The organism is Lentzea sp. NPDC051208 (genome assembly GCF_040682435.1).
Classification (GTDB): domain Bacteria; phylum Actinomycetota; class Actinomycetes; order Mycobacteriales; family Pseudonocardiaceae; genus Lentzea; species Lentzea kristufekii.
In genome coordinates, this window is the sequence record NZ_JBFBAW010000002.1 from 15,494 (window position 1) to 127,644 (window position 112,151).

Annotated in this window: 115 protein-coding genes (1 of these 115 cut by a window edge); 53 read left to right on the plus strand and 62 right to left on the minus strand. The window is 69.6% G+C overall.

The genetic code is table 11. The features are described 5' to 3' along the window. Positions 1-93 precede the first annotated feature (93 nt). Genes AB0M48_RS04410 through AB0M48_RS04425 form a run of 4 tightly spaced genes read right to left on the minus strand, consistent with a single transcriptional unit; the run spans position 94 to position 2,290 of the window. Entirely contained in the window at positions 94-615 is a 522-nt protein-coding gene (locus tag AB0M48_RS04410; RefSeq protein WP_363835923.1) for a YciI family protein, read from the minus strand. Beyond that, a complete protein-coding gene (locus AB0M48_RS04415) occupies positions 615-1,043 on the minus strand; it encodes a hypothetical protein (protein WP_363835924.1) in 429 nt (142 codons plus the stop codon). Before AB0M48_RS04415 ends, AB0M48_RS04410 begins: the two co-directional genes overlap by 1 nt. Further along, positions 1,016-1,375, minus strand: coding sequence for an MmcQ/YjbR family DNA-binding protein (locus AB0M48_RS04420; RefSeq protein WP_363835925.1), 360 nt, complete (start codon positions 1,373-1,375; stop codon positions 1,016-1,018). The genes AB0M48_RS04415 and AB0M48_RS04420 overlap by 28 nt, the downstream gene beginning before the upstream one ends. Positions 1,376-1,384: 9 nt before the next feature. Next, on the minus strand, positions 1,385-2,290 hold the full coding sequence (locus AB0M48_RS04425; RefSeq protein ID WP_363835926.1) for a PAC2 family protein: 906 nt from the start codon (positions 2,288-2,290) through the stop codon (positions 1,385-1,387). 128 nt (positions 2,291-2,418) lie between these two features. On the opposite strand from AB0M48_RS04425, the gene AB0M48_RS04430 reads away from it, so the two are divergent. The 3 genes from AB0M48_RS04430 (at position 2,419) to AB0M48_RS04440 (ending at position 5,259) form a co-directional block, all read left to right on the plus strand. Then, complete coding sequence (locus tag AB0M48_RS04430) at positions 2,419-3,012, plus strand: DUF4230 domain-containing protein (RefSeq protein ID WP_363835927.1); 594 nt, start codon at positions 2,419-2,421, stop codon at positions 3,010-3,012. A 70-nt stretch (positions 3,013-3,082) separates the two neighbouring features. After that, the gene (locus AB0M48_RS04435; protein WP_363835928.1) at positions 3,083-4,687 is read left to right on the plus strand and encodes a serine/threonine-protein kinase; all 1,605 of its coding nucleotides are present in this window, start codon (positions 3,083-3,085) and stop codon (positions 4,685-4,687) included. A 53-nt stretch (positions 4,688-4,740) separates the two neighbouring features. Beyond that, positions 4,741-5,259, plus strand: coding sequence for a hypothetical protein (locus AB0M48_RS04440; RefSeq protein ID WP_363835929.1), 519 nt, complete (start codon positions 4,741-4,743; stop codon positions 5,257-5,259). A gap of 4 nt (positions 5,260-5,263) precedes the next feature. On the opposite strand, the gene AB0M48_RS04445 is transcribed toward AB0M48_RS04440, so the two are convergent. From AB0M48_RS04445 to AB0M48_RS04460, 4 genes are read right to left on the minus strand one after another with little or no spacing between them, the layout of a single operon-like run. Next, positions 5,264-7,276, minus strand: a complete 2,013-nt coding sequence (locus AB0M48_RS04445; RefSeq protein WP_363835930.1) for a transglutaminase domain-containing protein — start codon at positions 7,274-7,276, stop codon at positions 5,264-5,266. Continuing rightward, positions 7,273-8,367, minus strand: coding sequence for a DUF58 domain-containing protein (locus tag AB0M48_RS04450; RefSeq protein ID WP_363835932.1), 1,095 nt, complete (start codon positions 8,365-8,367; stop codon positions 7,273-7,275). Before AB0M48_RS04450 ends, AB0M48_RS04445 begins: the two co-directional genes overlap by 4 nt. Before the next feature lie 8 nt (positions 8,368-8,375). Next, positions 8,376-9,341, minus strand: coding sequence for a MoxR family ATPase (locus AB0M48_RS04455; protein WP_363835933.1), 966 nt, complete (start codon positions 9,339-9,341; stop codon positions 8,376-8,378). Next, a complete protein-coding gene (locus AB0M48_RS04460; protein WP_363835934.1) occupies positions 9,338-11,491 on the minus strand; it encodes a hypothetical protein in 2,154 nt (717 codons plus the stop codon). The genes AB0M48_RS04455 and AB0M48_RS04460 overlap by 4 nt, the downstream gene beginning before the upstream one ends. Before the next feature lie 188 nt (positions 11,492-11,679). Here AB0M48_RS04460 and AB0M48_RS04465 point away from each other — a divergent pair, with 188 nt between their 5' ends. Next, complete coding sequence (locus AB0M48_RS04465) at positions 11,680-12,324, plus strand: hypothetical protein (protein WP_363835935.1); 645 nt, start codon at positions 11,680-11,682, stop codon at positions 12,322-12,324. Positions 12,325-12,502: 178 nt separating this feature from the next. Here AB0M48_RS04465 and AB0M48_RS04470 read toward each other — a convergent pair whose 3' ends face one another. Together AB0M48_RS04470 and AB0M48_RS04475 are read right to left on the minus strand one after the other, a co-directional pair. Further along, positions 12,503-13,162: a fibronectin type III domain-containing protein gene (locus tag AB0M48_RS04470; protein ID WP_363835936.1), complete on the minus strand. Its 660-nt coding sequence runs from the start codon at positions 13,160-13,162 to the stop codon at positions 12,503-12,505. Between the two features lie 25 nt (positions 13,163-13,187). Further along, positions 13,188-13,790, minus strand: coding sequence for a hypothetical protein (locus AB0M48_RS04475; protein WP_363835938.1), 603 nt, complete (start codon positions 13,788-13,790; stop codon positions 13,188-13,190). 80 nt (positions 13,791-13,870) lie between these two features. Here AB0M48_RS04475 and AB0M48_RS04480 point away from each other — a divergent pair, with 80 nt between their 5' ends. Next, entirely contained in the window at positions 13,871-14,758 is an 888-nt protein-coding gene (locus AB0M48_RS04480) for a LysR family transcriptional regulator (RefSeq protein ID WP_363835939.1), read from the plus strand. Here AB0M48_RS04480 and AB0M48_RS04485 read toward each other — a convergent pair. Next, positions 14,661-15,524: an EamA family transporter gene (locus AB0M48_RS04485; protein ID WP_363835940.1), complete on the minus strand. Its 864-nt coding sequence runs from the start codon at positions 15,522-15,524 to the stop codon at positions 14,661-14,663. The two genes, AB0M48_RS04480 and AB0M48_RS04485, sit on opposite strands and share 98 nt — an antisense overlap. A gap of 93 nt (positions 15,525-15,617) precedes the next feature. Here AB0M48_RS04485 and AB0M48_RS04490 point away from each other — a divergent pair, with 93 nt between their 5' ends. Continuing rightward, positions 15,618-16,526, plus strand: a complete 909-nt coding sequence (locus tag AB0M48_RS04490; protein ID WP_363835941.1) for an RluA family pseudouridine synthase — start codon at positions 15,618-15,620, stop codon at positions 16,524-16,526. Here the strand turns inward: AB0M48_RS04490 and AB0M48_RS04495 are convergent. Further along, entirely contained in the window at positions 16,521-17,414 is an 894-nt protein-coding gene (locus AB0M48_RS04495; protein ID WP_363835942.1) for a phosphotransferase, read from the minus strand. The genes AB0M48_RS04490 and AB0M48_RS04495 overlap by 6 nt on opposite strands. On the opposite strand from AB0M48_RS04495, the gene AB0M48_RS04500 reads away from it, so the two are divergent. After that, positions 17,401-18,549: an acyltransferase gene (locus AB0M48_RS04500; protein ID WP_363835943.1), complete on the plus strand. Its 1,149-nt coding sequence runs from the start codon at positions 17,401-17,403 to the stop codon at positions 18,547-18,549. The two genes, AB0M48_RS04495 and AB0M48_RS04500, sit on opposite strands and share 14 nt — an antisense overlap. Here the strand turns inward: AB0M48_RS04500 and AB0M48_RS04505 are convergent. Next, on the minus strand, positions 18,497-21,703 hold the full coding sequence (locus tag AB0M48_RS04505; protein ID WP_363836613.1) for a GH92 family glycosyl hydrolase: 3,207 nt from the start codon (positions 21,701-21,703) through the stop codon (positions 18,497-18,499). The genes AB0M48_RS04500 and AB0M48_RS04505 overlap by 53 nt on opposite strands. A gap of 93 nt (positions 21,704-21,796) precedes the next feature. Then, on the minus strand, positions 21,797-21,964 hold the full coding sequence (locus AB0M48_RS04510) for a hypothetical protein (protein WP_363835944.1): 168 nt from the start codon (positions 21,962-21,964) through the stop codon (positions 21,797-21,799). Between the two features lie 17 nt (positions 21,965-21,981). On the opposite strand from AB0M48_RS04510, the gene AB0M48_RS04515 reads away from it, so the two are divergent. The 3 genes from AB0M48_RS04515 (at position 21,982) to AB0M48_RS04525 (ending at position 24,223) form a co-directional block, all read left to right on the plus strand. Further along, a complete protein-coding gene (locus tag AB0M48_RS04515) occupies positions 21,982-22,365 on the plus strand; it encodes a VOC family protein (protein WP_363835945.1) in 384 nt (127 codons plus the stop codon). A gap of 242 nt (positions 22,366-22,607) precedes the next feature. Continuing rightward, positions 22,608-23,681, plus strand: a complete 1,074-nt coding sequence (locus tag AB0M48_RS04520) for a glycoside hydrolase family 19 protein (RefSeq protein ID WP_363836615.1) — start codon at positions 22,608-22,610, stop codon at positions 23,679-23,681. A 53-nt stretch (positions 23,682-23,734) separates the two neighbouring features. Further along, positions 23,735-24,223, plus strand: coding sequence for a DinB family protein (locus AB0M48_RS04525; RefSeq protein ID WP_363835946.1), 489 nt, complete (start codon positions 23,735-23,737; stop codon positions 24,221-24,223). Between the two features lie 3 nt (positions 24,224-24,226). Here AB0M48_RS04525 and AB0M48_RS04530 read toward each other — a convergent pair whose 3' ends face one another. Then, on the minus strand, positions 24,227-24,472 hold the full coding sequence (locus AB0M48_RS04530; protein ID WP_030472806.1) for a mycoredoxin: 246 nt from the start codon (positions 24,470-24,472) through the stop codon (positions 24,227-24,229). A gap of 326 nt (positions 24,473-24,798) precedes the next feature. Here AB0M48_RS04530 and AB0M48_RS04535 point away from each other — a divergent pair, with 326 nt between their 5' ends. Both AB0M48_RS04535 and AB0M48_RS04540 read left to right on the plus strand, forming a co-directional pair. Continuing rightward, a complete protein-coding gene (locus AB0M48_RS04535) occupies positions 24,799-25,422 on the plus strand; it encodes a DUF4360 domain-containing protein (RefSeq protein ID WP_363835947.1) in 624 nt (207 codons plus the stop codon). A 59-nt stretch (positions 25,423-25,481) separates the two neighbouring features. Then, on the plus strand, positions 25,482-26,123 hold the full coding sequence (locus tag AB0M48_RS04540; protein WP_363835949.1) for a DUF4360 domain-containing protein: 642 nt from the start codon (positions 25,482-25,484) through the stop codon (positions 26,121-26,123). Positions 26,124-26,318: 195 nt separating this feature from the next. On the opposite strand, the gene ilvA is transcribed toward AB0M48_RS04540, so the two are convergent. Further along, positions 26,319-27,554 carry a threonine ammonia-lyase IlvA gene (gene ilvA, locus AB0M48_RS04545; RefSeq protein ID WP_319982873.1) on the minus strand — a complete coding sequence of 412 codons (1,236 nt, stop codon included), beginning with the start codon at positions 27,552-27,554 and terminating at the stop codon, positions 26,319-26,321. 86 nt (positions 27,555-27,640) lie between these two features. Between ilvA and AB0M48_RS04550 the strand changes: the two genes are divergently transcribed. Both AB0M48_RS04550 and AB0M48_RS04555 read left to right on the plus strand, forming a co-directional pair. After that, positions 27,641-28,480: a lytic polysaccharide monooxygenase gene (locus AB0M48_RS04550; RefSeq protein WP_363835950.1), complete on the plus strand. Its 840-nt coding sequence runs from the start codon at positions 27,641-27,643 to the stop codon at positions 28,478-28,480. 84 nt (positions 28,481-28,564) lie between these two features. Further along, positions 28,565-29,806, plus strand: coding sequence for a ThuA domain-containing protein (locus AB0M48_RS04555; RefSeq protein ID WP_363835951.1), 1,242 nt, complete (start codon positions 28,565-28,567; stop codon positions 29,804-29,806). 1 nt (position 29,807) lies between these two features. Here the strand turns inward: AB0M48_RS04555 and AB0M48_RS04560 are convergent, their stop codons facing one another. Beyond that, positions 29,808-30,194 (minus strand): hypothetical protein, encoded by a 387-nt coding sequence (locus AB0M48_RS04560; RefSeq protein WP_363835952.1) that lies wholly within the window; start codon positions 30,192-30,194, stop codon positions 29,808-29,810. 143 nt (positions 30,195-30,337) lie between these two features. Between AB0M48_RS04560 and AB0M48_RS04565 the strand changes: the two genes are divergently transcribed. The 5 genes from AB0M48_RS04565 (at position 30,338) to AB0M48_RS04585 (ending at position 34,241) form a co-directional block, all read left to right on the plus strand. Beyond that, on the plus strand, positions 30,338-30,775 hold the full coding sequence (locus tag AB0M48_RS04565; protein ID WP_258950518.1) for a helix-turn-helix domain-containing protein: 438 nt from the start codon (positions 30,338-30,340) through the stop codon (positions 30,773-30,775). A gap of 3 nt (positions 30,776-30,778) precedes the next feature. After that, positions 30,779-31,291: a hypothetical protein gene (locus AB0M48_RS04570; protein ID WP_363835953.1), complete on the plus strand. Its 513-nt coding sequence runs from the start codon at positions 30,779-30,781 to the stop codon at positions 31,289-31,291. Next, complete coding sequence (locus AB0M48_RS04575; protein ID WP_363835954.1) at positions 31,292-32,401, plus strand: MAB_1171c family putative transporter; 1,110 nt, start codon at positions 31,292-31,294, stop codon at positions 32,399-32,401. It abuts the gene before it with no gap. Positions 32,402-32,577: 176 nt separating this feature from the next. Beyond that, on the plus strand, positions 32,578-33,645 hold the full coding sequence (locus AB0M48_RS04580; RefSeq protein WP_363835956.1) for an ATP-dependent DNA ligase: 1,068 nt from the start codon (positions 32,578-32,580) through the stop codon (positions 33,643-33,645). Then, positions 33,642-34,241: a YigZ family protein gene (locus tag AB0M48_RS04585; protein ID WP_363835957.1), complete on the plus strand. Its 600-nt coding sequence runs from the start codon at positions 33,642-33,644 to the stop codon at positions 34,239-34,241. The genes AB0M48_RS04580 and AB0M48_RS04585 overlap by 4 nt, the downstream gene beginning before the upstream one ends. Positions 34,242-34,327: 86 nt before the next feature. Here AB0M48_RS04585 and AB0M48_RS04590 read toward each other — a convergent pair whose 3' ends face one another. The 4 genes from AB0M48_RS04590 to AB0M48_RS04605 form a co-directional block, all read right to left on the minus strand. Beyond that, on the minus strand, positions 34,328-36,931 hold the full coding sequence (locus AB0M48_RS04590) for an exo 1,3/1,4-beta-D-glucan glucohydrolase (RefSeq protein WP_363835958.1): 2,604 nt from the start codon (positions 36,929-36,931) through the stop codon (positions 34,328-34,330). A 108-nt stretch (positions 36,932-37,039) separates the two neighbouring features. After that, the gene (locus AB0M48_RS04595; protein ID WP_363835959.1) at positions 37,040-37,609 is read right to left on the minus strand and encodes a hypothetical protein; all 570 of its coding nucleotides are present in this window, start codon (positions 37,607-37,609) and stop codon (positions 37,040-37,042) included. Between the two features lie 41 nt (positions 37,610-37,650). Then, on the minus strand, positions 37,651-38,310 hold the full coding sequence (locus tag AB0M48_RS04600; protein WP_363835960.1) for a YdcF family protein: 660 nt from the start codon (positions 38,308-38,310) through the stop codon (positions 37,651-37,653). 228 nt (positions 38,311-38,538) lie between these two features. Next, a complete protein-coding gene (locus AB0M48_RS04605; RefSeq protein ID WP_363835961.1) occupies positions 38,539-40,185 on the minus strand; it encodes a glutamate--tRNA ligase family protein in 1,647 nt (548 codons plus the stop codon). Positions 40,186-40,285: 100 nt separating this feature from the next. On the opposite strand from AB0M48_RS04605, the gene AB0M48_RS04610 reads away from it, so the two are divergent. After that, complete coding sequence (locus tag AB0M48_RS04610; RefSeq protein WP_266034267.1) at positions 40,286-40,906, plus strand: L-threonylcarbamoyladenylate synthase; 621 nt, start codon at positions 40,286-40,288, stop codon at positions 40,904-40,906. Positions 40,907-40,909: 3 nt separating this feature from the next. Here the strand turns inward: AB0M48_RS04610 and AB0M48_RS04615 are convergent, their stop codons facing one another. Continuing rightward, positions 40,910-42,733, minus strand: a complete 1,824-nt coding sequence (locus AB0M48_RS04615; protein WP_363835962.1) for a S8 family serine peptidase — start codon at positions 42,731-42,733, stop codon at positions 40,910-40,912. Between the two features lie 240 nt (positions 42,734-42,973). Here AB0M48_RS04615 and AB0M48_RS04620 point away from each other — a divergent pair, with 240 nt between their 5' ends. Then, entirely contained in the window at positions 42,974-43,933 is a 960-nt protein-coding gene (locus AB0M48_RS04620) for a hypothetical protein (protein ID WP_363835963.1), read from the plus strand. 326 nt (positions 43,934-44,259) lie between these two features. On the opposite strand, the gene AB0M48_RS04625 is transcribed toward AB0M48_RS04620, so the two are convergent. Beyond that, entirely contained in the window at positions 44,260-44,841 is a 582-nt protein-coding gene (locus AB0M48_RS04625; protein WP_363835964.1) for an NUDIX hydrolase, read from the minus strand. A gap of 129 nt (positions 44,842-44,970) precedes the next feature. On the opposite strand from AB0M48_RS04625, the gene AB0M48_RS04630 reads away from it, so the two are divergent. After that, positions 44,971-46,068 carry a helix-turn-helix domain-containing protein gene (locus AB0M48_RS04630; protein ID WP_363835965.1) on the plus strand — a complete coding sequence of 366 codons (1,098 nt, stop codon included), beginning with the start codon at positions 44,971-44,973 and terminating at the stop codon, positions 46,066-46,068. A gap of 108 nt (positions 46,069-46,176) precedes the next feature. Here AB0M48_RS04630 and AB0M48_RS04635 read toward each other — a convergent pair whose 3' ends face one another. Together AB0M48_RS04635 and AB0M48_RS04640 are read right to left on the minus strand one after the other, a co-directional pair. Continuing rightward, positions 46,177-47,073, minus strand: coding sequence for a ParB N-terminal domain-containing protein (locus tag AB0M48_RS04635; RefSeq protein WP_363835966.1), 897 nt, complete (start codon positions 47,071-47,073; stop codon positions 46,177-46,179). A gap of 79 nt (positions 47,074-47,152) precedes the next feature. Beyond that, complete coding sequence (locus AB0M48_RS04640; RefSeq protein WP_363835967.1) at positions 47,153-47,545, minus strand: CoA-binding protein; 393 nt, start codon at positions 47,543-47,545, stop codon at positions 47,153-47,155. A 117-nt stretch (positions 47,546-47,662) separates the two neighbouring features. Between AB0M48_RS04640 and AB0M48_RS04645 the strand changes: the two genes are divergently transcribed. After that, complete coding sequence (locus AB0M48_RS04645) at positions 47,663-48,085, plus strand: YciI family protein (protein ID WP_319982855.1); 423 nt, start codon at positions 47,663-47,665, stop codon at positions 48,083-48,085. A gap of 52 nt (positions 48,086-48,137) precedes the next feature. On the opposite strand, the gene AB0M48_RS04650 is transcribed toward AB0M48_RS04645, so the two are convergent. Next, positions 48,138-48,863, minus strand: a complete 726-nt coding sequence (locus AB0M48_RS04650) for a LysR family substrate-binding domain-containing protein (RefSeq protein ID WP_363835968.1) — start codon at positions 48,861-48,863, stop codon at positions 48,138-48,140. Positions 48,864-48,901: 38 nt separating this feature from the next. On the opposite strand from AB0M48_RS04650, the gene AB0M48_RS04655 reads away from it, so the two are divergent. Further along, a complete protein-coding gene (locus tag AB0M48_RS04655) occupies positions 48,902-49,285 on the plus strand; it encodes a DUF5997 family protein (RefSeq protein WP_363835969.1) in 384 nt (127 codons plus the stop codon). A gap of 4 nt (positions 49,286-49,289) precedes the next feature. Here AB0M48_RS04655 and AB0M48_RS04660 read toward each other — a convergent pair whose 3' ends face one another. After that, positions 49,290-49,931: a maleylpyruvate isomerase N-terminal domain-containing protein gene (locus AB0M48_RS04660; protein ID WP_363835970.1), complete on the minus strand. Its 642-nt coding sequence runs from the start codon at positions 49,929-49,931 to the stop codon at positions 49,290-49,292. Between the two features lie 50 nt (positions 49,932-49,981). Between AB0M48_RS04660 and ligD the strand changes: the two genes are divergently transcribed. Together ligD and AB0M48_RS04670 are read left to right on the plus strand one after the other, a co-directional pair. Beyond that, positions 49,982-50,926 carry a non-homologous end-joining DNA ligase gene (gene ligD / locus AB0M48_RS04665; protein WP_363835971.1) on the plus strand — a complete coding sequence of 315 codons (945 nt, stop codon included), beginning with the start codon at positions 49,982-49,984 and terminating at the stop codon, positions 50,924-50,926. Continuing rightward, on the plus strand, positions 50,916-51,848 hold the full coding sequence (locus AB0M48_RS04670; protein WP_363835973.1) for an ATP-dependent DNA ligase: 933 nt from the start codon (positions 50,916-50,918) through the stop codon (positions 51,846-51,848). The genes ligD and AB0M48_RS04670 overlap by 11 nt, the downstream gene beginning before the upstream one ends. On the opposite strand, the gene AB0M48_RS04675 is transcribed toward AB0M48_RS04670, so the two are convergent. The 7 genes from AB0M48_RS04675 to AB0M48_RS04705 all read right to left on the minus strand — a co-directional run bounded on the left by AB0M48_RS04675 (position 51,827) and on the right by AB0M48_RS04705 (position 62,671). Beyond that, positions 51,827-54,298, minus strand: a complete 2,472-nt coding sequence (locus AB0M48_RS04675; protein ID WP_363835974.1) for a caspase family protein — start codon at positions 54,296-54,298, stop codon at positions 51,827-51,829. The two genes, AB0M48_RS04670 and AB0M48_RS04675, sit on opposite strands and share 22 nt — an antisense overlap. A 41-nt stretch (positions 54,299-54,339) precedes the next feature. Then, positions 54,340-55,218, minus strand: coding sequence for a hypothetical protein (locus tag AB0M48_RS04680; RefSeq protein WP_363835975.1), 879 nt, complete (start codon positions 55,216-55,218; stop codon positions 54,340-54,342). Between the two features lie 67 nt (positions 55,219-55,285). Next, positions 55,286-56,956 carry an ABC transporter family substrate-binding protein gene (locus tag AB0M48_RS04685; RefSeq protein ID WP_363835976.1) on the minus strand — a complete coding sequence of 557 codons (1,671 nt, stop codon included), beginning with the start codon at positions 56,954-56,956 and terminating at the stop codon, positions 55,286-55,288. 110 nt (positions 56,957-57,066) lie between these two features. Next, positions 57,067-59,190, minus strand: coding sequence for an ABC transporter ATP-binding protein (locus tag AB0M48_RS04690; RefSeq protein ID WP_363835977.1), 2,124 nt, complete (start codon positions 59,188-59,190; stop codon positions 57,067-57,069). Continuing rightward, positions 59,190-60,167, minus strand: coding sequence for an ABC transporter permease (locus AB0M48_RS04695; RefSeq protein WP_319982847.1), 978 nt, complete (start codon positions 60,165-60,167; stop codon positions 59,190-59,192). The genes AB0M48_RS04690 and AB0M48_RS04695 overlap by 1 nt, the downstream gene beginning before the upstream one ends. Positions 60,168-60,183: 16 nt before the next feature. Continuing rightward, on the minus strand, positions 60,184-61,161 hold the full coding sequence (locus AB0M48_RS04700; protein WP_090068720.1) for an ABC transporter permease: 978 nt from the start codon (positions 61,159-61,161) through the stop codon (positions 60,184-60,186). A gap of 478 nt (positions 61,162-61,639) precedes the next feature. Further along, positions 61,640-62,671: a hypothetical protein gene (locus AB0M48_RS04705; RefSeq protein WP_363835978.1), complete on the minus strand. Its 1,032-nt coding sequence runs from the start codon at positions 62,669-62,671 to the stop codon at positions 61,640-61,642. 18 nt (positions 62,672-62,689) lie between these two features. Here AB0M48_RS04705 and AB0M48_RS04710 point away from each other — a divergent pair, with 18 nt between their 5' ends. From AB0M48_RS04710 to AB0M48_RS04720, 3 genes are read left to right on the plus strand one after another with little or no spacing between them, the layout of a single operon-like run. Continuing rightward, on the plus strand, positions 62,690-63,241 hold the full coding sequence (locus AB0M48_RS04710; RefSeq protein WP_363835979.1) for a DUF6886 family protein: 552 nt from the start codon (positions 62,690-62,692) through the stop codon (positions 63,239-63,241). Between the two features lie 9 nt (positions 63,242-63,250). Next, complete coding sequence (locus AB0M48_RS04715) at positions 63,251-63,901, plus strand: response regulator transcription factor (RefSeq protein WP_363835980.1); 651 nt, start codon at positions 63,251-63,253, stop codon at positions 63,899-63,901. Next, the gene (locus AB0M48_RS04720; protein ID WP_363835981.1) at positions 63,898-65,166 is read left to right on the plus strand and encodes a HAMP domain-containing sensor histidine kinase; all 1,269 of its coding nucleotides are present in this window, start codon (positions 63,898-63,900) and stop codon (positions 65,164-65,166) included. The genes AB0M48_RS04715 and AB0M48_RS04720 overlap by 4 nt, the downstream gene beginning before the upstream one ends. Here the strand turns inward: AB0M48_RS04720 and AB0M48_RS04725 are convergent. Then, the gene (locus AB0M48_RS04725; protein ID WP_363835982.1) at positions 65,123-65,650 is read right to left on the minus strand and encodes an SgcJ/EcaC family oxidoreductase; all 528 of its coding nucleotides are present in this window, start codon (positions 65,648-65,650) and stop codon (positions 65,123-65,125) included. The genes AB0M48_RS04720 and AB0M48_RS04725 overlap by 44 nt on opposite strands. A gap of 83 nt (positions 65,651-65,733) precedes the next feature. On the opposite strand from AB0M48_RS04725, the gene AB0M48_RS04730 reads away from it, so the two are divergent. Then, a complete protein-coding gene (locus tag AB0M48_RS04730) occupies positions 65,734-66,111 on the plus strand; it encodes a PH domain-containing protein (protein WP_363835983.1) in 378 nt (125 codons plus the stop codon). A 311-nt stretch (positions 66,112-66,422) separates the two neighbouring features. On the opposite strand, the gene AB0M48_RS04735 is transcribed toward AB0M48_RS04730, so the two are convergent. Beyond that, complete coding sequence (locus AB0M48_RS04735; protein ID WP_363835984.1) at positions 66,423-66,860, minus strand: hypothetical protein; 438 nt, start codon at positions 66,858-66,860, stop codon at positions 66,423-66,425. Positions 66,861-66,968: 108 nt separating this feature from the next. Beyond that, on the minus strand, positions 66,969-67,628 hold the full coding sequence (locus AB0M48_RS04740) for a helix-turn-helix domain-containing protein (protein ID WP_363835985.1): 660 nt from the start codon (positions 67,626-67,628) through the stop codon (positions 66,969-66,971). Positions 67,629-67,722: 94 nt separating this feature from the next. On the opposite strand from AB0M48_RS04740, the gene AB0M48_RS04745 reads away from it, so the two are divergent. The 3 genes from AB0M48_RS04745 to AB0M48_RS04755 all read left to right on the plus strand — a co-directional run bounded on the left by AB0M48_RS04745 (position 67,723) and on the right by AB0M48_RS04755 (position 69,804). Then, positions 67,723-68,868 (plus strand): acyl-CoA dehydrogenase family protein, encoded by a 1,146-nt coding sequence (locus AB0M48_RS04745; protein WP_363835986.1) that lies wholly within the window; start codon positions 67,723-67,725, stop codon positions 68,866-68,868. 85 nt (positions 68,869-68,953) lie between these two features. Next, the gene (locus AB0M48_RS04750; RefSeq protein WP_363835987.1) at positions 68,954-69,361 is read left to right on the plus strand and encodes a VOC family protein; all 408 of its coding nucleotides are present in this window, start codon (positions 68,954-68,956) and stop codon (positions 69,359-69,361) included. Positions 69,362-69,423: 62 nt separating this feature from the next. After that, positions 69,424-69,804 carry a class I SAM-dependent methyltransferase gene (locus tag AB0M48_RS04755; RefSeq protein ID WP_363835988.1) on the plus strand — a complete coding sequence of 127 codons (381 nt, stop codon included), beginning with the start codon at positions 69,424-69,426 and terminating at the stop codon, positions 69,802-69,804. 323 nt (positions 69,805-70,127) lie between these two features. On the opposite strand, the gene AB0M48_RS04760 is transcribed toward AB0M48_RS04755, so the two are convergent. The 7 genes from AB0M48_RS04760 to AB0M48_RS04790 are packed head-to-tail and all read right to left on the minus strand — an operon-like array spanning position 70,128 to position 77,364. Then, entirely contained in the window at positions 70,128-70,610 is a 483-nt protein-coding gene (locus AB0M48_RS04760; RefSeq protein WP_363835989.1) for a hypothetical protein, read from the minus strand. A 38-nt stretch (positions 70,611-70,648) separates the two neighbouring features. Then, positions 70,649-72,361 carry a DUF2264 domain-containing protein gene (locus AB0M48_RS04765; RefSeq protein WP_363835990.1) on the minus strand — a complete coding sequence of 571 codons (1,713 nt, stop codon included), beginning with the start codon at positions 72,359-72,361 and terminating at the stop codon, positions 70,649-70,651. Then, a complete protein-coding gene (locus AB0M48_RS04770) occupies positions 72,358-73,308 on the minus strand; it encodes a hydroxyacid dehydrogenase (RefSeq protein ID WP_363835992.1) in 951 nt (316 codons plus the stop codon). The genes AB0M48_RS04765 and AB0M48_RS04770 overlap by 4 nt, the downstream gene beginning before the upstream one ends. After that, the gene (locus AB0M48_RS04775; protein ID WP_363835993.1) at positions 73,305-74,132 is read right to left on the minus strand and encodes a carbohydrate ABC transporter permease; all 828 of its coding nucleotides are present in this window, start codon (positions 74,130-74,132) and stop codon (positions 73,305-73,307) included. Before AB0M48_RS04775 ends, AB0M48_RS04770 begins: the two co-directional genes overlap by 4 nt. Further along, positions 74,132-75,007 (minus strand): sugar ABC transporter permease, encoded by an 876-nt coding sequence (locus AB0M48_RS04780; RefSeq protein ID WP_363835994.1) that lies wholly within the window; start codon positions 75,005-75,007, stop codon positions 74,132-74,134. The genes AB0M48_RS04775 and AB0M48_RS04780 overlap by 1 nt, the downstream gene beginning before the upstream one ends. Next, entirely contained in the window at positions 75,004-76,302 is a 1,299-nt protein-coding gene (locus AB0M48_RS04785) for an extracellular solute-binding protein (protein ID WP_363835995.1), read from the minus strand. Before AB0M48_RS04785 ends, AB0M48_RS04780 begins: the two co-directional genes overlap by 4 nt. Positions 76,303-76,335: 33 nt before the next feature. Further along, entirely contained in the window at positions 76,336-77,364 is a 1,029-nt protein-coding gene (locus AB0M48_RS04790) for a substrate-binding domain-containing protein (RefSeq protein WP_363835997.1), read from the minus strand. Between the two features lie 98 nt (positions 77,365-77,462). On the opposite strand from AB0M48_RS04790, the gene AB0M48_RS04795 reads away from it, so the two are divergent. Genes AB0M48_RS04795 through AB0M48_RS04810 form a run of 4 tightly spaced genes read left to right on the plus strand, consistent with a single transcriptional unit; the run spans position 77,463 to position 79,478 of the window. Continuing rightward, entirely contained in the window at positions 77,463-78,383 is a 921-nt protein-coding gene (locus AB0M48_RS04795) for a TIGR01777 family oxidoreductase (protein WP_363835998.1), read from the plus strand. 1 nt (position 78,384) lies between these two features. Continuing rightward, positions 78,385-78,636, plus strand: a complete 252-nt coding sequence (locus tag AB0M48_RS04800) for a hypothetical protein (RefSeq protein ID WP_363836000.1) — start codon at positions 78,385-78,387, stop codon at positions 78,634-78,636. Beyond that, complete coding sequence (locus AB0M48_RS04805; protein WP_363836001.1) at positions 78,629-78,895, plus strand: SH3-like domain-containing protein; 267 nt, start codon at positions 78,629-78,631, stop codon at positions 78,893-78,895. The genes AB0M48_RS04800 and AB0M48_RS04805 overlap by 8 nt, the downstream gene beginning before the upstream one ends. Further along, the gene (locus tag AB0M48_RS04810) at positions 78,888-79,478 is read left to right on the plus strand and encodes a nitrile hydratase subunit alpha (RefSeq protein WP_363836002.1); all 591 of its coding nucleotides are present in this window, start codon (positions 78,888-78,890) and stop codon (positions 79,476-79,478) included. The genes AB0M48_RS04805 and AB0M48_RS04810 overlap by 8 nt, the downstream gene beginning before the upstream one ends. 24 nt (positions 79,479-79,502) lie before the next feature. Here the strand turns inward: AB0M48_RS04810 and AB0M48_RS04815 are convergent, their stop codons facing one another. The 5 genes from AB0M48_RS04815 to AB0M48_RS04835 form a co-directional block, all read right to left on the minus strand. Further along, the gene (locus tag AB0M48_RS04815; protein WP_363836004.1) at positions 79,503-80,900 is read right to left on the minus strand and encodes a serine hydrolase; all 1,398 of its coding nucleotides are present in this window, start codon (positions 80,898-80,900) and stop codon (positions 79,503-79,505) included. Between the two features lie 111 nt (positions 80,901-81,011). Next, positions 81,012-82,214: an MFS transporter gene (locus AB0M48_RS04820; protein WP_363836005.1), complete on the minus strand. Its 1,203-nt coding sequence runs from the start codon at positions 82,212-82,214 to the stop codon at positions 81,012-81,014. A 77-nt stretch (positions 82,215-82,291) separates the two neighbouring features. Continuing rightward, positions 82,292-82,651 carry a hypothetical protein gene (locus AB0M48_RS04825; RefSeq protein ID WP_363836006.1) on the minus strand — a complete coding sequence of 120 codons (360 nt, stop codon included), beginning with the start codon at positions 82,649-82,651 and terminating at the stop codon, positions 82,292-82,294. Positions 82,652-82,811: 160 nt separating this feature from the next. Then, the gene (locus tag AB0M48_RS04830) at positions 82,812-84,473 is read right to left on the minus strand and encodes a heme peroxidase family protein (protein WP_363836007.1); all 1,662 of its coding nucleotides are present in this window, start codon (positions 84,471-84,473) and stop codon (positions 82,812-82,814) included. Between the two features lie 131 nt (positions 84,474-84,604). After that, the gene (locus AB0M48_RS04835) at positions 84,605-85,654 is read right to left on the minus strand and encodes a glycosyltransferase (protein ID WP_363836008.1); all 1,050 of its coding nucleotides are present in this window, start codon (positions 85,652-85,654) and stop codon (positions 84,605-84,607) included. A 42-nt stretch (positions 85,655-85,696) separates the two neighbouring features. Here AB0M48_RS04835 and AB0M48_RS04840 point away from each other — a divergent pair, with 42 nt between their 5' ends. Continuing rightward, positions 85,697-86,020 (plus strand): STAS domain-containing protein, encoded by a 324-nt coding sequence (locus tag AB0M48_RS04840; RefSeq protein ID WP_363836009.1) that lies wholly within the window; start codon positions 85,697-85,699, stop codon positions 86,018-86,020. Here the strand turns inward: AB0M48_RS04840 and AB0M48_RS04845 are convergent. Continuing rightward, a complete protein-coding gene (locus AB0M48_RS04845; RefSeq protein ID WP_363836010.1) occupies positions 86,017-86,568 on the minus strand; it encodes a chorismate mutase in 552 nt (183 codons plus the stop codon). The genes AB0M48_RS04840 and AB0M48_RS04845 overlap by 4 nt on opposite strands. Positions 86,569-86,577: 9 nt before the next feature. Between AB0M48_RS04845 and AB0M48_RS04850 the strand changes: the two genes are divergently transcribed. After that, positions 86,578-86,937, plus strand: coding sequence for an RNA-binding S4 domain-containing protein (locus tag AB0M48_RS04850; RefSeq protein WP_363836011.1), 360 nt, complete (start codon positions 86,578-86,580; stop codon positions 86,935-86,937). On the opposite strand, the gene AB0M48_RS04855 is transcribed toward AB0M48_RS04850, so the two are convergent. Genes AB0M48_RS04855 through AB0M48_RS04865 form a run of 3 tightly spaced genes read right to left on the minus strand, consistent with a single transcriptional unit; the run spans position 86,923 to position 90,901 of the window. Further along, positions 86,923-88,326 (minus strand): DUF4419 domain-containing protein, encoded by a 1,404-nt coding sequence (locus AB0M48_RS04855; protein WP_363836012.1) that lies wholly within the window; start codon positions 88,324-88,326, stop codon positions 86,923-86,925. The genes AB0M48_RS04850 and AB0M48_RS04855 overlap by 15 nt on opposite strands. A gap of 6 nt (positions 88,327-88,332) precedes the next feature. After that, positions 88,333-89,202 (minus strand): NAD-dependent protein deacetylase, encoded by an 870-nt coding sequence (locus tag AB0M48_RS04860; RefSeq protein WP_363836014.1) that lies wholly within the window; start codon positions 89,200-89,202, stop codon positions 88,333-88,335. Position 89,203: 1 nt separating this feature from the next. Beyond that, positions 89,204-90,901: a cellulase family glycosylhydrolase gene (locus tag AB0M48_RS04865; protein ID WP_363836015.1), complete on the minus strand. Its 1,698-nt coding sequence runs from the start codon at positions 90,899-90,901 to the stop codon at positions 89,204-89,206. Positions 90,902-90,920: 19 nt separating this feature from the next. On the opposite strand from AB0M48_RS04865, the gene AB0M48_RS04870 reads away from it, so the two are divergent. Then, positions 90,921-91,067, plus strand: a complete 147-nt coding sequence (locus AB0M48_RS04870; RefSeq protein WP_363836016.1) for a hypothetical protein — start codon at positions 90,921-90,923, stop codon at positions 91,065-91,067. Here the strand turns inward: AB0M48_RS04870 and bla are convergent. From bla to AB0M48_RS04890, 4 genes are all read right to left on the minus strand, one after another. Beyond that, the gene (gene bla / locus AB0M48_RS04875) at positions 91,060-91,941 is read right to left on the minus strand and encodes a class A beta-lactamase (RefSeq protein ID WP_363836017.1); all 882 of its coding nucleotides are present in this window, start codon (positions 91,939-91,941) and stop codon (positions 91,060-91,062) included. The genes AB0M48_RS04870 and bla overlap by 8 nt on opposite strands. Positions 91,942-92,005: 64 nt before the next feature. Continuing rightward, positions 92,006-92,836: a phosphatase PAP2 family protein gene (locus AB0M48_RS04880; RefSeq protein WP_363836018.1), complete on the minus strand. Its 831-nt coding sequence runs from the start codon at positions 92,834-92,836 to the stop codon at positions 92,006-92,008. Positions 92,837-92,991: 155 nt separating this feature from the next. Further along, positions 92,992-93,597 carry a response regulator transcription factor gene (locus AB0M48_RS04885; RefSeq protein ID WP_363836019.1) on the minus strand — a complete coding sequence of 202 codons (606 nt, stop codon included), beginning with the start codon at positions 93,595-93,597 and terminating at the stop codon, positions 92,992-92,994. Then, positions 93,594-94,556: a sensor histidine kinase gene (locus AB0M48_RS04890; protein ID WP_363836020.1), complete on the minus strand. Its 963-nt coding sequence runs from the start codon at positions 94,554-94,556 to the stop codon at positions 93,594-93,596. The genes AB0M48_RS04885 and AB0M48_RS04890 overlap by 4 nt, the downstream gene beginning before the upstream one ends. Before the next feature lie 111 nt (positions 94,557-94,667). Between AB0M48_RS04890 and AB0M48_RS04895 the strand changes: the two genes are divergently transcribed. Continuing rightward, positions 94,668-95,156 carry a heme-binding protein gene (locus AB0M48_RS04895; RefSeq protein WP_363836021.1) on the plus strand — a complete coding sequence of 163 codons (489 nt, stop codon included), beginning with the start codon at positions 94,668-94,670 and terminating at the stop codon, positions 95,154-95,156. A gap of 25 nt (positions 95,157-95,181) precedes the next feature. Here the strand turns inward: AB0M48_RS04895 and AB0M48_RS04900 are convergent, their stop codons facing one another. Then, a complete protein-coding gene (locus AB0M48_RS04900) occupies positions 95,182-95,568 on the minus strand; it encodes a hypothetical protein (protein ID WP_363836022.1) in 387 nt (128 codons plus the stop codon). A gap of 96 nt (positions 95,569-95,664) precedes the next feature. Between AB0M48_RS04900 and AB0M48_RS04905 the strand changes: the two genes are divergently transcribed. Then, the gene (locus AB0M48_RS04905) at positions 95,665-96,489 is read left to right on the plus strand and encodes a class II glutamine amidotransferase (RefSeq protein ID WP_363836023.1); all 825 of its coding nucleotides are present in this window, start codon (positions 95,665-95,667) and stop codon (positions 96,487-96,489) included. A gap of 77 nt (positions 96,490-96,566) precedes the next feature. Next, positions 96,567-97,145: a DUF4360 domain-containing protein gene (locus AB0M48_RS04910; protein ID WP_363836024.1), complete on the plus strand. Its 579-nt coding sequence runs from the start codon at positions 96,567-96,569 to the stop codon at positions 97,143-97,145. 15 nt (positions 97,146-97,160) lie between these two features. On the opposite strand, the gene AB0M48_RS04915 is transcribed toward AB0M48_RS04910, so the two are convergent. Then, positions 97,161-97,922: a hypothetical protein gene (locus AB0M48_RS04915; RefSeq protein ID WP_363836025.1), complete on the minus strand. Its 762-nt coding sequence runs from the start codon at positions 97,920-97,922 to the stop codon at positions 97,161-97,163. A gap of 66 nt (positions 97,923-97,988) precedes the next feature. Here AB0M48_RS04915 and AB0M48_RS04920 point away from each other — a divergent pair, with 66 nt between their 5' ends. Continuing rightward, on the plus strand, positions 97,989-98,423 hold the full coding sequence (locus tag AB0M48_RS04920) for a cupin domain-containing protein (RefSeq protein WP_363836026.1): 435 nt from the start codon (positions 97,989-97,991) through the stop codon (positions 98,421-98,423). A gap of 72 nt (positions 98,424-98,495) precedes the next feature. Here the strand turns inward: AB0M48_RS04920 and AB0M48_RS04925 are convergent, their stop codons facing one another. Further along, positions 98,496-100,220 carry an FAD-dependent oxidoreductase gene (locus tag AB0M48_RS04925; RefSeq protein WP_363836027.1) on the minus strand — a complete coding sequence of 575 codons (1,725 nt, stop codon included), beginning with the start codon at positions 100,218-100,220 and terminating at the stop codon, positions 98,496-98,498. A 111-nt stretch (positions 100,221-100,331) separates the two neighbouring features. Here AB0M48_RS04925 and AB0M48_RS04930 point away from each other — a divergent pair, with 111 nt between their 5' ends. Further along, positions 100,332-100,928 (plus strand): phosphoribosylanthranilate isomerase, encoded by a 597-nt coding sequence (locus AB0M48_RS04930; protein ID WP_363836028.1) that lies wholly within the window; start codon positions 100,332-100,334, stop codon positions 100,926-100,928. 12 nt (positions 100,929-100,940) lie between these two features. Here the strand turns inward: AB0M48_RS04930 and AB0M48_RS04935 are convergent, their stop codons facing one another. Beyond that, the gene (locus AB0M48_RS04935) at positions 100,941-101,303 is read right to left on the minus strand and encodes a DUF4406 domain-containing protein (RefSeq protein ID WP_363836029.1); all 363 of its coding nucleotides are present in this window, start codon (positions 101,301-101,303) and stop codon (positions 100,941-100,943) included. Between the two features lie 49 nt (positions 101,304-101,352). On the opposite strand from AB0M48_RS04935, the gene AB0M48_RS04940 reads away from it, so the two are divergent. After that, positions 101,353-102,093, plus strand: coding sequence for a DeoR/GlpR family DNA-binding transcription regulator (locus AB0M48_RS04940; protein ID WP_363836030.1), 741 nt, complete (start codon positions 101,353-101,355; stop codon positions 102,091-102,093). 235 nt (positions 102,094-102,328) lie between these two features. After that, a complete protein-coding gene (locus tag AB0M48_RS04945; protein WP_363836031.1) occupies positions 102,329-103,642 on the plus strand; it encodes a cytochrome P450 in 1,314 nt (437 codons plus the stop codon). Positions 103,643-103,705: 63 nt separating this feature from the next. Here AB0M48_RS04945 and AB0M48_RS04950 read toward each other — a convergent pair whose 3' ends face one another. Next, positions 103,706-104,617 (minus strand): toll/interleukin-1 receptor domain-containing protein, encoded by a 912-nt coding sequence (locus AB0M48_RS04950; protein WP_363836032.1) that lies wholly within the window; start codon positions 104,615-104,617, stop codon positions 103,706-103,708. A gap of 413 nt (positions 104,618-105,030) precedes the next feature. On the opposite strand from AB0M48_RS04950, the gene AB0M48_RS04955 reads away from it, so the two are divergent. The 6 genes from AB0M48_RS04955 to AB0M48_RS04980 all read left to right on the plus strand — a co-directional run. After that, positions 105,031-105,609 (plus strand): TerD family protein, encoded by a 579-nt coding sequence (locus tag AB0M48_RS04955; RefSeq protein ID WP_363836033.1) that lies wholly within the window; start codon positions 105,031-105,033, stop codon positions 105,607-105,609. A 76-nt stretch (positions 105,610-105,685) separates the two neighbouring features. Beyond that, positions 105,686-106,753: a DUF475 domain-containing protein gene (locus AB0M48_RS04960; RefSeq protein ID WP_363836034.1), complete on the plus strand. Its 1,068-nt coding sequence runs from the start codon at positions 105,686-105,688 to the stop codon at positions 106,751-106,753. An 8-nt stretch (positions 106,754-106,761) separates the two neighbouring features. Then, entirely contained in the window at positions 106,762-107,421 is a 660-nt protein-coding gene (locus AB0M48_RS04965) for a tellurium resistance protein (RefSeq protein WP_363836035.1), read from the plus strand. Positions 107,422-107,455: 34 nt separating this feature from the next. After that, complete coding sequence (locus AB0M48_RS04970) at positions 107,456-108,034, plus strand: TerD family protein (protein ID WP_363836036.1); 579 nt, start codon at positions 107,456-107,458, stop codon at positions 108,032-108,034. A gap of 260 nt (positions 108,035-108,294) precedes the next feature. Beyond that, positions 108,295-111,126 carry a toll/interleukin-1 receptor domain-containing protein gene (locus AB0M48_RS04975; protein WP_363836037.1) on the plus strand — a complete coding sequence of 944 codons (2,832 nt, stop codon included), beginning with the start codon at positions 108,295-108,297 and terminating at the stop codon, positions 111,124-111,126. A gap of 311 nt (positions 111,127-111,437) precedes the next feature. Beyond that, on the plus strand, positions 111,438-112,151 hold the 5' end (the start) of the coding sequence (locus tag AB0M48_RS04980) for a helix-turn-helix domain-containing protein (RefSeq protein WP_363836038.1). It continues 1,473 nt past the right edge of the window; only the first 714 of its 2,187 coding nucleotides appear in the window; the start codon lies at positions 111,438-111,440; the stop codon falls past the right edge of the window.

The following is a 112,151-nucleotide window of genomic DNA, read 5'->3' on the forward strand; positions in this document are numbered from 1 at the left end:
CCCCTGGCCGACCTTACCCCCTTCGCAGAGCTCACGGGGCTCGCCGCGGGCTGCCCGACGAAGTACGCCCCCCCCGACCGCCCGCACCACCCCCTAGCGCCGGCCGCCGAACTCCCATTCGTGCACCTCGACGGCGTCGTAGCGGTCCGCGGTCAGCACCGACGCCGGGTCGGCCGACCTGACCAGCGCCGCCGTCCCCAGCCACGCGGTGCCGTCGTCGGACAGCAGCGACCCGTACGCGATCAGCTCCTCGGGACGCGCCGGCACGAGGTCGGCGGCCTCCCCCGACCCGAACCCGAGCACCAGGTGACCGCCGCCCTCACGGCCACCGGCGAAGCCCCACATGGTGCGCCCGAGCACGTTGCGCCACCGGCGCACCAGCACGTCGCGGTAGCCGCCGGCCTGGTAGACGGGCTCCTCGAACGCGAACGCACGGGCCGCCGCCGCGTCCGGCACGTCGACGACGTGCACGCTGCCGGTGAGCACGCCGTCCGCGAACGTCGGGCCGCGGGCGATGAGCGAGAAGCCGTCCATGTAGGACCAGTGCTCCTCGATCAGCCGTGAGCGCAGGGGCATCGAACCGGGGCGGTCCCGGTGGTAGCAGAGGAACTCCACTAGAGCCCGACCTCGGCGGTCCACACGGGAAGGACGAAATCCTCATCCGTTCCAGGCGAGGCGCCGGCGAGGTAACCGCCGACGACGGCCGCGAGCGTCGCGTCCGGATCGACCTCGGCGGCGAACGGCAGCGCGTCCTTCTTCGCCGAGCTCGTCGAACACTTCAAGTGCCCTGCCTGCACGTCGTACCAGACGTAGAAGGTCGCTGTCCGCTCCATCGCGGTCACGCGCTCACCGAGCCGGCGCGCGGTCTCCTCGAACGCGGCGACCACCTCCGCCGCCACGGGTGTCTCCCCCTTGGCCCTGCCCAGCGACCAGGTGTTCTCCTCCGCCTGGGCCAGGAGATCACCTGTCAGCAGCAACGGCTCGTCCGCGACCTCGCGGATCCACTTCGTGAGCGTCACCGGCGCCGTGCCCGAGCGTGCCATGCCTCCACGATCAACTCTTCCAACTCCCCCACCTCGATGTGCTCCAGCCGCACCAGGATGGCGGGATACCCCTGGAAGTGCGGCGTGGTGAAGTAGACCGAACGATCGGAGGCCAGCAGGGCCTCCTTGGCCCCCAGGTCGGGCACGCGGGCCGCCAGGATGGGCCCGGACGGAGCCGCGGCGCCCAGTGCCGAGAGGTCGGTCCCCCGCAGCGGCCGTTCCCAGACGAACAGCTTGTCCTTGACCCTCCAGTCGACGACACCCTCGCGCACCCGCTCCGTGACATCAGGCATGGAGGTGGCGATCCGGTGCACGTCGTCCCAGGTGGCCATCACAAGCTCCTACAGGTGGTCCGGCGGACGCTGCTGCTCGGCCAGGAACCGTTCGAACTCGGCGCCCAGTTCGTCCGCGCTGGGGAGGTCGGTGTTGCCGACAGTCTGGATGAACGCGTCGTACTGCCGCTCGAGCGCTTCCACGACCTGGGCCACCTCCTCCGACTCCGCTACCTGGCGGTGGATCTCGGCGTCGGCGGCCTGAGCCGCGTCGACCAGCGAGCCGATGGGCAGCGCGAGGCCGGTGGCGCGGGCCAGGGCGTCGAGCAGGGTCACGGCGGCGGTCGGGTACTGCGACTGCGCCAGGTAGTGCGGGACCTGGGCGGCGAAGCCCATCGCGTCGTGGCCCGCCTGGCCGAGGCGGAACTCCAGCAGCCCGGAGACGTTGCCCGGCACCTGCACGCGGTTGAAGAACGGCTGGTACTCCGAGACCAGCTCAGGGCGGGTGGCGTGACCGATGACGTTCAACGGCCGTGTGTGCGGCACGCCCATCGGGATGCCGTGGAAGCCCACGGTCAGACGCACGCCCCAGCGGTCGATGAGCGAACGCACGGCCTGGATGAACGCCTCCCAGCCGCGGTCCGGCTCCGGGCCCTTGAGCAGCAGGAACGGGTGGCCCGCGCTGTCCCAGAGCAGGTGCACGACCAGTTCCGGGGCGGCGTAGTCCTCCCAGTGGTCGGTCGCGTAGGTCATCAGCGGGCGGCGCGAGCGGTAGTCGATCAGGCCGTCGATGTCGAAACGCGCGATGACGCGGCTCTCCAGCGTCTCGAGCAGGTGTTCGGAGAGCAGGCGGCCCGCGGCGCCGGCGTCCATGAAGCCCTCGAAGTGGTGCAGCAGCACCGCACCCGTCAGGTCCGGCACCTCCGAGTCCACCTCGTACAGGTTCTCCGGGTCCACCGCACGCCTCCCGATCAATCGCTCTCGTCTCGTCCAAGCCAACCATGGGGACACGGAACTGATTCCGCACGGGTCGATTAGCCCATACGGACCGTGTGCGCGCATCACCTCACGGGTACTCCAACGCGGTGGACAGGCGCTGGGTGATGCGTGGAACTGTGGTCGCGGCCGTCGTCATTCTCCTCGGCGCGGCGGTGTTCGTCTTCGGCCAATTCAGGCCCTTCGGTGGCGAATCCATCGATCGCAGCCAGCCCGCCATGCTCGAATCGGTGCGCGATCTGAGCCAGTACCACGCCGCGGCCGGCGAGTTCCAGGTCGTGCTGGACATCGAGAACGACGTCAAGTGGGTACCCGCGGCGCTGGCGGGGGAACGCACGCTCTTCGTCGCGGCCGGGTCGGTCAACGCCTTCGTGGACCTGGGGACGCTGAAGGACGACGGGCTGGTCGTGTCGGCGGACGGGAAGAGCGTCGAGCTGCGCGTGCCGAAGGCACAGCTGGACAAACCGAACCTGCACCACGACCGTTCGTACGTCTTCAGCCAGGAACGCGGCCTGATCAACGACCTGCAGGCGTTGGCGGGACCTCCTGACCAGCAACGGTTCTACGTCGCCGCCGAGGCCAAGCTGGCGGAGGCGGCGAAGCAGTCGGAGCTGCTCACCCGCGCCGAGGAGAACACGCGGGTGATGCTCACCGGAATGCTGCAGTCCTTGGGATTCCAGGTGAAAGTGATCACCGACTGATTCGAACCCTCCACGCCCTTCCCGACGAACGTTCAGCGGTGACCCCCTCGCTCCGGGATAGGATTCGCCGGTGGACGACGATCTGATGGCCTGGGCGCCCGCGCAGAGCGCCGCGCAGGCGCCCGAGATCGCGTTGCCCGGCTTCAGCGCCTTCCGCGTGATCGCGCAGGGCGGCGAGGGGACGATCTACCGGGCCCGCCAGGACGGTCTGGGCCGCGACGTCGCGGTCAAGGTGCTGCAGGTGACGGACCCGGCCACGGTCGCGCGGTTCCGCCGCGAACTGGCGATCACCGTCGAGCTGGGCCGCCAGCACCCGCACATCGTCACGGTGCTCGACACGGGCACGCTGCCGGACGGCCGCCCGTGCATCGTCATGGAGTTCTACGAACGGGGCTCGCTGCACGACCGGTTGCGCGCCATGGGTCCGCTGCCCGTGCAGGACGTGGTGGCGGCGGGCATCGCGGTGGCGGACGCGCTGGCGTTCGCGCACGGCCAGGGCATCCTGCACCGGGACGTGAAACCGCAGAACGTCCTGGTGCTCCCGACCTCGTACGTGCTGGCCGATTTCGGCATCGCGCGCGGCGCCGACGCGGGGCATTCCGCGTCACTGCAGATGGTCAGCTACCGGCACGCCGCCCCGCAGATGCTGGAGGGCGCCACCCCGTCGTTCGCCGACGACGTCTGGTCGCTCGGCTCGACGCTGTTCACGCTGCTGGAGGGCAAGCCGCCGTTCGCCTCGGACAACCCGGACGAGGACACGCTGCTGTCCTACGTCGGCCGCGTCAGCAGTGGCGAACCCCGGCCGCTCACCCGGTTCGACGTGCCGGCGTGGCTGGTCGCCGTCATCGACCGCTGCCTGCGCAAGGACAGGGCCGAGCGCTTCGGTTCGGCACTGGAGCTGCGCGACGCGCTGATGGCGGCGAACTCCGGCACCGTGCTGTCCACTGTGGACCCCGATGCGACGGCGATGCTGGGCGAACGCCCCGACTTCTACCCGGAGGGCCCGACCGAGGCACCCGGTTTCGGCCCGCGCGGCTTCCAGCCGGAACCGGAACCCGAACCGGAACCCGAGCCCGAGCGCGACGACTCGTGGCGGGGCAGGCTCGAAGACCTGACGTACCGGCAGCACGACCTCGTCCCGCCACCACCTCCGCGTCCTGCGCCGGTAGCGGTGCTGCCGAGCGTGGACCTCCCTCCCGTCGAACCGATGACGGCGCCGGTCCGCAAGAGCAAGCGCGGCGCAGTCCTCGCGTTGCTGGCCGTGATCGCGGTGACGGGCGGCCTCGCCGCGGGCATCGTCCTCAACCGGGACAACGGCGGCCAGCAGGCCCGACCACCCGTGACGACAACGACACCGCCCGTGCCGACGTCGGACTCCGCCGACGCCGGGCCGTCGCCGAACACCGACCCGAAGTTCGTCCCGGTCCTCAAGCGCGCCGAGTACAAGGGCAGGTCGATCGAGCTGGAGTGGACCGATCCGAGCGACGGCCAGGCCCAGTTCGTGGTGGTCGACGTGACCGGCACCAAACCGAACGCGCTCACCACGGTGACGGGCGGCGGCACGAAGTACGTCGTCGAGGACGGCGGCGGCGACCGGCGCTGCTTCCAGATCGCGGCACTCGGCTACAACGGCGAACGCGGCAGCTCCGCAAAGGTCTGTGCCAACAGGAACTGAATGTTCTGTGGCCGTTGTTGTTGCGGGTCCACGAACTGGCGTACGGTCCCCCGGTGCAGAGCGCTCGTTATGCCGGCCCACCGATGTTCGCTCGTGGGCGAAAGCGCCGAACACTCGTGCTGGCGGCCGTTCCGCTCGTCGTCGGCATCGGGATCGGGATGCTGATCGGCGGCAACCTCCAGTCCCAGTCCCGTCAGAACACCGGTGTCACCACCACCACGCCCGCCGTGCCCGATCAGCTCGAATACACGGACATGCCGTGCGACCCCGGCTCGTCCGTCCTCGTCCTGCACTCGCTGGAAGGCGCGATGCCGGAGAGCGAGGTCAGGGTGTTGCTGGACTACGAGACGATGTGGGTGCGGCACCGTGAGAGCGCGAACCCGGCGCTGCGCGGCCAAACCGCGCTGCTGAGCAGACGCGACGACGTCTGCCCGGTCATCGTTCCGGAGGACACCCGGTTCACGCAGTTCATCTGGCTCGGCCCGTTCCCGTCGGACACCGCGCCCGCGCTGTGCGAGGCGCTGTTCAAGGTCACCGGGAAGAACTGCATCCCCGCACAGGTCGTCCGCTGATCCGTCAGCGCCGGAACAACGGCCGCGGGTCGACCGCCCAGACGACCCTGCGCCACCAGGAAGCCTTGCGCCTCACCGCTTTCTTCACCTGCCGGGCCAGCCGCCAGCTGTTCTCGTGCTCGACCGGCCGCGGCGCGAACGCGGCCTGGTCGACCAGAACGGCCAGCCGTGCGCCCGCCTCACCCCACTCGCGCGCCACATCCGGCACGGTGCGGCTCGGCTTCGGCCGCAGCCCGGCGAGCTGCAACGAGTCGAGCACCTCGTTCCACGCTCCCACCGGACCGGCCGCGCGCAGCCTGACGCGGCGCGAAGTCCGTGCCACGAACAATGCGACGAGCACCAGCACCGGTGTGAACGCCCAGAACGGGAAGCCCTTCGGAGCCTGCGGCGCGGCGGCCTGGTCGTCGCGCACCGCCGTCGGCTGCACCAGCGGCGGCACCGACGCCAGCGTTGTCGGCGGTGGCTTCGCGGTGGTCGACGCGAGCCGGTTCAGCACCTCGCGCTTCGAGGCGGCACTCGGCCCGCTTCCGTTGCCGGACACCGGATCGAACGCGACCCAGCCCCACCCGCTGAAGTACACCTCCGGCCACGCGGTGGCGTCCGCGGCCCGCACGATCCGCTCACCGTTCTGCTCGGGCACCGGCTGGAACCCGACCACGACCCGGGTCGGCAGCCCGACCGAGCGCGCCAGCACGGCGTAGGCCGACGCGAACTGCTCCGCCGTCCCCGCTCCCGCACCGGACTCGCCCGCCGCGCCGAACAGGAACGTCTCCAGCCGCGCGTACGACGAGCCGACCGGCGCCTCGGCGTCCGGCCTGCGGTTGAGTCGCACGACCTGTTCCAGCGCCACGGCCTTCTCGTACGGCGTGCGCGCGTTCTGCGTCGCCTGCCGCGCGTACTCGGCCAGCGTGAACGGCAACCGCGGCAACGCCGTGTACTTCGTTGCGGCGGCCGGGACCTGGGCCTCGACGAGATCCGTGTCGGCCGGCGTCTCGACGACGCCGCGCACCGTGTAACTCAGCCCGGCCTTCAGCCCCTCGGCCACGACCAGCGACCCGGTGTCGGGATCGACCATCGCGTTGCTCAGGGACACCGCCTGCGGCTTCCCGACGCCCGGCAGCCACTCCCCCTGCAGTCCGGTGATCCGCAGGTCCACGCTGGCGTCCTGGAACTTCCCGCCGGTCGGCAGGTCCGGCGCGTCGACCACGCCGAGCGGCCCGTACGTCGAGGCCGCCTCCCACGACGCGCCCGAGTACCGGCTCAGCGTCACCAGCCGCACGGGCACCTCGGGCCCGCGCATCCGGAACAGCTCCGTGTCCCCCTGCGCGGCCCACGCGGCGAGCTGCGGCAGCGGGTTCGAGATGTCGATGCCGGTGACCGGTGGCGTGACGAGCTTGCGCGGCTCGAAACCGTTGATGGGTAAGACGAAAGCGAGCAGTGTGAGTGCGGCCAGCGCCGTGGCGAGCACCGCGGGGGGCAGCACGGGCCCGCGCCGGTCGATGATCAGCCAGCCCAGCGCCAGCACCACGACCAGCGTCAGCGCGACGAGGCCGTACCGGTCCGCACGACCGGTCGTGAGCAGTGCCGCCGACACGTACAGGGTGGCCGCACCGAGCGCGGGCACGAACAACGCCGTGCCGCGTTTGGTCACCGAGAGCACCATGCCGGTGGACACGCCGATGATCAGCAGCAGGCCGGGCACGAGCAGTTCGGGTGTCGCGGGCGCGGGGCGGGCCGCCGTGAGCAGCCTCGGCACGGTGTCGAGCAGCACCCACGTGGGATCGCGGTCCGGGGACGCGCCGCGAGCCAGGAAGAACCCGCCCGTCAGCGCGAGCACCATGACCGCGAGGGCGGCGAGCCCGGCGGGGACGATCCGCTTCAGCGGCAGGGCGAGGAATCCGGCGAACGCGGCAAGTCCGAAGTAGACGGTGGCGCCGTCCCAGGCCTGGGAGAGCTGAAGGGCGCCGACGAGGAGGACGGCGGTGACCCAGCCGTACTTCAGCAGGGAGGTGCTCACCGCGCCACCACCGCGTTCCACGAGTCGACCAGGTCCTCCGCCCGCGCCCCGCTGACCACCAGCACCGACCCGGCAGCGCTCACCGGCCGCTTCTCGTCCACCACGAGCACCACGCCGAACGCGGCGCGTCCCGCCTCCAGCACCAGCGCCGGCACCGAGGTCCCGCTGATCACGGCCACCACGTCGAGGTCGCGCACCGGCACGGCCGGCCGGCCGTCGACGTCCCGCAGCGCGAGGTCGGCGAGCGCGGCCAGGATCGGCGCCGAGTCCTGCTGCTCCTCGATGTCGGTGCCGCCCGACGACGTCAGCAGCCGCACCGGATGTCCCTGTTCCAGGGCCGACGTGACGAGCGACGCCGCCACCTCGACGGCCTCCTCGAAACGTTGTTCCTCCGCGTACGAGGACGCGCTGTCGTCCAGCAGCACGGCCAGGTGCGGACGGGCCGGGTCGGCGTCCTCGCGGATCATGAGCGTGCCGGTGCGCGCGGACGTCGCCCAGTGCAGGCGCCTCAGGTCGTCGCCGGGCACGTACTCCCGCAGCCCTACCAGGTCGGTACCGCCGCGCTCGACGCGTTCGTCGGCGCCGACCTGGCCCCGGCGGGCACCGGAGGGCAGGCCCCTGACCGGCAGCACCCGCGGGACCACCCGGACCTGGACGACCTCACCCAGCACGGTGCGCGCCTGCGCCAGACCGGCCAGACCCTTGCGCCGCAACGTCAACGGCCCGACGTCGAACACGCCGCGCCGTTCGGTCGGGATGGCGTAGTCGACGGCCTCGACCGCGCCGGGGGCCAGCAACGGCACGTCGACGTCCATCGGCGAGCCCGCCACGACGTCCACGGCGTCCAGTGCCACCGGCCAGCGACCGGTGGACGACAGCTCCAGCCTGCCGCTGCACCGCGCCAGCCGCGGCACCGTGCGCGGGCGGACCGTGCGCGAGACCGACAGCGGCGACGCGACCAGCACCGAGACGATCGAGGCGACGACCAGTGCGGTCAGCGCCAGGCCGAACGCCGCCATGCCCGCGTACCGCCACCACAGGCCGACCCCGAGCATCAGCAGGCCCAGCACCGCGGTTCCGGTGCCGCGCACGGTGAGTCTCATTGCGCCGCGGGCTTGGGCGCGGCCACGCGCGAGAGCACGTCGGCCAGCACCTCGGACGTCGTGACGCCCGACAGGACGCTCTCGCGCGTCAGCACCAGCCGGTGTGCGAGCACCGGGTCCGCGATGTCCTGAACGTCCTGCGGCACCACGAAGTGCCGCCCCTTCGACGCCGCGTACACCTGCGCACAGCGCACGAGCGTCCGCAGGCCACGCGTGGAGGTGCCGAGCCGCAGCCGTTCGTCGGTGCGCGTACCCGTGCCCAGCGCGGAGATGTACTGCAGGATCGGGTCGGCGACGTGCAGCAGCTGCAACCGTGCGCTGAACGCGCTGATCTCCCGCGGCGACGACACCGTGCGCACGTCGGCGATCCGGCCCGCACCGCTGCCGGGACGCAGCACCTCCAACTCGTCCTCCACCGACGGGTAGCCGATGGAGGTGCGCAGCATGAAGCGGTCGAGCTGCGCCTCGGGCAGCCGGTACGTGCCGTCGAGGTCGATCGGGTTCTGCGTGGCCACCACGAGGAACGGGTCGGGCACGGCGTGCCCGACGCCGTCGATCGTGACGGTCCGCTCCTCCATGACCTCCAGCAGCGCGGACTGCGTCTTGGCCGCCGCGCGGTTGATCTCGTCGGCCAGCACGATGTTCGCGAACACGGGACCGGGCCGGAACCGGATCTGGCCCGTCTGCGGGTCGTAGACCGAGGTGCCCGTGACGTCGGACGGCAGCAGGTCGGGCGTGAACTGCACGCGCCGCGACACCCCGCCCAGCGCGCCCGCGACGGCACGCGCCAGCGTCGTCTTGCCCGTGCCGGGCACGTCCTCGAGCAGCACGTGACCGCCCGCGAACATCGCCACCAGCACGAGGTCGATCACGTCGCGCTTGCCGCGCACGGCGCTCTCGACCGCGTCCGCGAGGCGGGTGTGCAGGTCGCGGAAGGCGGAGACCTCACCGGTGTCGATCACTTTTCCTCTTCTCCACGACGAACACCGATGCGCAGCAGGAACGCGCACGCCAGCAGACCGAGCCCACCCGCGCCCATCGGCGCGGTACCGGCACCGGCCGGTGCCATCCGCGGGATGCAACTCGGCTTGCCCGCGCATTCGTCATAGGTGAAGAGCGCGTTCCTCTGCGCCGAGTCGACCTGGCCGGCTCCAGAGGCCGCGAAGGCGCGCACCACGATCGCGTTGCTGCCCTCGTCCACGTCGATGGTCGCCGACGTCGCGTTGCACGGGATTCCGACGGAGAACCCGTAGGTCTTGTTCACGACCTCGCAGCGCCCGTTGTGGCTCGCCCAGTCGGCGGGTGGCGCCAGGGTGACCCGACGGGTCGGGTTCGTGCGCGTACCTGTGATCGACGAGATCACCACGGCACCCGCGCTCGGCAGCGAGGGCGGCGGCGGAGGAGGCGGCGGCGGAGGCGTGGTCGTCGTCGGGACCGGCGGCGGGGGAGGAGGCGGAGGTGTGGTCGTGGTCGGCGGCGGATTGTTGGGCGGCGGGTTGTTCGGGGGCGGCGGCGTGACCGTGAACGCGGCCATGCCCGCGGCACCGGCCGTCGACGCCGTCGACGCGCGCACCGTCACGTCGAGCCTGCCGCCCGAGCAGAACGTGGAACCCGCGCACGGCACCGAGAGATCGACGGAGGTACCGGCCGACTGCGCCGACACCGAGCCACCGCTGAACGAGCCGGAGCCCGCGACGGTGTAGCCCACGACCGGATCGGCCGACACGGCCGCGGTCCAGCTCACCGTCACGACGAGCGCGGAAGCGCTGCGCGACTTCTCCCGCACCGTCACCCCCGCGGGCGCGGCCGGAGCGGCGCTGCCGGCGGAGGGCGGCGCGGAGGGAACCGACGGCGGCGGCGGTGGGACCTCGGTCGTCGGGCCGTTGCCGTTGTTGCCGTTGTTGCGCGGCGGCTTCTGCGGCTCGTTGGGGTTCGGCGGCGGAGGCGGTGGCACGGACGGAGGCGGCGAGCGGTCCGGGTCCTTCACCGGGAGCTCGGGGCTGCGGATCGTCAGCGAGCGCGTCGCGCCGTCCGCGTCGACCAGCACGCCCGAGGACGAGCCCGGCACGTTCACGAACAACCGGCCGTCGTCGAACACGAGCTCGGGGTCGGAACCACCGGACGTGCGGACGTCGTCGCCACCGCGGCTGCCGCCGCGGTCGAGGATGATGACCTTGCCGGATCCCTTGCAGGGCACGTAGACCTTGTCGCGGAACACCGCGGGCCGCCCCGGCTTCGGGCACCCCATCGCGCCGACGTCGACGCGCAGGACGTCACGGCCGACGACCAGCACGACGACCGAGGACGACGGCACCGACGCGGGCACCAGGTCGATCGGCGAGGACTGCGCGGCGATCACCTCGGCGTCCGAGCGGTCGGTCGACGAGTTCACGTCCTCGCCCGTGCCGTCGCGCACGACGACACCGCCGTCGAGACCGATGAGCGTGACGCCTTGGTCGTGCGGCACGAGAACGGTGCGGGGCCCGGCGCCGGTGACCTGGCGCTTCGAGCGCTCCTCGAACCGCTCCTCGTCGTCCGACCAGTCGAGCGACCGCAACGTGCCGCCGTGGTCGACCAGCCACAGCACCCCGCGCTCGTCCACGACGGCGTCGGCGAGGGGCTGACCGGCCTGCCAGGTCTGCCCGACGTCGGCCAGCGTCAGCGGGTCGGCGGTGTGCACGGTGCCGGTCGCGCGGTCGACGACGAACACCATCCCGTTCGACACCAGCACCTTGCTCGTCGCTCCTGGTGGCGCCTGCCGGCGGCCGGAGGCGAGCAGCGTCGCCAGGTCGATGACGGTGATCTCGCCGGTGCGCCGGTTCAGGACGATCAGCCGGCCGTCCTCCTGCGCGATCTCCAGCTGCGAGTCGGGGCCGCTGATCTGCAACCGCGTCTGCGGCTTGCCCGAACCGGGGTTGATCTGCACGACCTCACCGCGCTGGTCGTCGCCGAGCCAGGTGAGCCCGTCGGACACCGCGACCGACGTGCGGGAGATGCCCTGCCCGAGCGCGGCGCCCGCGAGCACCAGAACACCCAGCAGTGCGGCGACGAAACTCGCCGACTCCCGCCCTCCACCGGAGATAATGCGTCTGATCCGGTGCCACCAAGACATAACGCGCCCTCCCCTCGCCCGCCGGGCATGCTAACTCCCGGCTCTGACAACTTCGGGCGGCGCATGGTTCCCGGTTCGCCCGGTCAGCCGGCTGGCAGACATCAGGAACGGTAATCGCGAGGTCTGACAGTTTTGAAAACCGAATGGCGTTCCCCCAACCCGACCAACGCGTAAGGCAGAGTGGACGCATGGAGATCCCCGGCATGGGACTTGCCAAGCAGGCGCTCGACACCGCCCTCGGCACGACAGTGGCCGTCGCGGCCGTTCCGGCCCGCGTGCTGAGCCTGCTCGGCGAGGTCGAACAGCTCGTCCGCAAGGTCAACGGCACGATCGACTCCGTCGACGGCATCGTCGCGAAGGCCGGCACACTGGTGGACCGCACCGCCAACGTCGTGGCGGACGCGGAGAAGGCCGTCGACGAGGTCCGCGCGATCACGGCGAGCGCGAGCGACGTCGCCGAACGCGCCGGGCTGGTCGTCACGACCGCCGGCCACACCGCGCACACGGCAGGCGAGCTGATCGCCCTGTACGAGCCGCTCGCCAAGCAGGCCCAGCCGCTCGCGAAGCGGTTCGTGGACGAGCTCTCCCCGCACGAGGTCGAGGCCGCGATCAAGCTGGTCGACGAGCTGCCGGTGCTGACGGAGCACCTGATCAGCGACATCCTGCCGATCCTCGCGACCCTGGACAAGGTCGGCCCGGAGGTGCACCAGCTGCTCGAAGTCACCAGCGACATGCGCCAGGCGATCCTCGGCATCCCCGGCTTCGCGTTCATGCGCCGGCGCGGTGAGAAAAAAGAAGAGGAAGAAGGTGTGAAAGAGGTCGAGAACGGGTAGCCCACCCGAATGACTGCTCACTCGCCTGAAGACCGACTGACCTGGTGGCTGCTCAGCAGCGTGTTCGGCCTGCTCGCCATGATCAACGCCGCCCTCGCCGTCACGGAGAGAACGACCTGGCCCTACGCGCTCGCGGCGGTGCTTCTCGCCGCGAGCGCGTGGAGTGCCAGACAGGCGCTCAGGCCTTTCCCGTCGTCTGGTGCGTCAGGTTCGACGGTGATCCGAACCGGAACGCCCGCACCCGATAGGTCGCGGTTTTCTCGTCTGGAAGTGTGATCACCCCGTACGAGGTGGTGTCCGGGTCGAGCTGCACGGCGACGCGGTAGTCCGCCGCGCCCGCGGGCTTCACCTCGATCAGGTACCCGTCCTCGTCGGACGCCCGGTCCTGCCAGGTGAACAGGATCCCGTTGGCGTGCTTCACCTCCGCCTTCACCTCCGACGCCGCCGCCTCGGGCGAGGCCACCGGCGCCTTGCCCCCGCCGGCCTTGACCGGCGCGGTCCAGTCCGGCCCCTCGATCTCCGGCACGTCGTCGCCAGGGGGCAACGCGACGTCCACGGTGGCCGAGGCAGGTCCGGTGTACGGCCGGACCCGGTAGTAGAACTCGGTTTCCGGGATCAGGTCCGGATGCTCGTAGGTGTTCTTCGCCGCCGTGGCGAACTCCAGGATCGTGTAGTCGCCGTCCCGGGTGTTCGCGTACTCGACGACCTGCCCGGCCGACCCCGCCTCCGGACGCCAGTGCAGCGTCACGTCGATCGGCGAGGTCAGCTCGGACGTCAGCGGGGGGTCCTGCTGTTCCTGCCCACAGGCAGCCAGGAACAGCAGGAGCACCGAAGCCAAGCCGCTTCTGGTCAAAGAAGACGGCTCACTTGCGCCAGAACCGGATGTTGCTCCAGGTGACCGTGGCAGGTCCTTGGCCGCTGGAGGTCCTGTACGCGCCGAACTTGTCGTAGAAGCTCGTACCGGAACTCGCGTAGGTGTGCGCACGCGAGCCGTTGATGTACGTGCGGTGCTCTGTGGCCGTGTTGTGCACGGTGTTCACACGCACGGTCGCCCCCACGGTCGCGCCGGTGGCGATGGTGGCGCCCCCGTGCACGGCGTAGAGCCGGCCGCCGCGTTCCACGGCGAGCATCCAGAACGGTCCCGCGGTGGGGGCCTCCCGGAACGTCTGCTTGAGACTGATGCGGGTGCCGCCGAGACTCGTGATCCGGAAGCTGCCCTCGAACTGGCGCGTGCCGCCGGTGTAAGTGGCGTAACGCCGCTCGGCACGCTGGTCACCGCTCGCGGTGGAGCAGGTGAGGTGGAACGTCAGGTTGTCGACGTTGCCACAGCCGCGTTCCTGAACGGTGAACGACGGCGAGTAGCTGGTCCACGGACCCGTCTCGACCTGGGCCTGTGCCGGGGAGACCGACACGAGCAAACCGGTCGCCAGCGCGATCCCCGCGACGCTGCGGAGTCGTTCGGACATACCGATACCTCCTCAAAGCGTGCTGCAGACAGCACGTTTTCTCAGGGGGCGGTATCGGGAGCGTAGCCGATAATGATCGGATGTTCGACCTCCATCGTCTGCGACTGCTGCGGGAGCTCTCCCAGCGGGGAACGCTCGCCGCCGTCGCGCAGGCGCTGAACTACAGCCCGTCGTCGGTGTCGCAGCAGCTCTCGCTGCTGGAGACCGAGGTCGGGGTGCCCCTGCTCGAACCGGTCGGGCGGCGGGTGAAGCTCACCCCGCAGGCCGAAATTCTGGTGCGGCACACCGAAGAGGTGCTCGCCCGCCTGGACCAGGCCGAGTCGGAGGTCGCCGCGTCGCTGCACGAGATCACCGGCACGCTGCGGGTCGCGACGTTCCAGACGGCGGCGCTGGCGTTGATCCCGGCGACGCTCGCCCGCATGAGGGACGAACATCCGTCGCTGCGCATCGAGTTCCAGGTGCTCGATCCGGCGGAAGCGCTTTCCGCGTTGCACGCCAGGGACTTCGACCTCGTGTTCGTGGAGGAGTGGCCGGACCAGCCGGAGGCGAGGCTCCCCGGCCTGGAGTACCGGGAACTGGTCCGGGATCCGATCCGGCTGGCCGTCCCCCGTGGACTGCCGGTCTCCGAGATCGGCACGCATCCGTGGATCATGGAGCCCGCCGGTTTCCCGCAGCGGACGTTCAACGTGAACTGGTGCCGCCACCAGGGTTACGAACCGGACGTGCGCTCCTCCTCCACCGACGTGCTGGTGAAGCTGCGGTTCGTGGAACGGGGTCTCGCGGTCGCGTTGCTGCCCGACCTCATCTGGTACGACCGGGAGATCACCGTCGACCTGCACGACCTGCCGGTGCCGATGTCCCGGCTGCTGTTCACTGCGGCACGGGCAGGACGAGGTCAGCATCCCGCTGTGCGGGCGTTCCGCGAGGCGCTGGCGTTGTCCGTAGCGCCGCTCCGACCCCGGCCGTGATCACCAGTGCCATGCCGCACAACGAGATCACGCTCAGGTGCTGGCCGAGCAGCACCGCCCCGGCGAGCGCCGCCGCGGCGGGTTCCAGCGCGAGCACCACTCCGAACGTGCCGGGTTCCAGCGTCCTGAGCGCCTTGATCTCCAGCGCGTACGGGATCGCGGACGCCATCAGCGCCACCAGTGTGCCCAGCAGCAGGATCTTCGGGTCGAACAACGTGGCGCCGGCCGCCGACAGCCCGTACGGCAGGGTGAGCGCGGCCGCGATCAGGCTGGCTCCCGCGACGCCGCCGATGCCGAGCCCCGCGGTCGCGACCTTGCGTCCCGCCAGCACGTAGCAGGCCCAGAACGCGGCCGCGAACAACGCGAGCGCCACGCCGATGAGGTCGAGCTTCGCGCCGGTGTACTCGCGCACGCCCAGCACGACGATGCCCACGAGCGCCAGCCCGACCCACACGAAGTCCCTGGGCCGCCTGCCGAGGATCGCCGCGAGCCCGAGCGGCCCGAGGAACTCGATCGTCACGGCCACGCCGAGCGGGATCCGGTCGAGCGCGAGGTAGAACGTGCCGTTCATGCCGGCCAGCGTCAGCCCGAGCACGATCGTCTCCTGGCGGATCTTCGGCCGGGCGACCACGGCCAGCATCAGCGCCGAGATGCCCAGGCGCAGCGCCGTGGCGCCCGGCGCGCCGATCTGCCCGAAGAGCTGGCTCGCGAACGCCGCGCCGAACTGCAGTGAGATGACCGAGCCGAGCACCAGGAAGACCGCCATGCGTTCAGTCTCGGTTCCTCAGTCCATTCAGTACAGCGAACGTTTCCGAGGTATATCGTTCGGTTTTTCCAAACATTTAGACTGGCCGGTGCGATGAGACGCAAACCCTCCTCCCCTCTTCCCCAGCGCCACGGCCTGGACGCGGCCCGGCTGAGGCTGCCCTCCGAGGGCACCTGGCCCTCGTTGCGCGACCACCTCGTGGAACGCCTGCCGCGGGTGGCCGCCGAGCGCGTCGACGAGATGCTGGCCGAGGAACGGATCTGGGGTGTCGCCGGTCCGCTGGGAATCGACGCGCCGTTCGTGCCGGACTCCTACATCTGGTTCCACCGCGACCTGCCCGTGGAGGTGCCCGTCCCGTTCGAGGTGGGCGTGGTCTACCAGGACGACGACATCGTGGTCGCCGACAAGCCGCACTTCCTCGCGACGATCCCGCGCGGCGCGCACATCATGCAGACCGCGCTCGTGAAGCTCCGCGACTCGCTGGGCCTGCCGGACCTCTCCCCCGCGCACCGGCTGGACCGCGTCACGGCCGGTCTGGTGCTGTTCGTGGTGCGCCGGGAGCTGCGCGGCAAGTACCAGACGATGTTCCGCGACCGGCTGGTGCGCAAGGAGTACGAGGCGATCGCTCCGTACGACCCCGCGCTGGAACTCCCCCGCGTGGTGCGCTCCCGGATCATCAAGGAACGCGGCATCATCACCGCCTTCGAGGTCGACGGCGAGCCCAACGCCGAGACGCACGTGTCCCTCGTGGAGCATCGCGGCGCGCTGGGCCGCTACCACCTGAAGCCGTTGACCGGCCGCACCCACCAGCTGCGGCTGCACATGTCCGGGCTCGGCGTGCCGATCGTGAACGACGACTTCTACCCGGTGCTGCGGGACCGTCCGCTCGACGACTTCTCCTCGCCGTTGCAGCTGCTCGCCCACACGCTGTCCTTCGTGGACCCGATCTCGGGCGTGGACCGGTCGTTCACCTCGGGCTTGAAGCTGTCCGCCTGGTCATGACACGTGGGTGCGGCGGGTCTCGATCGGCTGCGGTTCCCAGACCTGGCCCATCCGGTCGAGCAACCGTGCGGCGAGCGCGCTCATCTCCGGATGGGTCTCGGTGAACGTCGCCACGACCCGCGCCCGGAACATCAGGCGGCCGCGTGCGGTCGTGCTGTACCAGAACCAGTCCTCGTCGACGACTCTGGCGAGGTGGTCGGTGCCGTCCCGCTCGGCCCGCTGCACCAGTGCGTCACCGTTCACGAACCACCGCACGCACGCGTCCTCGAGTCCGGCCGTGAAGCCGCGTTCCTCGAAGTAGGCCTGCTCGGCGGCCTCCCGCAGCTCCCTGGGCGTCTCGCTGACGGTCGCGCAGGTCGGGAAGCCGATGCGGAGGTAGACGACCTCGGTCAGCCCGTCACCCAGTGCCGCGCCTTCGAAGTCGACGAACCTCGCGCCCTGCGGTGAGTACATGTCGTTGCCGGGACACGGGTCACCGTGCACCAGGTCGAACTTCCCGGAGTCCTCGAACACCAGCTCGTCCTCGGCGCCCCCGATCTCCACCTCCAGCGCCCGCACGAACCGCAGGAACGGGACGGGGTCCGGGACCACCTGACGGGGCAGCAGCCCGGCGTGCTCCGGTCCGGTGGCCATGTGCAGACGGGCGAGGCCGCGAGCGTAGGCGATCACCCAGTCCTCCCCGAACGGGTCGGAGCGCAGCCGTTCGAGCACCACGGTCCGCTTCTCGTGGTCGACGTCGAGGACACGCGGCACCACGCCGGTGTGCTCGGCGAGCCGGAGCGCGGTGACCTCGCGCTCGAACGCCGCCTGGTCGCCGACCACCTGCTTGATGATCCGGTCGCCGTCAGCCCAGACGCGGGACCGCTGACCGCTCTTGAGTCGCTCCACAGCTCAACTATTCCACAGCCGCGGAGAATTCTGTAACAATGGCGTTTACGAGCACGAGTCCACGATCGTGGAGAACCAGGAAACGAGACTGGAACGATTACCATCGCTGACCGGCATGCGATTCGTCGCCGCGTTCATCGTGTTCGGGTTCCACATCAACGCCGCCGGTCTCTGGCCGTATCTGGACGTGCCGTTCCGTCAAGGTGCGACCGGAGTGAGTTTCTTCTTCATCCTGTCCGGATTCGTGCTCACCTGGTCCGCCAGGCCGGGCGCCCGGCCGACGACCGTCTGGCGGCGCCGGGCGGCGAAGATCTTCCCCAACCACGTGGCGACCTGGCTCGTCGTGCTGATCGCGGCCGCCGCGGTTAGCCCCGCGACAGCGCTCGCGAACCTGTCGCTGATCCAGGCGTGGTTTCCGAGCGAGAGCGTCTACTTCAGCCTGAACACGCCCGCCTGGTCATTGTCCTGCGAAATGGCTTTCTACCTTGCTTTTCCGTTGCTCATCAAGTGGCAGATGCGCAGACCGTGGTTGATCGCATCGGCAACAACGATCGCGATCATGAGCGTTCCGGCAATTGCACTAACCATGCCAGGCCCGATCGAATACTGGTTGGTGTTCGTCTTCCCGCCGGTGCGCGCACTGGAGTTCATCTTGGGGATGGCAATGGCCCGAGTGGTCCAGCAGGGCAAGTGGATCGGGATCGGGCTCTGGCCCGCGACGGCGTTGTTCGTCCTCGCCTACGTCGGCTCGTGGCACCTGCCGGCGTCGTTCCCGTACGTCGCGGGCACCGTCGTCCCGCTGGCGCTGCTGATCCCGGCCGCGGCGGTCGCCGACCTCACCGGGCAGTGGTCGCCGTGGCGCTCGAAGTGGATGGTGTGGCTGGGGACCGTGTCGTTCGCGTTCTACCTGGTCCACCAGATCGTCATCCGGGTGAGCGAGAAGCTCCTCGACGTGCACGCGTTCCCGCTGGCCGCGGCGCTCGGGATGTTCGTGGTGTCGATGCTCGGGGCGTGGCTGCTGTACCGGCTGGTCGAGGTGCCCGCGGAACGGCTCGTCAAAGGGGCACCTCGACCAGCACCGGTCACGCCAGCGTCAGCGCGTACAGCTCCACCCGCGGATCGTCGGGCAGCGTGACCGACCGGACCGTCTTCGCGGCGTCGAGCCGCAGCGACTGACCGAACAGCCGGACCGGCGGCCCGTCGACGCCCTGGCCCGCCTTGATCCGGTGCGGCATCTCCAGCACCGCCGAGCCGCCGCCGGCCCAGTCCGCCACCGACGCCGCGACCTCGGCCGAGGTGCCGTCGGTGTACCAGACGGTGAAGGCGGCGGACACCGGACCGTTGTGCGACGCGCCCACGACGTGCAGCCACGAGAACTGGCCGGTGGGCAGCAGGAGCCCCTGTCCGCGTGCCTCCACGAAGTTCGGCGCCGTGCCGGTGGGGTCAGGCGCCTGGTAGGTGATGCCGCCCCACGTCACGGGCCCGGCCGGCGGCAGCAGCGCGGCGTCGTAACTCCAGCCGCCACCGTCGAAGTTGCCCGAAGCCGAGTCGGCGACCGTGGCGGTGCCGTCGTGGTTCAGCTCGGGCGTCACGTCGATCGAACACGACGAGAACGCGCACACAGCGGCCGGTTTCACCTCGACGACGGCCTTCACCGTCACCGACTCGACCTGCACCGAGACCTCGTACGAGCCCGCGGCCACACCGGCGGGCACGGACAGCGTCAACGGCACCGTCTTCTGCGTCGGCAGGTGCCGCGACACGATCACGAACGGTTTGGCACCGCTCACCTTCCAGCCGTCCGGAGCGGTGACGACGGGCCGCACGGACGTCGCGCCGGGCGACTGGGCCAGCACGTCGAGCTGCAGCGTCAGCGACTGCGCGGAGTCCGACGTCGGCACCACGATCTCGGAGTTCCGCAACGACGCCGACAACGCACGGCGCGAGTCCGCGTTGCCGTCGTTCAGCGACGGCGGCTCGTCCCCGCGGCCGGTGCCCCACGACGAGGGCTTCGCCGACACCTCGTGGGTCAGGTTTCCGCCGCGCTGCAACGAGGTCCACGACAGCCACGTCTTGCGGACGTCACGACCGCCGAACGACACGCTCTTGATGTACCGGTTGGTGTCGGACACGCCTCGCGCCGAGACGTTCAACGTCCCGCCCTGTGAGCCGTGCTGTCCGATTCGGACGGTCGCGGACTCGAACTGCGGTGACGACAGCGCCAGGAAGTCCGCGCCGTTGAACGTCGGGTAGAGGCCCAGCGACGAGAAGACGTACCAGGCCGACATCGTGCCCAGGTCGTCGTTGCCGGTCATGCCGTCCGGACCGGTCGTGAACAGCGTCATCGCCGCCCGCACGACCGTCGCGGTCTTCGACGGCGTGCCCGACCACAGGTACATGTAGGGCGCGAGCAGGTCCGGTTCGTTGTTCGGGTTGTAGGTCGGCTTGCCGTAGTAGTCGTACGGCTCGGTGATCCAGTCGTGCCGCGCGGTGCCGGCCGGGTCGACGAGCAGCTTGTCGTAGGCGAAGAACGAGTCGAGCCGCTTCTCCGTCTCACGACGGCCGCCCATCAGCGACACGAGTCCGGCGGGATCCTGCGGCACGAGCCACTGGTACTGGTAGGCACCGCCCTCGTGGAACTGGTGCGACGCGTCGACCGGGTTGTACGGCGTCAGCCACGTGCCGGCGGTGGTGCGCGGCCGGAACTGGCCGATCGAGGAGTCCCACAGGTTGCGGTACCACTGGCCTCGGTCCGCGAACATGCGGGCGTCGGCCTTCTTGCCCAGTCCCTTGGCCATCAGCGCCAGTGACGCGTCCGCCGCCGAGTACTCCAGGGTCGCGGACGCCGGGTGCACGCAGTCGTTGTCGCCGCCCTTGTGCGCGCAGTCCTTGCCCAGCTCCAGGCCGGACGGGATGTACCCGCGCTCGGAGTAGTAGGTGACACCGGAGCGTCCGTTGTAGGGCGACTCCGCGGGAGGCAGCGAGGTGGCGTTGGCGCGCAACAGGTTGTAGGTCTCCTCCTCGTATCCCTTCAGCAAGCCCTTCGACCAGGCCTCGACGAGGAACGGCGTCACCGGGTCGCCGGTCATGATGTTGGTCTCGGACGACGCCAACGCCCAGCGCGGCAACCACCCGCCGTCGCGCCCGCTGGCCACGACGGACAGTGCGACGTCACGGGCGACCTTCGGTTCCAGGATCTGCAGCAACTGGTTCTGCGGCCGGTACGTGTCCCACAACGAGAAGTTCTGGTACGGCGTGTAACCCGACGCCGTGCGCACCTTCCCGTCGAAGCCCATGTACCTGCCGTCGACGTCGCCGGCGAGGTTCGGGTGCAGCACCGAGTGGTAGAGCGCGGTGTAGAACGCGACCTGCCGGTCCCGCGGCCCGCCGGACACCCGCACGGCGTCCAGCTGCTTCTTCCACACGTCCTTGGCGGCCGCCACCGTGGCGTCGAAGTCGTGGGAGGGGGCCTCCGCCGCGAGGTTCTTCCGCGCGCCCTCGATGCCGGTGTACGACAGGCCGAGCTTCAGCACGACGTCACGGTCGGCGGTCGCGTCGAACGTGACCCAGGCGCCGTTCCCGCCGGTCCCGGCGGCATCCCGGACGCCCGGCGTGGGAACACTTCCGCGCCACGCGCCGAAGGAGGCGAACGGGCGGTCGAACGTGGCCGTGAAGTACACGGTGTGCTCGTCCTTGCCCGCGCAGAACCGGCCGTTGCGCACCCGGCCCTCGATGGTCCTGTCACCGACGACGTGGATCTCCGAGTCCAGCACCGTCTGGTTCGACCGTCCGGTGTTGAACAGGACGTTCGCCGCGCCGAACGACGGGAACGTGTAGCGCTGCCAGCCGGTCCGCTGCGTGGCCGTGAGCTCGGCGTTCACGCCGTAGCGCGGCAGCCCGACGCGGTAGTAGCCGGGCTGCGCGGCTTCGTCCGAATGGCTGAAGTCCGACTTGTAGGCGTTGATGTCAACGTTGTCAACGGACCCGACCGTCGGCATCACCGGCAGCTCGCCCATGACGCCGCAGCCCACGCCCGACAGGTGCGTCTGCGAGAAGCCGTAGATGGAGGTGGCCTTGTAGTCGTACCCGCCCTGACCTCCCGTGTCAGGGCTGACCTGCACCATTCCGAACGGCACCGAGGCGCCGGGGAAGGTGTTGCCGAAGTTCTGCGTACCCACGAAGGGGTTCACCAACGACGAAGGGTCCTCGTCGACCTGTGCCGCGTGCGCGGGGACCGCCAGACCCAGTAACAGCCCCGCTACAACCAGTGTCCGCATGGAAGGCAGTATTGCCCGATCGTCGCCGCCCCGTCACCCACCGAGGTTCGGCGATGCGCGTTTCGGCCGCGGTGTTGCTTGTTCTTGTCTCGTTTTGTCCAGGAACTAGCAGCGCTTGCTGGAGAACGCGGTGAAGTCGTCGTCCTGCTGGACGCTGATCATCCCGTAGGCGGCGGTGCACTTGGACGGGGTGGCGGCCGGCTTGCCCCACAGTTCGACGGGGGCGAACTGGTTGCTGTTGCCACCCCATTCCCGCTGACAACCCGCTGACACGCGAGTAAGCAGTACCCATGCCCGTACAGCTCAACCACACCATCGTCCACGCCAGCGACCAGAACCACTCCGCGCGCTTCCTCACCGAACTGCTCGGCCTGCCCGACCCGGTGCGCTACGGCCCGTTCCTCGTCGTCGAGGTCGCCAACGGCGTCTCGCTCGACTACATCACCGCACAGGGCCCGATCACCGAGCAGCACTACGCGTTCCTCGTGACCGAGGAGGAGTTCGACCAGATCTTCGGCCGCATCCAGGAACGCGGCCTCGACTACTGGGCCGACCCGTTCCACTCCCAGCCCCGGCAGATCAACCGCAACGACGGCGGGCGCGGCGTCTACTGGAACGACCCGGACGGGCACGCGCTGGAGATCATCACCCGCCCGTACGGCTCCGGCTCCTGACGAACCGGTTCGCGTACCTCAAAGGGCATGGACCGACTCTTGTGCGCGGCCTACCCCGCCTGCCACCGTGAGAGCGGTAACACGCAGCGGCCCTCGATCATCCGTGTCGCAACGGGATCGAACCTGTACTGCTGGTGACGAAAAAGGTCTAGACCCTTGACTGGTCTGGACCACCGGTGCCAACCTCAGCTTTGTTCACACACCTGATCCTCCGGGCGCAAAGACTCCAGGAGTGAGTGACCTTGCTGAGAAAACGAATTCTGGCGTCTCTCGCGGCGGTGACGATGGCGGCGACCATGGCCGTCATCGCGCCGACCGCGTCAGCACAGGCGGAAGTGTCCGCGCAGGCCTGCTCGTTCACGAACTGGGCAGCGGGCACGTGGTACACGGCCGGCTCGATCGTGAAGTACACCAACGGTCAGTACTACGTGGCCGAGCACGACAACCCCGGCTACGACCCGATCATCTCCACTTGGTACTGGGAGCCGACGAGTTGTGACGGCGGTGGAGGTGGTGGCGGCGGCACCTGCACCAGTGCCACGGACTGGGTCGCGGGCCGGCAGTACTACACCGGCAACATCGTGCGGTACAACGGTTCGTACTACATCGCCGAGCACGACAACCCCGGTTACGACCCGACGGTGTCGACCTGGTTCTGGGAACCGCACAGCTGCGACGGTGGCGGCGGCGGTGGTGGCGGTGGCGACTTCCTCATCACCGAGGCCCAGTTCAACCAGATGTTCCCCAACCGCAACAGCTTCTACACCTTCCAGGGCTTCGTCGACGCGACGCGCACGGTCGCCGGCTTCGCCACGACCGGCAGCGACACGGTGAAGAAGCAGGAAGTCGCGGCGTTCCTCGCGAACGCGTCACACGAGACCGGTGGCCTCGTCTACATCGAAGAGATCAACAAGAACAACGACCTCTGCGATGAGAGCCAGTGGTACGGCTGCCCCGCCGGCACCTACGCCTACTACGGCCGCGGTCCGATCCAGTTGTCGTGGAACTTCAACTACAAGGCCGCCGGCGACTACCTGGGACTCGACCTGCTCGGGAACCCGTGGCAGGTGGCGCAGAACTCCACGACCGCGTGGAGGACGGCGATCTGGTACTGGATGACCCAGCGCGGTCCCGGCACCATGACGCCGCACGACGCGATGGTCAACAGCGCCGGTTTCGGCCAGACCATCCGCAGCATCAACGGTTCGCTGGAGTGCGATGGCCGCAATCCGGCGCAGGTCCAGAGCCGCGTCTCGAAGTACCAGCAGATCACCGGAATCATCGGCGTGACCCCTGGCGGCAACCTGTACTGCTAGTGGCCCGCCTCACTAGGACTCGAGCGGTCCTAGTTCGGTCATAGCTTCACTGCATGACCATGGAGCTCAACGATCTGCTGCACGAACTGAACGACCAGCGCAGGACCTTCCGCGTCACCATGCGGGGTCTCACCGCCGCCGAAGCGGTGAAGCGCACGACGGTCAGCGAGCTCACGCTGGGTGGGTTGCTCAAGCACCTCACCTGGTGTGAGCGCGGCTGGACCCACATCCTGACCGAGCAGCCCCTGCCCCCACCGGGAATGCTGGACTTCGACCAGTACACCTGGACGGGCGACGACTTCGGCGAACTGCTCGCGTCGTACGACGAGACGGTGCGCGCGACCGATGAGGCCGTGCGCACCGCCTCGCTCGACAAGCTGGTGCCGCTGCCGTCCGCGCCCTGGGACCAGGACCCGCAGCCCATGTCGATCCGGCGGATCGTGCTGCACCTGATCCGGGAGACCGCGCAGCACGCGGGCCACGCGGACATCCTCCGCGAGACGCTCGACGGTCAGTCGACCACGGCGTCCCTGTACGAGTAGCCCTCAAGCCGCGAGCTGTTCCTTGACCTGGGCCAGCGACGGGTTGGTGAGCGCGGAGCCGTTCGGGAAGTGGACGGTGGGCACCGTGCGGTTGCCGCCGTTCACGCTCATCACGAAGTCGGCCGCGCCGGGCGTCTCCTCGATGTTGATCTCGACGTACTCGATGCCTTCACGGTCGAGCGAACTCTTCAGGATCCGGCAGTAGCCGCACCACGAGGTCGAGTAGACGGTCAGCTGGTCGGGAGCCATCAGGCGCACTCCTCATCGGTTCGGACGAAGTCGTCAGTGTCAACGCTGGACGAGGGGCGTTTCTTCCCGGGCCGGGGAGAGGCGCCCCTCACTCGTCCGGAGCAGCCCCCGGCGATCGTCAGACAATCGTCAGGTCAATTCGGCACACCGTGGGTGAGCATGGTTCGCGCACGGCCGAAGATTTCGTCCGTGCAATTGGACCTGCATTCATCAATGCGTTACCGCCGAATTCAGTCACCCATTCGGCGGCCCGTCACCACGCAGAGTTTCCGATATCGTCTGAATTCCGCCGCCGCTACCCGCAGTTATGTTCAGAAAGGCTGGCCATGCTGAAAACGGTGGCGGCTGCTGCCCTCGCGCTGTCCGCGGTCCTGACCGCGCCGGCCGCCCACGCAGCATCCGATGTTCCTGATTTCGTGACGATCGACGTCGTGACCGTGAACGGTTCCGGCTGTCCCGCCGGCACCGCGGCCGTCGCGGCCGCGGACGACCGCACGGCGTTCACGGTGACGTACAGCCATTACCTCGCCCAGGCCGGTCAGGGCTCAGGCCCCACCGACTTCCGCAAGAACTGCCAGCTCAACATCAGAGTGAGCTACCCGCAGGGCTTCACGTTCGGCATCGCCCAGGCGGACTACCGCGGATTCGCCAACCTGCAGCAGGGCGCCACGGGTACGGAGAAGGGGAACTACTACTTCCAGGGCATGTCGCAGAGCGCGAGCCGCACCCACACGTTCACCGGCCCGAAGAGCGACAACTGGCAGGCCACCGACCGCGCGACGGTCTCGGAAATCATCTACGCGCCCTGCGGAGAAGTCCGGCACCTGAACATCAACACCGAACTGCGCGTGAACGCGGGGACCGCGTCCAAGGCGAACAGCTTCATGACGATGGATTCCACGGACAGCAGCGTGAGCACGAAGTACCAGTTCTCCTGGAAGCGCTGCTGATCCAGGCACCGATTGCCGCCGCCCGTTCATTTCCTTGGACCCAGACGGAAAGGTGCCCCATGCTCAACACACTGGCCGCGGCCGTGTTCGCGATGTCGACCATCATCGTCCCGCCCGGCGGGGCTCCCGGTGACACCCCGCCTCCGGACCACATCACCATCGACGTCGTGACCATCAACGGCTCCGGCTGCCGGGCGGGAACCGCGGCCGTGGCCGTCAGCCCGGACAACAAGGCGTTCACCGTCACCTACAGCGAGTTCATGGCGCAGGTCGGGCCCCAGGCCCTGCCCACCGACTTCCGCAAGAACTGCCAGCTGAACCTGCGCGTCAACGTGCCGTCCGGCTTCACCTACGGCATCGCGTCCACCGACTACCGCGGCTTCGCGCACCTCGAACGCGGCGCCACGGCCCTGGAGAAGGCCAACTACTACTTCCAGGGCATGTCGCAGACCGAGTACAAGCAGCACAACTACAAGGGCCCGTTCAGCGACGACTGGCAGGCGACGGACACCACCGACGTGGCCGCCATCGTCTACCACCCGTGCGGTGAGAAGCGGAACTTCAACATCAACACGGAGCTGCGCGTCATGGCGGGCACGTCCGACAAGAAGCTCACCAGCTTCATCGCGATGGACTCGACCGACGGATCGATCGAGACGACCTACCACTTCGCGTGGAAGGTCTGTCCGCCCAAGCCGTAGCACCCGCCAGGTGCCGGGCATTCCGCGAACGGGGTGCCCGGCACGCCCCTTTCCTGCGTCACGAACGCGCCGCGCACGGCGACACACCGGCGTGAGCGACGCGCGGATCAGCCTCTCCGCGACGACGAGCGGACCAGGCAGCGGCTCAAGGATCTCGTCCCCGAACTACTGGCGAATCCCAACCGCTGACACAGCTCAGATCAGGAAGCGGTACGCCGTGGACCCCGGCTCCACGTGCTGGATCTTGAGCGGTGACTCCTTCATCCGCCCCCACAGCAGGTCGTAGTCCTCGCGGCGCCCCAGCTCGATGCACACCAGCGCGGCCCCGGTCTCCCGGTTGTCCCGCTTCATGTACTCGAACTGCACGATGTCGTCGTCCTTGCCGAGCACGTCGTCGAGGAACCGCCGCAGCGCACCGGGCTCCTGCGGGAACTCGACCAGGAACCAGTGCTTCAGGCCGCGGTGGATCATCGAACGCTCGACGATCTCGGCGTAGCGCGACACGTCGTTGTTGCCGCCGGACAGCAGGCACACGACCGTCGAGTCCGGCGCGACGGAGATCTCCTCCAGCAGCGCGGCCGAGGCCAGGGCGCCCGCGGGCTCGGCGATGATGCCGTCGATCTGGTACAGCTCCAGCATCTCCGTGCAGACCGCGCCCTCGGACACCGTGAGCAGCTCCGCGCCGCTGTCGCGCACCATCGGGAACGTCACGTCGCCGGCGCGGCGGACCGCGGCGCCGTCGACGAACGAGTCGACCTCGGGCAGCGTCACCGGGCCGCCCGCCTGAATGGCGGCGATCATGCTCGCGGCACCGGCCGGCTCGACGCCGATGATGCGGGTGCGCGGGAAGCGCTCCTTGAACCACGTGCCGACGCCGGAGAGCAGGCCGCCGCCGCCGATGGGCACCACGACCACGTCGGGGGCGCCGCCGAGCTGCTGGACGATCTCCAGGCCGACGGTGCCCTGGCCCGCGACCGTGCGGGGGTCGTCGAAGGCCGGGACCAGGGTCGCGCCCGTGCTCTGCGCGTACTCCTTGGCCAGCGCGGCCGCGTCGTCGTAGGTGTCGCCGTCCACGACCAGCTGCACCATGCCCTGGCCGAGGGCGTGGATGCGGTCGCGCTTCTGGCGCGGGGTGGTCCGCGGCACGTGCACGCGGCCCTCGATGCCCAGCCGGCGGCAGGCGTACGCCATGCCCTGCCCGTGGTTGCCGGCCGACGCGCAGACCGCGCCGCCGAACGCGAACTCGGTCTGGCACAGCAGGTTGAACGCGCCGCGCAGCTTGTACGAGCGGCCCACCTGGAGGTCCTCGCGTTTGAACCACACGCGCGCGCCGGTCCTCTCGGACAACCGCTGGTTGACCTCCAGCGGCGTCGTACGTGCGACACCACCGAGCCGGGCTGCGGCCGCGGACACCTCATCAGCGAAGGACATGTCAATACATCTTCCGTGAACGACTTGGGTCTGGCACGCGTACCCCTAGAAGGACAGGGGAGGTGCCTGTGTTTCGCCTTTTGGGCGTGCTATCGCTGCTCATGATGCTCTCTGTGGTTCCCGCGCACGCCCATGGCGCGCCCACCGACCCCGCGAGCAGGGCTTTCCTGTGTTCGCCAGGTCAACCCACAGCATCATCCCCGCCCTGCCGCAGCGCCATCGCGGCGGGGCTGCCGTCCACGGAGTGGGACAACATCCGGCTCCCGAACGTGCGCGGCCAGGACGCGCAGAAGGTTCCGGACGGCAGGCTGTGCAGCGCCGGGCTCGCGAAGTACGGCGGGCTGGACCTGCCGTCCGCCGCCTGGCCGGCGACGAAGCTGAAGAGCACGGACTTCACGTACAAGGCGACGATCCCGCACCAGGGCTCGTTCCGGTTCTACGTGACACGCGACGGCTACTCGCCGGCCCAGCCGTTGCGGTGGGCGGACCTCGACCAGTTCCTGAACGTGCCCTCTCCCCCGCTCGTCAACGGCTCGTACGAGTTCAAGGTGCAGCTGCCGAAGAACCGCACCGGACGACACCTGATCTACACGGTCTGGCAGAACACGGACACGCCCGACACCTACTACTCGTGCACGGACGTGGAGATCGCGGCACCCGCGAAGCCCGTCACGCCGGCGGCCCAGCCCGCACCCGTCGCAGCGCCGCCGGTGAAGACGGCGCCTCCGGCCCAGACCAGTTCCGCGGCGCCGTCGGCCAAGCCGTCCGCGCCGGCGTCGAGCATCCCGCGGCCTGTTCCCGTTGCGTCGAGTGCCGAACAACCTCCTTCCAGCGCAACGAGGTTCGGCATGTCGGCGGTGGTGGCCGCTCTGGGCGGGCTCGCCGTGCTCGGCGGGTTCCTGTTGTGGCGCAGAAGAATTCTGTGAACGTCCCGGTCCCCAACAGGTCTAGACCTTCCCTACGATGATCTTCGGGCGCGCAACCCCTGCTAGTCGAAGGTGTGTACCCGAATGGCACGAAAACTGTTGGCGTTGCTGGCATTGCTCGCCGCCACCCTCGTCCCGGTCTCCGTCTCGGCGACGAGCCCGGCACAGGCGGCACCGTTCAAGGTCCTCGCGTTCTACAACGGCACCTGGGACGCGGCGCACATCGCGTTCGTCAACGAGGCGAACCCCTGGCTCACCCGCGCGGGCCAGGAGAACGGCTTCACCTACGAGTCGACCCGTGACTGGAACCGGCTCAACACCCTCACCCCGGCCCAGGCGCAGGTCGTGATCTTCCTCGACGACGCGCCCACCGGGGCCGCGGCACGCACGGGCTTCCAGCGCTACGTCGAGGCCGGCGGAGGGTTCTTCGGCTTCCACGTCAGCGCGTTCACCCAGAACGCCGCCGAGTGGCCGTGGTACCACAACACGTTCCTGGCCAAGGGCAACTTCGTCAGCAACACGTGGGGCCCGACCACCGCGGTGCTGAAGGTCGAGACCCGCACGCACCCCTCGACCCTGCGCCTGCCGGAGAGGTTCACGTCGGCGGTCAGCGAGTGGTACAGCTGGGACCGCGACCTGCGGCAGAACCCGGACATCCAGGTCCTGGCGAGCGTCGACCCGTCGAGCTTCCCGCTCGGCACCGACCCGAACCAGCAGTGGCGCAGCGGTTACTACCCGATCATGTGGACCAACGAGAACTACAAGATGATTTACGCGAACTTCGGCCACAACGCCATGGACTACGCGGCGAACCGGCCGCTGTCGTCCACGTTCGCCAGCCCCACCCAGAACGACTTCCTCATCGACAGCCTGCTGTGGCTGGGCGGTGGCGGCACCCCGCCGCCCCAGGGCGAGTGGAAGACGATCGTCAACCGCGGCAACGGCAAGTGCGTCGACGCCGCCGCCGCGGGGGTGAACAACGGCACCGTCATCCAGCAGTACACCTGCAACGGCACCGCGGCGCAGAACTTCCGCGCGGTGGCGACGACCGACGGCTACTCCCGCGTCGAGTACCGCAACGACCCGGCGAAGGTGCTGGACGTGAGCAACGTGTCCACCGCCGACAACGCCGGCATCCACCTCTGGACCTACGGGGGCGGCACCAACCAGCAGTGGCGGGTGACCACGGGCGCGGACGGCTACTCGACGATCACGGCCCGGCACTCGAACAAGTGCCTGTCGGCGCCGGCCAGTTCCGCCGACGGCGTCCAGCTGGTGCAGGCGACCTGCACCGGGTCGGCGGCGCAGAGCTTCAGGATCGGTTAGTTCAGGACCGTGAGCGGTTCTGGTCGTCGAGGCGGCCGGGACCGCTCACGACCACCCGCTTCCCCGGCATCGGGTCGGCCGGACGCGCCGCCCCGAGGAACCCGTACATGTCGTTGAGCTGGTGCAGCGCCTGCATCGCGTCCCGCCACACCGGGCACGGCCACGCGCGGTGCCGCCCGTACCAGGCGCGGCACGACTTGCACCGATGCCGCTCGTTCGGCTCGTGCATCCGCAGCAGCCCGCGCCACCACGGCAGGGCGTCACGAAGCTGCTCGCGCAGTTCGAAGACCTCGTTGGGCGAGTCGGTCCGTGCGAGCTGGTCCATGGTCTTGTAGACGACGTCGATCACCGAGCGGTGAAACGACCCCTGTCGTTCAGCAAGCGCCATCTCCCAGATCCTCCGAAGTTGAGGCAGGCACGGGCTGGAGTCTATGTTGGCCATTGGAGGGCTTTCAACTGGTGAAAATCCACTCACCCAGATAGCCCTTTCCATGAGTGGAGACGCTCACTGCGCGCAACGGGGAGGCGGCAATGGCGGGGGAACGGTCCCTGGCTGACAAGCTCAACCACCTCTTCGCCCGGCACACCGCCCGGTCCGGCCAGGAGTACAGCAACGAGCAGGTCGCCGCGGCCATCGCCGAGACCGGCGTGACCATCTCCCAGAGCTACATCTGGCAGCTGCGCAAGGCCAAGAAGGACAACCCGACGTTCAAGCACCTGCAGGCACTGGCAGGCTTCTTCGGTGTGCCCGTGAGCTACTTCTTCGACGACGAGGTCACCGACCGGGTCGACGAGCAGCTCAAGTCGTTGCAGGACGAGCAGAGCAGGCTCAACGAGATCGCTTCGGGCAGCGACGCGCAGCTCATGGCGATGCGCGCGGGGGAACTGTCCCCGGACCGCCGGCGTCTCGTCATGGAACTGCTCGACGTGGTCTACCGACAGGAACAGGCCGAGCGCGGCGAAGGATGACATGTGGCCGAACGAGATTTGCGCAAGCGGTGCCGCCGCCTGCTGAACGAGCTGGACATCCAGCCACCGCTCGACGTGGAGGAGCTCTGCCGGCGCGTCGGTGACCAGCGCGGCAAGCCGATCCGGCTGATCGCGCACCCGATCCCGGTGCCCGGCCCGTACGGGGTGTGGATCTCCACCTCCAAGGCCGACTACATCCTGTACCAGCAGGAGACGTCGAAGGCGCACCAGAACCACATCATCCTGCACGAACTCGGCCACCTGCTGGCCGGTCACACGAGCGACGAGCAGGACGACGACCTGCTCGCGGGCCTCTACCCCGACCTCGAACCGGACGCGGTGCGGCGGGCGTTGCGGCGCACCTCCTACGACTCCGACCACGAGCGCGAGGCCGAGACGGTGGCGACGATCATCCTGGAGTGGGCGTCGGTGCTGGACAAGGTGGCGCCACGCGCGTCGGAGGGCCCCGCGCGCCGCATGTCGAAGTCGCTCGCGGACCGTCTGGGGTGGTTGTAGGTGGAGTACCTCAAGGAGACCCAGGGCATCGTCGCGTTCTCCGCGCTCGCCGTGGTGCTCTACCTGCTGGCGCGCAGGCCTTCCGACCCGCGGCTGCGCAGCGTCACCGGCCTGGTGGCGGGCTGGGCGATCGGGTACCCCTTCGGACGCGCGGCGGCCGGCGGGCGGTGGTTCCTCGGGCTCGACCCGATGGTCTGCCAGCTGATCCAGCACTCGATGCTGCAGATCGGCGTGTACGGCCTGATCTGCTTCTTCATCTTCTCCGCGCTCGACGACGCCCCCGCGCGGCGGCAGGCGCTGCTCCAGCTCGCTCCGCTCGTGCTGTGCGTCAGCGCCATGACGTGGGCGGTGCTCGCGATCCCGGACGACCTGCGGGTGGCGGCGGCGCGCGTGCCGAACTCGCTGGGCGGCGGCCCGACCGGCGTCCTCGCCATCACGGTGTTCTACGCGCTGGGCAACGGCTATCTGCTCTACGGCTTCGCGACGATGTTCGTGTGGGCGCGGCGGTACGCCCGCGGCGCCGAGCCCCGGTTGCGCCGCGGCCTGCTGATCACCTCGACCGGACTCGCGCTGCTGGTCCCCGCCGACGCGATCTTCGTGTCGTCCAACGTCTCCCGCTACTTCGGCGAGCCGCTCCCCCGCTGGCTGCTGACCGCCGCCGTGTGGTTCCTGCTGCCCGGCGTGCTCCTGTCCGTCGTCGGCGTGATCTACCCGATCGCCGCGATGCGGTTCGCGGCGACGAGACTGTGGCTGCGGCACCTGCGCGCGTACCACCGGCTTGCTCCACTGTGGACGTTGCTGCACCAGTCGTTCCCCGAGGACGCCCTGCACCGCGTGCCGTCGAAGCGTGATGCGTTCTCGCTGAGGGGCGTGCACCGGCGGTACTACCGGCGGGTGATCGAGTGCCGGGACGGGCTGGTGCGGATCAGCCCGTACGTCGCGGAGACGCCCGCCGAGCTGCCGTTGTCCGAACGGCTGCGGGCGGGGCTGGAGACCCGCCGGTCGGGGGCCGTGACGATGCGGCGGCCCATCGCGCTCGCGATCCCCGAAGACGACGGCATGGACGCTGACGTGCGCGAACTCGAAAAGCTCGCGGTGGCGTTGCGCTGAGCTAGGCCGTGTCGGGTGAATCCGTCCGCGATAGCCGCGCCTGAGGGGTTTTGTGACGGCACCGCCGCAACTCCCGAATACGCCCGGTATGAGGGAGCAGCGGCGGCACCGTCACAAAACCGCTCAGACGTGACTCTCATCGAACGGATTCACCCGACACGGCCTATGGTCCCTCTGTGGACCTGCCCGTCATGCCGCCGGTGAAGCCGATGCTCGCGAAGTCAGTCCCTTCGCTGCCACGCGGCGAGGGACTCGCGTACGAGCCCAAGTGGGACGGCTTCCGCTGCATCGTGTTCCGCGACGGCGACGAGGTCGAGCTGGGGTCGCGCAACGACAAGCCGCTGACCAGGTACTTCCCCGAGGTCGTCGAGCTGCTGAAGCAGGCGCTGCCGCCGCGGTGCGTGGTGGACGGCGAGATCATCCTGGTCACGCCCGCCGGGCTGAGCTTCGACACGCTCCAGTTGCGACTGCACCCGGCGGCTTCACGCGTCCGCAAGCTGTCCGTCGAGACGCCGGCGAGCTTCGTCGCGTTCGACCTGCTGGCCTGCGGTGACGACGACGTCACCGGGCTCTCGCTGGCCGAGCGGCGCAAGATGCTGGAGGAGGTCGTCACCGAGGTCCCCGGCGTCTACCTGACACCGTCCACAGCGGACCCGGAGGTCGCGCAGGACTGGTTCACCCGGTTCGAGGGCGCGGGCTTCGACGGCGTGATGGTCAAAGCGCTGGACGGCGTCTACGAGCCGGACAAGCGCGTGATGTTCAAGGTCAAGCATGAGCGGACGGCCGACTGCGTGGTCGCGGGCTACCGCCTGCACAAGGACGGCGAGACGGTGGGGTCGCTGGTGCTCGGGCTCTACCAGGACGGCGAACTGCACAACGTGGGCGTGGCCAGCAGTTTCACCGCGGCGCGGCGGCGGGAGCTGGTCGAGGAGCTGAAGCCGTTGCTGAACCCGGCCGAGCATCCGTGGAGCGCGTGGGCGACGTACGAGGGTCCTGGCATGAACAGCCGGTGGAACCCCGAGAAGCAGCTTCAGGTCGTGCTGCTCGAACCGACGCGCGTGGCCGAGGTGCGGTACGAGCACGTGCAGGGCAGACGGTTCCGGCACACGGCCCGTCTGGTGCGGTTCCGCGAAGACAAGACGCCTTTGGAGTGCACGTACGAGCAGCTGGAAGAGGTGCCGCCCGCCGAGCTGGAGGCCCTGTTCGGTGAGGCCGAGCAGCGCAGGCGGACAATCGAGCAGTGAAGGTGATCAGGCGGGACGGCACGCACGAGATCGAGATCCAGCGGTCGCGGTTCCTGTGCCACGTCGCCCGCGTCACCTCCGACCAGGAGGCTGCCGAGTTCTTCGCGCGGATCCGCAAGGAGCACTGGCAGGCCACGCACAACTGCACGGCCTTTCGCACCGCGGACACGCAACGCTCGTCCGACGACGGCGAACCCGCCGGTACGGCCGGTGTGCCGATGCTGGAGGTGCTGACGCGCCGGGACCTCGTGGACACCGCCGTCGTCGTCACCCGCTACTACGGCGGGATCAAGCTCGGTGCCGGTGGCCTGGTCCGGGCCTACGGACGGGCCGTCTCCGAGGCCGTTGACGCGTTGGGCACGCTCACCCGCGAACGGCACGAGAGCGTGCTTCTGGCCGTGGACCACGATCAGGCGGGGAAGCTGGAGAACGCGTTGCGCGCGGCCGGGTACCACGTCGCGGACACCGAATACGGTCATGACGTCACCTTCACCGTTCTGACGAAGGACCCGGACGACTTCGAGGTCTGGCTCGCCGCCCAGACCGGCGGTTCCGTGACCGCGATCAGGGGCGAGCCGGTGGACCTCGACAGCTAGAACTCTCCCGCCGGAGTCCACACAGGAACGCGCCCCCGCCAGGGTGTCGGCGGGGGCGCGCGGGTCTATCGCTTCACCTGCGAGCGTTACGTGCAGGGAAGGGCGTCCGGATCGGCGCCCGCCTTGGGCACCCACCGGATGTTCGCGAACGAGGCCTGGAACGCGCCGTCGGTGTAGACGAGGAACGGCGTGTTGATGTTCTCCAGGTCCAGTCCCTTGTCGGAGAAGCAGGAGACCGGGATCTTGACGGTCGACTTCTGCCCGACGGGGAGGTTGCGGAACGCCTGCGTGGCGTCGATCTCGGCCATGCACGGGTACACGCAGTGCGAGCTGATGACCGTGCGGTTGGCCGGGGCCTGGTGCACGATCACGTCGAACTGGAGTGCCGCGTTGGCGTTGCCGTAGCCGCGCAGGTCGCTGCCCGCCGGGCTCTGCAGGTACACCTGGCCGGGGCCGGTGCCGGTCCACGTCGTCTTGAGCGCGTCCTGCTGGACGTTGACGTCGGACTGCACGACGTTGATCTCGGCGTGCGAGGCCTGGCCGTCGGGGCCGACCACGGTGCCGCCCCAGTTCTCCGCCGAACCGATCATCGACTGGTACGGCGCGATGTCGGTGCGGTTGAAGATCTCCAGGTCCTCGGTGGCCGTGCCGCCGCCACCGCCGGAGCACAGGGCGCCGGGGCTGGTCTCGTCGAGCTTGCCGACGCGGCCGGTCTCCCAGTCGCGCAGGCCGTAGCCGAGCTTGAACAGCGGCGTCTTGGCGGGCTCGCCGGGCAGCGCCGGGCAGGCCTCGGCCGGCCACGAGTAGGACAGCTTGCCGCTGAACCCGTTGTGACGGCCCTTGATCAGCAGGTCGGCGATGCCGCCGCCCTCGGTGCCCGGCAGCCAGGCGGCCACGAACGCGTCGGAGCGGTTGAGCTCCTTGTTCATGTACAGCGCGCGGCCACCGACGTAGACGGTGATGACCGGCTTGCCCTTGCCGGAGACCTTGTCCAGCACGGCGATGTCCTGCGGGTGCAGGCGGGCGGCTTCGAACGACCGCTTGCCGAGGTCTCCGACGCCCTCCGCGTACGGGGTCTCACCGATGACGGCGATGACGGCGTCGAACTGCGCCGGGTCGACGCCGTCCGCGGTCTCGGCGAACGTGACGTTCGCGGCGCCCAGCGTGTCCTGGATGCCCTTGAGGATGCTGGTGGCGTTCGGGAAGTCGGCGTTGGTGTTGCCGGTGCCCTGCCAGGACAGCGTCCAGCCACCGGTCTGGTTGCCGATGTTGTCGGCGCTCTTGCCGACCACGAGAACCTTGCTGCGCTTGGACAACGGCAGCACGCGCTTCTCGTTCTTCAGCAGCACGGCGGACTCGCGCACGGCCTCGCGGGCGAGCTCCTTGTGCTGCAGCGCCTCCTGCTCACCCGCGTGCTCGCGCTGCGAGGGCTTGGGGGCGTCGAACGTGCCGGCGCGCAGCTTGACGCGCAGGATGCGGGTGACGGCGTCGTCGATGCGCGCCATCGGGATCTCACCGGACTCGACCTGGGCGATCGTGTTGGTGATGAACGCCTTCCAGTCGTTCGGCACCATGATGATGTCCATGCCGGCGTTGATCGCCTGCGGGCAGCTGGCGTTGGTGCAGCCGGTGACCTGGCCGATGCCGTTCCAGTCGGAGACGAGCAGGCCGTCGAAGCCCATCTTCTCCTTGAGGATGCCGGTCTGCACGTACTTGCTGCCGTGCACCTTGCCCTCGTTGATGACGTCGTTCGTCCAGCTGTTGAACGAGATCATCACCGTCTGGGCACCCGCGGCCAGCGCACCGTAGTAGCCCTGGCCGTGCAGGTTGATCATCTTCTGCTCGGTGGAGGGGTTGATCCCCTGGTCCTTGCCACCGGTCGTGCCGCCGTCACCGATGAAGTGCTTCGCGGTGGCGATCACGCCGTCCTCGCTGATGCGCTTCTTCGCGTTGTCCTGCAGGCCCTTGACGGCCTCGTAACCGTAGGCGCGCGTGATGCGCGGGTCCTCGGAGAAGCCCTCGTAGGTGCGGCCCCACCGGTCGTCCTCGACGACGGCGAGCGTGGGCGCGAACGCCCAGTCCTGGCCGGTGGCGCGGATCTGCTCGGCCGTGGCCGCGTTGATGTCGCGGATGAGGCACGGGTCCTGCGTCGCACCGAGACCGATGTTGTGCGGGAAGACCGTGGCGCCGTAGACGTTGTTGTTGCCGTGCACCGCGTCGATGCCCCAGATGAGGGGGATCTTGGTGCGCGACTGCTTCGAGGCGTCGAAGTAGGCGTCGGCGAGCGCGAGCCACTCCTGCGGCGTCGCGTTCTTCTTGGCCCCGGGCCAGCTACCGCCACCGTTGAGGACCGAGCCGAACCCGTAGGTCGTGACGTCCGCGGCCGTGATCGCGGCGATCTCGGGCTGCGTCATCTGGCCGACCTTCTCGGCCAGCGTCATGTCCTTGAGGATCGCCTTGATGCGCGCCTCGTCCTTGCGGTCGCCCTTGAGCTGGCTCTCGACCTTCGGCCAGTCCTTGAGCGTGGGCAGGGACCTCTCGATGCGGGCGCAGCCGTGCTCGGTCTTGGGCTGGCCGATGACCGGCTGCTTCGGCGGCCAGTGCTGTGCGTCCTGCGCGACCGCCGCCGATGTCGTGCCGGCGGCGAGCGTCAGCCCCAGCACTGCGGCGAGAGTGCTTCTCCAATGCATGCCGCCGATCCTCAACGGCGTGTTACGTCCACGTCAATGGGAACGCTCTCACGACTTTGTTCCGGAAAGTTTCAGGACGAAGTTCCCATACCGGTCCGAGGGGTTCGTTCAGACGACTCGGAGGCCCTGCCGGGGCGTGGTCCAGGGGATCCGTCCGGCCGCCGCGGGATCGGTGAAGGCCAGCACCGATTCGTCAAGCCGATGGAAGTCCAGCTCGTCCGTCCAGGTCTCGTACAGCTCGCCCGCCATGAGCAGGAGCGGCCGCCCACCGACCTCCAGGAGCACCTCGGCCAGCACGCCCTCGTCGGCGAAACAGGTCACCTGCTCGACCTCCCCGGCCGGAAGCTCGCTGAGCACTCTCCAGCGGGTGCCACCGCCGTGCTCGTCCCACATCCGCGAGTTCTGCAGCTTGGCCTCGAACTCCGGGTGCCGGTTGCGCCACAGCCCGCAGAGGGTCTCGTGGTCGTACGTGCAGACGCTGAACAGCCCACCGTCGTCGAGCACCGCCTGCAACCCCCACAGCTGCAGGCAGGGCACCTTCGGGTCGTGGAACTGGGGTCCGCTGCCCGCCACGTCCTCGCGCAGCGCCCACTCCACACCGACCCACGACTCGATGCGCCTGGCGCGCAGCTCCGCGAACTCACGCGCCCAGCCGGCCAGCCAGTTCTCCCCCGTCACCTCAGCAGTATGTGGCGAGGCACCGGCGGACCGCCGCTCGATTACGGACGCAGCATCCGGCTGTCGAACCCTGCGGCGACCAGCCGCTCGTAGGCGGCCAGCACACCCGCCGGCACGTTCTGTTCCACGGCGAAGCCCAGCTTCGGGTACACCACCACACGCTGCAGGTCCCCGACGAGCATGTCGATGACGAGCCTCTCATCGCCGATCGACCGCACGTAGTCACCGAACTTAAGCGGCTCCGAGGCGCACACGGCCTCGACCTCGGGCCAGGCTTTCCGGCACGTGGCGTAGGAGCGGCGCTCCATGTACGGCTTCGAGATGAGCAGCACCGAGCGAGGTGCGTGACCGTTCTGCGCCAGCAGCGCACGCGACAGCGTCACGTTCTGCCCGGTGTTGCCCGCGTTCGGCTCCACGAGGATCGCGCTGTCCGGCACACCGAGCGACAAGGCGTGCTCGCGGAAGTGCACCGCCTCGCCGCGCGGGAACCGGGCAGCCGTCGTCGGACTGTTGCCCCCGCTGAAGACGAGAAGCGGGAACAACCCGCGGTGGTACAGCTCGGCCGCGAAGGCGGCAACGCCGAGATCGTGACTGCCCAGGCCGATGGCGACATCGACCGGACGCCGCTCATGCCCCATCTGGTGGTAGTCCCAGATGGTCTCCGCGTCGCACCACTGCTCGTCGGTGATCGGCTGGCTCACGGGCGATGTGCTCCTAGTTCACGTGCTCGAAGGCACTGCACCTCGACACATGCGCGGACCGGCGCGGCCTGGATCGACCCGGCGTTCGCGGTCGTGCGACTCGCGGCGGAAGGTCACCAGCCCGCGCAGGCCGAGGAATGGGCTGCGCGGTTCGACGGGTTCGCGCGGGTACCGCATGACGAACGGCCCCCGGTTCCCGCAGGAACCAGGGGCCGTCAGGAACAACCGTCAGCCGGCGAGCGCGCGCACCCGGCGCAGCACCTCGTCGGTGCCCAGCGTCCGGGCCACGGCGTGCAGGTCCGGGCTCGCCTTCGAGCCCGTCAGCGCCACGCGGATCAGCTGCGCGGCCTCACGGATCGAGCCGGGGTACGCGTCCGGGTTCTTCTTGAGCTCCTTGGGGTTCGGCGCGAAACCGTGCTTCGCGGCGAGCTCGCGGATCTGGCCGAACCACTCCTGGCCGTCCTCCAGGTCCGCGTAGCCGTCCGCGAAGTCCGCGGCGAACGCGGCGATCAGCTCCGGCGAGAGTCCGCCGAGGCGCTCGTCGGTGCGGTCGGAGACGAGCGGGAACAGCGACGGGAAGAAGAAGCCGTAGGCGGTGCGGAAGTCCGCCCACTTGCGGAGGTCCTTGCGCGGGTTCGCGACCTCCGGGCCGCGCTCGACCTTCAGCGCCGCCAGTGCCGCCTCGCGCTCCGTGGCCAGCACGGTGACCAGCTCCGGGTCGTACGTCTCCGCCCACTCCGACACGAGGGAGATGATCTCCTCGCCGGACAGCGTGGCCACGTAGTCGGCGCAGATGTCGTCGAGCTTGACGAGGTCGACCAGCGGGCCCGCGACACCGCACTCGGCGAGCGAGATCGGCTCCTGCAGGGCCTCGGCGAGCGGCAGCTCCGCCAGGCGGGCGTTGACCAGGCCGCGCAGGTAGTACTGGACGGCCGGTGCCGGGAAGCCCGCCTCGATGAAGAACTCGACGGACGCCTCGGGGTCCTTGCGCTTCGAGAGCTTGCGGCGGGAGCCGCCCTGCTGCTTCATCAGCGGCGCGATGTGGGCGTACTCGACCCGCTCGAAGCCCAGGGCGTCGAACAGCTGCAGGTGCGTCGGGACGGACGAGATCCACTCCTCGCCGCGGATCACGAGGTTCACGCGCATCAGGTGGTCGTCGACGGCGTGCGCGAAGTGGTAGGTGGGCAGGCGCGGCGACTGGTCGGACGCCTTGAGGATCACCACGTCGTTGCGGTTGGCGTCGTGCTCGAGCTCGCCGCGGATGGCGTCCACGAACTTCGTCCGCTCCCCCGCCTTGCCCGGCGAACGGAAGCGCACGACGTACGGACGGCCCTCGTCCAGAGCGGCCTGGACGTCCTCGGCGGTCTTCTCGCGCCAGATCGCCCAGCGGCCGTAGTAGCCGGTCGGCAGCTTCGTGGCCTGCTGGCGCGCGGTGATGTCCGCGAGCTCTTCCTTCGTCGCGAAGCAGAGGTACGCGTGGCCGGAGCGCAGCAGCTCACGCACGTACGTCAGGTAGATCTGCTCGCGCTGCGACTGGTGGTACGGGCCGTACGAGCCCACCGCGTCGGCCTCGTCGGGCTCGATGCCGAAGTACTTGAACGCCTTGTTGAACTGCTCGACGGCGCCGGGCACCTCACGCGCCTGGTCGGTGTCCTCGACGCGCACGATGTACGAACCGCCGGAGTGGGACGCCAGGTCGCGGTCGATCATGCCGACGTACAGGCCGCCGATGTGCAGGAACCCGGTCGGCGACGGCCCCAGGCGGGTGACCTTCGCGCCTTCGCCCAGCCCGCGGGGCGGGTACTGCTCCTCCCAGTGGGACGGCTCGGGCAGGTCCGAGGGGAACAGGGCGTCGACGACGGCACGGTCGAGCATCGCTAGGGGTCTCCAAACCAGGGAAAGAAGTACGCCCAGGTTATCAACGTGCGCGAGCCGAAATGCTGGCCCCTCGGTGATCGGCCTAAGCTCACACGTCATGGCCAAGTACCTCGACGTCCACCCGGTCAACCCGCAGAAGCGCGCCATCGACCAGGCTGTGCGGATCCTGCAGGAGGACGGCCTGATCGCGTACCCGACCGACTCCTGCTACGCGCTCGGCTGCCGCCTGGGCAACAAGGACGGCATCGACCGCATCCGGGAGATCCGCAAGCTCGACGACAAGCACCACTTCACGCTGATGTGCGAGAACTTCGCCCAGCTCGGCCAGTTCGTGGTCGTCGACAACGCCGTGTTCCGCGCGGTCAAGGCCTCCACGCCGGGCGGCTACACGTTCATCCTGCCCGCGACGAAGGAGGTGCCGCGCCGCATGATGCACCCGAAGAAGAAGACGGTGGGCGCGCGCATCCCGGACCACGTCGTGACGCAGGCGCTGCTCGACGCGATGGGCGAGCCGCTGCTCACCAGCACCCTGCTGCTGCCCGACGAGGCCGAGCCGCTCGTGCAGGGCTGGGAGATCAAGGAACGCCTCGACCACGTGGTGGACGCGGTGATCGACTCCGGGGAGTGCGGCACCACGCCCACCACGGTGGTGGACTTCTCGAGCGGCGAGGCCGAGATCATCCGCTACGGCGCGGGCGATCCGGCCCGGTTCGAATGACTCCTAGGACACGACCAGCGCGTAGTCGGCGTCGGTCGCGGTCGTCTCGACGTGCCCGTCCACGTTGACCGAGGTCGCGATCACCTCGACCGTCCAGTTGCCCGCGGCGGGCGTCTGGACGAGGACGTTCTCCACGGTGTCGACGGTGTTCGCGACGCCGCCGGACGTGGACCAGTTGCCGGCCAGCAGGCCGTTGTTGCCCCAGTACACGGTGCCGTTGGGGGCGGTGACCTTCAGCGTCAGGTCGTTGACGGTCGCCTTGGCCGCGGTCGGCGAACCGGCCGGGTCGGTGTAGGCCAGCGTCGCGCGCAGCGGCGTCTGGCCGTTGGACGCCACGGTGTACTTGCGCGACTGACCGGTCGTCAGCAGGTCGGTCTCGTTCACCAGGACCGGCAGCTTCCAGCCGCCCGCCTTCGCGCGGTCGTACAGGTTGCGGACCGACGCCGTGCCCCAGCCCTGGTGCGTGCGGGTCTGGTCGTGCGTGGTGCCGGAGAACGCGTGCTGGTTGGCGGTGTTGATCAGCAGCGCCTTCGCGGTCGCCGCGTGCGGGCGGGACGCGAAGACGTCACGGGCCTTGCCGGGCGCGCCGTCGAACACGCCGTCGGCCCACATCTGGAACAGCAGACCGGCGTTGCCGCAGGTGATCGGCGTGGCGCCGGACGTGCCGCCGAACGACGTCGTGTAGGCGGTGTCGCTGGTGGACGTCGTGGTGTCGATGCGGTCGTAGTAGTTCGAGATCTCCGGCTTGATGCGGCCGTCCGCGGCGGGGCCGATCGACGCTCCGCCGTTCCACTTGTCGTCCGCGCGGTCGAGGGTGTTGTAGTGGTAGTGCCCGCCGACCGACAGCACGTTCTTCGCCCACGCCTGCGGGCGCGAGCTTCTGGTGCCCGCGTTGCTCTGCGACTGGCAGATCAGCAGGTCGTGGTCGAACACGATCCGGTCCATCTGCTGCGAGATCGAGTTGTAGGACGTGGTGAGCGCGTCACCCCAGCTGTTGGACTGGAACACCGCCCGGTACTGACCGGCCGGGTCCACGAGCTGCTTGGTGTGGGCGTAGCGGTCGCCGGAGCCGTAGATCGCGAAGATGCCCTGCGCCTCGGGCAGCAGGCCGCGGTGCGCGGACGAGACGCCGGACGCGAAGATCTGCCCGTACGTCGACGTGCCGTGCGAGGTGCTCGACGAGTTCCCGGTGTGCATCAGCGGCGGACGGGCGCGGAACTCCTGGTGCGTGGTGCGCAGCCCGCCGTCCATCACCTCGCCCCGCACGCCCTTGCCCCTGTAGCCGCCGACGCTCTCGATGTAGTTGGCACCGGACGATTCCCGCGAGATCGCCATGTCGGTCTCCGGCGCGGACACCGGGTCGATCGCGATCACGGCGGGCAGCTTGGCGAGCTGTGCGGCTTGCCCCGCGTCCAAGGTGGCCATGATGTGCTCACGGCTCTCGGAGAGGACGTTCACCTTGCCGCCCAAGGACTTCACCTTGGCGGCGACGGCCTTCTGGTCGGCCGCGTCCTGCTCGACCAGCGTGATCAGGTAGTCGGACGGGCCGCTCAGCGCCATGATCCGCGGCTGGACCTGGAACGGCTTCACCTCCCGCACGTAGCTCAGCCGCGCGACGCGCGCGGTGTTCGTCATGCGGGCGAGGTAGGTGCCGTCCTGGACGAATGCTCCGAGCCGGACGCCGAGGCCCTCGAGCTGGTGGCGCTGGCCGTCGGACAGGGTGGTGCGGAACTGCAGCAGGTAGGCGCCCTCGGCCGGGGCAGCGACGGCAGGAACGCCGCTGATCAGCGAGAACACCGTGGCGAAGCTCAACAATGTGCGCAGCACGAATACAACCTCCATCGGCAGGGTCGGCGGCCACCGGAGGAAGTAACCGCCCGTGACCAGCACGTTACCGGTGCGGAGCAGGTCGGGACATCAGTCGTTCGGCGGTGATCATCTCGTGAGACGGTGTAGAACAATCCCTTCCTCTGCCGACATTCACGTTCACCCGGATGGTGCATCCGGAGTAACGTCCGATCAGGTAAGCCCGACATGCCCGGCAAAGCATTTCCGCGCGGAGGACGGATGCCTGTCTCACCTGAGCAGCTGATGGAAGAACTGCGCACCTTGTGCCGGGGGCGCGGTGTGCAGACTCCCGGTATCGACTTGCACGTCGGTCCGGCGCTGCGCCAGGTCTGCGGCGTCGTCGAGTCGGATGGCGCGGAAGCGGTGCGGACGAAACTGCGCGACTGGGTCGCGAACGCGGCGCGCGCTTTCCCGGTGGAGGTGCGCAACGCCGTTCTGGCGCCACTCGGACTGCACGACGACGCGCAGTTCCGGTTCCTCAACGAACGCATCGAGTGGCTCGCGAGACAACAGGACCGCGGTGCGCGAACGGTGCGCAGGAGGATGGATGCCGGACTGCAGCGCCTGGTGGAGGTGGCGCTGCAGCCGGCCCCTTCGACGACGCACGTGGCGCCGTCGGAACTGTGGCACGTCAAGGAGTTCGACGCGCTGCTGAAGCTGGACGGTCCGACGCCCGCGTGCACGGAACGCCGGACCGTGGTGGCCGACACCGACGGTGTCAACGAGGTCGCGTGGTCGATCACGATCCCCTCTCCCACGCCCGATGGTGCTCCAGGCGACCTGGACGTGGAGGTGTTGCACGGGGTCGAGCTCATCGGCCACGAACGTCCGTCCCCGCGCCGCTTCCTGATGAAGCTGCGGTTGCCCCGACCCCTCAACGCAGGACAAACGCACCAGTTCGCACTCGAGGTGCGCGTACCGCGGGGACAATCGATGCGTCCGACCTACGTGTTCTGGCCGGAGCGGATGTGCGAGTCGTTCCGGTTGCGGGTGCGGTTCGACCGGGACGACCTGCCGGAGTCGGTGTGGCGCGTCGAGGAAGCCCTGGCGCGCGACACCGATGACCTGACGCCTTGGCCGCAGTCGTTGCCGCTGGACGAGATCGGTGAGATCGACGTGCAGTTCCCACACCCTCGTCAGGGCCGCGGCTACGGCGTGCAGTGGACGCCACGCGGATAGCCGGAGACGCTCAGATCATCTCGATGCAGAAGTGCGGTTCCACGGCTGACACCTCCCTTCGATGGCCAGGGAGAACCGCAGTCCGAAGCGAAGTCAGATCATCGTCGCGATGAAGACGCTGCCGGCCATGAATCCAACGAAAAGGCAGACAGCAGCAACCTTCACAACGGTGGCGAGTGAGCAGATCATTCTCATGGAAGAATTCACCTTCTCATTCTGACTGGCTTTCGGGCTGATGTTCTCGCCGATGCACCAAGAGTGGCTTTCCGCCAGTCGAATGAGAACGGGTTTCCTGTTTCACGCTGAATGAGGAAACCCTCGGGACATTATTTCTGGGTCGTGCGGCGCAGCGCCATGACGAGCAGCGCGTGCGAACTGCCGGCGTGCGGGAGCATGCCCTGCCGGACGAGGTCGAGCGCGTGGCAGAACGGCATGGTCCGCACGCGCAGGTCCGCCTCACCGGGCTCGAGCGCCGGCTCGCCCTGGGTGAGCTCGGTGGCCAGGAAGATGTGGTCGACGTGGTTGCTCAGGCTGTCGGCGCCGTGGATCTGGCCGAGCCGCTCCCACTTCGCTGCCCGCAGCCCGGTCTCCTCGGCGAGCTCACGACGTGCCGCGGCCAGCGGATCGGAGTCCGTCTCGTCGACGGCGCCGCCGGGTAGTCGCCACTCCGTGCCGCCGTGGGTGTAGATCCACTGACGGGTCAGCACGACCTCGTCGTCGTCCTGGATCGCGAGGACGGTGACCGATCCCGGCGCCACGACGTGCGTGTAGGTGCCATGACCGCCATCGGGTCTGACGACGCTGTCGGCGCGCACCTCGAACCACGGCGACCGGTGGACCACGTTGGTCGCCAAGCGCTGCCAGACCATCACCACACCAGCCGCCTCGTCGAACCGCGTCATCACCATGACTCACATGGAACCACCGCCGACGGCTCCAGATAGGCCCAGTTGATCGTCAATCACAGGCCAATTAATGGACATTCCGCATTCGGGTGTTTGACGACGTACACACTTCCGGGGGAGGGGGTGAAGCCGTTGTCGCCCACGTTCGCCCAGGAGGTTCGCCGCCTGCGCAACGAGCGCGGGCTCTCACTCAGCCAGATGACCGGCCTCGTACCGTACAGCAAGGGACACCTCAGCAAGATCGAGAACGGTCAGGTTCACCCGAACCCCGAAATGGCGAGGCTCTTCGACAACGTCCTCCAGGCCGACGGTCACCTGATCGAGCTCGCCAACGCCCCGGCGCGCCCGATTCCGAGCGACCACGCCACGCTGCTCACCTTCGACTCGATGTTCGACCACCACCGCGCCCTCGGCCACCGGCTGAGCCCGGAGGTGGTGCTGTCGAGCCTGCGTCCCCAGGTCGACGCCCTGAGTTCCATGGCCCGCTCCGCCGAGGACCCAGGCCTCGGACGCGGCCTGTGGCTGCTGGCCGCCCGGTACGCCGAGTACGCGGGCTGGATGGAACAGGAACGCGGTGACGACGCCTCGGCGGCCGAGCTCACCCGGCGCGCGGTCCAGTACGCCGCGAAGGGCGGCGACCCGGACCTGGAGGCCTACGCGTACGTCCGGGCCTCGGAGTTCGCGCTCTACCGCGGCGACGCCCACGCCACCGTGAACTTCGCCCGCCGCGCCGGGAAGTCCCGTTCCACCGCCGTGCAGGCCGTGGCCGCCCAGCGCGAGGCCCAGGGCTACGCCCTCGCCGGAGCCGCCGACCGCTGCCGGGCCGCTCTCGACCGCGCCGACGAACTCCAGCGCGCCGTGAGCGATTCCCGTTACGGCACAACGAGCCTGATCGACCAGGTGGCCATCGCGCGGGCCTGGTCGTTCCACGACCTGGGCCGGCACGCGGAGGCCGCCGCCATCCTCGACGACCAGATGCCGCTGATCGCCCCCACCGCCCTGCGCGCCCGCACCCGTTTCGGTCTGCGCAGGGCGCTGGCCCACGCCGCGGCGGGCGACGTCGACCACGCCTGCGAACTGGTCGAAGGGCTGCTCGACGACATCCGGCAGGTGCAGTCCGCGACCGTCCACATCGACCTGACGGCGTTCAGCAAGCTGTTGTCTCGCTTACGTCCTGCGGCAGGGCGTGAGGTGGCGGGCGAGATCGGCGTCATCCTGTTCGACGGCTAGGGCCTGTCCCGCTCAGGCGCCCGCGCGGGACGTGCCAGCTCAGCAGCGGCAGGAACAGAACGGCGAAGGCCAGTCTCCCGGCCTTCGTCCGCCACTGCCGCAGCCGCTCTACACCGCGGTCCGCTGCCCTTCCCGCTCCAACGCCTCGGCCATCTCCACCCAGGCCTCCGCGCACCCGCGAGCCATGTCCGCCACTAGTTCCCGGCAGTGCGACGGCACCCCGGACACGACGCCGGCCCACTCGCCGGAGGACACCGCGTGCGCCTCCAGCCAGCGCAGCACCAGCCGCCCGTTCTCGTTGAACCGCAACGACGGGTCGCGCCGCAGGATCGGCAGGGTGGCGTCGGGATCACGCACCTCGGTCCGCCCGGCGGGCAGCACGGCGTCGGCGCGTTCGGCGGCCCGCATCCGTTCCGGCACCGGGTCCAGGCCCGCGCTCAACCGGCGGCGGACGTCCCGGACCGTGCCCGGTGACACCCCGGCCGCGCGGGCGATGTCGCGCAGCGAGGCGTCGGGGCGTTCCTGGATCATCCGCCCGGCGAGGCGGCGGCCGGCGGAGGAGTTGACCGGCCTGAGCTTTCCGTCCCTGCCGACGCGCACCGGAGCCTGACCGCCCACCGCGCGGCGCAGCACGCCGACGGACTTGGCGGCGAGGCCCGTGGACGCGGCGATCGCGCGGTCCGACCACTGCGGGTGCGAGCGCAGCAGCCTCCTGGCCGCCGCCTCGCGATCGGCGGTCGACAGCGTCGACAGGTTCAGCGACACCGCCAGCCCGAAGAGGTCCTCCGCGGGGCCGTCGACGTACTCGACCTCGACGGAGCGGCAGCCGCGCAGCACGGCGGCCTTCAGGCGGTGGGTGCCGTCGACGACCTTCATCGTCGGGCGGTGCACCACGATCGGTGGCAGATGGGCGCCCGAAGACGCCAGTGAACGGACGAAGTCGTCGCTGAGGCCACGAAGTCGTGGCGAGTCCGCGGACCGCAGCGCGGTGATGTCTACGAGCATGCTGAATCGAGCCCCCCAGGCTGAATCTCCCCGGAACCCCCAGGTGTCCGGAGACGACCAGAGCAGGTTAGCTACTCGTTCAACGGGAGCGCCACTCAATCGCGGGACAGACGTCCATCACCATGCGCAGCCCGGCCTCGCGCGTGCGCGCGTACGCCTCGTCGTCGACCACGCCGAGCTGGAACCAGACCGCCTTCGCGCCGATCGCGACGGCCTCGTCCGCGAACTGGCCCGCGTCCTCCGAGCGGCGGAACACGTCCACGACGTCGACCGGGAACGGGATGTCCGCCAGCGCCGGGTAGCCCTGCTCACCGTGCACGGTCTCGGCGGACGGGTGCACCGGCACGATCTTCTTCCCGCGTTGCTGCAGGAAGCGGGCCACGCCGTGCGCCGCGCGGGAGGGGTTGTCCGAGAGCCCGACGATGGCCCAGACCTGGCAGTTCTCGAGGATCCAGTCGACGTCTTCGCTCATGCTGTCCACCCTAATCCTGTGACCCGGGTCACAATTGCCGCAAGCCGGTCGAAACACCGGGGTCCCCGATCGACGCCTGAGTACAAACGCACCTGACACCAGCCAGAGGAGATCGACATGCGGTTCATGGTCATCGTCAAGGCGAACGAGGACACCGAGAACTTCGTCATGCCCACCGCCGAGGAACTGGCCGCGATGGGCGACTACAACGAGGAGCTCGTCAAGGCCGGGGTGATGCTCGCGGGCGACGGTCTCTACCCCAGTGCCAAGGGCGCGCGGGTCGCGTTCGACGGCAAGGGCGGGACGACGGTCATCGACGGTCCGTTCGCCGAGACCAAGGAACTGATCGCCGGCTTCTGGATCTGGGAGCTGCCGTCGCTGCAGGACGCCGTGGAGTGGCTGAAGAAGGCGCCGTTCCAGACCGGCGAGGTCGAGATCCGGCAGATCCACGGCCCCGAGGCGTTCGAGAGCGTCGTCACGCCCGAGATCCAGGCGCAGGAGGACCGGTTGCGCGAGCAGATCGCCGCGCAGGGCCAGTGAGCGCGGGCCGGGGCCGGGCGACGGACGTCCGGCCCCGCGACCGTGGTCCGGATCAGCGTCCGCGGCGCGGTTTCGCGCGCTTCGCGGGCTGCTTCTTCTGCTGCGGCGCCGGGCCCCGCCGCTGCTTCGGTGCCTGTTTGGGCGCCTGCTTGGGAGTCGGCTTCGGGGCGGGCTCGGCCGCGGGGCCGCGGGTGCTGTTGGCCGTGCGGCCGCGCACGATGCCGATCATGTGCTCGATCAGCTCGGGGTTCTCGTCGCGGATCGGGAACGACAGCGCGACGCGGGACTGCGGCGCGTCGGACAGCGGCACGTACTTCAGGTCCTTGCGGTGGTGCAGGCGGGCCAGCGACTGCGGCACGACCAGCAGGCCGACGCCCGCCGCCACGACCTCGATGGCGTCCGCGGTGGTCGCGGGACGGTCGACGGGCGGCAGGCCGGGCACCTCGTCCCAGCCCAGCGCGTCGTCGAGCGGTTGCCACAGGACGTGCTCCGCCAAGTCCTCAAGGGACAGTTCGTCGGCCGCGGCGAACTCGTGGTCCTTCGGGAACACGACGACGGTGGTCTCGGTGTAGAGCGGGATCGCGTGCAGGTCCTCGCGGTCGCCCGGCAGCCTGAGCAGCGCGGCGTCGGCCTCGCCGGCGCGCACCTTGGCGGCCGCTTCGGCGACGGGTACCTGCACGAGGGTCAGCTCGGTCTCCGGCAGGCGTTCCTGCCAGACCCGTGCCCACTTGCCCGGCGTCACGCCTGGGACGTACGCGAGCGTGAACGATCCGGTCACGCGCTGAGGCTACCGGACGCAGCGGTTACTCTTTGCGCATGAAGTCGCAGCAGACCATGAAGCCCGCCACCGCCGCCAAGAAGCTCGGCGTGTACCTCGAGGCGACGCCCGAGGAGTTCCAGGCGGGCGTGGTGTCGCGCGACGAGCTGAACGAGCTGCAGGCCAACCCGCCGCAGTGGCTGGCAGACCTGCGCAGCAACGGCCCGCACCCCAAGCAGCTCATCGCGCAGAAGCTCGGCATCTCGACCAGTGGCCTGGTGCGTGCCGGCATCACCGAGGCGCTGACCACCGAGCAGATCAACGCGCTCAAGGAGGAGAACCCGGAGTGGCTGGTGCGCGAGCGCGCCACCTACAAGGAGTTCAAGGCCGAAGAGGCGCGTCTGGCGGAGAAGGCACGCCTCGAGGAAGCAGAAGCGGAATAACGGCTCAGCTCAGCACGAACGGGATCTCCAGCTCACCCAGTTCGGCGCGCTCCGCATCGGTCGGGGCGCGCCGTCCCGTTCCCACGAGCAGCACGTCCACGTCGGACCACCGCGCGGGGAACCGCCCGGCGATCTGGCCGAGCATCTCGCGGCACCGCGCCAGCGCCCGCGCCGGCGGTCCAGCCAGGTGCGGCAGGTGCCGGACCAGGTCCAGGTGGTGCAGCGTCCACTCCCAGACGTAGGCGCCCAGGTAGCCGGACGTGGACAGCACCATGTCCTGGGTGCTCACCCTGAGAGCCGGATCGGCCAGCGCGGCCGCGCGCAACGCCGCCTGGCCCACGTCGTCGACGTGGTGCTTCAGCATCCAGGGCTCTCCGTACGCCGCGGCGAGCCTCCGCGTCAGCTCGGCCAGCGGGTCGCCTGCGGGTTCGTGCGAGACCTCCCAGTACGTCACCGCGTCGTGCGTCACGGGGTCCGCGGTGGGCGTGACCAGCGTGATCAGCACGTCCTGGGCGTCGATCACGAAGTGGCACACCAGGTCCCGCACCAGCCAGCCCTCGCACCCGGACGGCCGGGTGAAGTCGTCGTCGGTGAGCTCGCCGACCGCCTCGAGCAGCGCCCCCAGCGCAAGCGAAAACAGGTCCACAGCCGCAAACTACAACGATCGAGGGCGGACGAACCGTTAGGTTGGTGGGCATGGGCAAGTCCCCGGCTGTGGAGCTCGAGGTGGAGGACCGCGTCGTGCGGATCTCCAACCCCGACCGCGTCTACTTCCCCGCGCGTGGCGAGACGAAGCTGGATCTCGCGAACTACTACCTGTCCGTCGGCGACGGCATCGTCCGCGCGCTGCGGGAACGGCCGTGCATGCTGCACCGCTTCCCCGAGGGCGTCACGGGCGAGAAGGTGCACCAGAAAAGGCTTCCGAACGGTGCGCCGCCGTGGATCCGGACGGTCCGGGTGCACTTCCCGCGCTACAACCGCCACGCGGACGAACTGTGCGTCACGCACCCAGCGGACGTGATCTGGGCCGTGCAGATGTCCACTGTGGAGTTCCACCCGTGGAACTCGCGCGCCGCCGACACGGAGAAGCCCGACGAGTGGCGCATCGACCTCGACCCCGGCCCCACCTGCTCGTTCGACCGCGTGCGGCGAGTGGCACTGGTGGCGCAGGAGGTGCTGGCCGAACTGGGTGCGACGGGGTTCCCGAAGACCTCGGGCTCGAAGGGCCTGCACATCTACGTGCGCATCAAGCCCGAACACGGGTTCCAGGACGTGCGCAAGGCGGCGCTGGCGTTCGCGCACGAGGTCGAACGACGCGCGCCGGACGACGTCGAGACCACGTGGTGGCGCAAGGACCGCGACCCGTCGCTGGTCTTCGTGGACTACAACCAGAACACGCGCGACCGGACGATCGCGAGCGCCTACTCGGTGCGCGGCAATGCCGAGGCGACGGTGTCCACGCCGATCAGGTGGGACGAGATCCCGGACGTCGACCCGCACGAGTTCACCATCGCCACCGTGCCGAAGCGCTTCGCCGAACTGGGCGACCTGCACGCCGGGATCGACGACGCGGCCTGGTCGATCGAACCGCTGCTGGAGTGGGCCGCCCGAGACGAACTCGAGGTTCCCGATGAGCAGTAGCCCGCTGAAGTTCTCGTCGCTCGACCAGCCGTTGTTCGGCGGCCTGCTCAAGGGCGACCTGGTGGAGTACCTGGACTTCGTGGCCGACCGGTTCGTGCCGGTGCTCGCCGGGCGGCAGCTGTCGGTGTGGCGGATCCTGCGCGGCCAGGACCCGTTCATGCAGAAGAACGTCCCCAAGTACACGCCGGACTACGTCAGGACCGTCGAGGTCTGGGCGGAGGCGTCGCACCGCAAGATCAAGTACGCGATCTGCGACGACAAGCAGACGCTGATGTGGTTCGCGAACCAGCGCGCGGTCGAGTACCACGTGCCGCTGTACCTCGGCGACCACTTCGGCGACGACCACCACCAGACCCACCTGGTGCTCGACATCGACCCGCCGGAGGGCGCCGGGTTCGACGTCGTGGTCGGGTCGGCGCTGCTGGTGCGCGAGGCGCTCGCCCAGGCCGGGCTCGAAGGCGCGGTCAAGACCAGCGGCGCCAAGGGCGTGCACATCTTCGTGCCGCTGGAGGAGCACTCCCCCGACGACGTGGCCGCGGCGACGCGCGCGGTGGCCGTGCGGGCGGAGAAGCTCGGCCCGTCGCTGGCGACCACCGCCTACATCCGGGCCGAACGGGGCGGGAAGGTGTTCCTGGACTCGACGCGCGCCTGGGGTGCCACGGTCGTCGCCGCCTACAGCCCCCGGTTGCGCGAGGGCCTGCCGATCTCGTTCCCCGTGCCGTGGGAGTCGCTGAAGGACGTCACACCGGCCGACTTCACGATCAGGACCCGGTTCGACGGCGACCCGTGGACCGAGCTGATGCCGAAGCCGCAACGCCTGCCCGCCGACCTGATCGCCGAAGGGCACACCATCCCCGTCGCCCGCGTGGCCGCGATGCACGAGGGCAAGCGCCGGAAGGCTCAGCGGGAGCGCGAGAAGTAGGCGATCACCGCCGCTCCGAAGGGCAGCGCCACGTGGGCGACGCTGGTGAACGTCGGCTCGTTCGCGGACACGTAGTCGCTGGCGCGCACCAGAAGCCCGGCCGCTAGGGCGACGCACGCGGCGAACCTGGCGGTGCCGGTGGTGAGGGTGACGATCAGCGGCACGACGATCAGCCCGGCCAGGCTCGCGTGGGTGATGTACAGCGGGGCCTCGACGTTCAGCGTGATGACCGCGTCCAGCAACAACAGCGCGGGCGCGATCGTGCTGAGCCACCGCCCGTCCCGCCAGGTCCGGTACGCCGCGAGGCAGGTGAGCGCGGCCGCGGTGGCGATCACCGTGACGTCCTCGCCGTCACCGTTGATCGACGTCAGGTCCTCAGCCGCGTAGGCGACGACGTAGACGCCCAGCGCTCCCAGCCCGCCGCCCGCGGCCGCGAGCCACCACGGGGTCGTCGTGCAGGCGACGGCCAGTGCCGTCGCCGCCAGCGCGTACGGCACCAGGGTGAAGTCGTCGCCGCCGCTGAGCAGGCCCGTCGTGCCGGCCAGCAGGCCCAGCGCGGCGCCCGGCGCCCAGGGGTGGTCGCGGCAGGTGACGACGAACAGTGCCGCGATCAGCGCCCACGGCCAGACCGAGGCGAACACGAGGGTGTGGGGGCTGGAGTCGCCGAGGCGGCTGAGGATGCCGCCGGGAATCGCCATCAGGCTCATGACCAGGAGAGCCAGGGCCAGGCCCGCGGCGACGCGGGGCAGCGCGGCCACGAGTGCGGCGGGAGGCGTGGCCGCGGCGGCAGGTGTCTCGCGGCTCGCGGACGGGTCCGGCCCGGCAGATGCGTGGCTCGCGGCCGTACTCGGCTCGCCCTGTGCCCGGCGGCTTGCGGGCAGGCCTGACTCGGCGTGCGCCCGGCGGTCTGCGGCCGGGCCCGACTCGGCCGGTGCCTCGCGGCGCGTCCGTGTGCCCGACTCGGCCGAGCCTGAGCCGGACGCGCTGAGCAAGGCCTGCTTCGGCCTCTTCGGAATCGATCCCGCCTGGCCCCCTCCGGGGGAGGCAGAAGGCCCCACTCCCATCGTCTCAGGCGGCACCGACAGTTTTCGGGGGGTCGTGTCGTGCCTGTCCGGGAGCTTCGAGGTCGGCGCCGGTGCGGCCTTCTCCCCCAGCGCCTCGCGGGCCGCCGACGCCACCATGCGGCTGTCGTCCTCCGTCAGCCGCCGCAACGCCAGCCGTGCCGCCAGCACCCGGCCCTCGTGCGCGACCGACAGCATCCGCCGCAGCTCGGGGACCGCGCCCGCCCGCACGCCCGGCAGCGAGTGGTCGATCGCCTCCTGCAGTTCCGCCGGCAGCGCGGCCGGCACCGAGACCGGACGGGCGCGGCGGGCGATGCGCAGGTCGCCTCGCACGTCGAGCATCCACTTGCCGGGGGTCTGGTGCGGGGTCACGCGGCGGACCCGGTCGTAGACGTACTCGTAGAGCTCGTCCAGGCCCACGTGGCCGTCCTGGTCGCGGTCGGCATCGCCCGATTCCAGGCCCTCCACCAGGGCCGAGGTGAAGACCGACGGTTCGCCCTCGGACGAGTCGGCGACGGCCGCGCCCTCGAAGGCGTATTCCATGGCCGACGAGGCGGTGATGACGGCGCGGCCGCTGCCACCGAACTGCTCCTCCAGGCCGACGGAACCGCCCGCGCGGGCGACCATGCCGCGGCCGAACGCGCCGGAGTAGCAGCAGTCCAGCAGCAGCACGATGCGGCGGGAGCGGGAGCGGTTCATGCGGCGGGCCACGAAGTCCGCGGACACGGCGGTGCCAGCCAGGCGGGAGAGCTTGGTGCCGGACGTGGCGAAGTGCAGTTCGCCGGCCTCGTCCTTCACGCCGTGGCCGGAGAAGTGCAGGACCAGGAGGTCGTCCGGTTCGCGGTCGGCGAAGAAGTCCTCGACGGCCTCGTTCACCACGGCGGCCGGGGAGTTGATCAGGGTTCGCACGTGGAAGCCGCCGACGCGCGGGTCCGCGAGCACCTCGCCCAGGCGGGCGGCGTCGTGGGCCGGGGCGCGCAGGGAGGACAGGCCGGGGTCGGCGAACTCGTGGCTCGCGATGATCAACGCGTAGCGGTGCAGGTGGCGGCCGAGCCACGCGGACCGCTGGGCCAGTTCGGCCTCCGACGGGTCGCCGGTCAGTTCCAGCGGATCCCCGTCGGCCTCGACGGTCACCGAACGGTCGCGGCGCTGGCCGAGCCACGACGACACCGCGTTGATCAGCGCGGCCAGCACGGTCGACTGCGAGACGGTGGTCAGCAGCGTGCCGAGCTCGTTCAGGTCGACGGCCTTGGTGCCCTCGGGGGCCTCGCCGGGAACGCCGGAGACGGCGACCAGTTCCGTCAGCTCCGTCCGCAGGAATGCGGTGAGCTGCTCGATGCGCTCGTCGTCGGCGCCGTCTTCGCGCACGCGCAGTGTGACGTCGGTCATAGCTGCCTCCTAGAAGGAGGTCGCTCACCGGGCACGAAGCATTACGACGGGTCGGAACCCCGCAAGGCGGCCCACCACAGGCCCAGCACCGCGGCGATCACGGTGGCCGTGATCCAGCCGGTGAACCCGCTGCCGTCCAGGTAGGCCCAGAACAGGCCGACGACCGGCGCGGGCACCATGAACACCGCGTCGACCCGCAGCTGGGCGGCCAGGCCGCGCGGCGCGCGCGTGTCCGGATCGGGGTGCACGGGGTTGTCGAGCCGGCGGCCGCGCGGGTGCTTGGTCACCGGGCGGCCGGACGGGTAGAGGGTCACGCCGTCGACGACGGCGACCCGGCCGCCGCGCAGTTCGACGTCCGTGGGCGACGGCAGCGTCACTAGCACCGGGTCGTAGTAGACGGGCAGCCAGCGCTCGACCGGCCCCTCGATCTCCAGCCACGACCGCACCATCAGGCCCGACTGCAGCCGGATGCGCCGCACCGACACCGTGGTCCCTTGCGCACGTGCCGAACGCACCGCCAGCAGAACCCGCACGGCACCGGCGAGGACCACCAGCAGCGCCACCGCGACGGAGAACGTCACGCCGCCCAGCGCCCGGTCGGTCTCCAGGAACAGGTCCGAACCGGGGATCACGGCCCGCGACGGGTCCGCGGGGTCGAACGCCACCTGCGTCTGCTTCCCGACGACGCGTGCACCGTTCTCGTAGGCGACCCGAGCGGTGCCGGACGGCCAGCGCACCTCGACCGCACCGTCCGAAAAGGACACGACCTCGCCCGTGTCACGGGCCGTCAGCGACGCCAGCACCGCACGGTCGTCCGAATAGGACAGCCAGGAGAACAACGCGACCACGGAGCACACGACCAGAACGACCGCCGTGGTGAACAGCCCGTAGCGCAGCGCACGAACCCGGGAACGCAGCAAAGCAAGCTCCAAACAGAAAGAAACGGCCCGGCGGAAAGACCCGCCGGGCCGTCGACAGCCGGCTACATCACTCGGTGAAGCCCATGTTGATGTAGTCGTACGGACGGTTCGCGTACGCGACGGCACCGAAGTTGGCGACGTTGCTCTTCACCGCGACCGCGCCGGGCAGCTGGTACAGCGGCAGCTGGTGGCCCAGCTCCCAGATCTTCTTGTCGGCCTCGTTGGCCAGCTCCAGGCGCTTGGCGTCGTCGAGCTCACCGTTGGCCTGCTCCAGCAGCTTGTTGACCTCGTCGGAGCCGATCCGGCCGTAGTTCTGGTTGGTGCTGGCCGGGTCGAGCGTGTAGATGCCCTTGCTGTCCGAGATCGGCGTGGCCGAGGACAGCCAGCGGAAGCCCGTCATGTCGAAGTTGCCGACGTTGACGAACTGCTTGAAGAAGTCCGTCGAGGGCACGGCCTGGATGTCGATCTTGGCGCCGACCTCCTTCAGCTGCGACTGCACGAGCTTCGCGATCTGGTCGGAGGTGGGGTTCGGCGTCGGGATGACGTAGCGGACGACGAGCTCCTTGCCGTCCTTCTTGCGGGTCTCGCCCTCGAGCTTCCAGCCCAGCTCGTCGAGCTGCTTCTTCGCGGCTTCCTTGTCGAACGAGGCGACGGCCGAGTTGTCCTTGTACCCGGCCGAGCCGAGCAGGAAGAAGTGGTTACCGGTGACCTGCGCGTCGCCCTTGATCATCTGGCCGAGCAGGGCCTTGGTGATGGTCTTGGTGTCGATGCCGCGCATCAGCGCGACGCGGAGCTTCGCGTCCTTGAGGATCGACGTGTCCGCACCGTTGAACGTGATGTGCGAGTAGTCCGGCGTGATCGCCTGGCGGATCGTCACACCCTGCATCGACTTGGCACGCGTGAAGTTGTCGATGCTGGAGCCGATGTCGAAGAAGTCGATCTGGCCGTTGGCGAGCGCGTCCGCGAGCGCGGGGCGGTCGACCTGGCGGAACGTGATCTTCTCGAGCTTCGGCTTCGGGCCCCACCACGCCGGGTCCTGCACGACGGTCACGAGCTTGGCGGTGCGGTCGATCGTGCCGATCTTGAACGGACCGGCGGTGATCTTCGGCGCGTCGGCCCAGCCCTTGTTGAACTCCTCCGCGGAGGAGGACATGGCCTTCGGGTAGAGGGGCGTGAAGATGGTGCCCTTCCACTCGGCGAACTTCTTCTTGAAGGTCACCTTGACGTCCTGGTCGGACGCGCCCTTCTCGACCTTCTCGATGTCCTCGTAGCCGGTGGTGCCGGCGACCTCGAAGGCCTTGTCGGTGCCGTTGAGGGACTTCCACATGGCCTCGAAGTCCTGCCACGAGATCGCGGTGCCATCCGACCACTTGGCCTTCGAGTTGATCTTGAACTCGAGGATCTGCGGATCGGAGGAGGCGAGCTTCGCGTCGTCGAGAACGTCCTTGTTGATCTCGAGCGTCGAGTCGGGCTTCTGCTTGAACAGGTTCGGCATCACCGTGTCGATCATGCGGCGGCCGTCGGCGTTGGTGCCGTCGAGCTGGTTGTAGTTCCAGTTGTCCGGCAACTGGTCGACCGGCCAGCGGAACTCGCCGCCGTCCTTGACCTTGGACGCGTCCTGCGGGTTGACGTCCGCTTGGCCGATCGCGTTGTCCGCGCCCTTGAGCCCGGAGTTGGCGTTGTTGCTGGGCCCCCCACACGCGGTAAGCGTGAGGGCGACGACGGCAAGCGCGGTCACACCCACCTTGGTACGTCGACTCACTGTCGTGAACCTCCCTCGTGCCCGGACACCAGTTGCCGGGGACACTGTTCCTTCGTGCTCGCAGGTCTGCTGAGGCGACGGATGCATCAGAGGACCTGACGGATCTGGGCGAAGTGGCAGGCGGCCTCGTGGTCCGGGGCCTGCGTTTCGCGCGGTGGTTCCACTTCGATGCACTGGCGCTGCTTCTCGGGAGGCAGCGACGCGTGCAGGAAGCAACGGGTCCGGAAGCGGCAGCCGGACGGCGGGTTCGCCGGGCTCGGCAGGTCGCCGGTGAGGAGGATCCTCTCCCGCTGACGCTCCTTGACGGGGTCGGGGATCGGGATCGCCGACAGCAGTGCCTGCGTGTACGGGTGGCGCGGCGCCTCGAACACCGAGTTCACCTCGCCGATCTCGATGATCTTCCCGAGGTACATGACGGCCACCCGGTCCGCGATGTGGCGCACCACCGACAGGTCGTGTGCCACGAACAGGTACGCCAGGCCCAGCTTGGACTTGAGCTCCTCCAGCAGGTTGATGACACCCGCCTGGATGGAGACGTCCAGCGCCGACACCGGCTCGTCGAGCACGACGAGCTTCGGTTCGAGCGCGAGCGCCCGCGCGATGCCGATGCGCTGGCGCTGACCGCCGGAGAACTCACCGGGGTAGCGCGACAGCTGCTCGGGACGCAGGCCGACGAGCCTCATCAGCTCCGGCACGCGCCGGTTGATCTCGTCCTTGGCGTAGCCGTGGACCTGCATCGGCTCGGCGATGCAGTCGTGGATCGTGAGGCGCGGGTCGAGCGACGCCATCGGGTCCTGGAAGACCACCGACATGTCGCGGCGGATCGCGAAGCGGCGCTTGGCGTCCACTTCGGACGACTTGGTGCCGAGCACGGAGATCTCGCCGCCCATGGGCTTCTGGAGGTTGAGGATCTCCATCAGCGTCGTGGTCTTGCCGCAGCCCGACTCGCCGACGAGGCCCAGGGTCTCGCCCTCGCGGATGTCGAACGTGATGCCCGCGACCGCGTGCACGGTTCCGACGCGGCGCTTGAACACCACGCCCTTGTTGACCGGGTACTCCTTGACGAGGTTGTCGAGGCCCAGCACGATCTCGCGCTGCTCGCGCGGGATCTTCGCGACCTCGGGCTCGGCGGCCACCTCGGCACCGAAGATCTCGACGGCGGCCTCGGCGCCCTCGGCGTCGGTCGCGGCGATCTCGTTGGTGCGGATGCACGCGGCGGCGTGCTCGACGGATCCGTCGACGTCCATCAGCGGCGGTTCCGCGGTGTGGCAGGCGTCGACGACCATCGGGCAGCGCGGGGCGAACGGACAGCCGTCGGGCAGGTCCGTGAGCGACGGCGGCTGGCCCTTGATCGGCACGAGCGCCTGCTTCTCGCTGACGTCGAGGCGCGGGATCGAGCCGAGCAGGCCGAGCGTGTACGGCATGCGCGGCTGCTGGTAGATCTCGTCGACCTTGCCCTTTTCGACGGCGCGGCCCGCGTACATGACCATCAGGCGGTCCGCGAACCCGGCGACGACGCCGAGGTCGTGGGTGATGATCACGATGCCCGCGCCGGTGACCTCCTGCGCGGTCTCGAGCAGCTGCAGCACCTGCGCCTGCACCGTCACGTCGAGCGCGGTGGTCGGCTCGTCGGCGATGATCAGGTCGGGGTCGTTGGCGATCGCCATCGCGATCACCGCGCGCTGCCGCATACCGCCGGAGAACTCGTGCGGGAACGCCTTGGCCCGCTCGACGGCGTTCGGGATGCCGACGAGGTCGAGCAACTCCACGGCGCGCTTCGCCGCCGCCTGCTTGGACACCTTGCGGTGCACCAGGATCGCCTCGGCGATCTGGTCGCCGACGGTGAAGACCGGCGTCAGCGCGGACAGCGGGTCCTGGAACACCATCGAGATGCGGCGGCCGCGGATCTTCGACAGCTCCGCGTCGTTCTGGCCGATGAGCTCACGGCCCTGGAACTTGATGGAACCGGTGATGCGCGCCGAGGACGGCAGCAGGCCCATGACGGCGAGCGACGACACGGACTTGCCGGAACCGGACTCGCCCACGATGCCGAGGACCTCGCCGGGTGAGACGTGGTAGCTCAGGCCGCGCACGGCCCGGACGCGGCCGGACTCGCTCGGGAAGGACACGTGGAGGTCTTCGACCTGCAGAACCGGTCCCTCGACGACACGGTCGGACGGCGTGTCGAACTGGAGCTCCGAGGTGGTCATCAGGCGGCCTTCTCCTTGGTGTCCTTCTTCTCCTTGCGGCGCACGCGCGTGGAGGTGGGGTCGAGCGCGTCACGGAGCCCGTCGCCGACCCAGTTCACCGCCAGCACGAACACGACGAGGAAGCCCGCCGGGAACAGGAACAGCCAGGGGAAGGTCGTCGCGGACTCGGCGTTGCCGCCGATCAGCGTGCCGAGCGAGACGTCGGGCGACTGGACGCCGAACCCGAAGTAGCTCAGGCCGGTCTCGGCGAGCACGGCGGAACCGACGTTGATGGTCGCGTCGATGATGAGCAGCGACGCCATGTTCGGCACGATGTGCTTGGCGATGATCTTGCGTGCGGGCTGGCCCATGAACTTGGCCGCCTTCACGAACTCGCGTTCCTTCAGCGTCAGCGTCATGCCGCGCACGATGCGGGCGGTGATCATCCACTGGAACGCCGCGAGCATCAGCACCAGCAGGAACCACGACTTGCCGCGGAACCACGGGCTCAGGATCGCGATGATCAGGAACGACGGCAGCACCAGCAGCAGGTCGACGACCCACATGAGCGCCTTGTCGGCGACACCGAGGAAGTAGCCGGCGGCCGCACCGACGATCGCGGCCACGGTGGTCGAGATCAGCGCCACGAGCAGGCCGATGATCAACGACTTCTGCAGGCCGCGCATGGTGAGCGCGAACATGTCGGTACCGATCTTGTCGGTGCCGAAGATGTGCTCGGAGTAGGGCGGCTCCAGGAACGCGGTGTAGTCCTGGGTGTCGTAGCTCCACTTCGACAGAAGCGGGCCGACGAACGCCATCAGGTACATCCCGATGATGACCACCAGGCCGACCAGCGCCAGCTTGTTGCGCATGAAGCGGATGAGCACCAGCCGGCCACGCGTCATCGCCTTGCCCGGTTCGGGCGCCGCGTCGACTGGGCCACCGGAGGCGGCGCCGGTGGTTCCGGCGGCGTCCCCCTCGTTGAGGATCACGGTCACGTCGTCGTCACCTTGCCTAGTTCACGCGGATTCGGGGGTCGAGCGCGGCGTACAGCACGTCGGCGAGCCAGCCGGAGAACAGCACGCACACCGCGACGAAGAGCGTCACCGTGGCGGTGATGTTCGTGTCCTGCGCCGAGATGCCGGTGACGAGCCAGTCACCCATGCCGAACCAGCCGAAGATCCGCTCGGTGAACGTGCCACCGACGACGAGCAGGCCGAAACCGAACGCGAACAGGGTCGCCATCGGGATGAGCGCGGTGCGCAGGCCGTGCTTGAACAGCGCCTTGCGGCGGGTCAGCCCCTTGGCCTGGGCGGTGCGCAGGAAGTCGCTGCCGAGCACGTCGAGCATCGACGAGCGCTGGTAGCGGCTGTAGTAGGCGATCTGGCCGAGCGCGATCGCGAGCGTCGGCACGATCAGGTGCTGCAGCCGGTCGCCCAGGTGCTCGAACCAGTTGCCCTGGAATCCTGGTGTCGTCTCACCGACGAAGATCAGCACGTTGGTGCCGATCGAGTCGTTGATCCCTTGCGCGCCCATCTTCAGCAGCGTGCCCAGCACGAACACGGGTGTGGACAGCAGTATGAAGCTGAACAGGGTCGCGAAGTAGTCGCTGAACTTGTACTGCCGGATCGCGCTCACGACACCGAGCAGCACACCGAACAGGATGCCGATCGTGATGCCGAGCAGGAACAGCCTCAAACTCACGCCGATGCGCCTGCCGAGTTCGTCCGTGATCGGGCGATCGGTGATCGTGCGACCGAAGTCGCCCTGGACCACACCGCCCATCCACGTGACGAACCGCTGCGGGATCGGCTGGTCGAGGTGGAGGTCTCTCTTCTTCGCCTCGATCGACGCCGCCGGCGGCGGTGGGTTGCGTTGTTGCAGCACCCCGATCGGGTCAAAGGTGGCGGAGGCCAACGTGAACGCGAGGAACGTCGCCACTAGGGCGAGCACCACGTAGTTGACCAACCGCCGCAACAGAAATCCGGCCACCCGTGTTCAGTCCTCTCCCCGGTGGTTGCGACATCGGCACACTGGATTGCAGTGGACGAGTTGCAAGAGATTAACCGCCGATCTGGCGGACCGCTGCCCACCCCCACCAATACGCGGAGGCCCACTGACCGGGCCATAGTCACCCATGCGTGGAGGAAAGGGCGGCCGAACTGCCACATCAACAGTTGACTCTCGCCAATTGTGTGCTGAAGCGTGACCATTGTGCGGCCGGATCGCCGTATTCACCGTGAAGTTCTGTCTCACCTCGGATGGATGTTGACGCATCCGGGTGAATGGAATCGCCGGAAGACGTGGGACAAGCAGCGCAATGTGATCATAAACCGGGCATCACACTGCGAAGCGCTTCGGGCGTGCACCGTGACTGCATCGATGCGGAGCAGGCCGAACGCCCGTCCAGCTCACCGGGCGCTCGCCCGAACGGGGTGAACCACGTCACAGTCCGGCGGGACCAGATGGCTCAGGCGGCCTGACCGAGGCGCCAGAGACGGCCGCCCGCGATCACGAACACTTGGTCGCCGACCTTCTCCGCCGCCACGACCGCACCGGACGGTCCGTCCGCCGGGCGTTCGTCCTTCTCGGACACCAGCTTCACGCCGCCGTGCTCGACGACCAACGTCGGGACGCCGTTGACGGGAACGGGCGCGGCGAGCTTGTCGTCGTCGCCGACGGGGATGTCCGGGGTGGTGAGCTTCTTCCAGTCCGGGCCCGACCACCACGCGAGCTTGCCCTTGCTGCGGCCCACGACGTGGCAGGTGCCGTCCCAGCAGCGGGCGGCCAGCGCGGCGTCGCCGTCCGGGAGGGTGGCGGTGGTCCAGGTGGTGCCGTCGAACCGCCAGACCGCGGCGCTCACGGTGCCCTTCGCGATCTGCCAGCCGGTCACGAGCGCGCCGTCGCCGTCCGGGGTGACGGCCAGCGGGAACCGGAGGAGCTCCTGCGAGCTTTCGAGGACGGTGCCGGCGGACGGCTGACGGGTCCAGGTGCCGGCGGCGTAGGTCCAGGCCGCGATGTCGAGGCCCGCCTTGGCGCTCTGCCAGGTGCCGATGATCAGCGGCCCCTTCGCCGTGCGCACCGGCCCGATCAGCTCGCCCGCGCCGTAGCCGCCGAACGTGCTGAAGGCCTGCGGTTTCTCGTTGATGGCACGGGTGTCGCCGGTCCAGGCGCTCCAGCGGACGTTGCCGTGCGCACCGCCTCGCTCGCCGCCGACACCGGTGATCGTGGTGCCGTCGGAGGTGATGCCGTACCAGTGCGCTTCCTTGCCGTACGGGGTCGCCGGGGTCAGCCGGGAGTTCGACACCGTGCCGTCCTTGGTCCGGGTGACGAGCTCGGGGTGGTCGGACGGGCGGGTGCCGATGACCAGCATGTCGCCGTGCGTGGCCAACGCTTCGGGCGTGGCCGTGAGGTCGACGGCGGTGAATCCGACCGTGTTGTCCGCACCGCCTGAAGAGCAGCCGGCGAGGACCAGCAAAACCGCGAGCGTCAGCCTGCGCATGCGCGCCAGTATGACCATATGCGGCCCGAACCCGGTCAGGTGTTGCACTTCTCCGAGGATCCTTCGATCACCCGGTTCGTCCCGCATCGGGCGGCGACCGCGCGGCAGCCCGGCGAGTACGTGTGGGCGGTGGACGCCGATCGCTGCCCCGACTACTGGTTTCCGCGGCAGTGCCCGCGGGCGATGGCCTGGACGACACCGGACACCACCGGGCAGGACCGCGACCGGATCATCGGACCCGGCTGCGGAACCAGGGTGCACGCCGTCGAGTACGGGTGGCTGGAGCGGATCCGGACCGTCGAGCTGTACGCGTACCGGTTGCCCGCGAGCGTGTTCCGGCCGTTCAGCGAGGACGGCACCGGCGGCGGGCACGCCGTCGTCGCCACGGAGCCCGTGGTGCCGCTCGGTCCGGCCGAACGCGTCGGCGACCTGTTCGCGCTGCACGAGGAGGCGGGCATCGGACTGCGCGTGCTCCCCCGGTTGTGGCCGTTCTGGGACGAGGTGACGGCGAGCACCCTGGGGTTCAGCGGCATCCGGCTGCGCAATGCCCTGCCCCGATCAGTGGAATGATCTCCGCCCATGCGGGTGCTGCTGGTGGAGGACGACGAGCCGATCGCGGAATCGCTGACGCGCGGACTGTCCCGCTACGGGTTCGAGGCCACGTGGGTGCGCACGGGCGCGGAGGCGCTGACGGCCGGGGATTTCGCCCTCGTGCTCGTCGACCTCGGGCTGCCCGACATGGACGGCCTCGACGTCTGCCGTGAGCTGCGGGCGCGCGGGGACGTGCCGATCATCGTGATCAGCGCGCGGTCCGACGAGGTCGACCGGGTGGTCGGGCTGGAGATCGGTGCCGACGACTACGTCACCAAGCCGTTCGGGGTGCGTGAGGTGATCGCACGGATGCGAGCGGTCCTCAGGCGCGTGCAGCCCGCCCAGCCCGAACCGGAGACGCACGGGCGGGTGCGGATCGATCGGCGCACACGGCGAGTGCACCTCGACGGCGATGAGATCGAGCTGACGCCGAAGGAGTTCGACCTGCTGGCGTTCCTGGCCGAGGAACCGGGCTCGGTGTTCACCCGCGAGCAGATCATGGAGGCGGTGTGGGACGAGAACTGGTTCGGTCCCACCAAGACGCTCGACGTGCACGTCGGCGTGCTGCGCCGCAAGCTCGGTGACGCCGCCTCGCTGGAGACCGTGCGGGGCGTGGGGTTCCGGCTGGTGCTCTCGTGATCCGCCAGCTCGCCTGGAGCTACGTGCTGCTGGTGGCGGTGGCGATCGCGGCGTTCACGGTGCCGGTGGCGTTCACGCTCAACCAGCAGCTCTACGACGACGCCGTGAACACCGCCCGGCGCGAGGCCGACACGGCCGCGTTGCTGCTGGCGTCCGGCGACACGAGGTCGTTGAACGCCTTGGCGGACGCCTACGAACGGCAGACCCCCGGCCGGATCGACGTCCTCGAACCCCAGCCGGAGTCGAAGGTCTGGGACTCGGAGGGCTTGAAGCTCACGGTTCCGGCGAAGACGCCCGACGGCACGGTCGTCGGTGCGATCCGCCTGTCCTATCCGGACGATCGGATCACGCAGAGGCTCTGGCAGATCTGGGGGTTCCGCGCCGCGCTCGCCGTGGGCGTGCTGATCCTGGCGGCGTTCCTGGGGCTGTGGCTGGCGAAGCGGGTCACCCGGCCGTTGCGCGAGCTCAACGTGATGGCGGGCAGGCTGCGCGACGGCGACCTGACGGCGCGGGCCGAGGAGACGGGACCGCCCGAGACCCGCACGCTCGCCCGCACCCTCAACACCGCGACCGAGACGATCGGCACGCTGGTCGGCTCGCAACGCGCGTTCATCGGCGACGCCTCGCACCAGCTCCGGACGCCGCTGACCGCGCTGCGGCTCAGCCTCGACAACGTGGCCGACGGCGTCGACGACCCGACGGTCCGCGAGGACGTCGAGATGGCGGCGGCCGAGATCGTGCGGATGTCCCGGCTGGTCAACGGTCTGCTGGCGCTGGCCCGCGCCGAGGCGGACGTCCCCCACCCCGAACCGGTGCAGGTGCTCGACGTCGTCGCGGAGCGGTTCACCGCGTGGCGCGCCGCCGCCGACGAACGCTCGATCTCCCTGGTGGCCGAAGGCTTCGACATCCGCGTGCTCGCCACGCCGGGACACCTCGAGCAGGTGCTGGACAACGTGCTGTCCAACGCGCTGGAGGTGTCCCCGGACGGCGCCACGATCCTCGTCCGCACCACCCGGCCGGGCCTGGTCGAGGTCATCGACGCCGGCCCCGGCCTGCCGGAGGCCGACCGGGCGCGGGCGTTCGACAGGTTCTGGCGCGGCCAGGGCCTCACCGGCAAGGGCGGGTCCGGCCTCGGCCTCGCCATCGTGAAGCAGCTCGTCACCGACGACGGCGGCTCGGTGTCGCTGGAGGCGGCGGCGAGCGGCGGGTTGTGCGTGCGGATCAGACTTGCTCCGGCATCGCCGACGAGTGGTGGTTCACGATGAGCCACTTCCCGCCGACCTTCTCGTAGACGAACGTGTAGCGCGCGTCCACGGTCGTCGCCTTGCCGTCCTTGGTGAGCGCGAACCGGTAGGTGCCCGCGTCGATCGCGTCGTCGGCGTCGAGGACGGCGACGTGCGAGTCGAGGATGGTGCCGCTCGGCTCGTTGAGCAGGAAGTGCTCGAAGTAGTCGACGATCTCGGCCCGCGAGGACCGCACCTGGTTCGACACCGTGGGCAGCAGAACCGCGTTCGGAGCGTAGCGATCGGCAACTTTCTGGGGGTCACCCGTTGCGAGCGAGGCGTTCCAGTCGGCGAACAACGCCTGAATCTGCTCGGTCGTCGGCCGCTCGTCCGATCCCGTGGACGTCTGCGCTGGGGCGCTGGAACATCCGACGAGCAGAGCGGTCGCTCCGACCAGTCCGGTGGCTCCGATGAAGTGCTTGCGCATCGTGTCGTTCTCCCCGATCGAGTGGCTGTTGAGATCCACTTTCGAGGCAGGACCGGAAACGTCCGGACAGCAGCGGCCCAGTACCGGGACAAGCTTTCGGAAAGCCTGGTAAACGTGGACGTATGGGACTTCTCAGCGGAATGATGGGGAACGCTTCGAAGCTCGACCCGCGGGACGCCGCGAAGGAGTTCGGGCGGCTGCTGGCGCAGGGTGAGCAGATCCACGCGGCGTACCAGCTGGTGCGCGATTCGTTCCTGTTCACCGACCGGAGGCTCATCCTGGTCGACAAGCAGGGCATGACGGGCAAGAAGGTCGAGTACCACTCGGTGCCGTACAAGGCGATCACGCAGTTCTCAGTCGAGACGGCCGGTCATTTCGACATGGACGCGGAGCTGAAGATCTGGATCTCCGGCGGCGACGCGCCGATCTCCAAGCAGTTCGGCAAGGGCGTCGACGTCTACGAGGTGCAGGCGCTGCTGGCCGCGTTCATCGCCCGGTAGCACGGCCTGCGAGCCGATCGCCACGGCGATCTCGGCCAGCGCCAGGAGCAGCGCGGTGACCACGTGTCCGGCGTCCAGCAGGAGGTTCGCCGCGGTCAGAGCCACGGGCACCACCCGTCCGCGGACCAGCACTCGCAGGACGGCGGTGGCGCAGCGGGTGGTGGACATTTCCGTTCCCTCCAACGTATCCGGCTCTCACAGATACGTCGAACGGCACCCTCCCGATTCGACCGGTCAGGCCCAGAATTCTTGTCCCGCAACGAAAAATCCCCCGCAGGCACAGGGCCTGCGGGGGACGTCGGCGGTGCGGTCTAGCGGGCCTGCAGCATCGGCCGGAACTTGTCGCGGTAGGCCCAGGCGAGGCCGATCTCGGCGGCGACCACGAAGAGCGCCATGCCCATGCCCGCCGGCTCCAGGAACACGTGGATCAGGAAGATGTTCACGATCACCGGCGCCAGGATCGCCAGGGCCAGCGGCACGAACCGGCCGGCGACCAGCAGCAGGCCCGCGACCAGCTGGACGCCCGACGACAGCTGCAGCATGTAGCCGGTCGCGTAGAGCGCCGTCGTGAACGCCACCCCGGCCGGTGCCATCGTGCTCGGGTCCGGTGCGGGCATGAAGTTCAGGAACCCGTTCAAGCCGGTCACGGTGAACAGCAGGCCGGTCAGCACGCGGGTCACGAGCGTGGCGTGGCGGGCGGCGGCCGACTTGCGGGAGACGCGGGCGGGGGCGGCGATCGTGGCGGTCATGTCGAGTTCCTCCTGGGCTGTCGTGTCCTTCCGCTGATGCGTCGAACGGGCAGCAGCCCGGATCGACACGACGGCCCAGAAATCTTCAAAAAAACTTGTTCGCGCTGGTCAGGCGCGTGCCGCACGCACGTGCTCCGCGACCGGGCTGAGTTTCAGCCACTCCGGCAGGCCGCGCACCACCCAGCGTCGGCCGGTCAGCTCGATGGTGCCCGCGCGCACGGCGTCGAGCAGGCCGATCTCGCCCTCCCACATCCGGAAGAGCGTGGCGATGTCGGATGCCAGCACCGCGTCGACCTCCAGGCCCGGGTCGGTGTAGCAGATCGAGGCGTCACCGGGTTCGACGACGAGCCAGAACGTGCGGCGCCGGTCGTTGATGCGGACCTCGATGGTCGCGCGTTTGTCCAGCGTGCCCGTGTCGACGCGGCCGTGCATCCACCACATCAGCACCTCGGGGTCGAGCTCGTCGGCGCGCGGATCGCCGAACGCGTAGCGGGCGCCCCAGTCGGCGAGGCCGAACACCAAGGGGTGCAACGCCTGCCCGGCCGGCGTCAACGCGTAGCCGTCGCCGGTGCGCTGCACCAGGCCGGCGGTCGCCAGCTGCCGCAGCCGCCGCGACAGCAGAGCGCGCGAGAGCCCCGGCAGGCCGCGGGAGAGCTCGTTGAAGCGCGAGGCACCGACGAGCATGTCCCGCACGATCAGCAACGTCCACCGGTCGCCCAGCACCTCGACGGCGCGGACGATCGGGCAGTACTGCGCATACGTCCTCACAGGGGAAGTCTCCGTCGCGGCGGGGGTTTCGTTACCGCCGTCCGGTTCACTTTCAGAACTACCCGCGGGGGTTGCGCGTTCTTACGTTTGTCGCATGACAACACTTGACGCACCACGGGTGACCAGCACGTTCCCCACTGTGACCAGAGACGGCGACGACAAGTTCGCAGGGATGGCAGCACGCATCGGTGCCATCGCGGCGGCCAACGCGTCCGAGCACGACCGCGACGCCACGTTCGTGAGCGAGGCGTACGAGGCCATGCGCGAGGAGGGCTACCTGGCGTTGGCCGTACCCGAGGAACTGGGCGGGTTCGGTGCCACCATGCGGCAGGTCTGTTACGCGCAGGCCGAGCTCGCACGGCACGACGGCGCCACCGCGCTGGCCGTCACCATGCACCTGTACCTGACGCTGATGCAGGGCTACCGGCGCCGCAAGGGCGCACCGGACGCGGAGGGCGTGCTGCGACGCGTGGCCGCGGAAGGCCTGGTCATCGCGACCAGCGGCGGCTCGGACTGGCTGTGGCCCACGACCACCGCGACGCCCGTGGACGGCGGCTTCCTGGTGAACGGGCGCAAGACGTTCTGCAGCCAGTCTCCGCGCGCCGACGTCGTGGCCACCTCCGCCGTCCTCGGCGAGGAGGTGCTGCACTTCAGCGCCCCGCTGAACGCCGACGGCGTGCGCATCGAGGAAACGTGGGACACGCTCGGCATGCGCGGCACGGCCAGCCACGACGTGGTGCTGGAGGACGTGTTCATCCCGGCCGAGAAGATCGCCGCCCGCCGCCCCTACGGCGAGTTCGGCGTACCCCTGTTCGCCGCGGTCGTCCACTTCGCACCGGTCTGCGGGGCGACGTACTTCGGCATCGCGGCGGGCGCGCGGGACGTGGCCGTGCGGTCGACGTCGAAGAGCGCCACCCGGCAGATCGGGCTGATGGACTACAAGCTGCGCACCGCGTGGTGGTCGCTGATGGGCTCGATCGACGAGCTCGGCGACGACTACACGGCCAACGCCGCGTCGACCATCACGGTGATGCTGGCCAAGCGCCAGGCCGTCGTGGAGGCGATCGAGGTCGTGAACCTCGCGATGGAGGTCCTGGGTGGACGGTCGTTCTTCCGGCGTTCTCCGCTGGAGCGCGCCTACCGCGACGTGCGCGCCGGGACGTTCCACCCGCTGACACCCGAAGCCACACTCGTGTACGCGGGCAAGGTCGCTCAGGGTGACCCCGGGGTCACTGAATAGAATTCATCTTGGGTGAAGTTCAGGTTGTAGGTGTGCCAAGGTTTTGCGAGGATTCGTGTCCGACTTCGGAGAAGGAGCGATTCCGGTGGCCACTCGCCTCAACCCGTACATCAGCTTCGACGGTCAGGCCCGCCAGGCGATGGAGTTCTACCAGTCGGTCTTCGGCGGTGAGCTGAAGATGAGCACCTTCGGCGAGTTCGGCATGCAGGACACGCCGCAGGCCGACCAGATCATGCACGCGCAGCTGGAGACCTCGGCCGGTTACACGATCATGGCCGCCGACACGCCGCCCGGCATGGAGTACAAGGCCGGCTCCCGCATCACGGTGTCGCTGTCGGGCGACGAAGAGGTGCTGCGCGACTACTTCAACGCCCTCGCCGAAGGTGGCGAGGTCGGGACGCCGCTGGAGAAGCAGATGTGGGGCGACGAGTACGGCGACCTCGTCGACAAGTTCGGCGTCAACTGGATGGTCAACATGGGCGGCCTGGGCTGACGACCGTTCCGGCGGGGCTGCGGGAGTAGCCCCGCCCGCCGCGCTGCCGCATCATGTGGACCATGAGCGAGCGTCTGCGGGATGTGGTCGGCCAACTCGCGATCCGGCCCGGCGACCGGGTGCTGGAGATCGGCTGCGGCCAGGGCGTGGCCGCCACGATGGTGTGCCGGCTGCTCACCACCGGCACGCTCACCGCGATCGACCGCTCCACCAAGATGATCGAGGCCGCGACCCGCCGCAACGCCGCGTACGTGGCGTCGGGCAGGGCCGAGTTCCTCATCGCGTCGCTGGAGGACATGAACCTCGGCGACCGGCGGTTCGACCTGGTGTTCGCGGTGCGGGTCGGGCTGTTCCACCGCGATCCGGACCGCGCGCACGCGTTGCTGGAGCCGTGGCTCGCGCCGGGCGCGCGGGTGTTGTCGTTCTTCGACGTACCGGTCTAGGGCGTGTCCCGTAAGTCCGTTCGAGGAGAGTCACGGTCGAGAGTCCCGGAGGCGGTGCCGCCGCGATGCCCTCATACCGGGCGTATTCGGGCTTTGCGGCGGTGCCGTCTCCGGGGCCCTCGGCCGCGACTATCGCGGACGAGACTTACGGGACACGCCCTAGGGCCTGTGTCGAAGTCTGGTTCGATGAGAGTCGCGCTTGAGGTGGTTTTTGGTGGTGTGGCCGGATGGCCCGCATACCGGTGTTGTACGTGGGTCGTCCGGCCGTGCCGCCAGGGGCCGCCTCGGGCCCGGCTGTCGCGGATCAGACTTCGACACAGGCCCTAGATCCGGCCGAACAGGTCCGTGATCAGCTTCTTCGACGGCTCGACGCCCGCGGGCGACATCACCTCGATCTGGGTCTTGCCCTTGCGCGCGGCCACGGTGTGCTGGGCGGTCTCGGACCCGCCCGCGCTGGACTCGTAGGCCTCGTCGAACAGACCCTCGATGGCCCTGGCCTTCTCCGGCCTGCCCTTGGCGAACGTCGCGGCGGTCGCGTTGGTGGTGAACCGCACCTCGACCGGCATGCCCGCGCCCACGTAGTTGCACGTCGTCACGGCCTTGTCGACGCTCTCCCGCTGGCCCTGCAGCCGCAGGTTGAGCGCCTTGCCCACGACGGAGGAGTTGGCGTTCGCGCAGTTCGGGCCGGTGCCGGCGGGCTGCTCGACCGTCGTCGGGGCCGCGGGAACCTGCGACGGGGCGGCCTCCGGCTCGGAGGTGCAGGCGGCGAGCAGGAACGCGCCGGCGGCGAGAAGGGTGATGCGCACATCCCTTCATCGAGCCTGCCGCCGCCGCGTTACCCCGGTCAGGCGTCCAGGGTGAGCCGGAGGATCTCGTCGACGCGGGCGTCCCAGTCCGCTTCCGCGACGGAGCCGTCGAGAACCGCCACCGCCGCGAGAGTCACGGTGCCCTCGACGTCCGCGGTCAGCACGGGGACCTTCGCGGTGGCGGTGAACGCCGTGCCCTGCGGCGCGGTACGCGACTCCGTGCCCGTCCAGCCCCGCACACCGGCCAGCGACGACTTCAGGTCCGTGGCCCAGCCGGTGAGCTCGGCCCTCGTGCCGGGCGGTGCGCCGATCACGCGGTGGATGCGCAGCTCCTGGTCGTCCCAGACCGCCGTGACGCTCTCGATCCGCAGTCCCGGCACGGTGGGCTGGTGCGCGTCGAACACCGGGCGGTGCCAGGACGCGGCCCAGTTGTCCCGCGCGCCCAGCGGGTGGATCCGCCTGCGCACGCTGCGGTCGCCCCTGAAGACCAGGCTGATGTGGTTGTCGGCCACGTTGTGCTTTGCGGTCGGGCCGCTGGCCGTCGAGTAGGCGAAGCGGCTGTAGAGGGGGTCGTCCTCGGTCGCGTACTCGCCCTCGAACGGCCGGACGTGGTCGCTGCCGTGGTTGTGCAGCCGCGTCACGCCGTTGTGCCGCTGGATCAGGAAGCCCGGGCCGGGCAGCGCGAGCGTCCGGTCCTCGTCCGGGTCCTCCTCCTGCGCTGTCCACAGTGGATGCTCCGCGCCGGCGAGCAGGCAGACGAACGCCTTGGACGCCCAGTACGGCGAGGCCGGGCCGGAGTAGACCTGCAGACTCGCCTCGTGCGGGCCGTGCCAGCCGAGGCTGAGCAGATCGTCGGACAGCGATCCCCGGTCGAGGAAGTAGCGGAGGGTCCGGCTGATGAGCTGGCGGGAGTGGCCGGGACTCAGCGGCGTCTCGCCGGTGATCGCGCCCAGTGCCACGGCCGACGCGGCGGCGAAGCGGTAGGTGAGCGACCGTCCGAAGTAGAGCGGGGCGCCGTCCGCGCCGAACAGCAGGTGGAAGCTCTCCAGGTGCTCGCGCAGGTGCGTGGTGACGGGACGGCCGTCGAGGTGGGCGTCGAGCGCCGGGTAGAGGTGCAGCGCCCAGCCGTTGTAGTGGTCGAACGCGCGGCCGTCGCCGTCGGAGTACCAGCCGTCGCCGGCATACCAGCCCTGGAGCAGTTCCATCGCGCGGGCCTTGGCCTGGCGGGTCTCGTCGTCACCGCGTCCGGCCGACTCCAGGAACGACGCCACGGTGTACGGGAAGAAGTACCAGTTGTTGGCTGCGGGAACGCGCCGCAGCGCCTCCCGGAGCCAGGCCTCGGCGCGGTCCTGCACCGCCTCCGGGAGCTCGTCCCAGAGCCACGGCTTGGTGAGGCGCAGGCCCAGCGCCACGGAGGCCGACTCGACCATGGGCTGGCCGACGTCGAAGATCGCGGGCCACTCCCCCGCCGTGCCGGCCGCGAGCCCCGCGGCGTAGCGCTCCAGCCAGTTGTGCGGGTCCTCGCCGTGCGCGGTGCGGAACGCGGCGGCGAGGAACGTGCGGGCGTACCCCTCCAGGCCGTCCGAGCGGACACCGCTGCGGGACGGCCTGCCGGGCAGGTCGAGAAAGGCCTGGTCGCGGGACGCGTACCGCCAGGCGGCGGCGAGCAGGCCGTCGGCGGTGGCCACCCAGTGCTCGCGGGTGAGGCCGGTGCCGGGGCTGAGGACGTGGTCGGGGTCTGGCAGCTTCACGCGATGCGTTCCCTTCGATCAGCGGGCACCGGGGTCGCGAACGGCTCCCCCGCCGCCCACCTGCGGACCTCGTCCACGGCGTGGCGGCCGAGCCGGCCCCACTCGTTGCCCTGCGACCCGGCCAGGTGGGGCGTGATGAGCACGTTGTCGTTGCGCCACAACGGGTGGTCCGCGGGCAGCACCTCGGGGTCGGTCACGTCGAGCACCGCCCGGATCCGGCCGGCCTCGTCCGCCAGGGCGTCCTGGTCGACGACGGCGCCGCGGGCGGTGTTGATCAGCACGGCGTCGTCGCGCAGCAGGCCCAGCAGCTCGCGGCTCACCAGGCCCGTGGTCTCCGGCAGCAACGGCGTGTGCACGCTGACGACGTCGCTGCGCTCGAACAGCTCGGTGAGGCTCACGGACTCGGCACCGTCCACTTCGGCCACGAACGGGTCGTGCACCAGCACGTGGAAGTCGTAGGCCGCCAGCAGCTCGATCACCCGGCGGCCGACCATCGACGCGGACAGGATGCCGACCGTGGCACCGAAGTTGCCCACCGAGGCGGGCACCTCGTACACCGACATCCGCCGGGTCTCGCGGTAGTCGCGGGCGCGTTCGAGCACCCGCTTGCCGCTGAGCAGGATCATCGCGACGGTGTACTCGGCGACGGGCAGCGCGTTGGCCTGCGCGGCCGACGACACCGCGATGCCGCGTTCCCAGCAGGCGTCGGTGACGAAGCCCCTGACCGAGCCGGCGGTGTGCACGATCGCCCGCAGGCGAGGCAGCCGTGCGAGCACCTCGGCGGTGATCGGCGGGCAGCCCCAGCCCGTGACGAGCAGGTCGACGTCGGGGACCCCGGCGAAGTCGGGGCGGACGCCCGCGAAGTCGCAGACCGCCCGCAGGTCGTGGAGCACGGGCGTGAGAACGGCTTCGGCGGCCTCCGCCGACATCACGCCCGCGGCCCTCATTTGACGGCTCCCGCGGTCAGGCCGGCCTTCCAGAACCGTTGCAGCAGCATGAAAGCGAGGATCAGCGGCAGTACCGCGAAGAGAGATCCCATGATCACCACCGGGTAGTATTCGGGAGAGACAGTGGCCGAGCTGTTCCACTGGTAGAGGCCGAGGCTGACGGGGTAGAGCAACTGGTCGGACAGCATGACCATGGGCAGGAAGAAGTTGTTCCAGATCGTGGTGAGCTGGAACAGGAACAGCGTCACCACGCCCGGTCCCAGCATCCGGAAAGCGACCTTGAAGTAGGTGGCGAGGTCTCCCGCGCCGTCGATGCGGGCGGCCTCCAGCACCTCGTCCGGCACGTAGCCCTGCGCGAAGATCCGGCCGAGGTAGACGCCGAACGGGTTGAACAGCGCCGGGATGAACACCGCCCAGAACGTGTTCACGAGGCCCACCTCGGACGCCATCAGGTAGAGCGGCAGCGCGAGCACGGTCTGCGGCACCATGACCGCCGCGAGCACGAGCCCGAAGAGCTTCTCCTTGTGGCGGAAGGCGTACTTGTCGAACGCGTAGCCCGCGGCGATCGAGATGAACGCGCTGACCGCCGCGCCGGCCACGGCGTACAGCAGGCTGTTGAGGTACCAGCGCGGGTACAGGCCCTTGTCCATCGCGAACAGGTCCTTGACGTTGTCCACCAGCGAGAAGCCGCCGAAGAGGTCGCTGTTGAACAGGGCGTCGACGTTCTTCGTGGCGGCGAGCACCAGCCACATCACCGGCAGCAGGGTGTAGAGCACCGAGACACCGATGACCACGTTCACCGTGGTACGGCCGAGGAGGGTCATCAGGCGGCCTTCCTGTTCGTCCAGCGGGTGACGCCGTAGGACAGCGCGACCGTGAAGGCCAGCAGGATCACGGACGCGGCCGCGGCGAGGCCGTAGTTGTTGCGGGTGAAGGCGGCGTCGTAGATGTACATGCTCGGCGAGAACCGGGCGCTGATCATCGGGGTGGACTGGCTGAGCAGCACGGGTTCGGTGAACAGCTGCAGCGCCCAGATCAGGGTGAAGATGCCGACCGTGACGATCGCGCCGCGCACCAGCGGGGCCTTGATCCGCAGGGCCTGCTCGACCGGGCCCGCACCGTCCACGACGGACGCTTCCAGGACCTCGCGCGGCACGGCCTGCAACGCGGCGTAGAAGATCACCATGTTGTAGCCGAGGTTGCTCCACAGGGCGATGTTCACGATCGACGGCAGGACGGTGTCGATGCCGAGGAAGCTGATCTGGACGTCGGCCTTGGCGAACAGGTCGATGATCGGGCTCAGGCCGGGTGTGTAGAGGTAGAGCCAGATCAGCGCGGCGATGATGCCCGGAACGGCGTGCGGCAGGTAGAGGCCCATCTGCATCCAGCCGCGCAGCTTCGCCACGCCGGAGTCGAGCAGCAGCGCGAGGGTGAGCGCGCCGGCGACCATCAGCGGGATGTAGAGCAGGCAGTACAGCACGACGGTGAGGAGGCTGCCCAGGAACGTCGGGTCGCTCAGCACCGCGCCGTAGCTGCGCAGACCGACGAACACCGTGTTCTCCGGGCCGAAGCCCAGTCCCGGCTGGTCGGCGGCGAAGAAGCTGAGCCAGATCGCCGTGCCTGTCGGGATCAGGAACACCGTGATCAGCAGGAGGAAGAACGGCGCCATCAGCACGGCGCAGGCGAGTCTGCCCTTCACCGCGCACCCTCCTCAGTGGACAGTCCCAGTGCCAACAGGTCGGGCATCGTGCCGCTCTGCGCTTCCCGCACCGCGTCGATCAGCGTGCCGGCCCCGGCACCGGCCTTCGCGAACCCGTCCTGCATGACCTTCAGGGTGGCGGTCATCCGCGGGCCCCACACCCAGCCGTCGCGGATCTTGTCCGCCTCCTGCCGGAAGAGCCGGTAGATGTCCTGACCGCCGTAGTACTCGCTGGGGAACGCCTTGGCGCCCGTCTCGACCAGGCCGGGCGCGACCGGGTACTGACTGCTGGTGCCGCTCTTCAACCGAGCCGTCAGCGCGTCCGGATGCGTGCACTGCCACTCGATGAACTCCATCGCGGCCTCGGGTTCGGCGGAGTCCTTGGTGACGGCGAACGTCGAACCGCCGTGCGTGCCGACGACCTGCTCGTCCCAGATCGGCAGGGGGGCGATGCGCCACTTGCCCTTCTGCGCGGGCCTCGCCCGCATCTGCGCACCCGCGTCCCACGCGCCGCTCAGCCTGGTGATCACCCGGTCCTGGCCGATCTGCGCGTCGTGCTGCTTGCTGTCACCGGCGTTGCGGAACATCAGGTCCTCGTCGATGAGCCCCTGCCAGTAGGCGGCGACCTTCTGAGTGGGCCCGTCGGCGAGGGACACGCGCCACTTGCCACCGCTGGTGTCGAACCACTGCGCGCCGGCCTGCCAGGCGTGGCAGGCGAACTGCGTGCCGCCGTCCGTGGGGAAGAGCGCGAGCCTCTTGTCCGGGAACCTGGACCTCACCGCCCGTGCGAGGCCGGCGAACTCGTCCCAGGTCGTCGGGACTTCGAAACCGTTGGCGTGGAACAGGTCCGCGCGGTAGTGCAGGACCATCGGCTCGACGTCGAGCGGGACGCTGAACACGCGGTTGTCGAACGTCGTGAGCTTGAGCGCCTGCGGCAGGAGCTTCTGCTTCAGGCGGTCGGTCACGAGGTCGGTGATGTCCCTGGCCACGCCGTCGATCGCGTACCCCGGGACCTGCGGGTACTCGATCGTGGCGATGTCCGGTGCGTTGCCCGCGCGAGCCGCGTTGCTGAGCTTGGCGTAGCCGCCCTGCCCACCGGAGGGGATCTGCTGGAAGACCACCCGGATGCGGTTCTGCGAGGAGTTGAAGGCGTCGACGACCTGCTGACTACCGCGCAGGGCCGACCAGAACGTGATCTCCACCGGACCTCCGGCACCGCGGCGTTGCGGAGTGGAGCAGGCCGCCAACGGTGCCGTGAGACCCGCCGCGAGAAGTGTGCGACGACTCAGGCGCATGGATCGCATCCTGATCGCCTGATCGGTTTGCCGTCAAGAAACGTTCAAACGCTCAGTCGATGAGCGGACCTTCAACGTCGGCAGCAGCTCGACGCGTTCGGTGGCCGCGACCTGGCCCTTCAGCTTGCGGAGCAGCAACTCGGCGGCGACCCTGCCGACCTCGGTCTTCGGCGGCGCCACGGCCGTGAGCGGGATGCTGCCGAGCGACGCGACCACGTCGTCGTACGACACGACCGAGCACATCCGCGGCACCTCCATCCCGGCGTGCATCATCTGCTGGACCAGCATCAACGCGTCCTCGTCGCCGTGCAGCACCGCCGCCGTGGCCCGACGCTCGCGCACCACGTCCACCAGCCCGGTGTCCGGCGAGCTCCGCACCGTGACCGTGTCCTCCAGGTCCGCCGAGATCTCGCGGAACGCCCTGCGCAGCACCCGCGCCGTCGGACTGTCGTCGCGTGCGGCGAGCACGATCCGGCGATGACCGAGGTCGGTGAGGTGCTTCACGGCCAGATGCATGCCGTACCAGTGGTCCGAGCACACGGAGTTCATGGCACGCAGGCCCCCGCTCGGGCGGCGTTCCATGAGGACGGTCGGCACGCCCGTGTCCGCGAGCCAGTCGTCCTCGGTCTCCTCCTCGGACGTGCGCCACCGCGGCGCCATCAGCAGCCCCTGCACCGGCTCGGTCAGCGCCTTCTCGACGATGGGCCGTTCCGCGCCCCTGACCTGCGGCGCGATGTGCAGGACGACCCGCATGCCGGCCTCTTCGAGGGCCTTGCGGGCGCCGTTCATCGTCTCGTAGAGGTACGTGTGCCGCTCCGGCACGACCAGCGCGATCGCCCCGTTCGTGGCCTGCCTGGGCTCCGGCTGCTCGATCGGCGTGAGCGAGCGCGCTACGCCATGCCCGCGACGCAGCTTGCCGAGCCGTGCCAGCTCCTCGACGTCGCGCCTGATCGTGACGATCGAAACGTCCAGCTCCCCGGCCAGATCGCTCACCCTGACCGTGCCCCGCGACGCCGTGACGGCCAGAATCCGCTGCCGCCGCGCCTCGCTGGACTCACGCATGACCGACCGCCTGTTCGTTTGAGCGTTTTCCGGGAGCATAGCTGAAACGGCTCTCAGCGACCGGGGGCTAGCGTCGTCCGCGAGGGGGAAGCGACGACATGAAGATCGTGATTCCAGGCGGTACCGGGCAGGTCGGCGGCGTGCTGACCCGCGCGTTCGAGGCGGCGGGCCACGAGGTCGTGATCATCAGCCGCGGCGCCGGCGTGCGCTGGGACGGCCACACGCTCGGCAGGTGGGCCGACGAGGTCGACGGCGCCGACGTCGTGATCAACCTGGCCGGGCGGAGCGTGAGCTGCCGCTACACGGCGGAGAACCTGCAGCAGATGATGCGCTCGCGCGTGGACTCCGCGCGGGTCGTCGGCGAGGCCATCGCGAAGGCGGCCGACCCGCCGAAGGTGTGGCTGCAGATGAGCACGGCGACGATCTACTCGCACCGGTTCGACGCGGCCAACGACGAGGAGACCGGCGTTCTCGGCGGACGCGAACCGGACGTGCCGGGCTACTGGACCTACAGCGTCGAGATCGCCAAGCGCTGGGAGGCCGAGCTGAACGAGGCCGACACGCCGGGCACGCGCAAGGTCGCGCTCCGGGCGGCGATGGTGATGAGCCCGGACAGGGGCGGCGTGTTCGACTACCTGTCGTGGATGGCGCGGCTCGGCCTGGGCGGGCCCGTGGCGGGCGGGCACCAGTACGTCTCGTGGATCCACGACGACGACTTCGTGCGGGCGGTCGCACTGCTGATCAGGGAACCGATCGCGGGCGCGGTCAACCTCGCGGCGCCGAACCCGGTGCCGCAGCGGGAGTTCATGCGCGAGCTGCGCGAGGCCTGGCACGTGCCGGTCGGACTGCCCGCGACGAGCTGGATGGCCGAGATCGGGGCGTTCGCGATCCGCACCGACACCGAACTGCTCCTCAAGAGCCGCCGGGTCGTTCCGGGCAGGCTCCAGCAGGCCGGATTCGAGTTCCACTTCCCGAACTGGCGGGAGGCGGCGCAGAATCTGGCTGAGCGGAGGAGGTGACATGCCGAGGATCAACGACGTCGGCGGCCAGGACAGCTTCGGGCCCGTGGTCGAGGAGCTCGACGAACCGCCGTTCCACGCCGACTGGGAAGCCCACGTCATGGCGATGAACCGCGCGCTGATCGTGCGGGGCGTCTACAACCTGGACGAGTTCCGGGACGCCGTCGAACGCACGATGTCGCACGAGTCGTCCTACTACGAGAACTGGTTCCGCGCGATCCAGACGCTGCTGAAGGAGCGCGGCGTTGTCTGAGCGCTACCGGACCGGTGACCGCGTCCGGACGTCCACAGTGGACCCGGATCACCACACCCGGCTGCCGCACTACGCGCGCGGCCGCCTCGGCACGGTGATCGGGCACGACGGCGTTCACCCGCTGGCGGACCTGAGCGCGCGGGGAGTCCAGCAGCCACAGCAGGTGTACCTGGTGCGGTTCTCCGCACGCGAACTGTTCGGCCACGGCGACCACAGCGTGACGCTGTCCCTCTGGGAGGACTACCTCAGCGATGAGTGACGACCACGACGACTCCCCGATCGCCGCGCGCGTCCGGGAGCTGGAAGCGGCCCTCGAGGAGAAGGGGCTGCTGGACCCGCGGGAACTGGACCAGGTGCTGGAGGCGTTCACGCACAGGGCCTCCCCCGCCAACGGGTTCCGGGTCGTAGCCCGGGCCTGGACCGACGACGGCTTCCGGGCGCGGCTGCTGGACAACGCGAACGAGGCGTTGCCCGAGCTCGGGTTGTCGATGGGCGGCGGCCTGCAGGTGCAACGGCTGCACGTCGTCGAGAACACGGAGGACGTGCACAACGTCCTCGTGTGCACCCTCTGCAGCTGCTACCCGCTCTCGCTGCTCGGACCGTCCCCCACCTGGTACAAGAGCCCGGCGTACCGCGCGAAGGTGGTCAGCCACCCGCGCGAGGTGCTGGAGCAGTTCGGGCTGACGCTGCCCGGGACCACCAGGATCGAGGTGTGGGACGCGAACGCCGAGTCGCGGTACATGGTGCTGCCGCGCCGTCCCGAGGGCACCGGCGACCTCACCGAGGCCGAGCTGGCGGCACTGGTGACGCGCAACGGACTGATCGGCACTGCGGCCGTGTGACCGGCCGCGGTGCCGCACTGCCGGCTACAGGTTCTTCATGATGGTGTCGATCGCCTTGCCGAGCTGCGCGTACTTCTGCGTGTACAGCACGGGGTACACGCCGGGCGGGTCGGCCGGGCGGTCGGCGTCCACGTAGTCGGTGCCCAGATTGCAGAACACGACCACGATGTAGTTGCGGTTGTCCTTGCCGCGCAGCGACTTCACGATGCCCGCGTCGGAACCGGTCGTGTCGACCCAGCCCGTCTTGTGCGCGAACGTCACCTCGGCTGCGTCGTTGCACGGACGCACGTCACGATCGTAGACCGCGTCGCCGACGGTCACGGTGCCGTCCGGCTTGATCCAGCGCGACGGCACCTGCTGCGGGATGCCCTGCACCGGGTAGTCGCGCCCGCACCAGTTCGGCGTGGACAGCATCTCGTTGTGGCCCTGGCCCGCCAGCGTCTCCTGGAAGAACTTCCGCGACGAGTACGAGAGTTCGTTGCGGGTGACGGGCTTGCCCTTGTCGGTCTTCCACAGCACGCCCGCGCCGCCGTTGACCAGCAGCAGGAGCTTCGCGGTGTCGAGGCCGCTCATGTTGGAGCCGATCCACCGGCCGCCGTTGCCGGGAAGGGTGCCGGTGACCATCAGGGTCGGCATGCCGAGGCCGGCGAACGTCTGGTTGACCTCGTCCCAGGCGTTGTGGTCGTGGATCAGCTTGATCAGCGAGCAGGTGGACTCGTTCTGCGACTTCGTGATCATCTCGTCGAAGTGCTGCCGGATCTTCTTCACCGACGGCCCGCCGCACGCCGGGCGCACCGGGTCAGGGGCGTAGGTGTAGTCGGCGTCGAGGTCGATCCTGCCCTGGTCGGCCAGGCGCAGCACGCCGAAGCCCACCATCAGCTTCAGCACCGACGCCGGGTACGGCGAGGAGAAGTCGATCGCCGCGTTCTCCCGGCCGGGCAGCACGTCGACGGTGCCCTTGCCGCCGTTGACGTCCCACTCGGTGTCGTCCCACCAGCGGTAGCGCACCTGGTCGGTGGACAGGCCCTGGTGCGAGACCGGCACGACCACGCCGTTCGGGTACTGCGGGCTGAGCAGCACGTTCGCCACCGACTTGGGGCGGCCGAGCGGGTCGAGCTCGATGATCGCCGCGTCCATGTTCGGCGTCTGGTGCAACGGCTTGCCCACCGCCGCCATCCGCGCCTGGGCCTTGTTCATCAGCTCCGCGGGCGAGGCGTCGTACTTCTCCCGCTTGCCCGCCGACCGTGCGCCGAACTCCGGCGGGGTCAGGTCGATGACGTCCTTGAAGTTCTGCGCGACGATCGCCTCACGCAGCCGCTCGGCCAGCGGGCGGTCGTACTCCTCGGCCGACGCCGCCGGCGCGAGGGTCGCACCGGACAGCGCGAGAACCGTGCCCAGCACGGCGAAACGCTTGATTTTCATTCACTTCCCCAGTCGAAGTGGATTCAGCGCGGTCGACTGCATCGAAGGCTGATGATCAGCCCGCCGCTTCCGTCCACATAGACGCCTCGGATCCCTGTCACGTTGCACGGATCATCGAACCGGCTCGGGGACGTTCTCCACCGACCGCACGGACCGGGACGCGAGCATCCCCGCGGTCGCGAGCAGGCAGATCGCGGCGCAGCCGAGCAGGGCCGCCGAGGTCCCGAACGCGTGCGACACCGGCCCGATGGCGACCTGGGCCAGCGGGATCGCCACGAACGACCCGAGCATGTCGTAGGAGTAGACCCGCGCGAGCCGGTCCGGCGGCACGTGGTGCTGCAGCGCCGTCTCCCACGCCACCCCGAACTGCTCCAGGCCCAGTCCGGACAGGAACGAGGCGACGAGGAGCAGCCACGGCGCCGGGTGCAGGACCATCACCAGCGGCAGCAGCACGAAGCCCGCCGTGCACGCCACCCCGAGCAGCAGTTGCCGGCGCACCTTCACCCGCATCACGACGAACGCGCCGACGACCATGCCCGCGGTCTGCGCGGCGAGGATCAGGCCCCACATCTCGCGGCCGAACGTCGTGTCCGCGAGCACCGGCCCTAGCACCATCACGCCACCGGCGAGAGCCGCGTTGAGGAACGTGAAGGCCAGGACCACGACCCAGACCCATTGCCGTGCCGCGAACTCCGTCCAGCCGACCTTCAGCTCGGCCAGCACCGACGGTTTGTGCTCTGCCGGGACGTGGGCGGCGGGCACGCGCACGAACGCGAAGAACACGCCGGCCAGCGCGAACGACAGCGCGTCCACGGCGAGGCCCCAGCCCGGACCGGTGAACGCGATCAGCAGGCCACCCATCGCCGCACCGCCGATGCGCGCGAAGTTCAGCCCGAGGCGCAGCAGCGCGTTCGCCTGCAGGCGCTGCTCGACCGGCACCGTCTGCGGCACCAGCGCGGCGGAGGCGGGGAGCGAGAACGCGCTCGACATCCCGTTGACCGCCGACAGCACCACGAGCCACGGCACCGACGCCGTCCCGGTCAGCACGAGACCCGCGATCACCGCCTGGCTGGCGAAGCTGACCGCGCACGACCCGGAGAGCACCAGTTGGCGCGGCAGCCGGTCCGCGACGACACCGCCCCACAGCAGGAACACCACGTTCGTGAGCGACCGCGCGGCGACGACGAGGCCCAGCGACGTGATCGACGAGGTGAGGTCGAGAACGGCGAAAGCCAGCGCGATCGGCGCCAGCGAGTTGCCGGCGATGGTCGTGAAACGACCTGCGAGGAGCCATCGGAAAGCAGGATGCGCCAAAGGCGCCAGTGAATCCCCCATAAGGGGAACCTATAACGGCGGGAGCCGCCCGACCCCGAGGATCGAACGGCTCCCGTTCACCGCACCCTCGGGTGCGATGAGGCGATGACCACCGCGGCGGCGACGGTCACCAGGTTCTTCAGGATGTACTGAGCTTCGAACGACGCCTGCAGAGGACCGGACCACATCTCGCCGGGGAACAACACCAGTGGTGTCGACACCAGCACGGCGTGACCGATCAGCAGGACCGCGCACAACCGCGGTGCGCGGAAGCTCAGCAGAACCAATGCGATCCCGATCTCGGTGATCGCGGCACTCACTCTCGCCACATCCCCGTGAATGATCCCGAACGTCAGCACGGAGACCGTGCGTTCGACGAGATCCTCGGCGGGGCTGCCGCCGGGAAAGAGCTTCAGCACGCCGAACCAGAGGTACACGACCCCCAGGCCGATGCGCAGCAGCGGAATTCCGGACTCTCGCGCAAAACGAGCCAGGCGTTCCCCAGTGCTTTCGCTGCGTGTGGTTCCTGGACGCGACATCGATCTCCCCCTCCTGTCTGACTGCCACCACCCGGTCAGACAGGACACGCGAGGAAGATCAGCTGACGGGATCCCCCAGCGGGTTCAGCAGGTCCGCCTTGCCCTCGAACGCGAACAGCAGCAGGTCGACCATGCGGAACGTGCTGGAGTCCGGGCCGAGCGTGGGCCGCCAGTACGGCGAGCGCACGATCGAGATCCGGCTGCCCTCCATCGCGCGGTGGAAGACCTCCGCGGTGATCCGGCCGCCGACCGGGCCCATCAGCCCGTTGCCGACCTCGGCCTCGCGCAGGACGTAGAACCACAACGGGGTGGCGGCGACCAGCTGCGCCCTCTGCTCCTCGGACAGGCCTTCGAGGACCGCGCCGCCGTTGCCGACGAGGATCTCCTCGGCGGTGAGCGGCTCGACCTCGAACAGCTCGGCGATCTGCTGACCGGTGGCGAGTTCCATCATCGAGGCCCTGGTGAGGTTGCGGAACGCCAGGTTGCGCTCGATCTCGCGGAACTGCGTGCCGCGCCCGCCGAACGTGCCGGCCGGCAGCTGCGTCAGCGGGTCGACCAGCAGCGTGTCGATCCGCTTGGTGACGTTGCCGCCGTCGAACTCCGCCGGCGCGGCCAGGTCGTCGCGCCCGGCCTCGGTGAAGTCGTAGAGCCTGCGGAAGTCCGCGATCCAGTTGCTGGGCAGCGTGAAGATGTCGCCCCTGGCCACGTCGTCCAGGTCGGCGGGAAGTGCGGAGGCCGGGTCGAAGTTGCCGCTCACGCCGGTGAAGGTGAAGAGCTGGAACAACGACGCCGGCGCCCGCACCGGGCCGCGGGTGCGGAACACGCGGTTCCACTCGTAGACGCCACGGACCTGGCTGTGCCCGAAGCGGTAGGAGGCCACCGAGAACTCGATCGGCATGGTCGGCGAGTGGTCCCGGCACCGGCCGGGCACCTCGAAGAACCTGCGGCCGTTGGTGAAGACGTCGTCCACGATCGCCGGGTCGATGATCCGCGGCAGGTGGTCGGTCTTCAGCATCCACTGGTAGTGCCGCACCACGAGCTCCTTGGCGGCGCGGAACAGCCGCTCCCCCGTGAGGCCGGTGAGCGCGAGCTCGTCGACCACCCGGTTGTGGAAGCGGATGAACGCGAGGTGCGTCTGCGCCACCACGAGGTTCTCGTCGTTGCGGGCGTCCGGGATCAGCGGCAGCCGCCGATCCGCCGCCGTGCCGGCCGTCCCACCGCGGCGCGGCAGGTCGAAGCCCTCGAACGGGACGTTGGTGCCCTCGTCCGGGAACGGCACCGGCGTCGTGGTGCCGACCTTGAGTTTCACGCCGTCCTGGGCGTAGAAGGCCTGGTCGTCCTTGTCGCGCGGGCCGCGGCCGTAGACCGAGTCGAGGTCCAGCGCCGGCGAACGGCCCTGCGTCAGCTCGTCGATGTTGACGTCCTGCCCGAGCTGCGACTCGGTGCGGTCCATGGTCAGGTCGTGGTCGACGAACTGACCGAGGTAGGTGAACCCGGCCGGGACGGCCGGATCCGCCGAGTCGGGCTGCGGGACGTTCGCGGTGATCGCGGTGGCGAGGGCAACGCGCGTCTCCTCGTCCGTTCGCGGCCCTTTCGGCCCCAGTCGCGAGAACCGGAACCTGCGCAGCTCCTCCGCCGTGGAGGGCTGACGCGTGGTGGCCTCGCCTCTGCCGTCGAATTCCAGTACGCCTTCGCCCACGACGAAGAAACTGTCGCGCACGTGCCTCTTCATATTTCCCCCTGTTTCCCCTCATACAGGCGACCTGTTCTCCCCAACAAGCACCTGCCCCACCGCCAGTCTCCAGACGGACTAAATTTCCGTCGAAGCTTTTGGTCACACCCAAAATGTCGTCACACTGCGGATACGAGGTGGTCCGGAATATTCGTGAAAGCCTCAAGATCGATTGTTTGTGCGGCGAGGTTCTCAGCGGCGTCGTGATATTTTCTCGTGTTCAGCACGTGCCGGATCCGTTCGGCCAGAACGGCGGCGGTCAGTCCTTTCACCTCCACCCGCACGCCCGCGCCGAGTTCCTGAACGCGGTCCGCGTTGCGCGGCTGGTCGGCGAACAACGGCACCGCGACCATCGGGACACCGGCGGTCAGCGCCTCCCGCACGCCGCTGTAGCCCGCGTGCGTCACGAACACCTTCGCGGTGCCGAGGAGCCGCTGCTGCGGGATCTCCGGTTCGAGGCGGACGTTCGACGGGCGCGGGCCGGTCCAGTCGCCGTGGCCGATCGCGACGACGGAGGGTGCGGCGACCTCGCCCAGCGCCTCCACCACGACGTGCGGCAGCGTGGACCCTCGCATCAGCCACCGGGCGTTGGTGCCGAAGGACGCGACGATCTCCGGTCCTTCCGCACCGCCCTGCTCGACCGGCACGCGGAAGTGGTGCTGGGCCGGGTGCCACGACGGCGGGGTCAGGCCGGCGACGAGTGCCGGTTCGGTCGCGCAGACCCCGAACCTGGCGCGGACCTTGTCCACCAGTTCGTCGAGCAGCGGGATCTCCAGCGGCGCGAACGGGGCGATGTCGACCAGCGCGTGCGGGATGCCGAGCACCTCGGCGGCGATCTGGCCGCCGTACTCGCTGGTCTCGCGCACGATGACGTCGGGACGCCAGGTGCGCGCGAAGTCGAGGACGTTGGCGGCGGACGCGACCACGAGCCGGTCGGACCAGAGCGGCACCTTCAGCACGCCGTCGCGTTCCGGTGTCCACGGTGGCGGCGGCCCGAGGTCGGACGGCGCCGGGACGTCCCGCATCACGACGGTGTGCTCCAGGTGCGCCATCGCGGGCCCTGTCGCGATCACGGCCTCGTGACCCCGCCGCCGGAACGCCCGCGCGAGCGGCACCATCGTCGGCATCAGGTGGGAGTGGATGGGCAAGGACGTCAGAAGAACTCGCACGAAACCAGTTTCGCGGCGGTCACCACTGGGTACAGCTGCGAAATGCTCGAAGTCACGGTGACGGAGTCGTCGCCTGCCTCCACCCTCGTCACAGTCTCCGGCGAACTCGCCGGCTCCGGCTCGGAACGGCTGCTCGCACGGCTGGACCGTCTGCTCGACAACGGTCACCGCTACGTCGTGCTGGACCTGACGGCCGTCACGTTCTGCGACTCCAGCGGGGTGAGTGCTCTCGTGCGCGGACATGCGCGTGCCTCGGCCGCGGCGGGCGGGCTCAAGCTCGCTGCCGCGTCCGAGCAGGTGACGCGCGTGCTCGAACTCTCGGGCCTCGCGCGGATGCTCGGCCTGCAGTCCACTGTGGAGGCTTAGGCGCAGACCGTCCGCATCGCCTCGGCCAGCGCGTCTTCGTGCAACCGGTCGAGGCGGTGCAGCACCACCGCCGACCGTTCCGCGATGGTCGCGTGGACCTCGCACCGCAGCGACGGGCGGCGGAGCCGTTCGGTGTCCTTGAGCTCGGCCAGGATGCCGGACGTCAGCCGGTCGAGGATCGGCCGGACCTCGGTGGCGAGATCGGGCCTGTGCTGCGGAACCTCCTCCGGATGCTCGGTCCAGCGCGCGTAGAGGCCGCGCTGCACGAGCTTGTTCGCCTCGATCTGGGCGCGGAAGAACCGTGCCGCGTTCTCCGGGTCGAGCCGCAGCTCCACCGCCTTGGCCCGCACGCCGTCGAGCACCTGCTGCTCGCGCGCGGGGTCGGCGATCGGTTGTGCCGTCCCGAACTTGGCCGCCGCCACCAGGTCCGCGACCTGGACGCGCTGCACGGCGAGGCCCGTGAGCTCACCGAGCGGGCCGACGGGGGTGAGCGACGCGGCGAGGGTCAGTGCGACCGCCAGGAGCCTCATGATCTCCGAGAGTGCCATGATGGCGGGGTGGAGTCCACGCGCATCGACCGCTGGCTGTGGGCGGTCAGGCTGACGAAGACCCGCCCGGACGCCTCCCAGGCGTGCAAGGGCGGCCACGTGCGCATCAACGACAAGCCCGCGAAGGCCTCGGCGACGGTGGTGCCCGGCGACCAGGTCAGGGCACGGGTGGGCGACAAGACCCGCATCGTCGAGGTGGTGCGGGTGATCCAGAAACGGGTGGGCGCGGCGGACGCGGCCACCTGCTTCATCGACCGCACTCCCCCGCCGCCGGTGGAGGCCCCGATCGCGCGGCGCGAGCGGGGTGCGGGGCGTCCGACGAAACGGGAACGGCGCGTGCTGGACCAGTTCCGGTCACAGCAGTTCTAGATCGGCGAGTTTCCCGGTTTCGAGATGCGCGATGTCGCCGTCCGCGTCCATGGCGGCGTCCAGCAGGTGAGCGAGCGAGGTGCCGAGCAACGGCACCTCCGCCGGGTCGTCACCGGCGCGCAGCACCGCCCAGTGCGGTTCGGCGTCGTTCCACACCTGGACCTCGCCGACGTACCGCCCGTCCGCGAGTGCGAACCGGCCGTAGACCGTGTGCGGCCCGGAGTCCAGGAACGTCGTGGCGTCGTGCGGGAGCAGCCGCCAGGAGCCGCCGAACAGCGAAGCGGTTCCGACGCGCTGGTACAGGGCGATCACTTCCCCGGCACCGGACGGGCCGTACGGGTGCTCGGTGGGTGGCGTCGTCTCGTGCTCCGCGATCAGCCGGTCGGTGACCGTCTCGATGTCCGGGGGCGCGTCGACCAGCGCCCAGCCCGCGACCGGCCTCAGCGCGCCGTCCGGATCCTGCACGACGCCGATCAGGCCCGCGTCGAGTGCCACGACGCGATTGGTGCCGAGGTCGCTGACGTTGATCGTCGCGCGGCACAGGGTGGCGGGCACGGTGTCCGTCCTGATGCCCGGACCTCGTTCGCCGCGCGGCTCGCTGAGACGCAGGCCCAGCATGGGGTTCGGCGCACCGTTCGTGCCTTCCAGCGCCAGGTACGGGTAGAACCGCGAGATCCACCCGGTGACCACCTCACCGCCGTAGGCGTCGGCCGGGTTGTAGATGCGCTTCCAGAACTCCGTGCGCGCATCGCCCGACGCGGCCCGCACGAACTCGTCCATGATCGGTGCGAGTGACCGCGCCCACTGGCCGAGTCCGAGGACGCTCAGATCGTCGACGCGGGCGCGGATCTTGCGCCAGTCGTCGGCCGTGCCGGTGAGCGTGATCGACGGGATTCCGCAGACGCACACCATCCAGTAGGCGTAGTACGGCGAGTACGCGTCCAGCATGGCGACGCGGCCCGCCACTCGTTCGATCTCCGTGCTGGTGCTGAAGTCGCATTCGAACGTCGTGTCGCCGATCTGCTTGCCGAACAGTTCCACGACGTGCGCCCACGACTCGGCGTCCACCGGCATCGGGCCGTCGATCAGCACCGTCAGGCGCTTCTTGCCCTCGTGGCCGACCAGCAGCGGCCGCAGTTCCTCCGCGTGCAGCTTGATGTGCTGGGCGATTCCGCGTGCGATCGTCAGCCACACCGCGTCCGGGGTGAGGACGAGCGGCCGGTGCTGCGCGAACGCCTTCGCCACCGCGCTCAGCAGCGGGTGCACGCCGTCCGGTTCGAGCACGGCCTGGTCGCCGGCGACGACGAGCGCGTCCGGGAACAGGCCGGCGATCGGGCGGGTGGGCAGCGCCTCGGTCACCGGCGTGACGTCGTCGACCGGAAAGGTCACCATTCCTTACCCTACAACGACTTCAGCCAGCTCCGTGAGCGATCTGCCGAGCGGCAGGTCGACCCTCAGCGACGCGTGCGGATCACCCCGCGTCTCACCCCGGTTGATGATCACAACAGGGATTCCGGCGGTGGCGGCCCGCCGCACGAACCTCAGCCCGGACATGACGGTCAGCGAGGAGCCGAGGACGAGCAGGGACCGTGCGCTGTCGACGAGCGAGTAGCACTGTTCGACGCGGGGGCGCGGCACGTTCTCGCCGAAGAACACGACGTCCGGCTTGAGGACGCCGCCGCACTCCCCGCACGGGACGACCACGAAGTCCTTCACGGTCTCCTCGGGCAGGAAGACGTCGCCGTCCGGGTTGATCTCGTCCGTCGTCGCGTGGAAGTCCGGGTTCGCCTCCCGCAGGCGGTGGTCGAGGTCGATGCGCGGGGAGAGCCGCCTGCAGTCCAGGCAGATGACGCGGTCGAGGCCGCCGTGCAGTTCCACGACGTCCGGCGAGCCCGCGGCCTGGTGCAGGCCGTCGACGTTCTGGGTGATCACACCGGCGAGCTTCGGCCTCAGGCGGGTGACGGCGTGGTGGCCCGCGTTCGGCTGCGCGCGGGCGATGGTGCGCCAGCCGACGTGGCTGCGGGCCCAGTAGCGCTGCCGGCCCGCCTGGCTGGTGGTGAACTCCTCGTAGGTCATCGGGGTGTGCTTGCGCAGGGACCCGCCCTCGCCGCGGTAGTCGGGGATGCCGGACTCGGTGGAGAGGCCCGCGCCGCTGAGCACCAGCACCCCACCCTCCGCGACGATCGGCACGACGTCGGTGAGGGTGGTGGTGCGCGGCAGCGCCGGGCCCGGGTTCGACCAGCTCAGGGTGGGCCTAGTTCGCACTTCACCAGCTTACGTACCACTGTCGAATCTCGGCCTCCGCCGCCGCGACGTTGCCTGCCGACGGGGCCGTGACCAGCGCGAACTGCCTTCCCGGGCCGCTTCGGAGCAGCAGCTTGCCGCCCTCGACGGACGACGACGCCGAGCTGACCACCAACGGCGAGCGCAGCGACTCGGGCAGGTGGAGTTCGGTCGGCGCGGAGCCTCCGTTCGAGTCCCAGACGAGCACGGCGAACGGCGCGGAGCCGACGAGCGTGCGGACGGCGGGCAGCGGGATCTGCTGCCAGGTCTGGTAGGCGCGGTCCTCGTAGGCGAAGGCGAGCGTGGTGCCCGCGACGGCCTGCGGGTAGACGCGGTCGACGACGGCCCGGTCGACGTTCAGCACCGCGTTGCCCGCCGCGTCGAGCTTGACCGCCGAGAAGTGCTCGTCGTTCATGGCGTCGCCGTCGGTCTTGACCTTGTCGGGGTTGTCGTTCATCAGCTCGCGGTGACGGCCGTAGTTGGTGTCCCAGTGCCACTGGCTGCCCGAGATCACGCTGCCGCGCGGCGCCGACCACCAGCGCGCGCCCGGCGCCGTCGAGTCGAGGCCCTGGTAGATCGCCTTGAGCACGGACGGCGTCTTGTCGGAGGTGAAGCCCGAGACGGGGTGGCCGAACTCGGAGACGATCGCGGTGGTGCCGAGCGCCCTGGCGCGGTCGCGGATCGTGCCGAACGCCTGGGTGTACTCGCCGTCCGCCGCCTTGCCCGGCATCAGGACTCCGGATTGCGCCTTGCCGTCGTAGAAGTGCGCGTTGAACACGAACCTCTCGCCCAGCGTCGGCACGAGCGCGAGGCCGCCGGGTTCGGCGAAGAAGTCCACGTTCTGGTTCCAGAACACCAGCGGTTCCACGAACGCGGGCTTGGCCGTCCAGCCCGCCTCGTCCATCTCGGCGCGGAACCGGTGGTAGAACGGCATCAGGAGGTCGCGCTCCCACGTCTGCGAGGTCTGGCCGGCGTCGTACTTGCCGGCGTACGGCTCGTTCAACGGGTCGACACCGACGACGAGCTTGAACTCGTTGGCGGGCAACGCTTGCTTGACGTGCTTGAGGGCCTCGCCGGCCGCGTTGACGAACGAGTCCCGCACCCCGTTGCGGTTGTGCCAGAAGTCGTAGGTGGCCGCGGTGACGGCGTTGTTGTTCTTCATGTTCTGGCCCCAGTGGAAGCAGAGTCCGCAGGACTCCTTGGGGTACCCGCTCGCCGCCCACGCCGGTGCGCCGTCACCGGTGTACCAGCTGTCCTTGTTGAACAGGTGGCGCGAGTACAGGTCCTGGTGGAAGTCGAGGTAGACGCGGATGCCGAGGCCGGTGAAGGCGCGGAGCTGCGCCGTCACGCCGTCGAGGTAGGCGTGGTCGATCTGGCCGCGCTGGGGTTCGATCCACGCCCAGGTCAGCAGGAACCGCACGGCGTTCGCGCCGGTCAGCTGCTTCATGGCCTGCGCTGACTTCCGGGCGTCCGCCGTGTTCGCGAACGGAAGCCCGCGGTACTCCGCGAGTTTCGCCGTGCCGGAGACGTTGAAGCCGCGCAACACCACCTCGCGACCGTGTTCGTCGCGGAAGACCCCGCCGGACACCCGGAGCTCGGAGCCGTCGAACGACTCCGCCCGCACGGGTGTGACCACCAGGGTGAGGAGGAACAGGACCACCAGGAGTACCGCTCGCCGCATCGCCGCCGCCTTTGGGAACGTGAACGAGATTCGCATTGCGACCGTAGCGGGTGACCGCGCGTTCGACCAGCGATTCGACGATCAGCCCTCGTCGTTCGACGAAATCAGAACGGCCTGGAACACCTGCTCCAGGCCGTTCAACAAGCTCTACGCGCAGGTCAGCTGAACGTCGCCGCCACGAGCTCCGCCGTCTTGGCGAGCAGCGGTTCGTCGGCGGCGCCGGTCGGCTCGTCCTTCCTGGTCGACAGGACGGCGATCACGATCGGCGCGCGGCCGGCCGGGAACGCGATGCCGACGTCGTTGGTCGTGCCGTAGCTGCCGGTGCCGGTCTTGTCGCCCCAGCGCCACGCCGACGGCAGTCCGGCGCGGATGCGGTTGCCGCCGGTCGTGTTGGCCAGCAACCACTTCGTGAGCTGGTCGGAGTCGTTCGAGTTGAGGGCGTGGCCCAGCGTGAGGCGCGCGTAGCTCTGGCCGATGGCGCGCGGTGACGTCGTGTCGGTGACGCGGCCGGGTTCCGCCGAGTTCAGCTCCGGTTCCCAGCGGTCGAGGCGCGTGACCGGGTCGCCGATCGACCGGCTGAAGCGACTGATCGCCGTGGGGCCGCCGAGTTCCTTGAGCAGCAGGTTCGCCGCGCAGTTGTCGCTGTAGGTGATGGTCGCCTCGCACAGTGCCGAGACGGTCATCCCGTTCGCGAGGTTCTCGGGCTTGCCGGTGATCGGCCCGTACCCCGACTTGTCCACATCTGACTGCGTGTAGGTGATCACCTTGCCGAGCAGCGTCCCGTCGCGGTCCTTGCGCAGGACCGCCGCCGCCGCGATGGTCTTGAAGGTCGAGCACATCGGGAAGAGCTCGTCCGCGCGATGCAGCACCGTGCGACCGGTGCCGGTGTCCGCGGCGAACACCCCGAGGCGCGCGTTGTGCTGCTTCTCCAGTTCACGCAGCCTGCCGGTGACCGTCGAGGCCTGCGCCGCGGCGGGCACGGCCACGGCCAGCGCCGCTCCGGCGCCCAATGTCAGCACGGCACGTCGGTTGAAACTCAACGTCCTGTCCCCATTCTCCGGAAACCTCTCCACCGGACAGGACGCGCGGGAGATCAACTGGTTGTCACTCGATCCGGCGCCAGCACGCGAGGTACGTGAGCGCGGCAACGAGCGACCCGGCCGACGCGAACGCGCCCGCGCCCAGGTAGATCACCCACTCGTCGGCGTTCAGGCCCTCGCCGGCCAGCGAGAATCCCCACAGGATCCCGCCCAGGGCGAGTGTCACGGCCGCGACGGCCGACCAGAACACCACCAGGACCACCCGCCCGACGCGGCGCGGTCCGGTGTAGGGCCGCAGGGACCCCTTGCGCTGCAACCACCACGCGGCGAGGGCCCCGAGGGCGAGCGCGATGCCGTCGGCGGCGAGGGTGTCGCTGAGGCGATGCCACTTCGCGGTCAGCGTGTACTGGCCGATCGCGGTGGCCCACGGCAGCACGAAGAACAGCATGACGCCACGCCACTTCCACGGCACCACGATGATCGCCGCGAACAGCACGGTCATCGCGATCGTCGTGTGTCCACTGGGGAGGCTGTTGTGCGCGTAGTCGCCGGTGACCTCGACCAGAGCGGGACGCGGCAGGACGAACCGCTTGAGCGCCTGCACGACGACCTGGCCGGCGACGATCACGCCGACCGCCGCGACGGTGAGGTCCCAGCGCTTCCTCAGCACGCCGACCAGGGCCACCGCCACCACCGCCGCGGCCAGCGAGTAGACGGTGATCTGGCCGAGCGCGGCCCAGGCGGCGTCCGACTCGGAGACGTCGTCCTGGTCGGCGCCGCGCAGGGCCGCGTTCTCGATCGTCTGGCCGGCCTTCGTCAGCACGGCGAGGACGTACACGACCGCCGCGAAGACGAACCCCGCCGCCGCGACCACGGGCCACCGTCGACAGTTCACGCGGGAGAGTCTGCCGCCGTTCGGACTAGCGCGCAGCCCGAAGATCGATACGCGTCAGCAGGACAGGATCCCGGCGGCAGGCACCGCACCCGGATGAACGCGCACTTCGACGAGAACCTCGTCACCGAGCGGACGACGCCGCCATCGCTGGAGGGCTAGAGCCGGATCAGCTTGCGTTCGACGGCGGTCGTCACGGCCGCCGTCCTGGTCTCCACGCCGAGTTTCACGAAGATCCGCACCAGGTGCGTCTTCACGGTGGCCTCGCTGATGAACAGCTCCTTCGCGATCTCCCGGTTCGACAGGCCGCGGGCGAGGTGCTCCAGGATCTGCACCTCGCGCTTGCTGAGCTTCGGCGCGGGGCCGCGCACCTGGCGCAGCAGCCGTTGCGCGATGTCCGGTGAGAGCACGGTCTGTCCCGTCGAGGCCGTGCGCACGGCCTTGGCCAGATCCTCCGGGGCGCAGTCCTTGAGCAGGTAGCCGATCGCGCCCGCCTCGACCGCGCGCACGATGTCGGCGTCCGAGTCGTAGGTCGTCAGCACCACGACCTGCGGCGGGTTCTCCAGCGCGCGGATCCTGCGGGTGGCCTCCACGCCGTCGATGCCCCTGCCCAGCTGGAGATCCATCAGCACGACGTCCACAGTGGACGCCCTGCTCACCGCCTCCTCACCGGTCGCGGCCTCGATCACCTCGAATTCGCGCGACAGCAGGCCGACGAGTCCGAACCGGACCACCGGGTGGTCGTCCACCACCAGCACCCTCATGGCGTCGGCACCGTCACGGCCACCGCGGTCCCCTCTCCCGGCGCGCTCTCCACGGACACCGTGCCACCCAGCTCGGTGATGCGCCCGCGGATGGACGCCAGCCCGTAGCCGCGGCCGTCCGCCGCCTTCACCTGCGCCGGGTCGAAGCCGCGCCCGTCGTCCACCACGTCCAGCGTCACCGCGTCTCCCAGGTACGACAGGGTGATCGCCACCCGGCTGGCCTCCGCGTGTTCGGCGACGTTCGCGACCGCGCCCTGGGCGACCCGCAGCAACGCCACCTCCGTCTGCACGCTCAGGGCGTACGGATCGCCGTCCACCTCCACGTGCGGGCAGAGCCGGTGCAGCGCGTCGACCAGCGTGCCGTGGATCGGCGACAGGTCGCGGACGAACCGCCGCGCCTCCCCCAGGTTCTCCCGCGCGACCTCGGCGGCCTTCTCCGCCTCCCCGAGCGACAACAACAGGTTGATACTGGAGAAGCCCTGGGCCAGGGTGTCGTGGATCTCGCGCGCGAGGCGCTGGCGTTCCTCCAGCACCCCGGCCTCGTGCAGCAGGCGGGCGCGGTCGAAGAACACCGCCGCCGTCAGCACCGCGACCCCGGCCGGACCGAGCACCAGCGACCAGTCGAACGTCGCCGCCAGCCTGATCTGGGCCAGCACGACGGCCGCGGTCAGCACGGCCGCGATCGGCAGCGCCACGCGTGGCCGGAGCTGGCGCAGGCACTGGAAGAACAACGGGATCGCGCACCAGCCGAAGCTCGGCGCCAGCCACACGAGCACCAGCCACACGGCGAGCACGAGCGGCAGCGCCCGCGTCCACCGCACGCTCGCGGGGTAGACGAGCCCCAGCGCGAGAGCGAGGCCGAGCACGAGGAGATCGGCGCCGTGGTACGCGACGTACCGCGCCGCCGACGCCGTCAGCAGCACGTAGAAGCCCGCGTGCATCGCCCTGTGCAGCCACACGTCGGCGACTGTAGGCGAGCGGCGCACCGCCACGGGTCAACCGATGGGTTGAACCGGGGTTCAACCGTCACCACCAGGGAAAGCCGCCCGGACCGGAGCACCGTGGTGGCCATGGACCTCAAGAAGATCGCAGTCGCCACCCTCGTCGTGCTGAGCATCGGCGGCGGCTACGCGGCAGCCGACCAGCGCACCACCACCCGCACGGAGAAGGTGCTGACCATCGACGCGGCGATCAGGGCCGCCCAGGCCGCCCTCGACGCCGCCGAGAAGGAGAACCAGCGCGTCACGGTCGCCGTCGTGGACCGCGGCGGCGACCTCGTCGTGCTGCTCGCCGGCGACGGCGCGGGCCCGCAGACCGAAGAGTCGGCACGCCGCAAGGCGTTCACCTCGGTGTCGTTCAACGCCCCGACCTCGGAGCTCGCCGGCCGCGTCACGGGCCAGGGCGCGACGCTGCGGGACATCCCCGGCACGTTGTTCCTGGGTGGCGGCGTGCCGGTGGCGGTCGACGGCACGTCGGTCGCGGGCATCGGCGTCGGCGGCGCGCCCAGCGGCGACCTGGACGAGAAGTACGCGAAGGCCGGTCTCGCGACCCTGAAGTGAGTTCCGGTGAGCCGATCGGCGCCGGTCAGCGGCGCCGGTCGGTCGCGGCCCAGCCGGGAGGAGCGATCCGCTCGGTCGCCTCGGGGTCGACGGCGTGCCGGGCCACGTGCCGGCCGGGCTGCGGCTTCCTGCCCATCAGCATGAGCCCGACGGCCACGATCAGGCCGATGGTGGCGAGACCGGCGGCGACGGCGCGGGCGGCCGGGTGTTCGAGGATCAGGGTGCTGATCGTCAGAGCGAGCACGAGCGCGGCGATCGGGCCGATGACGGCGAGGTCGGAGCGTTCCTCGGGTTCCGGGGCGGGCTCGGCCGGGACCGGCACCTGCGCGACGGGCGCGTACACCTCGATCGTCTCGAAGTTCCCGCGCGGCTCTTCGTAGGGCGGGGGCCGTAAGCCGGGAGGGACCGTCACCCCAGCCATGCTGCCCGAGGAAGGCGCGTCGCCGCAAACCTCCCATTCCGGTCTGCTACGTGTTCCCATGTAGCGCTGGGTGTTCAGGAGGTCGACATGTGCAGGTGGCTCGCCTATTCCGGTTCGCCGGTCTTGCTGGAGGAACTGCTCTACGCGCCTGAGAACTCGCTCGTCATGCAGTCGAAGCACGCCCGGCTGGGCGCGACGGCCGTGAACGGTGACGGGTTCGGCATCGGCTGGTACGGCAGCACGAGCACTCCCGGTCTCTTCCTCAGCACCGAGCCGGCGTGGAACGACCGCAACCTGCGGGAGCTGTCCGCGCAGATCACCGCCGACCGGGTGTTCGCCCACGTGCGGGCCTCCACGGGCGGGGCTGTGCAGCGGTCGAACTGCCACCCGTTCCGGCACGGCAGCTGGTTGTGGATGCACAACGGGCTGATCGCGAAGTTCCCGCTGGTGCGGCGCGAGCTGATGCTGGCGATCGACCCCGTGCTGTTCCCGCTGATCGAGGGGTCGACGGACTCGGAGATCATGTTCTACCTGGCCGTCAGCTTCGGGCTGGAGCAGGATCCGCCGGCCGGGGTGGCGCGCATGGTCGAGTTCGTCGAGGACGTCGGCCGGCGGGCGGGCGTGGAGTACCCGGTCCAGATGACGGTCGCGGTCACGGACGGCTCGACGACCTGGGCGTTCCGCTACTCGAGCCGGGGCAAGTCGCGGTCGTTGTTCCACAGCACCGACGTGTCGACGCTGCGCCGCCAGTACCCGGACAACCCGGCGCTGCACGACCTCACCGACGACTCGCGGCTGATCGTGTCCGAGCCGCTGGCCGACCTGGTCGGGGCCTGGCAGGAGGTGCCGGAGTCGACGTGCGTCGTCGTCAGGACCGGCGTCGAGGAGGAACTGCTGCCCTTCAAGCCGTGAATCGTCAGGGAACCGTCAGGCGCATCGCCGCTACCGTCTGAGGCAGCCGCCGCCACGACTCCTCGGAGAGGTTTCCCATGCTCACCACGGCAGCGGCAGCACTCGTCGCCCTGTCCGCTCTGGCACCGGCCGAGCAGCCGGCGCCGTTCCTCGAGGTCGTCACCGTCAACGGTTCGGGCTGCCCGGCCGGCGACGCCGACGTCCAGACGGACGACAGAACCTTCACGATCGGCTACCACACGTTCCTGGCGCGGGCGGGCAACGGCTCGTCCCCGCTCGACCAGCGCAAGAACTGCCAGGTCAACCTGCGGGTGAACGCGCCGCAGGGCTACACCTACGGCCTGGCGCGGACCACCTACGAGGGATATGCGCACCTGCAGGACGGCGCGACCGGGCTGAGCCGGATCAGCACCTACCTGCAGGGCACCTCGCCCACCGCGACGGTGACCCAGACGTTCACCGGGCCGTTCAGCGGTGACTGGCAGACCCGCTACCGACCGGACGCGGCCGAGATCCAATGGGTGCCGTGCGGCGAGAAGCGGAACATCAACATCAATGCCGAGGTGCGCGTCACGCTCGGTTCCGCGGACCCCGACCGGCTCAGCTTCGTGATCGTGGAGTCGAGCCGGGGCGTCGTGTGGACCAGGCGCTGCTGAGCACGGGCCTGACCGTCAGCGCGTGAAGTCGCGGTACAGCACCACCCAGATCTCACCGGGCCGTTCGGTCGCGCCGGGGAACCACCTCGGCGCGACGGCCTCGGCGAGTTCGTCCGCGCGCTCCAGCAGCGTGCTGACCGCCGGTTCGCCGACGACGACCACGGCGGAGAAGTCGACGTGCGCGAGCAGGAAGTCCCGCGTGACACCGAACCGCTGCTCCAGCACCGTCATCAGCTCGTGCGGGGTGTCCGGTCCGGCGTCGATCTCGCTGACGTCCGGCACCTCGGCGCCGATCTCCGGCGCGGTCTCTTCCTCGTGCTGCTCGGCCCAGACGTGCTTGCTGAGCGAGTGGATGCTCGACGTGAGGTCGTCCGCCTGGTCCTCGGTGAGGATCAGCGTGACCGCACGCCCGTCGGTGAGCGTGAAGGTCAGTTCGGCCTCCGGCAGTCCGCCCGACCCCGGCATCGCCGCGACGGACCCGGCCACCTCGCCGGTCAGCACGTGGTCCGCGTGCGTCTCGGCGCCCGCCCGGAACGACGGCAGGTTCGCGGCCAGTTCGACGACGAGCCGCGCGGCGGTGAAGAACGCCTCCTTGTCGCGGAACTCCTTGCGACTGCTGGTGAGCGTGCGTCCGATGCCGGCGGGCTCGGCGTACGCCTCGACCGTGCCGGTCCCGTCCCAGCGGGCGCGGACGGTGATGCCGTTGGCCAAGCGCTTGCGGTAGGTCTCCTCGCGGCCGTGGCGGGACAGCTCCCAGCCCGCGATCTCCTCGGACAACGGTCTTCCTCTCGGCGGGAGTCCCGACGCTGTCACAGATCGGTGGGCTGTGTGGTCTGTTCTGACATGAGCCACGAACACACCCATCAGCTCGACAACCCCGACAAGAGCGGCCCGCCGCCGAAGATCGAGGTCATCGGCACCGTGCCGGGAGCACCGCAGATCCCGGACGGCGCGGAGGCCATGACGATCCTGGTGACGCTGCCGCCGTCCAGTCCCGGCGCGCCGCCGCACCGGCATTCCGGGCCCGCGTACGGCTACGTCGTGAAGGGCGCCATCGTCTTCGAACTGGAAGGCGAGCCGGAGCGGGTCGTCCGCGCGGGCGGGACGTTCTGGGAGCCGGGCGGCGACGTCATCCACTACCAGGACGGCAACCACCTGACGGACGAGGAATCCGCTTTCGTCGTCACGATGTTCTGCGCGCCCGGCCAGCCGATGCTGACCGTTGTGGAGCCGGAAGAGCTGGAGGCGCGCCAGCACCTCAGGGCGCCCCGGCCGTGAGGACGTCGCTGAAGGCGTTGCGGCTGCCGTGACGAGCACGAGGGGCGGGGAAGGTTCCCCGCCCCTCGGTGATCACTCGACCAGCTTGCCTGCCGTGTCGACCTCGCGCATCAACGACGCGATCTCGTCCGGGACCGGAGGGATCTCCTCCCGGACGACCTGACCGGGGCCCGCCCAGACGAGGTTCACCTGCTGCGCGGGATCGAGGTCCGGATGGTCGGACCGGTTGTGGCAACCGCGGGTCTCGCGGCGTTCGAGCGCGCACTCCAGGGTCGCGCGGGCGGAGAGCGCCGAGGCCTTCAAGTCGAAGGCGTGGGCGAGATCCTGGAAACCGGCGAGATCGGGGTGCACGCCGACGTCGCGGATCCGGTTCTCCAGCTCGTCCAGTTCGGCGAGGCCCTTGCGCAGACCGGCTTCGTCCCGGACGACGCCCGCGTGCTCGGTCATCGTGTTGCGCAGCGCGCGTTGCAGCGCACGGACGTTCTCCGGGCCGTCGGCGGCGAGCAGTCCGTCCACTTCGGACCGCGCCTCGTCGAGCGCGACGCGCGAACGCCGTTGCGCGTCCAGTGAAGTGGAGTACTCGGCCGCCGCCTCGCCGACGATCCGGCCGTAGACCAGCAGTTCGATGAGCGAGTTGCCGCCGAGCCGGTTCGCGCCGTGCAGGCCGCTGGACGCCTCGCCGATCGCGTACAGGCCCGCCACGCCCGTCGAGTGGTCCTCGGGCGCCACCCACACGCCGCCCATCGAGTAGTGCGCGGTCGGCGCGATCTCGACGGCCTCGCGGGTGATGTCCTTCATCTGCAGTTCGAGCAGCGTCTGGTAGACCCTGGGCAGCCGTTGCATGATCTGCTCACGCGGCAGGTGCGACACGTCCAGCCACACGCCGCCGTTCGGGGTGCCGCGGCCCTCCTTGATCTCCGTGTACGCGGCGAGCGCCACCCTGTCGCGTGTGGACAGTTCCATCCGCTCCGGGTCGTAGCGGGCCATGAACCGCTCGCCTGAGGCGTTGGTCAGGACGCCGCCCTCACCGCGCGCGGCCTCCGAGACCAGGGTGCCCGCCGCGTTCTCCGGTTCGAGCAGGCCGGACGGGTGGAACTGCACGAGCTCGGGGTCACGGATCCTGCCGCCCGCGAGCACGGCCAGGCGGAACGAGTCGCCCGTGTTCTCGTCGCGGCGGCTCGACGTGCGGCGCCAGATGCGGGTGTGCCCGCCGGCCGCGAGGATCACGACGTCCGCGTGGAAGACGTACCGCTTGCCCGTGTTCAGGTCGAACCCGTACGCACCGAAGACCACGTTGTCGTGCACCAGGATCCGCGTGATGTAGCAGGTGTCGTGGATCGGGATGTCGAGCTGCGTGGCCCGGTTCACGAGCGTGCGCTGGATCTCCAGCCCGGTGTAGTCGCCGGCGAACGACGTGCGGCGGAACGTGTGCGCGCCGAAGAACCGCTGCGAGATGCGCCCGTCGGCCTCCCGCGCGAACGGCATGCCATAGCGTTCGAGGTCCTCGATGCCGCGCGGCGCCTGCTCGGCCACCACCCGCACGATCTCCGGGTTGGCGAGCAGGTAGCTCTCCTTGATGGTGTCCGCGGCGTGCTGCTGCCACGTGTCGGACGGGTCCATCGTGGCCAGCGCGGCGTTGATGCCGCCGGCGGCGAGTGCGGTGTGCGCGTCGGCCTTGGGGCGCTTGCCGACGACCAGGACGTCGACGCCTCTCTCCGCGAGTTCGATGGCGGCGCGCAGTCCCGCGCCACCGCTGCCGATCACCAAAACCGATGTGGCTAGCTGATGTTCAGTCATCACGGCCTCCGTTGCCCGTCTCTTCCATTAAGTAGGACCGGGCAGCGCATCGGCTTGTGACTGTTAGCTGCGCGACAGTGCGTCCGTGGCCACATCGGTAGGATCGGTGGTGTGTTCGTGAAGCTGTGCGGTCTGCGCACCGAGTCCGATGTCACCGTCGCGGTCGAGACGGGGGCCGACGCCGTCGGGTTCGTGCTCACGACCAGCCCGCGCCAGATCGACGTCGACCTGGCGGCGCGACTCGTCGCCGAGGTGCCGGCGGACGTCCTCACCGTCGCCGTGGTGCGCGGGATCCCGGCCGCCGAGGCGGGCGAGATGGCGCTGAAGACGGGCGCGCGCGCGTTGCAGCTGCACGGCGACTACCCGAAGGAAGCGTTCGACGAACTGGCCGAGTTGCCGTTCGGACTGGTGAGGGCCACGGCGCTCGGGCCGGAGACCGACGTGCGCACCGGAGCGTTCGGCGAGGAACTGCTGCTGATCGACTCCCCTGTCGCCGGATCGGGCGAGCAGTGGGACATCACGCGGCTCGCCGAGAACCCGCCCACCGGCAAGTGGGTGCTGGCGGGCGGGCTGTCACCGGAGACGGTCGCCGGGGCGATCAGCGTCGCGCGGCCGTGGGGCGTCGACGTGTCCAGCGGCATCGAGTCGAGCCGCGGCGTGAAGGATCACGGCCGGATGCGCGAGTTCGTGCTGGCCGCACGCGGTTAGTGGCTTGAGGCCCTAGGCGGCGCGGTAGCCGGGGACGTCCTCGACCCGGTGGTAGACCGGCAGTCCGCGCTCCCGCGCGATCCGCACGTCCTCGTCCGCGCCGGTCGACTCACCGGGCAGTCGCAGCACCGCCTCGCAGTGCCGCAGCAGGCGTTCCGCGGTCGGGTACATGATCTCCGACGCGATCGGGTCGGTCGGCGAGCTGCCACCGGCGCCGCGCAGCACGGGCAGCGCCACCCACTCGCCGATCATCGGGACGTGCCCGCTGCGGAACAACGGCCACGCGGCCTCCTCCAGGCGTTCGAGGTTGCGCGCCATCAACTCGGGGTCGTCCCCGGTGCCGGAGCGGTAGGGCCCGGCGATCAGAATCAGCATGCGTCCGACCATAATGTGCAACACTCGGCAAAAACAAGGAGAAACGTGCATGCTGGCTGCCCAGCGTCGTGACCTGCTGCTCGAACGACTGCGCACCGACGGCCGGATCGTCGCCAAGGACCTCGCCACCGAAGTCGGCATCTCCGAGGACACCATCCGTCGTGACCTGCGCGATCTCGCGGCGGCGGGGCTCTGCCAACGCGTGTACGGCGGCGCACTGCCCGTATCCCCCGCTATCGCGGACTACGCCACGCGTCAGGGCGTGCAGGTCGATGGCAAGCAACGGGTCGCACGAGCGGCGGCAGCGTTGATCGAACCCGGCAGCACCGTGATCCTCGACGGCGGCACGACCACGCTTGCCGTCGTGCGCGCGCTACCGCTCGATCTGCACGCCACGGTCGTCACGCACAGCCCGACGATCGCGAGCGCGTTGGAGGAACACCGGGACGTGGAGGTCTACGTCATCGGTGGTCGGCTCTTCAAGCACTCGATGGTCGCGTGCGGCGCCGCTGCCGTGGAAGCCGCACGAAACGTGCACGCGGACCTCTTCTTCCTCGGTGTCACGGGCGTGCACCCCGAAGCGGGCCTCACGACGGGTGATGCGGACGAGGCCGCGATGAAACGCGCGCTCGCCCACCAGGCAGCGGACACCTACGTGCTGGCCAGCTCGGAGAAGATCGGCACGGCGTCGAGGTTCTCCGTGCTGCCGTTCGCCGAGGTCGCCGGCGTGATCACGGACGCGGACAACGAGACCGTGCGCGCGCTGGAGGTACCCGTCGTCCAGGCCTGACGTCAGAGGACGACCTGCAGATAGCCCTTGGGAGAGCCGTAAGTGCGTGCGCACCGGGTCAACGCGAGCACGCCGTGGCCCGCGACCTCGCTCCTCCAGCCGTCGTGGTCCTGCGGTCGAGCAGCGCCCGGAACTCCATGGCGGGCAGGCCACTCGGTGGTCCCCAGTGGACTCCCCGTTCGACCGGACGGGCGAGACCTTGACTCACCGCGGCGTACTGGGCACGCTGCGAACCGTGACGAGCCTGGCTGAGGAGCACGTCAAACCGGCGGTGCGCTGGAGCATCGGCCACGCGCTGCCGCGTGCCGTCCTGCGCCTGGCCGCCCGCCGCGGCGACCTGCAGGGCCGCATCACCGTCGAGGCCTCCACCGGCGCCGACCTGACGGGCCTGTTCGACGAGATCCGCGCCCGAGGCCCGCTCGCCGCCACGAAGATCGGCCACACGACCACACGGCACGAGGTCGTCAAGGCGGTCCTGTCCGACGACGCGTTCGTGACGGCCCGCCCGCGTTTCGGCGCCGGCATCCTCGGCAAGCTCGCCGCGTGGTCCGCCACCGAGGTCATGCACCCGGTCCAGCCGCCGTCGCTGCTGGCCGTCGAACCCCCGGCGCACACCCGCTACCGCAAGCTCGTCACCCGCGTCTTCACGGCCCGCGCCGTCGAACAACTCCGCGTGCGCACCCAGCAGATCGCCGACGACCTGCTCGACGGCCTCGACCCCGCGAGCCCGGTCGACCTGATCGAGACCTACTGCGGCCTGCTGCCGGTCACCGTGATCAGCGAGATCCTCGGCGTGCCACCGCAGGAACGCGCGACCGTCCTGGCCCTCGGCGCGGCCGCCGCGCCCAGCCTCGACCTCGGCCTGTCCTGGCGCGTGTTCCGCACCGTCGAGACGACGCTCAGCTCGTTCGACGCCTGGCTCTCCCGCCACCTCGACGCCCTGCGCGCCAACCCGGGCGACAACCTGCTGAGCCGCCTGATCACCGCCCGCGAGGACGGCGTCGGCCTGTCCGAACGCGAGCTGAAGGCCACCGCGGGCCTGGTGCTGGCCGCCGGTTTCGAGACCACCGTCAACCTCCTCGGCAACGGCATCTCGTTGCTCACCAGGCATCCCGCACAACTGGAAGCCCTTCGCGCGCAACCCTCGTTGTGGGCCAACGCCGTCGACGAGGTGCTGCGCCACGACCCTCCGGTCCTGCTGACCGGCCGCATGTGCGCCCGCGACACCACGATCGCCGGCATCCCCGTGCGCCGAGGCCAGCTCGTCACGACCCTGCTCGCCGGAGCCAACCGCGACCCGTCCGTGTTCGAGAACCCTGCGGCGTTCGACGTCACCCGTGCCAACGCGCGCGACCACGTGTCGTTCGGCGCCGGCCGCCACTACTGCCTCGGCGCCCAGCTCGCCCGCATGGAGGGCGAGATCGGGCTGCGCACGATCTTCGACCGCTTCCCTGACCTGGCGCCCCTTCCCGGCGCGCGCCGCCGTCCGACCCGCATCCTGCGCGGCTTCGAACGCCTGCCCACCCGCCTCACCAAGACCGGCGGGTGAACACCGCACTCGGGCGCGTGGTCGTCGGCACGCATGACACCGATGTGCGGCGCCAGCAGCTCATCACCGATGGATCTGCTCGATGTACAGGACGACCTTGCGCCACAACGCGTCGAAGAACCCTTCGGCGGTCAGGAGCGTGCTGCCCGCGCCCTGCAGTCCGTCGGTGAACTTCAGCCGCGCCTCCTCGTGCTGCTTGTCCCACTCCGCCGTGGCCCAGGCGTTCTTCGCGCTCCCCCGGTACGAGGGTGCGCCGTAGCCCACCGCCAGCCGGTCCTGCCGGTAGGACTCGTCGAACCACACCTGCAGTCCGTACACCGGCATGCCACGCTGCTCGACCCGCACCTCCACCGCGTGGTCCGGAGTCCGCACCCTGCAGGTGTAGCCGTACCGTTCCAGCACGCCGGCGTTCGCCTGAAACCGCTTGCCCACAAGAGAGAGCGCGTTCTCCAGCGCTTCGTAGGGACTGAAGCTTCCCGGCGCGATCCGGGGCAGGAGAACGCCCGGTGCGGGCGTGGCGGGAACCGGCGTGGCCGAGGCGGGACCGGTGCTGCGGACCCGTTCGGCGGTGATCTTCGCCAGTTCCTCGACGGTCCAGTGCTCAGCGTTGAGGTGGTGGGTCGCCGAGCTCAGCAGCTCCTCCGGCACCTTCACGTCTCCCACCATGATCGGCAGGATGTAGGCGTCCTCGCGCAGTTCGATCGACGACGTGAGCGCGGCGCTGTACTCGTCCATCGGATAAGGGCCGCCGAGGTACTCGCGAGAGAAGAACGGCACGACATACCGCGCGATGCCCTGACCGTAGACCTTGCGGAACTCGGTGATGAAGTTCCGGCCCCAGATCTGAGTCGCAACATCCTTGTCGTAGAAGACGCTCAGCCCCAGGGCCTGGCAAGCGCGCACGTATTTCTCCACCAGAGCCCGCTGCGCGCCCGAGAACGACACAGCGACATCGTAGGTTTCACGATCGGACATCAGCACCTCGTCGACCTTCCGAGTGAACAACGACCGGGCCGCCAAGCATTCCACATCCCGCATTGCAGAACGCACACGCCTCGCTTGGCCGCCGATTCGACGTCGAGCGAAATTCGGTGCGATCGAGAATACCGCCAGGACCTGCGAGAACAAGATGCCACGAGACCTCGACAACGCCTGGACCAGCTACTTCTTGATCACTGACCAGTCCTCATGTCCAGTTCCAACCCGACACGACAAATACTGGACGCTTTCATGACACGTCCGGAACCACCTCTGTCAACCGGTAACGACTCCCTCCCGGCTCCGATGTTCACAACGCGTTCGAAAGTCGCCGATAAATCATCGGAGATATTCGGCGACCAATAGCCGAAGCCGTTACCAGCGGCTGCCGTGAACAACAGGAGGAAGCAATGACCGTAATGCTCACCAAGGGTGGCAACGTCTCGCTCACGAAGCAGGCCCCCGGCCTCACCGCGGTCCTCGTCGGGCTCGGCTGGGACGCGCGGTCGACCAGCGGCTCGGACTTCGACCTCGACGCGAGCGCGCTGATGTGCAACGCCTCCGGCAAGGTCATGTCCGACGCCCACTTCATCTTCTTCAACAACCTCAAGAGCCCCGAGGGCTCGGTCGAGCACACCGGCGACAACCTGACCGGTGAGGGCGACGGCGACGACGAGTCGCTGAAGGTCGACCTCGCCGGGGTGCCCGCCGAGTGCGACAAGATCGTGTTCGCGGTGTCCGTGCACGACGCCGAGGCGAGATCGCAGTCGTTCGGCCAGGTGCGCAACGCGTTCATCCGCGTGGTCAACCAGGACGGTGGCGCGGAGATCACCCGGTACGACCTGAGCGAGAACGCCTCCACCGAGACGGCGATGCTCTTCGGCGAGCTGTACCGCGCGGGTGCCGAGTGGAAGTTCCGCGCCGTCGGCCAGGGCTACGCGGCCGGTCTGTCCGGCATCGCCCGCGACTACGGCGTGAACGTGGCCTGACGGTCCTTTCCGTCCCCGCGCACGACAGCGGTGGGCCGCGCCCGCGCGGCCCACCCACATCCCGTCGGAGAAACCCATGTGGCTCAGGACGTTCGGCGGCTCGCTCGCCGTCACCGCCGTCGGACTCGTCGGCGCCTACCTCTACGCCGGCCCGGCGGGCCTCGCCCTCGCCGCGATCCTCGGCGTGCTGGAACTGACGCTCTCGTTCGACAACGCCGTCGTGAACGCGACGGTGCTCAAGACGATGAACGCCTTCTGGCAGAAGCTCTTCCTCACGGTCGGCATCCTGATCGCCGTCTTCGGCATGCGCCTCGCGTTCCCGTTGCTCGTCGTGGGTGTGACCGCCGGCCTCTCCCCCACGTCGGCCATCTCCCTGGCGATGGAGGGCGGTGACCCGCACACCCCGGGAACGTACGGCTACATCCTGCACGACGCGCACCCCGCGATCGCCGCGTTCGGCGGCATCTTCCTGCTGACGTTGTTCTGCGACTTCGTCTTCGAGCGGCGCGAGATCACGTGGATGGGCTGGGTGGAACGCCCGCTCGCCCGCATCGGCCAGCTCGAGCAGCTCTCGATCGCGGTGTCGTTGCTGGTGATCGGCGTGGCCGCACTGGAGTTCGCACCGGAGGGCAAGTCGACCACGGTCGTCGTGTCCGGAGTGTTCGGGCTGCTCACCTACGTGCTCGTCAAGGCGCTGAGTTCCCGGTTCGACCCGGATCGGCACGGCGGCGGCAACTCGCTGAAGGTCAAGGTGGGCAAGGCCGCGTTCATGTCCTTCCTGTACCTGGAAGTCCTGGACGCGACGTTCAGCTTCGACGGGGTCGTGGGCGCCTTCGCGATCACCTCCGACCCGATCATCATCGCGGTGGGGCTCGGACTGATCGGTGCCACGTTCGTGCGCTCGCTGACCGTTTTCCTGGTCCGGCAACGGACTCTGGAGGAGTACGTGTACCTGGAGCACGGCGCCCACTGGGCGATCGGCGCGCTCGCCGTCCTCCTGCTGGGCACCATCAGGTTCGAGATCCCCGAACTGGTGACCGGTCTCATCGGGATCAGCTTCATCCTGCTCGCGTTCGTCTCCTCGGTCGTCCGCAACAGGCGCGCCACAGCGGCCGGCCGCCCCCTCGAAACAGCCGGAACCTGAGGTGTGTCATGGCGATCGACTACACGAAACGCCCTGCGGGAGGGTCCACCGGAACCGTCCTGCTCACCAAGTCCAAGCCGAGCGTCTCGCTGCACAAGCAGGCGACGGGTGTCCTGCGGGTCAACCTGAACTGGAACGCCCGCCCGGCACCGAAGAGCGCGGGAGGACTCCTGCGCCAGTGGCTGGCCCCGGCCGCCATCGACCTCGACCTCGGTTGTCTCTACGAGTTCACCGACGGCTCCAAGGGCGTCGTGCAAGCACTGGGAAATTCGTTCAGCGCGAGCCCGGAAGGCGTGTGGGACAAGGTCGTCTGGCTCGACGGCGACGATCGCTCCGGCGCCGCCACCGCGGGTGAGAACCTGTTCGTGGACCTCGCCCACGCCACCCGCATCCGGCGCATCGTCGTGTTCGCCTTCATCTACGAGGGCGTGCCCAACTGGGCGGCGGCCGACGGCGTCGTGACCCTGCACCCGGCGACGGGCCCCGCCATCGAGGTCCGGCTCGACGAACCCCGTGACAACGCGCGGATGTGCGCCGTCGCCATGATCGAGCAGTCGGGCCGGGGAGGTCTCACCGTGCGCCGCGAGGTCCGCTACCTCGACGGCGGGCAGCAGCGGCTGGACCAGGAGTACGGCTGGGGCCTGCGCTGGACGACAGGCCGCAAGTGACAAAGCGAACCACCCCGACGAAAGGTAGTCCGGCATGACCATCACCTTGACCAAGGGCCAGAAGGTCTCCCTGCAGAAGCAGAACGGCGGCACGCTCACGAACGTCCGCATGGGCCTCGGCTGGGACGCCGTGAAGAAGAGGGGCCTGTTCGGCTCGCGCGACCAGAGCATCGACCTCGACGCCTCGGCACTGCTCTTCGACGCCGGCGGCAAGCTCGTCGACCAGATCTGGTTCCGCCAGCTCAGGAGCAAGGACGGCGCCGTCGTGCACACCGGTGACAACCTGACCGGTGCGGGAGACGGCGACGACGAGTCGATCCGGGTCGACCTCGCGCGACTGCCCGCCGGGGTGAAGACCCTCGTGTTCACCGTGAACTCGTTCACCGGCCAGGACTTCTCGCAGATCGAGAACGCGTTCTGCCGCCTGGTGGACGAGGCGGGCGGCGGTGCCGAGGTCGCCAAGTACAGCCTCTCGGGTTCCGGCAGGCACAACGCCCAGATCATGGCCAAGGTGACGCGGGAGGGTTCCGGCTGGTCGATGACCGCGCTCGGCATCCCCGCCTCGGGACGCACCTTCCACGACCTGCTGCCCGCGATCGCCGGTGCCCTCTGACCGGGCGGGCGGGGAGCCACGGGAACCGGCTCCCCGCCCGCTGATCCGATCGAGTGACCGCGTAACGGATCCGGCGGCATCTCCGACCAGCAGTACGCGAAACGACGGACCGGAGAAGGAAGAGCTGACACCGCACCGATTCGTGGACGATCGATCACCCACGGCGCCAGGAATCCGCCGGACTTCTGTCCTCTTTTCGCCTGGCTCGTGTCGAGTGCCCGCGGGCATGGTTGGTGAGACGACGAGCGGAGGCACGAACGATGACCGCAGCACGACCGCGGATCTTCCTGAGCTACACGTGGGCAGACGAGGCGGCTGTCGACGTCATCGAGAGCGGCCTCGAAGCCCGCGGGATCGACGTGTTCAGGGATCGCGACATCCACGTGTTCGACCCGATCACCGAGAAACTGCGCGAGGAGCTCGACAGGTCCCACCTGCTGGTGGCGTACTACTCCCGCCGCTATCCGACGCGCTACGCGTGCCAGTGGGAGCTCACCAGGGCGTTCCTGTCCGCGCTGCACAACGGCGAGCACCCGGCGGACCGGATCGCCGTGGTCAACCCCGAGGGCGACGACCGGCACATCCACCCGCTGGAGTTCACCGACGCCGCCTACCTCGCGTGGCGGCACGACTCCGATGTGGACGCGCTGGCGGACGCCGTGCTCGGCAAGGCGAATCGGCTGACCGCGCCGATGGGAGGCGTCCCGGACGCCTCCGCGCACGAGTTCCACGAACGCCTCCGCCATCCCCGGCGCTTCGTCGGCCGCTACCCCGCGCTGTGGAACGTGCACAGCGCCCTGCGGGGCAACGCCCACTTCGCCTCGCAAGCACCGAAGTCCCACTCCGTCGCGCTGGTCAAGGCCCCGCCAGGCATGGGCAAGACCGCACTCGCGGAGCAGTACGGGTTCCTGTTCCGCGACGCCTATCCCGGTGGTCAGGAGTGGACCGGGTTCGGCGACCTGCTCGGCGACGTCCGCGCGCACTGGGCGGCGGAGCTGAACCGCGTGGCGCGCGAGCGCTTCGGCACGAGCCTGAACGGACTGGACCTGCGGCAGGCACTGGCCACGGTGGGCGCGAAGATCACCGCCGCCGGCCAGGACGTGCTGTGGGTGCTCGACGACGTGCCGGACGGCCTGGGCAACGACGTGCTCGACGAGCTGATCGTCCCGTCCCCGTTCGTCCGGACCGTCCTCACCAGCCGCACCGCGAGGCCGGACTGGCCGGTGCCCGCGGTCCCTCTCGACGGCATCACCCAGATCGAGGCGGAGGAACTGTTCTCCGCCCAGTGGCCCGATCTCCGTGACGACGAACGGTCGGCGATCGCGGGGCTGGTCGAGCGCTCGCACGGCCATCCGCTGATCATCACCGCCGCCGTCCGGTCGTTGCGCAGCGGGCAGGGAACCGGTGCGCTGCACCAGCTCCAGGAAGACGCGGGCTCGGTGGTCGACACCCTCACCCCGATCGTCCGGGCCCGCAGCCAGCACGCACGGGTGCTGCTCGGCTTCGCGTCCCTGCTCGCCAGGGCGCCGTTCGGCGGCGACCTGCTGGTGCAGGGCCTGTCCGCGCTGCTGGGCGAGCGAGCACCGGTGCTCGTGGCCGAGGCGCTCGACGAACTCGACGCGTACTGCCTGCTGCACCGAGTCCACCACGGCGAGGGCACGCGCAGACAACTGTGGCAGCTGCACGCGCTGGTCGCCGACGCGGCACGGCAGGACCTCGACCACTCGCTGCTCGACACCCTGGCGCACCAGGCCGCGGGTGTCGTGCTGTCCGCGTTGACGACGAAGTCGGCCGACATGTCCGCACACGCGGTCAAGATCGCCGAGCACCAGGCCGTGCCCGTGAGCCGCCGGCTCGAGCTGCTGCGCGCGGTCGCGGAGGTGTACGAGGAGCACGGAGACCTGCTCGCGGCACGTGCGGCACGGCGTGCGGCCGTGCGCGCCGGCGCTGACCGGCCACTGGCGCGGGACGTGCTCGCCGCGGCCAGGCTCGCGGTGGAAACTGGCGACACGCAAGAGGTTCTGCGGCTCACCGACGGGCTGACCGAGGGATCCGACGGCCACACCGAGTACCGGGCGCGTTTCCTGGCCGCGTGCGCACACGACCTGGACGGCGACATCGCCAGGGCCGACGAGGTCTTCCATGAGCACGAACTCGTGGGGCAGTTCGGCTTCGCGCCCGTCTGGATGCCGGAGGAAGAACGCAACCACACCGTGCTGATGCGGATGGCCGCGCTGCGCAGGCGTGGCCGGTACAAAGAGGCGTTCGAGGGGATCACGGGGCTGTGGTCGGCACTGCGCGCCGACCACCCGACCGGCACCCACCTCGGGCCCTGGCCTCGCGTCGCGATCGAGGCGGCGAGGCTCCAGCTCCTCACCGGCAAGGTGATCGAGTCGCGGGCGACGGCCGACCAGGTCGTCCGCGTGCTCGGCGACGCCGGTCTGCCGCGGCACCACCTGGCGCGCGACGCCGTCGCCGTCGAGGCCGAAGGCGAGCTCGTCCTCGCGTGGTCGGAGCGCAAGGCACGGCCCCAGGAGTGGCAGCTGGCCACGAAGAAGGTCGCCAGGGCGCTGCGGGAGTCCGTCGACTGGTACGGCGAGGACAACCCGCTGACGCTCGACCTCCAGGTCCTGCACGGGTTGACGCTGCACAACAACTCACGCCCGGGCGACGCCCTGGAGGTGCTCACCGACGCCGAGCGGCGCATCCACGCCCGGCTCGGCCCGCGGCATCCACTGGCGATGCGCGTCAGGCTCTACATCGGCCTGGCCACCGCGAACAAGGGCGACTGGGCAGCGGCCAGGAAGATCTACGAGGACCTGCTGCCCCGTCACGTCGAGGTACTGGGCCGGCAGCACTCCGAGGCCCAGCTGACCCGGTTCCAGCTGGGCGTCTGCCTGCTCAAGGCGCACGAACTCGACCGGGCCCGGACGCTGATCGACGAGGCGGCACCTGTCCTCGTCGCCCAGCACGGGGCCTGGCAGCAGTGGGCGTCGATGGCACGGGTCGCGCAGGGGCTGCTCCGGCTGCCCGGCCCGCTGCTGCGTCTCGCGAGCACGATCGAAAGCCTCACCCGCAAGACCGGAGGCTGATCGGAGGTCCCCCGTTTCCCGCGGTCGCGGGAAACGGCAGCTGAAAACGGGTTTCCCGGTTTCCACGTGTTTCTTTCCAGCGGAAACCGGTTCCTGGCGGCACAGGACGGCTCGCACGATCTCCTACATCGATGCGAAACGCCTCGCGAGGACCAGAAACCCGATTCGACTGAAGGGACCCGTCATGCACACACACTTCATCGTCGTCGTGCTGAGCACCCTGCTCGGCTGAACGGGGAACACGGCGGACCTGCGGGCCTCCCGCCCGCAGGCCGTCTCACCGGTTCGTGCGGAAAAGAGAGCGACAAGGCATGGTGGAATTGGGACCCGAACTCAGGCGCAGACGCGAGTCGGCCGGCTACTCACTGGACAAGATGGCCAAGCTGGTGCACTTCACCAAAGGCCATCTGAGCAAGGTCGAAACCGGCCGCACCCAGGCCAACCGCGAACTCGCCGCCGCCTACGACCACGTCCTGGACGCGAACGGCGAGCTCATCGCCATCGCGGACGCGCAGCCGGCCCGGCGCAAGCCCCGCGGCCTCATGGGCCTGCCGGCGCACACGCCCCACTTCGTCGGACGCGGCCCCGAGCTCACCGCCCTGAGCGCGGTGCTCGGCGAGCGCCAGAACATCAAGGTCGCCGTCATCAGCGGCATGGCGGGATCGGGCAAGACGGCGCTCGCCGTGGCCGCCGCACGGACGGCCGCGGACTCCTTCCCGGACGGGTGCCTGCTGTTCGACCTGCGCGGGCACAGCCCCGGCATGCACGCGCAGTCACCCGCGGAAACGGCCTACCACCTGCTGCAGTCCCTCGACACGACGCACGACCTCATCCCGGCGGACCCGGACGGCCGCGTCAACCTGCTGCGCGACACGCTGCGCAACCGGGACGTGCTGGTCGTGCTGGACAACGTGCGGCACGCCGGCCAGGTGCGGCCGCTGCTGCCCGCGGAGGGCCGCAGCCGGGTGATCATCACCAGCCGGTGGCGGCTGCCGGCGCTGGACGACGCCTGGCACCTCGACATC

Coding starts and splice junctions, on each gene's coding strand:
- AB0M48_RS04485 (WP_363835940.1), bottom strand. CDS start 15,524: ATGGCGGTCTTCCTGGTGCTCGGCTCGGTCATCTCACTGCAGTTCGGC.
- AB0M48_RS04460 (WP_363835934.1), bottom strand. CDS start 11,491: ATGTCTTGGTGGCACCGGATCAGACGCATTATCTCCGGTGGAGGGCGG.
- AB0M48_RS04535 (WP_363835947.1), top strand. CDS start 24,799: ATGCTGAAAACGGTGGCGGCTGCTGCCCTCGCGCTGTCCGCGGTCCTG.
- AB0M48_RS04755 (WP_363835988.1), top strand. CDS start 69,424: ATGAGCGAGCGTCTGCGGGATGTGGTCGGCCAACTCGCGATCCGGCCC.
- AB0M48_RS04925 (WP_363836027.1), bottom strand. CDS start 100,220: ATGACTGAACATCAGCTAGCCACATCGGTTTTGGTGATCGGCAGCGGT.
- AB0M48_RS04735 (WP_363835984.1), bottom strand. CDS start 66,860: ATGACCGCCACGATCGCCGCCCCCGCCCGCGTCTCCCGCAAGTCGGCC.
- AB0M48_RS04775 (WP_363835993.1), bottom strand. CDS start 74,132: ATGACCCTCCTCGGCCGTACCACGGTGAACGTGGTCATCGGTGTCTCG.
- AB0M48_RS04645 (WP_319982855.1), top strand. CDS start 47,663: ATGCGGTTCATGGTCATCGTCAAGGCGAACGAGGACACCGAGAACTTC.
- AB0M48_RS04815 (WP_363836004.1), bottom strand. CDS start 80,900: ATGAAAATCAAGCGTTTCGCCGTGCTGGGCACGGTTCTCGCGCTGTCC.
- AB0M48_RS04475 (WP_363835938.1), bottom strand. CDS start 13,790: ATGTCCGAACGACTCCGCAGCGTCGCGGGGATCGCGCTGGCGACCGGT.
- AB0M48_RS04905 (WP_363836023.1), top strand. CDS start 95,665: ATGTGCAGGTGGCTCGCCTATTCCGGTTCGCCGGTCTTGCTGGAGGAA.
- ilvA (WP_319982873.1), bottom strand. CDS start 27,554: ATGTCCTTCGCTGATGAGGTGTCCGCGGCCGCAGCCCGGCTCGGTGGT.
- AB0M48_RS04420 (WP_363835925.1), bottom strand. CDS start 1,375: ATGGCCACCTGGGACGACGTGCACCGGATCGCCACCTCCATGCCTGAT.
- AB0M48_RS04525 (WP_363835946.1), top strand. CDS start 23,735: ATGACCATGGAGCTCAACGATCTGCTGCACGAACTGAACGACCAGCGC.
- AB0M48_RS04950 (WP_363836032.1), bottom strand. CDS start 104,617: ATGTCCGATCGTGAAACCTACGATGTCGCTGTGTCGTTCTCGGGCGCG.
- AB0M48_RS04605 (WP_363835961.1), bottom strand. CDS start 40,185: ATGCTCGACCGTGCCGTCGTCGACGCCCTGTTCCCCTCGGACCTGCCC.
- AB0M48_RS04790 (WP_363835997.1), bottom strand. CDS start 77,364: ATGCGTGAGTCCAGCGAGGCGCGGCGGCAGCGGATTCTGGCCGTCACG.
- AB0M48_RS04610 (WP_266034267.1), top strand. CDS start 40,286: ATGGCCAAGTACCTCGACGTCCACCCGGTCAACCCGCAGAAGCGCGCC.
- AB0M48_RS04590 (WP_363835958.1), bottom strand. CDS start 36,931: ATGCATTGGAGAAGCACTCTCGCCGCAGTGCTGGGGCTGACGCTCGCC.
- AB0M48_RS04480 (WP_363835939.1), top strand. CDS start 13,871: ATGTTCGACCTCCATCGTCTGCGACTGCTGCGGGAGCTCTCCCAGCGG.
- AB0M48_RS04745 (WP_363835986.1), top strand. CDS start 67,723: ATGACAACACTTGACGCACCACGGGTGACCAGCACGTTCCCCACTGTG.
- AB0M48_RS04965 (WP_363836035.1), top strand. CDS start 106,762: ATGGCGATCGACTACACGAAACGCCCTGCGGGAGGGTCCACCGGAACC.
- AB0M48_RS04710 (WP_363835979.1), top strand. CDS start 62,690: ATGCGGCCCGAACCCGGTCAGGTGTTGCACTTCTCCGAGGATCCTTCG.
- AB0M48_RS04555 (WP_363835951.1), top strand. CDS start 28,565: ATGGCACGAAAACTGTTGGCGTTGCTGGCATTGCTCGCCGCCACCCTC.
- AB0M48_RS04560 (WP_363835952.1), bottom strand. CDS start 30,194: ATGGCGCTTGCTGAACGACAGGGGTCGTTTCACCGCTCGGTGATCGAC.
- AB0M48_RS04940 (WP_363836030.1), top strand. CDS start 101,353: ATGCTGGCTGCCCAGCGTCGTGACCTGCTGCTCGAACGACTGCGCACC.
- AB0M48_RS04540 (WP_363835949.1), top strand. CDS start 25,482: ATGCTCAACACACTGGCCGCGGCCGTGTTCGCGATGTCGACCATCATC.
- AB0M48_RS04655 (WP_363835969.1), top strand. CDS start 48,902: ATGAAGTCGCAGCAGACCATGAAGCCCGCCACCGCCGCCAAGAAGCTC.
- AB0M48_RS04415 (WP_363835924.1), bottom strand. CDS start 1,043: ATGGCACGCTCGGGCACGGCGCCGGTGACGCTCACGAAGTGGATCCGC.
- AB0M48_RS04515 (WP_363835945.1), top strand. CDS start 21,982: ATGCCCGTACAGCTCAACCACACCATCGTCCACGCCAGCGACCAGAAC.
- AB0M48_RS04635 (WP_363835966.1), bottom strand. CDS start 47,073: ATGCTCGTAGACATCACCGCGCTGCGGTCCGCGGACTCGCCACGACTT.
- AB0M48_RS04620 (WP_363835963.1), top strand. CDS start 42,974: ATGCCTGTCTCACCTGAGCAGCTGATGGAAGAACTGCGCACCTTGTGC.
- AB0M48_RS04845 (WP_363836010.1), bottom strand. CDS start 86,568: ATGGCACTCTCGGAGATCATGAGGCTCCTGGCGGTCGCACTGACCCTC.
- AB0M48_RS04955 (WP_363836033.1), top strand. CDS start 105,031: ATGACCGTAATGCTCACCAAGGGTGGCAACGTCTCGCTCACGAAGCAG.
- AB0M48_RS04490 (WP_363835941.1), top strand. CDS start 15,618: ATGAGACGCAAACCCTCCTCCCCTCTTCCCCAGCGCCACGGCCTGGAC.
- AB0M48_RS04715 (WP_363835980.1), top strand. CDS start 63,251: ATGCGGGTGCTGCTGGTGGAGGACGACGAGCCGATCGCGGAATCGCTG.
- AB0M48_RS04840 (WP_363836009.1), top strand. CDS start 85,697: ATGCTCGAAGTCACGGTGACGGAGTCGTCGCCTGCCTCCACCCTCGTC.
- AB0M48_RS04960 (WP_363836034.1), top strand. CDS start 105,686: ATGTGGCTCAGGACGTTCGGCGGCTCGCTCGCCGTCACCGCCGTCGGA.
- AB0M48_RS04935 (WP_363836029.1), bottom strand. CDS start 101,303: ATGCTGATTCTGATCGCCGGGCCCTACCGCTCCGGCACCGGGGACGAC.
- ligD (WP_363835971.1), top strand. CDS start 49,982: ATGGGCAAGTCCCCGGCTGTGGAGCTCGAGGTGGAGGACCGCGTCGTG.
- AB0M48_RS04430 (WP_363835927.1), top strand. CDS start 2,419: ATGCGTGGAACTGTGGTCGCGGCCGTCGTCATTCTCCTCGGCGCGGCG.
- AB0M48_RS04895 (WP_363836021.1), top strand. CDS start 94,668: ATGGACCTCAAGAAGATCGCAGTCGCCACCCTCGTCGTGCTGAGCATC.
- AB0M48_RS04910 (WP_363836024.1), top strand. CDS start 96,567: ATGCTCACCACGGCAGCGGCAGCACTCGTCGCCCTGTCCGCTCTGGCA.
- AB0M48_RS04785 (WP_363835995.1), bottom strand. CDS start 76,302: ATGCGCCTGAGTCGTCGCACACTTCTCGCGGCGGGTCTCACGGCACCG.
- AB0M48_RS04795 (WP_363835998.1), top strand. CDS start 77,463: ATGAAGATCGTGATTCCAGGCGGTACCGGGCAGGTCGGCGGCGTGCTG.
- AB0M48_RS04675 (WP_363835974.1), bottom strand. CDS start 54,298: ATGACCGACGTCACACTGCGCGTGCGCGAAGACGGCGCCGACGACGAG.
- AB0M48_RS04920 (WP_363836026.1), top strand. CDS start 97,989: ATGAGCCACGAACACACCCATCAGCTCGACAACCCCGACAAGAGCGGC.
- AB0M48_RS04800 (WP_363836000.1), top strand. CDS start 78,385: ATGCCGAGGATCAACGACGTCGGCGGCCAGGACAGCTTCGGGCCCGTG.
- AB0M48_RS04885 (WP_363836019.1), bottom strand. CDS start 93,597: ATGAGGGTGCTGGTGGTGGACGACCACCCGGTGGTCCGGTTCGGACTC.
- AB0M48_RS04970 (WP_363836036.1), top strand. CDS start 107,456: ATGACCATCACCTTGACCAAGGGCCAGAAGGTCTCCCTGCAGAAGCAG.
- AB0M48_RS04705 (WP_363835978.1), bottom strand. CDS start 62,671: ATGCGCAGGCTGACGCTCGCGGTTTTGCTGGTCCTCGCCGGCTGCTCT.
- AB0M48_RS04625 (WP_363835964.1), bottom strand. CDS start 44,841: ATGGTGATGACGCGGTTCGACGAGGCGGCTGGTGTGGTGATGGTCTGG.
- AB0M48_RS04565 (WP_258950518.1), top strand. CDS start 30,338: ATGGCGGGGGAACGGTCCCTGGCTGACAAGCTCAACCACCTCTTCGCC.
- AB0M48_RS04730 (WP_363835983.1), top strand. CDS start 65,734: ATGGGACTTCTCAGCGGAATGATGGGGAACGCTTCGAAGCTCGACCCG.
- AB0M48_RS04810 (WP_363836002.1), top strand. CDS start 78,888: ATGAGTGACGACCACGACGACTCCCCGATCGCCGCGCGCGTCCGGGAG.
- AB0M48_RS04975 (WP_363836037.1), top strand. CDS start 108,295: ATGACCGCAGCACGACCGCGGATCTTCCTGAGCTACACGTGGGCAGAC.
- AB0M48_RS04770 (WP_363835992.1), bottom strand. CDS start 73,308: ATGAGGGCCGCGGGCGTGATGTCGGCGGAGGCCGCCGAAGCCGTTCTC.
- AB0M48_RS04690 (WP_363835977.1), bottom strand. CDS start 59,190: ATGACCACCTCGGAGCTCCAGTTCGACACGCCGTCCGACCGTGTCGTC.
- AB0M48_RS04670 (WP_363835973.1), top strand. CDS start 50,916: ATGAGCAGTAGCCCGCTGAAGTTCTCGTCGCTCGACCAGCCGTTGTTC.
- AB0M48_RS04865 (WP_363836015.1), bottom strand. CDS start 90,901: ATGCGGCGAGCGGTACTCCTGGTGGTCCTGTTCCTCCTCACCCTGGTG.
- AB0M48_RS04530 (WP_030472806.1), bottom strand. CDS start 24,472: ATGGCTCCCGACCAGCTGACCGTCTACTCGACCTCGTGGTGCGGCTAC.
- AB0M48_RS04465 (WP_363835935.1), top strand. CDS start 11,680: ATGGAGATCCCCGGCATGGGACTTGCCAAGCAGGCGCTCGACACCGCC.
- AB0M48_RS04640 (WP_363835967.1), bottom strand. CDS start 47,545: ATGAGCGAAGACGTCGACTGGATCCTCGAGAACTGCCAGGTCTGGGCC.